This window comes from Candidatus Polarisedimenticolia bacterium, assembly GCA_036001465.1.
Lineage (GTDB): Bacteria > Acidobacteriota > Polarisedimenticolia > Gp22-AA2 > Gp22-AA2 > Gp22-AA3.
Map to the genome: position 1 here is coordinate 57,672 of DASYUH010000013.1, position 115,343 is coordinate 173,014.

The 115,343-nt window shown below is 67.2% G+C and carries 94 protein-coding genes and 1 pseudogene (2 of these 95 cut by a window edge); 31 read left to right on the top strand and 64 right to left on the bottom strand.

The features are described from left to right. Positions 1–780, top strand: a pseudogene (selD, locus tag VGV60_02505) (selenide, water dikinase SelD); it begins 216 nt to the left of the window's first position. Positions 781–794: 14 nt separating this feature from the next. On the opposite strand, the gene priA reads toward selD, so the two are convergent. The 10 genes from priA to VGV60_02555 all read right to left on the bottom strand — a co-directional run bounded on the left by priA (position 795) and on the right by VGV60_02555 (position 10,495). Continuing rightward, entirely contained in the window at positions 795–3,275 is a 2,481-nt protein-coding gene (gene priA, locus VGV60_02510; GenBank protein HEV8700122.1) for a primosomal protein N', read from the bottom strand. Next, positions 3,272–4,126, bottom strand: coding sequence for a uracil-DNA glycosylase (locus VGV60_02515; GenBank protein HEV8700123.1), 855 nt, complete (start codon positions 4,124–4,126; stop codon positions 3,272–3,274). The genes priA and VGV60_02515 overlap by 4 nt, the downstream gene beginning before the upstream one ends. After that, positions 4,123–4,824, bottom strand: a complete 702-nt coding sequence (locus VGV60_02520; GenBank protein ID HEV8700124.1) for a phosphopantothenoylcysteine decarboxylase — start codon at positions 4,822–4,824, stop codon at positions 4,123–4,125. Before VGV60_02520 ends, VGV60_02515 begins: the two co-directional genes overlap by 4 nt. Continuing rightward, on the bottom strand, positions 4,821–5,429 hold the full coding sequence (locus VGV60_02525; GenBank protein ID HEV8700125.1) for a flavoprotein: 609 nt from the start codon (positions 5,427–5,429) through the stop codon (positions 4,821–4,823). Before VGV60_02525 ends, VGV60_02520 begins: the two co-directional genes overlap by 4 nt. Positions 5,430–5,493: 64 nt before the next feature. Continuing rightward, the gene (locus VGV60_02530; protein ID HEV8700126.1) at positions 5,494–5,766 is read right to left on the bottom strand and encodes a DNA-directed RNA polymerase subunit omega; all 273 of its coding nucleotides are present in this window, start codon (positions 5,764–5,766) and stop codon (positions 5,494–5,496) included. Positions 5,767–5,832: 66 nt separating this feature from the next. Then, positions 5,833–6,501, bottom strand: a complete 669-nt coding sequence (gmk, locus tag VGV60_02535) for a guanylate kinase (GenBank protein HEV8700127.1) — start codon at positions 6,499–6,501, stop codon at positions 5,833–5,835. A 36-nt stretch (positions 6,502–6,537) separates the two neighbouring features. Next, positions 6,538–7,443 (bottom strand): YicC/YloC family endoribonuclease, encoded by a 906-nt coding sequence (locus VGV60_02540; protein ID HEV8700128.1) that lies wholly within the window; start codon positions 7,441–7,443, stop codon positions 6,538–6,540. Continuing rightward, positions 7,440–8,687 carry a lipid-A-disaccharide synthase gene (gene lpxB / locus VGV60_02545; protein HEV8700129.1) on the bottom strand — a complete coding sequence of 416 codons (1,248 nt, stop codon included), beginning with the start codon at positions 8,685–8,687 and terminating at the stop codon, positions 7,440–7,442. The genes VGV60_02540 and lpxB overlap by 4 nt, the downstream gene beginning before the upstream one ends. Positions 8,688–8,751: 64 nt before the next feature. After that, on the bottom strand, positions 8,752–9,408 hold the full coding sequence (locus VGV60_02550) for a DUF374 domain-containing protein (protein HEV8700130.1): 657 nt from the start codon (positions 9,406–9,408) through the stop codon (positions 8,752–8,754). 19 nt (positions 9,409–9,427) lie between these two features. Then, complete coding sequence (locus VGV60_02555) at positions 9,428–10,495, bottom strand: hypothetical protein (GenBank protein ID HEV8700131.1); 1,068 nt, start codon at positions 10,493–10,495, stop codon at positions 9,428–9,430. A 235-nt stretch (positions 10,496–10,730) separates the two neighbouring features. Between VGV60_02555 and VGV60_02560 the strand changes: the two genes are divergently transcribed. Further along, the gene (locus tag VGV60_02560; GenBank protein ID HEV8700132.1) at positions 10,731–11,744 is read left to right on the top strand and encodes a UDP-glucuronic acid decarboxylase family protein; all 1,014 of its coding nucleotides are present in this window, start codon (positions 10,731–10,733) and stop codon (positions 11,742–11,744) included. A 473-nt stretch (positions 11,745–12,217) separates the two neighbouring features. On the opposite strand, the gene VGV60_02565 is transcribed toward VGV60_02560, so the two are convergent. The 22 genes from VGV60_02565 to VGV60_02670 form a co-directional block, all read right to left on the bottom strand. Continuing rightward, entirely contained in the window at positions 12,218–12,952 is a 735-nt protein-coding gene (locus VGV60_02565) for a class I SAM-dependent methyltransferase (GenBank protein ID HEV8700133.1), read from the bottom strand. A gap of 18 nt (positions 12,953–12,970) precedes the next feature. Then, complete coding sequence (locus VGV60_02570; protein HEV8700134.1) at positions 12,971–15,112, bottom strand: polysaccharide biosynthesis tyrosine autokinase; 2,142 nt, start codon at positions 15,110–15,112, stop codon at positions 12,971–12,973. 56 nt (positions 15,113–15,168) lie between these two features. After that, the gene (locus VGV60_02575) at positions 15,169–16,320 is read right to left on the bottom strand and encodes a polysaccharide biosynthesis/export family protein (GenBank protein HEV8700135.1); all 1,152 of its coding nucleotides are present in this window, start codon (positions 16,318–16,320) and stop codon (positions 15,169–15,171) included. 23 nt (positions 16,321–16,343) lie between these two features. Beyond that, positions 16,344–17,453, bottom strand: coding sequence for a hypothetical protein (locus tag VGV60_02580; GenBank protein ID HEV8700136.1), 1,110 nt, complete (start codon positions 17,451–17,453; stop codon positions 16,344–16,346). Positions 17,454–17,719: 266 nt separating this feature from the next. After that, complete coding sequence (locus VGV60_02585; GenBank protein HEV8700137.1) at positions 17,720–19,636, bottom strand: nucleoside-diphosphate sugar epimerase/dehydratase; 1,917 nt, start codon at positions 19,634–19,636, stop codon at positions 17,720–17,722. A 177-nt stretch (positions 19,637–19,813) separates the two neighbouring features. Next, on the bottom strand, positions 19,814–20,449 hold the full coding sequence (locus VGV60_02590) for a sugar transferase (GenBank protein HEV8700138.1): 636 nt from the start codon (positions 20,447–20,449) through the stop codon (positions 19,814–19,816). Further along, on the bottom strand, positions 20,446–21,612 hold the full coding sequence (locus tag VGV60_02595; protein ID HEV8700139.1) for a DegT/DnrJ/EryC1/StrS family aminotransferase: 1,167 nt from the start codon (positions 21,610–21,612) through the stop codon (positions 20,446–20,448). The genes VGV60_02590 and VGV60_02595 overlap by 4 nt, the downstream gene beginning before the upstream one ends. Before the next feature lie 3 nt (positions 21,613–21,615). Continuing rightward, positions 21,616–23,058, bottom strand: coding sequence for a hypothetical protein (locus VGV60_02600; GenBank protein HEV8700140.1), 1,443 nt, complete (start codon positions 23,056–23,058; stop codon positions 21,616–21,618). Next, positions 23,055–24,086, bottom strand: coding sequence for a glycosyltransferase family 2 protein (locus tag VGV60_02605; protein ID HEV8700141.1), 1,032 nt, complete (start codon positions 24,084–24,086; stop codon positions 23,055–23,057). Before VGV60_02605 ends, VGV60_02600 begins: the two co-directional genes overlap by 4 nt. 29 nt (positions 24,087–24,115) lie before the next feature. Then, the gene (locus tag VGV60_02610; protein ID HEV8700142.1) at positions 24,116–24,445 is read right to left on the bottom strand and encodes a hypothetical protein; all 330 of its coding nucleotides are present in this window, start codon (positions 24,443–24,445) and stop codon (positions 24,116–24,118) included. A 69-nt stretch (positions 24,446–24,514) separates the two neighbouring features. Then, on the bottom strand, positions 24,515–25,684 hold the full coding sequence (locus VGV60_02615; GenBank protein ID HEV8700143.1) for a glycosyltransferase: 1,170 nt from the start codon (positions 25,682–25,684) through the stop codon (positions 24,515–24,517). Between the two features lie 70 nt (positions 25,685–25,754). Further along, positions 25,755–27,029 (bottom strand): tetratricopeptide repeat protein, encoded by a 1,275-nt coding sequence (locus VGV60_02620; GenBank protein ID HEV8700144.1) that lies wholly within the window; start codon positions 27,027–27,029, stop codon positions 25,755–25,757. Between the two features lie 67 nt (positions 27,030–27,096). After that, the gene (locus tag VGV60_02625; protein HEV8700145.1) at positions 27,097–28,677 is read right to left on the bottom strand and encodes an O-antigen ligase family protein; all 1,581 of its coding nucleotides are present in this window, start codon (positions 28,675–28,677) and stop codon (positions 27,097–27,099) included. Positions 28,678–28,695: 18 nt separating this feature from the next. Beyond that, a complete protein-coding gene (locus VGV60_02630) occupies positions 28,696–29,838 on the bottom strand; it encodes a sugar phosphate nucleotidyltransferase (GenBank protein ID HEV8700146.1) in 1,143 nt (380 codons plus the stop codon). Continuing rightward, entirely contained in the window at positions 29,759–30,442 is a 684-nt protein-coding gene (locus tag VGV60_02635; GenBank protein HEV8700147.1) for a glycosyltransferase family 2 protein, read from the bottom strand. Before VGV60_02635 ends, VGV60_02630 begins: the two co-directional genes overlap by 80 nt. After that, positions 30,439–31,404, bottom strand: a complete 966-nt coding sequence (locus VGV60_02640; GenBank protein ID HEV8700148.1) for an SDR family oxidoreductase — start codon at positions 31,402–31,404, stop codon at positions 30,439–30,441. The genes VGV60_02635 and VGV60_02640 overlap by 4 nt, the downstream gene beginning before the upstream one ends. After that, positions 31,401–32,699 carry a UDP-glucose/GDP-mannose dehydrogenase family protein gene (locus VGV60_02645; protein ID HEV8700149.1) on the bottom strand — a complete coding sequence of 433 codons (1,299 nt, stop codon included), beginning with the start codon at positions 32,697–32,699 and terminating at the stop codon, positions 31,401–31,403. Before VGV60_02645 ends, VGV60_02640 begins: the two co-directional genes overlap by 4 nt. Then, positions 32,696–33,655 carry a GDP-mannose 4,6-dehydratase gene (locus tag VGV60_02650; GenBank protein ID HEV8700150.1) on the bottom strand — a complete coding sequence of 320 codons (960 nt, stop codon included), beginning with the start codon at positions 33,653–33,655 and terminating at the stop codon, positions 32,696–32,698. The genes VGV60_02645 and VGV60_02650 overlap by 4 nt, the downstream gene beginning before the upstream one ends. A gap of 5 nt (positions 33,656–33,660) precedes the next feature. Continuing rightward, on the bottom strand, positions 33,661–35,085 hold the full coding sequence (locus tag VGV60_02655) for a nucleotide sugar dehydrogenase (protein ID HEV8700151.1): 1,425 nt from the start codon (positions 35,083–35,085) through the stop codon (positions 33,661–33,663). Beyond that, positions 35,024–36,223: an MlaD family protein gene (locus tag VGV60_02660; protein ID HEV8700152.1), complete on the bottom strand. Its 1,200-nt coding sequence runs from the start codon at positions 36,221–36,223 to the stop codon at positions 35,024–35,026. The genes VGV60_02655 and VGV60_02660 overlap by 62 nt, the downstream gene beginning before the upstream one ends. Next, positions 36,210–36,968: an ABC transporter ATP-binding protein gene (locus VGV60_02665; GenBank protein HEV8700153.1), complete on the bottom strand. Its 759-nt coding sequence runs from the start codon at positions 36,966–36,968 to the stop codon at positions 36,210–36,212. The genes VGV60_02660 and VGV60_02665 overlap by 14 nt, the downstream gene beginning before the upstream one ends. Positions 36,969–36,976: 8 nt before the next feature. Next, positions 36,977–37,732 (bottom strand): ABC transporter permease, encoded by a 756-nt coding sequence (locus tag VGV60_02670; protein ID HEV8700154.1) that lies wholly within the window; start codon positions 37,730–37,732, stop codon positions 36,977–36,979. A 619-nt stretch (positions 37,733–38,351) separates the two neighbouring features. Here VGV60_02670 and VGV60_02675 point away from each other — a divergent pair. After that, on the top strand, positions 38,352–39,692 hold the full coding sequence (locus tag VGV60_02675) for a hypothetical protein (GenBank protein HEV8700155.1): 1,341 nt from the start codon (positions 38,352–38,354) through the stop codon (positions 39,690–39,692). A gap of 105 nt (positions 39,693–39,797) precedes the next feature. Here the strand turns inward: VGV60_02675 and VGV60_02680 are convergent, their stop codons facing one another. The 3 genes from VGV60_02680 to VGV60_02690 all read right to left on the bottom strand — a co-directional run bounded on the left by VGV60_02680 (position 39,798) and on the right by VGV60_02690 (position 43,965). Continuing rightward, positions 39,798–40,772 (bottom strand): class I SAM-dependent methyltransferase, encoded by a 975-nt coding sequence (locus tag VGV60_02680; protein ID HEV8700156.1) that lies wholly within the window; start codon positions 40,770–40,772, stop codon positions 39,798–39,800. Further along, entirely contained in the window at positions 40,769–41,926 is a 1,158-nt protein-coding gene (locus tag VGV60_02685; GenBank protein HEV8700157.1) for a CapA family protein, read from the bottom strand. Before VGV60_02685 ends, VGV60_02680 begins: the two co-directional genes overlap by 4 nt. Before the next feature lie 296 nt (positions 41,927–42,222). Further along, the gene (locus VGV60_02690; protein ID HEV8700158.1) at positions 42,223–43,965 is read right to left on the bottom strand and encodes a glycosyltransferase family 39 protein; all 1,743 of its coding nucleotides are present in this window, start codon (positions 43,963–43,965) and stop codon (positions 42,223–42,225) included. Positions 43,966–44,583: 618 nt separating this feature from the next. Between VGV60_02690 and VGV60_02695 the strand changes: the two genes are divergently transcribed. Together VGV60_02695 and VGV60_02700 are read left to right on the top strand one after the other, a co-directional pair. Further along, on the top strand, positions 44,584–45,039 hold the full coding sequence (locus tag VGV60_02695) for a hypothetical protein (GenBank protein HEV8700159.1): 456 nt from the start codon (positions 44,584–44,586) through the stop codon (positions 45,037–45,039). Further along, positions 45,036–46,460 (top strand): O-antigen ligase family protein, encoded by a 1,425-nt coding sequence (locus tag VGV60_02700; protein ID HEV8700160.1) that lies wholly within the window; start codon positions 45,036–45,038, stop codon positions 46,458–46,460. The genes VGV60_02695 and VGV60_02700 overlap by 4 nt, the downstream gene beginning before the upstream one ends. A gap of 206 nt (positions 46,461–46,666) precedes the next feature. On the opposite strand, the gene VGV60_02705 is transcribed toward VGV60_02700, so the two are convergent. After that, complete coding sequence (locus VGV60_02705) at positions 46,667–46,858, bottom strand: hypothetical protein (protein HEV8700161.1); 192 nt, start codon at positions 46,856–46,858, stop codon at positions 46,667–46,669. Between the two features lie 194 nt (positions 46,859–47,052). On the opposite strand from VGV60_02705, the gene VGV60_02710 reads away from it, so the two are divergent. After that, the gene (locus tag VGV60_02710) at positions 47,053–47,784 is read left to right on the top strand and encodes a lysophospholipid acyltransferase family protein (protein ID HEV8700162.1); all 732 of its coding nucleotides are present in this window, start codon (positions 47,053–47,055) and stop codon (positions 47,782–47,784) included. Here VGV60_02710 and asnB (VGV60_02715) read toward each other — a convergent pair. Beyond that, positions 47,777–49,696, bottom strand: coding sequence for an asparagine synthase (glutamine-hydrolyzing) (gene asnB / locus VGV60_02715; protein ID HEV8700163.1), 1,920 nt, complete (start codon positions 49,694–49,696; stop codon positions 47,777–47,779). The genes VGV60_02710 and asnB (VGV60_02715) overlap by 8 nt on opposite strands. A gap of 19 nt (positions 49,697–49,715) precedes the next feature. Next, positions 49,716–52,847: a hypothetical protein gene (locus VGV60_02720; GenBank protein HEV8700164.1), complete on the bottom strand. Its 3,132-nt coding sequence runs from the start codon at positions 52,845–52,847 to the stop codon at positions 49,716–49,718. A gap of 130 nt (positions 52,848–52,977) precedes the next feature. Between VGV60_02720 and VGV60_02725 the strand changes: the two genes are divergently transcribed. Genes VGV60_02725 through asnB (VGV60_02740) form a run of 4 tightly spaced genes read left to right on the top strand, consistent with a single transcriptional unit; the run spans position 52,978 to position 58,364 of the window. After that, positions 52,978–54,171, top strand: a complete 1,194-nt coding sequence (locus tag VGV60_02725; protein HEV8700165.1) for an acetyl-CoA C-acetyltransferase — start codon at positions 52,978–52,980, stop codon at positions 54,169–54,171. Positions 54,172–54,178: 7 nt separating this feature from the next. Then, positions 54,179–55,351: an acyl-CoA dehydrogenase family protein gene (locus VGV60_02730; protein ID HEV8700166.1), complete on the top strand. Its 1,173-nt coding sequence runs from the start codon at positions 54,179–54,181 to the stop codon at positions 55,349–55,351. Between the two features lie 45 nt (positions 55,352–55,396). Beyond that, positions 55,397–56,536 carry a glycosyltransferase family 4 protein gene (locus VGV60_02735; GenBank protein ID HEV8700167.1) on the top strand — a complete coding sequence of 380 codons (1,140 nt, stop codon included), beginning with the start codon at positions 55,397–55,399 and terminating at the stop codon, positions 56,534–56,536. Next, positions 56,523–58,364 carry an asparagine synthase (glutamine-hydrolyzing) gene (gene asnB / locus VGV60_02740; GenBank protein ID HEV8700168.1) on the top strand — a complete coding sequence of 614 codons (1,842 nt, stop codon included), beginning with the start codon at positions 56,523–56,525 and terminating at the stop codon, positions 58,362–58,364. The genes VGV60_02735 and asnB (VGV60_02740) overlap by 14 nt, the downstream gene beginning before the upstream one ends. An 8-nt stretch (positions 58,365–58,372) precedes the next feature. Here asnB (VGV60_02740) and asnB (VGV60_02745) read toward each other — a convergent pair whose 3' ends face one another. Continuing rightward, positions 58,373–60,301 (bottom strand): asparagine synthase (glutamine-hydrolyzing), encoded by a 1,929-nt coding sequence (asnB, locus tag VGV60_02745; protein HEV8700169.1) that lies wholly within the window; start codon positions 60,299–60,301, stop codon positions 58,373–58,375. A 1,030-nt stretch (positions 60,302–61,331) separates the two neighbouring features. Here asnB (VGV60_02745) and VGV60_02750 point away from each other — a divergent pair. The 3 genes from VGV60_02750 (at position 61,332) to VGV60_02760 (ending at position 65,639) form a co-directional block, all read left to right on the top strand. Then, positions 61,332–62,195, top strand: coding sequence for a class I SAM-dependent methyltransferase (locus VGV60_02750; GenBank protein HEV8700170.1), 864 nt, complete (start codon positions 61,332–61,334; stop codon positions 62,193–62,195). 157 nt (positions 62,196–62,352) lie between these two features. Further along, positions 62,353–64,329, top strand: coding sequence for an asparagine synthase (glutamine-hydrolyzing) (gene asnB, locus VGV60_02755; protein HEV8700171.1), 1,977 nt, complete (start codon positions 62,353–62,355; stop codon positions 64,327–64,329). Next, a complete protein-coding gene (locus VGV60_02760; protein ID HEV8700172.1) occupies positions 64,326–65,639 on the top strand; it encodes a glycosyltransferase family 4 protein in 1,314 nt (437 codons plus the stop codon). The genes asnB (VGV60_02755) and VGV60_02760 overlap by 4 nt, the downstream gene beginning before the upstream one ends. On the opposite strand, the gene VGV60_02765 is transcribed toward VGV60_02760, so the two are convergent. From VGV60_02765 to VGV60_02790, 6 genes are all read right to left on the bottom strand, one after another. Next, the gene (locus VGV60_02765; protein ID HEV8700173.1) at positions 65,600–66,538 is read right to left on the bottom strand and encodes a glycosyltransferase family 2 protein; all 939 of its coding nucleotides are present in this window, start codon (positions 66,536–66,538) and stop codon (positions 65,600–65,602) included. The two genes, VGV60_02760 and VGV60_02765, sit on opposite strands and share 40 nt — an antisense overlap. 12 nt (positions 66,539–66,550) lie before the next feature. Next, the gene (locus VGV60_02770; GenBank protein HEV8700174.1) at positions 66,551–67,420 is read right to left on the bottom strand and encodes an FkbM family methyltransferase; all 870 of its coding nucleotides are present in this window, start codon (positions 67,418–67,420) and stop codon (positions 66,551–66,553) included. Positions 67,421–67,506: 86 nt separating this feature from the next. Then, positions 67,507–67,791, bottom strand: a complete 285-nt coding sequence (locus VGV60_02775) for a hypothetical protein (GenBank protein HEV8700175.1) — start codon at positions 67,789–67,791, stop codon at positions 67,507–67,509. A 164-nt stretch (positions 67,792–67,955) separates the two neighbouring features. Then, positions 67,956–69,650: a hypothetical protein gene (locus VGV60_02780; protein ID HEV8700176.1), complete on the bottom strand. Its 1,695-nt coding sequence runs from the start codon at positions 69,648–69,650 to the stop codon at positions 67,956–67,958. 85 nt (positions 69,651–69,735) lie between these two features. Continuing rightward, the gene (locus VGV60_02785) at positions 69,736–70,302 is read right to left on the bottom strand and encodes a class I SAM-dependent methyltransferase (protein HEV8700177.1); all 567 of its coding nucleotides are present in this window, start codon (positions 70,300–70,302) and stop codon (positions 69,736–69,738) included. A 344-nt stretch (positions 70,303–70,646) separates the two neighbouring features. Continuing rightward, a complete protein-coding gene (locus tag VGV60_02790; protein ID HEV8700178.1) occupies positions 70,647–72,230 on the bottom strand; it encodes a lipid II flippase MurJ in 1,584 nt (527 codons plus the stop codon). Positions 72,231–72,843: 613 nt separating this feature from the next. Here VGV60_02790 and VGV60_02795 point away from each other — a divergent pair. Then, complete coding sequence (locus VGV60_02795; GenBank protein HEV8700179.1) at positions 72,844–73,992, top strand: DUF4388 domain-containing protein; 1,149 nt, start codon at positions 72,844–72,846, stop codon at positions 73,990–73,992. Here VGV60_02795 and carB read toward each other — a convergent pair. Beyond that, a complete protein-coding gene (gene carB / locus VGV60_02800; GenBank protein ID HEV8700180.1) occupies positions 73,974–77,396 on the bottom strand; it encodes a carbamoyl-phosphate synthase (glutamine-hydrolyzing) large subunit in 3,423 nt (1,140 codons plus the stop codon). The two genes, VGV60_02795 and carB, sit on opposite strands and share 19 nt — an antisense overlap. Then, the gene (gene carA / locus VGV60_02805) at positions 77,393–78,484 is read right to left on the bottom strand and encodes a glutamine-hydrolyzing carbamoyl-phosphate synthase small subunit (GenBank protein ID HEV8700181.1); all 1,092 of its coding nucleotides are present in this window, start codon (positions 78,482–78,484) and stop codon (positions 77,393–77,395) included. The genes carB and carA overlap by 4 nt, the downstream gene beginning before the upstream one ends. A gap of 117 nt (positions 78,485–78,601) precedes the next feature. Between carA and VGV60_02810 the strand changes: the two genes are divergently transcribed. Then, on the top strand, positions 78,602–79,273 hold the full coding sequence (locus VGV60_02810; protein HEV8700182.1) for a hypothetical protein: 672 nt from the start codon (positions 78,602–78,604) through the stop codon (positions 79,271–79,273). A 37-nt stretch (positions 79,274–79,310) separates the two neighbouring features. Beyond that, entirely contained in the window at positions 79,311–80,207 is an 897-nt protein-coding gene (locus tag VGV60_02815; GenBank protein ID HEV8700183.1) for an aminotransferase class IV, read from the top strand. On the opposite strand, the gene VGV60_02820 is transcribed toward VGV60_02815, so the two are convergent. From VGV60_02820 to VGV60_02855, 8 genes are read right to left on the bottom strand one after another with little or no spacing between them, the layout of a single operon-like run. Continuing rightward, positions 80,159–80,893, bottom strand: a complete 735-nt coding sequence (locus VGV60_02820; GenBank protein HEV8700184.1) for a metallophosphoesterase — start codon at positions 80,891–80,893, stop codon at positions 80,159–80,161. The genes VGV60_02815 and VGV60_02820 overlap by 49 nt on opposite strands. Positions 80,894–80,932: 39 nt before the next feature. After that, positions 80,933–82,054 carry a hypothetical protein gene (locus VGV60_02825; protein ID HEV8700185.1) on the bottom strand — a complete coding sequence of 374 codons (1,122 nt, stop codon included), beginning with the start codon at positions 82,052–82,054 and terminating at the stop codon, positions 80,933–80,935. Continuing rightward, on the bottom strand, positions 82,051–83,190 hold the full coding sequence (tgt, locus tag VGV60_02830) for a tRNA guanosine(34) transglycosylase Tgt (protein HEV8700186.1): 1,140 nt from the start codon (positions 83,188–83,190) through the stop codon (positions 82,051–82,053). The genes VGV60_02825 and tgt overlap by 4 nt, the downstream gene beginning before the upstream one ends. After that, entirely contained in the window at positions 83,187–84,239 is a 1,053-nt protein-coding gene (queA, locus tag VGV60_02835) for a tRNA preQ1(34) S-adenosylmethionine ribosyltransferase-isomerase QueA (GenBank protein ID HEV8700187.1), read from the bottom strand. Before queA ends, tgt begins: the two co-directional genes overlap by 4 nt. Continuing rightward, entirely contained in the window at positions 84,236–84,922 is a 687-nt protein-coding gene (queC, locus tag VGV60_02840) for a 7-cyano-7-deazaguanine synthase QueC (GenBank protein ID HEV8700188.1), read from the bottom strand. The genes queA and queC overlap by 4 nt, the downstream gene beginning before the upstream one ends. A gap of 12 nt (positions 84,923–84,934) precedes the next feature. Further along, positions 84,935–85,612, bottom strand: a complete 678-nt coding sequence (gene queE, locus VGV60_02845) for a 7-carboxy-7-deazaguanine synthase QueE (GenBank protein HEV8700189.1) — start codon at positions 85,610–85,612, stop codon at positions 84,935–84,937. Continuing rightward, complete coding sequence (locus VGV60_02850) at positions 85,609–86,559, bottom strand: deoxyribonuclease IV (protein ID HEV8700190.1); 951 nt, start codon at positions 86,557–86,559, stop codon at positions 85,609–85,611. Before VGV60_02850 ends, queE begins: the two co-directional genes overlap by 4 nt. A gap of 33 nt (positions 86,560–86,592) precedes the next feature. Beyond that, positions 86,593–87,681: a nucleotidyltransferase family protein gene (locus VGV60_02855; protein ID HEV8700191.1), complete on the bottom strand. Its 1,089-nt coding sequence runs from the start codon at positions 87,679–87,681 to the stop codon at positions 86,593–86,595. Positions 87,682–87,850: 169 nt separating this feature from the next. Here VGV60_02855 and VGV60_02860 point away from each other — a divergent pair, with 169 nt between their 5' ends. Next, the gene (locus VGV60_02860) at positions 87,851–88,345 is read left to right on the top strand and encodes a hypothetical protein (protein HEV8700192.1); all 495 of its coding nucleotides are present in this window, start codon (positions 87,851–87,853) and stop codon (positions 88,343–88,345) included. 26 nt (positions 88,346–88,371) lie between these two features. Continuing rightward, positions 88,372–90,480 carry an elongation factor G gene (gene fusA / locus VGV60_02865; GenBank protein HEV8700193.1) on the top strand — a complete coding sequence of 703 codons (2,109 nt, stop codon included), beginning with the start codon at positions 88,372–88,374 and terminating at the stop codon, positions 90,478–90,480. Positions 90,481–90,500: 20 nt separating this feature from the next. Here the strand turns inward: fusA and VGV60_02870 are convergent, their stop codons facing one another. Continuing rightward, on the bottom strand, positions 90,501–91,445 hold the full coding sequence (locus tag VGV60_02870; protein HEV8700194.1) for a GNAT family N-acetyltransferase: 945 nt from the start codon (positions 91,443–91,445) through the stop codon (positions 90,501–90,503). Positions 91,446–91,554: 109 nt separating this feature from the next. Between VGV60_02870 and asnS the strand changes: the two genes are divergently transcribed. The 8 genes from asnS to VGV60_02910 all read left to right on the top strand — a co-directional run bounded on the left by asnS (position 91,555) and on the right by VGV60_02910 (position 101,227). Further along, positions 91,555–92,877, top strand: a complete 1,323-nt coding sequence (gene asnS / locus VGV60_02875) for an asparagine--tRNA ligase (protein ID HEV8700195.1) — start codon at positions 91,555–91,557, stop codon at positions 92,875–92,877. 13 nt (positions 92,878–92,890) lie between these two features. Beyond that, a complete protein-coding gene (gene rimO, locus VGV60_02880) occupies positions 92,891–94,249 on the top strand; it encodes a 30S ribosomal protein S12 methylthiotransferase RimO (protein ID HEV8700196.1) in 1,359 nt (452 codons plus the stop codon). Then, complete coding sequence (locus tag VGV60_02885; protein ID HEV8700197.1) at positions 94,246–94,734, top strand: phosphatidylglycerophosphatase A; 489 nt, start codon at positions 94,246–94,248, stop codon at positions 94,732–94,734. Before rimO ends, VGV60_02885 begins: the two co-directional genes overlap by 4 nt. Positions 94,735–94,759: 25 nt before the next feature. After that, on the top strand, positions 94,760–95,719 hold the full coding sequence (locus VGV60_02890) for a bifunctional riboflavin kinase/FAD synthetase (GenBank protein ID HEV8700198.1): 960 nt from the start codon (positions 94,760–94,762) through the stop codon (positions 95,717–95,719). A gap of 139 nt (positions 95,720–95,858) precedes the next feature. Continuing rightward, a complete protein-coding gene (tmk, locus tag VGV60_02895) occupies positions 95,859–96,527 on the top strand; it encodes a dTMP kinase (GenBank protein HEV8700199.1) in 669 nt (222 codons plus the stop codon). Further along, complete coding sequence (locus VGV60_02900; GenBank protein ID HEV8700200.1) at positions 96,524–97,657, top strand: hypothetical protein; 1,134 nt, start codon at positions 96,524–96,526, stop codon at positions 97,655–97,657. The genes tmk and VGV60_02900 overlap by 4 nt, the downstream gene beginning before the upstream one ends. A gap of 4 nt (positions 97,658–97,661) precedes the next feature. Continuing rightward, positions 97,662–99,404, top strand: a complete 1,743-nt coding sequence (locus tag VGV60_02905) for an ABC transporter ATP-binding protein (protein ID HEV8700201.1) — start codon at positions 97,662–97,664, stop codon at positions 99,402–99,404. Next, complete coding sequence (locus VGV60_02910; protein HEV8700202.1) at positions 99,401–101,227, top strand: ABC transporter ATP-binding protein; 1,827 nt, start codon at positions 99,401–99,403, stop codon at positions 101,225–101,227. The genes VGV60_02905 and VGV60_02910 overlap by 4 nt, the downstream gene beginning before the upstream one ends. Here the strand turns inward: VGV60_02910 and VGV60_02915 are convergent. The 3 genes from VGV60_02915 to aroC form a co-directional block, all read right to left on the bottom strand. After that, positions 101,186–101,554 carry an MGMT family protein gene (locus tag VGV60_02915; protein HEV8700203.1) on the bottom strand — a complete coding sequence of 123 codons (369 nt, stop codon included), beginning with the start codon at positions 101,552–101,554 and terminating at the stop codon, positions 101,186–101,188. The two genes, VGV60_02910 and VGV60_02915, sit on opposite strands and share 42 nt — an antisense overlap. Positions 101,555–101,586: 32 nt before the next feature. Further along, positions 101,587–101,766, bottom strand: a complete 180-nt coding sequence (locus tag VGV60_02920) for a DUF5989 family protein (GenBank protein ID HEV8700204.1) — start codon at positions 101,764–101,766, stop codon at positions 101,587–101,589. 162 nt (positions 101,767–101,928) lie between these two features. Beyond that, positions 101,929–103,098: a chorismate synthase gene (gene aroC, locus VGV60_02925; protein ID HEV8700205.1), complete on the bottom strand. Its 1,170-nt coding sequence runs from the start codon at positions 103,096–103,098 to the stop codon at positions 101,929–101,931. A gap of 174 nt (positions 103,099–103,272) precedes the next feature. Here aroC and VGV60_02930 point away from each other — a divergent pair, with 174 nt between their 5' ends. Genes VGV60_02930 through tsaE form a run of 3 tightly spaced genes read left to right on the top strand, consistent with a single transcriptional unit; the run spans position 103,273 to position 105,980 of the window. Next, complete coding sequence (locus VGV60_02930) at positions 103,273–104,874, top strand: NAD(P)H-hydrate dehydratase (GenBank protein HEV8700206.1); 1,602 nt, start codon at positions 103,273–103,275, stop codon at positions 104,872–104,874. Further along, positions 104,871–105,530, top strand: a complete 660-nt coding sequence (locus VGV60_02935) for a GNAT family N-acetyltransferase (protein HEV8700207.1) — start codon at positions 104,871–104,873, stop codon at positions 105,528–105,530. Before VGV60_02930 ends, VGV60_02935 begins: the two co-directional genes overlap by 4 nt. Positions 105,531–105,536: 6 nt before the next feature. Continuing rightward, positions 105,537–105,980, top strand: coding sequence for a tRNA (adenosine(37)-N6)-threonylcarbamoyltransferase complex ATPase subunit type 1 TsaE (gene tsaE / locus VGV60_02940; GenBank protein HEV8700208.1), 444 nt, complete (start codon positions 105,537–105,539; stop codon positions 105,978–105,980). Here tsaE and guaB read toward each other — a convergent pair. From guaB to VGV60_02955, 3 genes are all read right to left on the bottom strand, one after another. Then, positions 105,965–107,425 carry an IMP dehydrogenase gene (gene guaB, locus VGV60_02945; GenBank protein HEV8700209.1) on the bottom strand — a complete coding sequence of 487 codons (1,461 nt, stop codon included), beginning with the start codon at positions 107,423–107,425 and terminating at the stop codon, positions 105,965–105,967. The genes tsaE and guaB overlap by 16 nt on opposite strands. A gap of 46 nt (positions 107,426–107,471) precedes the next feature. After that, complete coding sequence (gene secA / locus VGV60_02950; protein HEV8700210.1) at positions 107,472–110,168, bottom strand: preprotein translocase subunit SecA; 2,697 nt, start codon at positions 110,166–110,168, stop codon at positions 107,472–107,474. Positions 110,169–110,367: 199 nt separating this feature from the next. Then, positions 110,368–111,270 (bottom strand): M23 family metallopeptidase, encoded by a 903-nt coding sequence (locus VGV60_02955; GenBank protein HEV8700211.1) that lies wholly within the window; start codon positions 111,268–111,270, stop codon positions 110,368–110,370. A gap of 364 nt (positions 111,271–111,634) precedes the next feature. Here VGV60_02955 and VGV60_02960 point away from each other — a divergent pair, with 364 nt between their 5' ends. Further along, positions 111,635–112,747 (top strand): glycoside hydrolase family 3 protein, encoded by a 1,113-nt coding sequence (locus tag VGV60_02960; protein ID HEV8700212.1) that lies wholly within the window; start codon positions 111,635–111,637, stop codon positions 112,745–112,747. A gap of 3 nt (positions 112,748–112,750) precedes the next feature. Here the strand turns inward: VGV60_02960 and VGV60_02965 are convergent, their stop codons facing one another. Further along, a complete protein-coding gene (locus VGV60_02965; GenBank protein ID HEV8700213.1) occupies positions 112,751–113,641 on the bottom strand; it encodes a phosphoribosylaminoimidazolesuccinocarboxamide synthase in 891 nt (296 codons plus the stop codon). Between the two features lie 216 nt (positions 113,642–113,857). Between VGV60_02965 and VGV60_02970 the strand changes: the two genes are divergently transcribed. Continuing rightward, the gene (locus VGV60_02970; GenBank protein ID HEV8700214.1) at positions 113,858–115,048 is read left to right on the top strand and encodes an ABC transporter substrate binding protein; all 1,191 of its coding nucleotides are present in this window, start codon (positions 113,858–113,860) and stop codon (positions 115,046–115,048) included. 7 nt (positions 115,049–115,055) lie between these two features. On the opposite strand, the gene VGV60_02975 is transcribed toward VGV60_02970, so the two are convergent. Beyond that, positions 115,056–115,343 carry the 3' portion of an MgtC/SapB family protein gene (locus tag VGV60_02975; GenBank protein ID HEV8700215.1) on the bottom strand. It continues 399 nt past the right edge of the window, so only the last 288 of its 687 coding nucleotides appear in the window; its start codon lies beyond the right edge, outside the window; its stop codon occupies positions 115,056–115,058.

Consider the following 115,343-nt stretch of genomic DNA (forward strand, 5'->3'; position numbering starts at 1 on the left):
TACGCCATGGGCGGGCGCCCGCTCACGGCGATGAACCTGTGCAATTTCCCCGCGAAGAACATCGATCGGAACTCCCTGCGCCGCATCCTCGAAGGGGGCTTCAGCAAGATCAAGGAGGCCGGCGCGACATTGGTGGGTGGCCACACCGTCAGGGACGACGAGCTGAAGTATGGACTGTCGGTCACCGGCCTCATCGATCCGAAACGGATCCTGACCAACGCCGCCGCCCGGGCGGGGGACCACCTGGTGCTCACCAAGCCGGTCGGCACCGGCGTCATCATCACGGGCTTTCGCCGCGGGCTGGCCGATGACGACCTGCTCATGCGCGCGGTGAACTGGATGGCCACGCTCAATCGCGTCGCCTGCGAGACGATGCTCGAGTTCGATTCCCACGGCTGCACCGACATCACCGGCTTCGGCCTGAGCGGCCACGCCCTCGGCATGGCCAAGGGGAGCAATGTCCGCATGCGGATCCGCTTCAACGATGTTCCGAAATACCCCGAGAGCCTCGAGCTCATCGCCCAGGGCGTCGCCACTTCGGTGACCGCTTCCAACCTGGAGGTGGTGCAGGGCTCCCTGACTTTTTCGGGGCGCTTCACCGAAGAAGACAAGTGGCTTGTCGTCGACCCGCAGACCTCCGGAGGGCTGCTCATCACGCTGCCCGCCGAACAGGCGCCGAAGCTCGTCGCCCGCCTGCGCGAGCGCGGCAACCAGGTGGCCGCGATCATCGGCGAGGTCGTGCCCGCCGAGGGGAAGCCGGGGCTCGAGTATCTCAAGTAGGGCCCGCGCGCCGATCAGAGAGTCGACATCGGGTCGACGTCGATCGCCACGCGTTCCACGCGGCCCGGATCCCGCTCGAGCTCCGTGAGCGTCTCCGCCAGGGCGGCCTGCATCTCCTTCCGGCTGCCCGCCTTCACCAGGAGCTGGACCCGGTATTCGCCGCGCAGCCGCTCCAGCGGGGCGGGCGCCGGCCCCATGATCTGCAGCCGCCGCCCCGCCCGTTTCCGCAAGACCTGCCCGACCTGGGCCGCCTGGGCGCGGGCCCGGTCCTCCGATCGGTTTCTGACGATGACGCTCGCGAGCGTCGAGTACGGCGGGTAGTTCATGGCACGCCGGTAGGCCAGCTCCCGGGTCGCGAAGCCGGTGAAATCATGCTCGCAGGCGAAGCGAATGGCGTGATGATCGGCGTAATAGGCCTGGACGATCACTTCCCCCTCGCGCTCGCCGCGTCCGCTGCGCCCTGCCACCTGGGCCAGGAGCTGGAAGGCCCGTTCCCCCGCGCGGAAGTCGGGCAGGCCGAGGAGGGCGTCGGCGGCCAGGACGCCGACCAGCGTCACGTTGGGGAAGTCGTGCCCCTTGGCGATCATCTGCGTGCCGAGGAGAATGTCGATCTCCCCTCGCTCGACCCGGGTGAGGAGCGCCTCCACCGATCCACGGCCGCGCGCCGTGTCCCTGTCCAGGCGCTCGACCCGGGCTCCGGGAAGCGCCCCCTTGAGCACCTCCTCCAGGCGCTCGGTGCCGGTGCCGCCAAAATGCAGATGGCCGCTCCCGCATGACGGGCAGGACGCCGGCACCTCCCGGCTGACGTCGCAGTAGTGGCAGCGAAGTCGCTTCTGCCGGAGGTGCAGCGTCATCGGGATGCTGCAGTGACGGCACTGGATCTGCTCCCCGCAGGCGCGGCAGAGCGCGAAAGTCGAGAACCCACGGCGATTGAGCAGCACCAGGCTCTGCTCGCGTCGCCTCAGCCGCTCCTCGAGCGCCTGGAGGAGACGCCTTGACAGGACCGACTCGTGCCGGGTCTCCTCGAATTCCTGCCGCATGTCGACCCGCGCCACCGGCGGCAGGCCGGCACGGCCGATGCGCTCCGGAAGGGGGAGCAGCCGGTATCGGCCGCTCTGCGCCTGGAGGTAGCTCTCCATGGACGGCGTCGCCGAACCCAGCACCACGACCGCTCCCGCCATCTTCCCGCGCATGATCGCCAGGTCGCGGGCGTTGTAGCGCGGGTGCTCGTCCTGCTTGTAGGAGGCGTCGTGCTCCTCGTCCACGACGATGAGGCCCAGATCGGGAACCGGCGCGAACACCGCCGACCGCGCTCCGAGGACCACCAGGGCGCGGCCGCTGCGGATCCTCCTCCACTCGTCATAGCGCTCACCGTCCGTCAGTCCGGAATGAAGCAGCGCCAGGACCTCCCCGAAGCGCGATCGCATGCGCCTGGCCAGGAGCGGGGTCAGCCCGATTTCCGGGACGAGGTAGAGCGCCCGGCGCCCCGCCTGAACCGCCGCCTCGATGGACCGCAGATAGACCTCCGTCTTGCCGCTGCCGGTGATCCCGTGCAGGAGGCAGGTCGTGAACGTGCCGGCCGCGAAGGCGTCCCGGATGGCCTGGATCGCCTTCACCTGGTCGGTCGTGGGCGTCACCTCCGGGCTGTCCAGGACCGGCATCTCGAGCGACACGGGAAGTCGCGGGATCTCCCGTGTCTCGAGCGCCAGGTGGCCCCGCCGCTCGAGAGAGCGCAGCGTGCCGCGAGCGGCCCCCGATCGCCTCAGGAGCTCCGACACTTCGAGCCGCCCGCCGGCCTCGGTCAGGGCGTCGAGCACCAGCCGCTGCCGCCCGCCCCGAGCGCCTTCCGCGGTCTTCAGGATAGCGTGCTCCTCGAGGAGCGGTCGCGGCCCGGCGGACGCGGCGATCTCGGTCACCTCGATCAGGCCCGCCCGCCGCAGGCGCGCCAGGTCGCGCGCCTTGAAGCGCGGGCCCACCCGTCGCTTCAGGTCCTCGAGTCGGATCGCCGCCCCGCGATCGGAGGTGAACTCCGCCACCACCCCGAGAATCTCGCGCGCCGCCGGGTCGGAGGCGATGGCCGGAAGCGAGGCGTCGCGCAGGACGCCTCCCCCCGCCTCGAGTGCGGCGCGGCCTTCCCGGGTGATCGACGCCACCTGCCGGACCACCGCCTGCATTCCGGGCAGGGCGCAGCGGATCATCTCCCCGAGCGAGGCCAGATAGTAGTCGGCGGCGAAGCGGGCCAGCCCGAGAACCGCGTCGTCCAGGACCGGCTCGGGGTCGAGCACCTGCTCGATCGGCTTCAGGGCGCCCGCGAAACCCTGCGGGCCATCCCCGGCGAGGACCTCCAGGAGATAGCCGGTCAGCTTGCGGCGGCCGAACGGCACGACGACCCGCACGCCGCGGCGGCAGCGCGGGGCGAGGGCGGGGGGAATCGCATACGAGAACAGGCGGCGCAACGGTCGCGGCACGGCGACCGAGGCCACAAGGAGGCTCATCCGGCCTCTTTCAGCTCGGCCATCACCTTCTTCATGTCGTCCCACACCTCCCGCTTGGCGGCCGGGTTGCGCAGCAGGTAGGCGGGGTGGAACGTCGGCATGACGCGGATGCCGTCGAGGTCGCGAAAGACGCCGCGCAGGCGCGTGATCGTGTCCCGCGTGCCGAGCACCGTCTGCGTCGCGGGCGTCCCCAGGCAGACGATGACGCGCGGGCGTATCGCCTGGACCTGCTGGAACAGGAAGGGGGAGCACGTGGCGATCTCATCGGGGAGCGGCGTACGGTTCTCCGGCGGACGGCACTTCACCACGTTGGCGATATAGACCTCCTCCCGCTTCAGCCCCATCGACTCGATGATGCGCGTGAGCAGCTGCCCGGCGCGCCCGACGAACGGCTCCCCCTTCAGGTCCTCGTCCGCCCCGGGGCCCTCTCCGATGAACATCAGCCTGGCGCTCGGGCTGCCGACGCCGAAGACGATCTGGGTCCGCTTGAGACTCAATCCGCAGCGCGTGCAGTCGCCCAGGTCGTCCCGGATCAGGCGCAGCGCCGCCGCGGGGTCGGGGGCCGCGGGCGATCGGGTCGAAGCCAGAGGAGAGACGGCCGGCTCTCCGCCGCGCACACCTCGCCGCGGCTTCGCGGCCGGGACGCCGGCCTCACCAGGCAGGCCGCCGAAGAGCCCCGCCTGCACCGCGGCCCGCGCCAGTCCCCCCGCCGTGCCGTCGTCGGCGCGCCGATCGGGGGACGGGGCCGCGCGGCGCGAGCCCGTCGCGCCCGCCCTCTCCGGCAAGGCATCCACTCCGAGGAGACGGAGCCATTCCAATCGCGTCCGCAACGCCTGCCGCGCGCGCCTCACGAGGCCGTCCTCCCCGGGGCGCCGGAGCGACCTGCCCGGTCCGGCAGGAGCGGCTCGACCAGATCGAGAAGCGCCGCCGCCATCGCCTCCTTCGGCATCAGCGGCAGCTCGATGGTCCTTCCCTGCCGATCGATCACCAGGGCGCGGTTGGTGTCCGCCTCGAACCCCTCCCCCTCCTTCCCGATCCGGTTCGCCACGATCAGATCCAGGTTCTTCCGGCGGAGCTTCTTCAGGGCGTTCGACTCGAGATCGCCGGTCTCGGCGGCGAATCCGACCAGGACCTGGCCCGGCTTCTTGCGCCGCCCCAGCTCTTCCAGGATGTCCGGCGTCGGCAGGAGGCGCAGGAGGATGGCCCGGTCCGCGACGCTCTCCCTTCGCGCCTTGCGGCGCAGCACGTCCTTCTTGACCTTGCCGGGGGCGCGCACCTCGGGGCGGTAATCGGCGACCGCGGCGGCCTTCAGCACCAGGTCCGCCCCCTGGGCCTGGTTGAGCGCGGCCCGGAACATCTCGTCCGCCGTGGCAACGCACACCAGGTTGACCCCGGCAGGCGCCTCCAGGTGGGTCGGCCCGCAGATCAGGGTCACGTCCGCGCCGCGCCGCAACGCTTCGGCGGCCAGCGCGAATCCCATCTTGCCGGTGGACGGATTGCTGATGAAGCGGGCCGGATCGAACGGTTCCCGGGTGGGCCCGGCGGTCACGAGGATACGGCGTCCTTCAAGCGACCCCGGAGTTTTTTTTTACCCGTCCCGATGGCGGCCGCGACGATGGTCTCGGTGTCCGCCATCCGTCCGATCCCCTCGTCGCCGCAGGCCAGCATTCCCTCCTGCGGCTCGAGCACGCGGACACCGCGCGCCTTCAGGACGGCGAGATTGGCCTGCGTCGCCGGATGCTCCCACATCCAGACATTCATGGCCGGGGCGACGAGGACGGGTGCGCTCACGGCCAGGTAGAACGTGCTCAGGAAATCGTCCGCGATGCCGTGCGCGAACTTCGCGAGGATGTCGGCCGTCGCCGGTGCGACCAGCAGGAGGTCCAGCCCCCTCGTCAGAGAGATGTGCTGGATGTCGGGTCCCCGGGACAGGTCCCACTGGTCGCTCATCACGTCCTGCCCGCTCAGCGTCTGCAGCGTCAGAGGGGTGATGAACTGCCGGCCGCCGGCGGTCATGATGACGTGCACCTCCGCCCCCGCCTTCACGAGGCCGCGCACGATCTCGGCGGACTTGTAGGCCGCGATGCCGCCGCTCACCCCGAGGGCGATGCGGGGGCGACCACCGGCCGGCAGGATCTCCCGGGGGCCGGTCAATGCGGCGCGGGGCCTCCCCCCGGAGGCCCCGCTTCTCCTGCGCCCGATGCGTCCGCCGGACGCGTCAGCGCCCCGGCTCATGGTCGTCCAGGACTGCTCCGTCGCCCGGATAGGCCTCGGTGGTGACTTCGGCCACCTCCTCGACGGGATACTCTTCCGGGAACGGGCCGTAACTGTACGGGATCACGCCGGCGATCACCTCCTGCATCGCGACCGTCACCGCCTTGAAGGCGTTGGTCTCGATGCGTGGCCGGGCGCCTCGCTGCAACTGCCGGCAGCGCTCGCCTGCGACACTGATGAACTCGAACTTGTTGCCGATGGATGCGGTCGAAATCATCGAACCTCCCCAGAGGGCCCCGGATTGGACAAGGGGGCCTATTCTAGTCGAAAAGCCGGCCCGCTCCTAACCTTCGGCGGAGAACTCCCGGAGGATGGCCTCGACGCGCGCCGCCTGGCGTTTCTGGCTGCAGCGGGTGGCCGTGACGACGGCCCGCAGCAGACGGTAGGCCTCCTCCAGGTCGTCATTCACGATGACGAAGTCATAGGCCGGACATTTCTCGACCTCCCCCCTGGCCAGGCCGAGCCGTCGCGCGACCTCCTCGGGAGCGTCGGTTCCGCGCTTCTCCAGGCGGACCCTCAGGGCCGCCCTGCCGGGCGGCAGGACGAAGATCAGGACGGCCTCGGGGATGAGCCGTCTGATGCTCATCGCTCCCTGCGTGTCGACATCGAGGAGGATGTCCTGGCCGCGCTCCGCCGCCTCCTGCACAGACCGCGCGGACGTGCCGTAGAGGTGCCCCCCCACCACGGCCCACTCGACGAATTCCCCCTGCTCGCGGCGGCGCTCGAACTCCGGGCGGCCCACGAAGTGGTAGTCGATCCCGTCCTTCTCCCCGTCGCGGGGCGGACGCGTCGTCGTCGACACGGAGAAGGCGATGTCCCGGTCCTCATCCAGAAGTCGCTTGCAGAGCGTCGTCTTTCCGGCGCCCGAAGGGGCGGAGATCACGAAGACGCTCCCCCGCGCGCCCCCCTTCTGGCCGACTCCGCGGTCGCGGCTCTTCCCCGCCGGCTTCATGTCAGAATTCTCCTCGGCCAGTCCACCCGCTCACTCTTACTCCAGGTTCTGCACCTGCTCCCGGATCTTCTCCACCTCGGCCTTGATGCGAAGAGCCTCCTGACAGATGGGCAGCGCCTCCGCCTTCGATGAGATGGTGTTCGCCTCGCGGTTCATCTCCTGCATGATGAAATCCAGCGTCTTCCCGACGGGTCCCCCGGGCCGGTCGAGCGTCGCGTCGGCCTGGTCCAGGTAGCCTTGCAGCCGGACCAGCTCTTCGGTGATGTCCACGCGCCCGGCCAGGAGGGCCACCTCCTGCGCCAGGCGCGATTCATCCGGCGACCGCTCCCCCTCGAGGAGCAGCGCCAGGCGCTCCTTCAGGCGGCGGGCGTAGGCCTCGGGCAGTCCACGCGCCTCGGCGAGGATGCGCCGCGCCGATTCCCGGATGGCGGCCAGGTGGTCGCGGAGGTCCGCAGCCAGCCGGCGGCCCTCCTCCGCCCGCATCGTGTCGTACCGCGCGAGGGCCTGACGCAGCGCCTCCGGCACGAGCGAGGCCGCGGCGACGTCCGCGCCGGCCCGCTCGGCCTGGATCGCGATCGCTCCAGGCAGCGCCAGGAGGGCTTCGAGCCCGACCGATCCTTTCAGCCGGAACTCTTTCTTGAGATCGGCCGCCGCCTCCAGGAAGCCGGCCACCAGCTCACGGTTCAAGTTGACCCGGTAGGCGGAGGGACGCGTCGAGACCATCGCGACGTTCACGTCGATCCGCCCCCGCGACACGCGCTCCTGGACCGCCGAGCGCAGGGCCGGTTCCAGCAGGCCGGCCTCCGCCGGAAGCTTCATTTTCACATCGAGGAAGCGATGGTTGACCCCCTTCAGCTCGACGTCCACCCGCACGCCGTCCCTCTCGGCCGCGCCCTGGCCGAAGCCGGTCATGCTCCTGATCGGTCTCGTCGGCTCGCTCACCGGCGTCCCGCCGCGTCCTCGACCCGCGCCGCCGCTCCCGGGGCACGCGCTCTCTCACCCGCGTGGATCATATCCCACGCCGCCGCGGCGACCCGGGAAATGGCCCCCGGCCGGCCGAGGCGCGAGCGCACCCCCGCGAGACCGCGCCTCATCGCCTCGGCGGCCCGCGGGTCGGTCAGGATGCGGCGCAGCTCTCCGGCAATTCGTGCCCCCGTGCACGCCGACTGCACGAGCTCGGGGGCCACCCTCTCCCCCGCGATCAGGTTGGGCATGCCGATGTGGGGCACATCCGACAGCATCCGCGCCAGCGCGTAGGTGAGCGCGTTCATCCTGTACACGACCACCAGGGGCACACCCAGAAGGGCGGTCTCGAGCGTGGCCGTTCCGGAGGCCACCACAGCGGCGTCGGAGGCCGCGATGACGTTGTAGCGATTCTCTCCAATCAGGGCCCAGCTCTCACCCTCCCCGCTGCGGCCTCCGCCCGATCCACGGGAGAAGGCGGACGCGACCCGTGCCCGGATGGCCCCGCCATCCAGGGTCGGGGCGACGGGGATCACGAACTGGAGGTCCCGGAACTCGTCCCTGAGGAGAACCGCCGCTTCGAGCATGGCGGGCAGGTGCGCCTGAAGCTCGTTGGCGCGGCTTCCCGGAAGCATGGCGACGACCGGGCGGCTCGGATCGAGCCCGAGAGGTCTCAGCGCCTGGTCCCGGGTGCGATCGACCCGCACCAGATCGAGCAACGGGTGGCCGACGAACTCAACCGGAACGCCGGCCCGGCGGTAGAATTCCTCCTCGAACGGGAGGATGACCAGCATCCGGTCCACCGTTCCGGCGATCTGCCCGATCCGGCCCTTGCGCCAGGCCCAGACCTGCGGGCTGACGAAGTACAGGACCGGGACGCCGGCCCCGCGCGCCTTCCTCGCCAGTCGCAGGTTGAAGTCGGGATAATCGATGAGCAGCGCCAGGTCCGGTCGGGAGTCTGGCGCCGAGAGCATCCGGCCGGCTCCCCGGTAGGCTCCCCAGATCGCCCGGGCGCTTCCGAGCACCTCGAGGAAACCGGTCACGCCCAAAGCACCCGCATCGCCCAGCGATTGGAGACCCGTCGAGCGCATGGACGGACCGCCGATTCCGGCGAACTCCACCGCCTGCCCCGCCCCCCCCATGGCGCGCATCAACAGGCTGCCGTAAAGGTCCCCGGAGGCCTCCCCGGCGACGATCAGGACGCGGGCAGGGCCGCGCCTCACCGCAACCCACCCGGAGCGACGCCCGCGCGGTCACCCGCCTGCGCCAGGGATTCCGCCTCGGCCGTCAAGCGGTCGAGGGCCGACTGCAGCTCCCGGCGCTTCTCTTCCATGGCCTGCCGGTCGGCGTCGAAACGGACGCTGATCGGCTCACCGTAGAGGAACACCGCGCGGGCCGGAGGCAGCGGGATCTGGAAGGCATCCCAGGATCGAAGGGTTTTTTTTTTGAGGAGGCGAACGCGACCGGCACGACCGGTGCCTTCCCGAGACGCGCCGCCTCGATGACGCCAATCTGGACCTGGTGCCGGGGACCCCGGGGACCGTCGGTCGCGAAGGCCGCGTCCCGTCCGGCCCGCAGGTGACGGATCATCTCCTTCAGCCCCGCCGCGCCACCGCGTCCCGTCGAGCCGCGCACCATCAGGTGCCCGAATCTCTCCAGCGTGCGCGAGACGTACTCGCCGTCCCTGTGGCGGCTGCTCAGGACGGCCAGCCGCCGGCCGCGCTCCTGGCCCAGGTAGGAATAGGTCATCATGAGGAGCTGGTCGTGGTAGAAGGCATGCACGTACGGCCGGCCCTCCCTGTGAAGCGCGCGCACCACCTGGTCATTGACGTACGAGACGCGCAGGAATCGCCGGAGAGCGCGGATGAGGCCGCTCGCCAGGACCGCCCCGAGCCACAAGGAGAGTCGTTCTCTCACGGGCAGAATGTCACGACGATCCCCCATCTGGCCTCCTCGCGTGGGATTATAGCAACGGGCGCCCTGCACGATGTGAAGCTCTCACCCGGAGGAGCAGCGATTCGAATCCATAGGCGGCCACCAGAAGGATGAGCGGATCCGCAGGAGCCCTGATGCGCGCATCGGCCCAGTAAATGGCGCCCGTGAGCGTCACCGCCAGGATCGGGATCAGAAACGGCAGGACGCGACGGTCTTGGTTCCGCCATGCCATCACGAGGCCAATCCCGAAGAGGCCGAAGACGGGAAGCAGGGTGACGGTCGCGATCCTCATCTGCCAGGCGCTCTCCAGGTTCGGGAACGGGTTCCACAACCTGACGAGTTTCCAGGCGATCAGGCCGGGCATGTCGGCCGCCCGCTCGCGCATGAACCCGAGCGCCTTGAGGAAGAACTGTCGATCCGACTCGGCTTCACCAAGGGCGGCGGCCGGATCCGCCCTCGTGAGCTCGCCCGGCAGGGACCGCCCCCGAAGGTCCGGCGTGGACGCGACGACAGGATTGTTCCCCTGCCACAGGACGACGCCGCCCATCGTGGTGATGGGGACGAACCGGCCGTGGACCGAATAGTTCCGGATGGTCCAGGGGATGAGGACCAGGACGAAGGTGAAGATCGCCGCCAGGGCCCGCTGCATCGCCCGCCTTCCCCCACGAGCCAGAATCCAGGCCAATCCCAGCAGGAACACCAGACCCATGTTGGGCCGCGTCAGCGCCGTTAGGGCCGCCAGAGCGGACCAGGCAACGGTCCAGCGCAGGCCGCCCTGGCTCCTGAGCAGAGCGCCGATCGAGGCCACCGTGAGCAGCGTGCACAGAGGCTCCGATATGAGGGAGCCGGACCAGAAGATGGTGTAGGGGAAAAGCGCACACGCAAGGGCTGCCAAGAGGCCTGTCGCGGTAGAAAGGTACGAGACGCCGAGCGCGAGCAGGATCGAGCACGCGGCGGCCCCGAGGACCGCCTGCACCACACGGGCGGCGGCCCAGCTGTGCCCCCAGACGCCATACACTCCCGTCAGAAGGATGGGGAAGGCGGGGGCGCGTCTCGATCGAAACCCCTCCCCATCGACGTAGTCGCCCCCGAGCACCAGGCTGACGGCGATACTGTCATAGAGCGCGGCATCATCGCGGGGAGGGGTGTGAAACCCCGCGATTTCCGCTTGGAACACCAATCGGACAAGAAGGGCGAGGCCGAAAACCAGCAGGTGTGCGGTCCACGAGGCCCCCGCAGACCGCCGATTCACGGAATCGAGGCCGGGTGCCGGACCGGGCGCCACTGATGGTATAGTCCGTGCGTTCAATTCGGAGGTTGTCTCGGGCTTCATGAAACCACGCGCACCCCGCCGTGCCGGCCGATCCGTTGCGCGCCGTCCCCCCCGCGTGCTGATCACCGGGGGTGCCGGCTTCCTCGGCTCACATCTCTGCGACTATTTCCTGACCAAGGGGTTCGAGGTGGTCTGCGTCGACAACCTGCTCACCGGCAGCACGGACAACATTGCCCACATTCGAAACCGCTCGTTCAGCTTCATCGAGCTCGACATCACCAACTATATCTACATCGAAGGCCCGGTAGACTACATTCTTCACTTCGCGAGCCCGGCCAGCCCGAGGGACTACCTGGAACATCCCATCCAGACGCTGAAGGTCGGCTCGCTCGGCACCCACAAGGCTCTCGGGTTGGCCAAGGCGAAGAAGGCCACCTTCCTTCTGGCCTCCACGTCCGAGGTCTACGGCGATCCTCTCGAGCATCCCCAGAAGGAGACCTATTGGGGAAACGTCAACCCGGTCGGGCCTCGTGGGGTCTATGACGAGGCGAAGCGGTTCGCGGAGGCGCTGACCGTCGCTTACCACAGCACGCACGGGATCGACACGAAGATCGCGCGTATCTTCAACACCTATGGACCCAGGATGCGCCTCAATGACGGGCGCGCCATTCCGGCCTTCATGACCCAGTCCCTTAGCGGCCGGCCTCTCACCGTCTTCGGCGACGGATCCCAGACACGATCCTTCTGCTACATCGACGACCTGGTCGAAGGCATCTACCGGCTTCTGCTGTCCCCGCACCACGGCCCGATGAACCTCGGCAACCCTGACGAACTGTCTCTCATGGAGATGGCCCGGACGATCATCCGGCTGACCGGCGCGAGGAGCCGCGTTGTCCACCGACCCTTGCCCACCGACGATCCCAGGGTGCGCCAGCCCGACATCTCCCTGGCGAAGCAATTCCTGGGATGGAGACCGGTGGTCCCCCTCCGGAAGGGCCTCCTGAACACGATCCAGCACTTCAAGCGGCGACTTCGCAGGGTCCATCGAGGCGGCAAGTCCTTGAACACGTAGTCGGGCCGGTGATGATTCAGGCCGCAGGAGAGACTCTCCCGGCGGGCCGTCACGGGAGTGAAGATCCTCGCGACGTCTCGAGCCATTTTCGGTTCGGCAGGAATTGGCGCAAATGACGCGAATCACATCGACAGCGGGAAGACCGCGCAGGCCGAACGGGGGATGGTCCGTTCTCGGGTCGGTCGGTCTCGCAGAAAAGCGCCTTCTCGACATCGGATCGGGATCGGGACTTCATTCGATGGCCGCACTCCGCCTCGGATGCGCCCACGTGGGGGGCGACGGACATCGATGCCGAATCGGTTGAGACCACGCAGGCCACACTGCGCGCCTACGCCCCGGGCCGGAAGTGGGAGTGCCATCAGAAGAGCGTCCTCGCGATGACTCCAAAGGACTTCGGGCGCTTCGACGTCGTCTATTCCTGGTGTGTGCTCCATCACACCGGCGCGATGTGGGACGCGATCAGGAGGGCCAGCCTACGCTTTTCTCACAGCGACCAGGAGATGGGAGCGCAGGAACGGAACGCCTTCCAGGAGTCGGCACGCCCAAGGAGATATCGGCGCCAGGGCGCGCTGCAGCTGCGGTATGGCCGTGGTGCTCCACGCCTTGATGTGCCAGCCGGGGAAGGCGTGCCTGAATCCAGCGGCTCGCAGCGGGCGCGTGTGCGGGTTCCACGGGTTCCGATAGCGCGTGTCGTAGGAGAGAAAGAGCCCACCGGGGACCAGAACGCGCCCGATTTCCCGGAGAATCCTCTCGCGCCTTCCCGCCTGCAGGACCGACGACAGCATCGTGGACTGGTACACCAGGTCGAAGCGATTTCCGGGAAAGGGAAGGTTGCCCGCATCCCCGACGATGGTACTCATCCAGGGATTTAACTGGTGAGCCTTGCGGGCGCGCAACTCGAGAAAATCGAGTCCCACGAACCGATCGGGCCGTGCATCCAGAACCTTGAACCCGGCGCTGTCCCTGCCCGAACCGATTCCGAGATCCAGGATCCGCGCCGACCTGACGTCCAGACCCTCCTCCAGGAGCACGGACGCGATCAGGGCCCACTTCCGCTCGGCCATCAGCCGGGACGCCAAGCTTTCCGTCAACCAGATTCTTTGATAGTAGGGACTGGAGCTGTAGGTTTCGTCGAGCCGTTGCAGCCGATCGTGCTCGACCCGCTCCTCGTCGCTCCCGCACGGTTCGGGGGGGGCGTCCAGGGTCATCAAAATGGGACGCTCCGCCTACCCGACTGAGCGCTTGGTCTCGACCTCGGCATCGGACACGGCCGCAATCGCCGCGCTGCCCTTGCGGCGGCGCCCCTTCTTGCCGGCCGACTCCCCGTAGTAGTAATAGCCGACGTAGTAGTAGTCCTTGTAGTGCGAGCGGTCCAGGTCGACGTTGTTAAGAACGGCGCCGATTACATTCGGATTGATTCTGCGGACGTTCATCACGCACCGCCGGATCAGCTCTTTGTCGTTCTCGTTGTGCCTGACGACGAACACCACCATGTCGACCAGCGAGGCGAGGATCATGGAATCCGCCAGGGAGACAACCGGTGGCGAGTCGATGAACACCCAGTCGAAGCTCGCGCGCAACTCTTTCAGGAGGGCAAGGAAGCGCTCGTGCCCGAAGACGTCCGCGGGATTGGGCGGGATGGGGCCGCAGGTCACAGCGTAGAGGTTCTTCTGGTCCGTATCCTTGACGTAATTCCTCCAGTCGTCGCCGGACGACAGGATGTAGTTCGTGATCCCGCCGTCGCGGCTGAGATTCAGGCGCTGGTGGATGGCCGGCCGGCGCAGGTCGCAGTCAATGATGATCACCCTCTCCCCGGCCGTGGCCAGCGTCCGGGCGACGTTCAAAGTCGTGATGCTCTTGCCCTCCTGGGGGCCGGCGCTGGTGACCAGAACCAAATTCGCGGAGCGGCTCTTCCGGGAGAACAGCAGGCTGGTCCGCAGAGTCTGATAGGCTTCCTTCACTGCGGACTGCGTCCCCTCGGCATGCTTGGGAACAATCGCCAGGAGATTCAGCTTGAGGTACTGTTCCACGTCCTCGGAGGACCGGATGGTGTTGTCCATATAATCCATGAAGAAGACCGCCCCGACGCCCAGAATGAGGCCGAGCAAGAGGCCGATGAACAGGTTGAGAGCCGTCCGCGGCCGCACCGGCACCCTGGGGACGGGGGCCTTGTCCAGAATGCGCAGATTGTTGTTCAGAAGGCTCGAGCTGAGGTTGATCTCCTTCACTCGGGTGCTGATCAGATCGTAGATGCGCTTGGCCTCGGTCGCCTCGCCTTTGACCATTTCGTAGCTTGAAGCCTTTCGGTTGACCTGCAGGCTCTCGGCCCGCGTCTCGTCGATCGCCTTGATCATCTTGGTTTCGCGGTCCGTCAAAAGATCCTTTTGCGACCTGAGCCCGCTGATGAGGCGCTCCACCTCCGAAGCAATCTTCTGGTTGATTCCCTCGATTTCCTTCTGCTTCTCGAGAACGAGGAGGTGCTTGTCCTTATAGGTGACAAGGAGGCGTTCGAATTCACGCTCCAAGCCGACCTTCACATGGTACATCTCCTGGACGACCGGATCGCTGCTGATCTGCTGGATGCTCTCGAACGACCCATGGTTTTGCCGGACCGCTTCGACCTGCTTCAGCAACCCTTCGAGCTCAGCCTTCTTGACCTGCGTCTCCGTCAGCTCTCCCTGCAATGTCGACAACCGTTCGTTGGTGATCTTCTGCTGGTTCTCCGGAACATAGAGATTGGCCCTTTCAGCGAACTCGAACGTGTCCCGCTGAGTGTCTTCCAGCTTCTCCCGGAGCGGCGCGATCTCACTCAGGAGCGCCTTGACGGCCCTCGAGGTCGCTTCGACCGCCTGGTCAATGTTGCGATCCACGTACGCCTCGGCGACGGTATTGACCCACGAAGCGGCTTCCTCCGGGTTCTGTCCCTCCAAGATGATCTCGACGATTCCGGTGTCCTTCATCGGCTCCACTGCAATCATCTCCGAGAGGGTCCCAATCGGATCGTCGCTCTTCTTGAACTGTGGGTGGTTGTAGAGGTCGAGGCTGTCGAAGACCCGTTTCGCAACGTCGCGGCTTTTGATGATCTCGTACTGGGTGTTGAAGTAGCGCTCTTCGGCGAACCAACCGTACTGGGTTGCTCCGAGCTCCGCGACATCCGCCATCGGAGAAACCTTGCGCGATTGCGGTGTGATCTCCACAGTCGCCTTCGCACGGTACACCGGCTTCTGGGTGAAGGTGCCGATCACAACCAGAGTGAACACGACCACGAAAATGCTCAGGATGGTCCAACGGCCGCGCCAGATGGAGCGCCAGTAGTCGAGAAGATGCACGTCTCGCTTCTCGTCCGCGGAGGGTAGCATTTCAGGCATGGCGTAATCCTATCACCAAAGCCACGGTTTGCAAGGCTTTTGTGGGGTCACCCGCATCAGAAAATGCGGCGGGGAACGATAATGGTATCGCCCGGGCGCACGGGGAGGTCCTCTTTCTTCCCGTCCTCGATGGCCTTCACGTTCACTGTGATCTTCTCCTGTACACCTTTCGTCCCGGATCGCAGGATGTCCACCTGTTTCCTGTTTGCGAACTGGCTGAATCCGCCCCCGTAGCTGATTGCCCTGAGGACGGTCATTCCGCTCTCGAACTGGTAGGGGCCGGGGCGTGCCACTTCACCGCGAATGTAGAAGAGCTCTCTCTCTCCGATCGCAAGAATGTCGCCGTGCTGCAGCGGAATGTTTGTTTCCTGGTTATCCTGGCTCATGAGCCGGTTGCGATCCAAAGCGATCTGCCGGGGTGCACCTTCGGAGCTCTGGCGGGTGATCAGGATCTGCTCTCCGGCCTCCTTGGTCGCGCCACCCGCCTCCGCCAGCACGTCGATCACCCTCATGTTCCTCTTCAGGACGTATTTCCCGGGTGTGCGGACTTCTCCAATGATTGTCACCCACTGACTCTGGTACTCGCGAACATCCACGCTCACCTGAGGATCGACAAGGTAGTCCTTCCCCAGAATGCGCGTGAGCTCCACGTCAATCTCGGCGGCGGTCTTGCCCACCACCCGGAGGTCACCGATCCATGGGTAGTTGATGGTGCCGTCGGAGCGCACCTCGACAACCTTGGCGAGATCCTCGTGGCCGAACACGCCGATCTCGATCTTGTCGCCGACGCCGATGCGGTATTCACCGTTCCCCGACGACCCGAATGAGCCGAACCGGAAAAGCAATCCGCGCCCTGTCTGCTCGATCCCCTGCAGCAAACCCTGTCCGATCGCGAATCGTACCCGCACGCCGATCCCTCCGCCTAGGCTACTCTCGATGGAAGCCTCCGGGACGATGAGGTTTTTCAGGTCCACGCGGACCGGCAGTTTTGTGGTCGCGCCCGGAATCTCGACGATCAGATCCCGTGATTCCTTGGAGGGGACGGTGCAGGCAAACGCCACAAGGGGTCCCGACGCCTGCAGGCGGACGCCGCTACCTCCTTCGAATTCCTCGAATCCCAGGCTCTCCACAACAACGCCGACACTCTCTGCCTGGCCGAGCAGCGGTGTCGAGATACCGCCGGCCAGAAGAGCGATTGCCACAGCCACCGTCAACTTGCTTTGCTCTGAGCTCACAGCCAACCCGCCTCGATTCGGAAAACAACACGGTTTACGGAGTAGTCAAAGGGGTCGAAGACTCCCCCGGCGAATGATTGTTCGATGTTCGACGACCGACGCTCGCCATTATAGCCGATGAAAACGCGCAGCTTCGGGACGATCTGCCACCCGGCTCCCGCTTGCAGCCGATAGACTTCATCACGGCGACGGCGCCCGACCGATGGTTCGAGCGCCTTGTAACCGTCGATCGTGCCGTCCCCGTCGCGGTCGAGATCGGGAGGAGTGGCGGCGGTCACGGAGATGTCCAGAGGATCGGCGTAGACATTGTTGAGGTAGGCAAGGGAGACGTCCCAGTACACGCTGTGGCCGACCTGGTGCATCAGACGGAAGCGTGCCTCCCGATTGATGTAATAGTTGTTGTTGACGAAGAAAGATTGATAGGCTTGGCGTCCGACGGAGACGTCGAGAAGCGTGTCGTCGCCAAGATGCCAGGTCGCCTGCGCGTCCAACACAGGTCCCGAAAAGTCGCTTTTCGAGCCGCCCCGGAAATCGATCGACTTGTAGCCCGCCGCGATGGAGGTGAGGACCTCCTGGTTGAGCGTCCGGCGCAGTCCCACGCCGAGGGTGCGAGCGTCCAGACTCACGTCCCCGAAGAGGATCTGTTCGCGTTCCTGGTCGGTCCTGTCGAGCGTATAGTATGCATAGAGGGCGGTCGGCTCGCTGAGCGCGCGGCTGAAGCGCACCTCGATCCCTTTCCTGCGGTAGCTGAGGAATGCGGCCGATTCTTGATCCTCGAAACGCACCGCCGAGTAGCGGGGCAGGAGCGACAGTCCGTTCCTGGCTCCCGCCTTGACGGTGATCTCGAGCTCGGGTGAATGGCTCGTAAAAGGAACGGAACCAAAGGTGGCCTCTCTTCCGGGATCGACTTCCGGGAGCTCCACCGTGGCCCTCACCAGATGATCGGACGCCCGGACCGACAGAACCGGACCGGACCGGGTGGCCTCGAAATCGAGGAAATGGCTGAATCGTCTTGTCTGCTGGAAGGACTCGTTCGTGTACGCACGGTAGACCGGCGAATAGACCCAGCGCACGCGCCCTGAGCCAATGGGCAGGTCGACGAGCAACCGGGGTCGCATGACGTAGATTCCGGACCGGGTGATTGAACCGCCGGGACCGTCCTGGCTCTCGTAACGGACGTTTCCGTCTTGCGTGTATTCCAGCGCCATCGAGGGGTAGAGCACGAAGTGGCCCGCGTTCAGTCCTTCGCTGGTCGTCCGGAACGTCTGGCCCCGGGCTGCGGTTGGCACCTGGAGCCACAGGGCGGCAGCCGCGAGAATCAAGGCACCGGGCCTGAGAGTGAGGTTAAAGGAGGTCACGATCACCGGCGGGTTCAGATCTGGGCATCCAGGCGTCTCTTGGGAAAGAGATCCACGACCTTCTGCCCGGGGATCCCGGACATCCGGGGGGGCATCGCGACGTCCGGAACATAATCGGGCACCAGCCTTCTCAGGACAGCCAGTACCTCATCGGAGCGTCCTTCGAGCGCCCCTTCTTCCAGCGCTTCGAGGTCACTCCATTCGCCTCGGCCCAGTGGTTCCACCCCGGTCAGGATCATGATCTTGTCATTGGACGTCGGAAGCGCCTCCTCCGCGTCGTTCTTGAGCTCCTCGTGAAGCTTCTCTCCGGGACGCAGTCCCGTGAAAACGATCTTGATGTCCTCGTCCGGCCGCAGGCCCGAAAGCTCGATCATATTCCTGGCCATGTCCACGATTCGGACGGGCTGGCCCATCTGCAGGAGGAAGGTCTCGTTCCCCTCCCCCATGGCCCCCGCCATGAGAACGAGCTGGACGGCCTCGGGAATGGTCATGAAGTAGCGCGTCGCCTCCGGGTGGGTGATCGTGACGGGCCCGCCAGCGGCGATCTGCTTGCGGAAAGTCGGAACCACCGATCCGTCGCTGCCCAGGACGTTTCCGAAGCGCACGGCGATGAACCGGGTCGCCTCGGTCCCGAGACTCTTGACCAGGCGCTCCCCGAGACGTTTGGTGGCCCCCATCACGCTCGTCGGACGGACCGCCTTGTCGGTCGAGATGTAGATGAGACGCTCCACCCCGGCATCGATCGCCGCCTGCGACAGGATGCGCGTGGCCAGGACGTTGTTCTTGATCGCCTCCACCGAATTGCCTTCCATCAAGGGCACGTGCTTGTAGGCGGCCGCGTGGAACACCACCCGAGGCCGGTGCTCCTCGAAAAGCCGGGCCAATCGCCTCTGATCGAGCACGTCCCCGACGGCCGCGACGAGGTTTAGAAGGGGGTGGCCCTCGCGCAGCTCGGCCTCGAGATAGAACAGGTTGTTCTCGTTGCGATCGAGGACGACGAGCAGATCCGGCTCGTAGGACGCGATCTGACGCGCCAGCTCGCGCCCGATCGAGCCGGCGGCGCCGGTCACCAGCACCCTCTTTCCGCTCAGGCTCATCCGGAGCATCTGGTTGTCCAGGCTCACCACCTCGCGCCCGAGCAGGTCCTCCAGGTCGACCAGCCGGATCTGGCTGACGCGCGCCGCACCGCGCTGCAGCTCGCCGCGGGTCGGGACCGTCCGGAAACGCGCCCCCGTACGCCGGCACACGTCGAAGATTTCCCGCATGGCGTTCCCCGACGCCCCCGGAATGGCGATGATCACTTCGCGGGCGCCGTACTCCTCGATCGTTTTCTCAAGGGACCGGGTGTCTCCCAGGACCGGCACACCGTGGATCACGATGCCAATCTTCTCGACGTCGTCATCGACGAAGCCGATCGGGTTGTAGTCGAGGTGGGGCGTCTTCTTCAGTTCCCTGAGCAGCGATTCCCCGGTGTCGCCGGCCCCGACGATCAGCGTCCTGCGTCCGGAGCTCCGCCGGCGCGCCGAGAAGAACTCGAAATGGAATCGGGGCCCCAGACGCAGCAAGCCCGTCAGCATCAGGAGGAGCACCGAGTTGATGATGACCACGGCGCGCGACAACCCGACGAAGCCCAGTGCGTAGAACAGGATGATCACACCGGCGGTTCTGTAGGCGACAGCCCGCACCAGGCGGAGCAGGTCATCGAGGCCGGTATACTTCCAGTAGCTCTGGTACAGACCCATGACATAGAACACCACGGGCGTCAGGATCAGATCGATCAGGAGCAGCTCGCTGGCGCGGAATGCGGGATCGGTGATGCTCGCCCACTTGAAGTCGAACCGCAGGGCGAGGGCCAGCACGTTGGCGAGCAGGACGGCAAGCACATCGCCCGCCACGAAAAGCAGTTTCGTCCGGTGCCGGTTCAGCCTCATTCTACCGTTGAGCCTCGCCTGCGAAGGCCTCGGCGGCGCGCTCGATCCCGTTGCTTCATCGTATTTGGAGGGCAGCCTTTATATACCGTCGTATCAATGCCTTGTCAACAAAAACCCGTGGCGGGCAAAGAGAATCGGCAGACCGAAGCAGGGCGGTTCAGCAGTGTAATGGCCGCTTCAGGGCCTGCCTGGCCAGATTACGACTCCGATCGTCTTCAGGACTAGGAGCAGGTCGTAGCCCAAGCTCGCCCGGTCAATGTAGGCCAGGTTCATTCCCAGCTTTTTGGGCAGGATGGTTTCCAGGTAATACCGCTCCCTGGACTGATCGGGGACGGAACCCAAGAGCGCCTCCTCGTCCCGGAACAGGACGCTCGCCGGGTCGGTGAGTCCCGGGCGGGTGTCCAGGACTCTCCGCTGCTCAGGAGCATAGCGTGCAACGTACGGCGGGACCTCCGGACGCGGCCCTACCAGGGACATGTCCCCCGCCAGGACATTGACCAGCTGTGGCAGCTCGTCCAGCTTCAGGGAGCGAAAAAATTTCCCGACCCGGGTCACGCGCCGGTCGCCGGCGCCGGTGAGGGGGAGGCCCTTCGAGGCGTCCTTGCACATGGTCCTGAGCTTCAAGAGTCTGAACGGGCGTCCGTCCATGCCGATCCGCTCCTGGGCGAAGATCACAGGAGACCCTGAAGTCATGAGGATAACGGCTGCGAGCAGAAGCAGGATAGGGGTCAGGATCAGGAGGGCGGGTAGCGACAGCGCGATGTCCAGACTTCTCTTCATCGCCCCCCGGCAGTAGGCGCGCCCCGCGCTCATCTCCGGTGCTGCCGGACCAGATCCAGGAGAGTCCCGACGACTCTGTCCTGGGCCGCCCGAGTGAGGCCCGGGTAGAGCGGCAACGAGATGGCCCGCGCCGATTCCCGTTCGGTGTGCGGAAAGTCGCCTTGGCGGTACCCGAATTCCCGGCGGTAGAATGAGTGGAGATGGAGGGGTAGGAAGTGCACACTGGTGCCGATTCCCTTCTCCCTGAGTAGATCGATCACTCGATCACGGCCGCTACGCAGTACGCCGGGGCGAAGCCGCAGGACGTACAGGTGCCAGGCGTGGACTACCCCAGGCTGCTCAACCGGCAGCTCGAACGCGTCGCAGCCGGCCAGAAGAGTGCTGTAGCGCCGGGCCAGCCATCGCCGACGGGCCTGGATGGACGAGAACTTGCCGGCCTGCGCCAGTCCCAGGCCCGCCGCCAGGTCGGTCATGTTGTACTTGAACCCGACCTCGACCACATCGTATCTCCAGGAGCCCGCGCGCGTGTAGCGCTTCCAGGCGTCGCGCGACAGGCCGTGGAGGCTGAGTCGGCGCACGCGCGCGGCCATCTCCCGGTCATCCGTCGTGACCATGCCCCCCTCCCCGGTCGTCAGGTTCTTGGTGGCATAGAAGCTGAAACAAGTGAGGTCGGACAGCGATCCTATCGGACGGCCCTCTACCCGGGCCCCCAGGGCGTGCGCCGCGTCGTCAATCACCGTGAGCCGGCGCCGACGGGCGAGCCCGATCAACGCCTTCATGTCGCAGGGGAGTCCCGCGATGTGCACCGGCACGATCGCCCGGCTGCGGCGCGTCACCGCCGCCGCGACGGCCTCGGGATTGACGTTCAGAGTGACAGGGTCGATATCGGCCAGCACGGGGCGTGCGCCGAGATACAGAATCGCCTCCCCCGTGGCCGCAAAGGTGTACGGGCTGGTGATCACCTCGTCGCCACGGCCGACGCCCGCTGCGGCCAGGGACAGATGCAGGGCTGCGGTGCACGAATTGACTGCCACGGCGTGCCGGGCGCGCACCAGGCGGCGGATATGCTCCTCGAACATCGCGACCTTCGGGCCCGTCGTCAGCCACCCGGATCGGACCGCGTCGGTCACCTGCCGGATCTCCTGACGGCCCGTCCACGGCAGGCAGAAGGGGATGTACCCGGATGCGCGCGCCACCACCTACCCCTCCGCCTCTTTCCCGAACAGGTTCTCGATCGCGCCCCGGCGAAAACCCAGGGGCAGGTTCGAGATCACCCAACGGTATTTCCCGGACGCCCCGATGGGAATCTCCTCCACCAGCTCGACCCGGATCTGCATGCCTTGCCCCACCCGGCGCTGCATTTCGCGGAGCAGGTGTCGCGTGTCCTCCTCGCCGTAGCCAGGCCTCGGCACGATGCGGATGAGCAGCCGGTCCAGCGCCTCCTGCACGATCTGGCTCTTCTCCACGCGATCCAGCGGTTTGAACGGGTGCGTCAGGGTCGAGGAGGATATCAGACGCCCGTCGGGCGCCACCACGATGTCCTCGGCCTTGGTGGTCACCGGATCGAGCCGCGGGAGCCTCCGTCCGCAGGGACAACCCTCCGGGCGGAGGGCGGAGACGTCACCCATCTCATAGCGCAGGAGCGGCATGGCGCGGTTCACCAGGCCTGTGCCGAGCAGCCGGCCGTGGCGGCCAACGGGGAGTGGCTCTCCCCCCTCATCGACGATTTCCGCGATGCCCATCTCCGCGTGCAGGTGGTAGCCGTTGCTCCTGCCGCACTCCCCAGCGAAGAGGACCGCCTCCGACATGCCGTAGTAGTCCAGGACCTTACTGCCGAAGACCTTCTCCATGAGCTCGCGCTGGATGGGCAGGAGGGTCTCTGAGGAGGTGACCAGGTGGCGGAGCGGCAGTCGTTCCCCGCGCTCCTCGAGAAAGCGCGCCAGGATGTACCCCGTGGAGGGGTAGCATTCCAGGGCCTCGATCCCGAAGGCGCGCATGGCGTCCACGTAGGCGCCGATGTTTGCGGCCTTGAGGTGGAAAGAGGAGAACAGAACCTGGTTCCAGGGGCGATTCCATCTCCAGAAGGGCGACCCCGTCTGCTGGAGCGGCACGACGACACGGCCGAGCAGGCTGGCGTACCGCGTTCCGAATCGGAACCCGGACCAGGCCCGATGCCTCCACAGAACGGCATTCCAGAGGACATCGGTCTCCCGGTCCCACAGGACCGTGAACGAGGCGCCGGTCGTTCCCGAGGTCGGAGACTCCTTCAGGCTCCCCGCCCGGACGCCCCGGGCCAGGAAGGCGCTCGCATCCCTGCGGATGAGATCCTTGGTGACGATCGGGAGCTTGTGCAGATCCCTCCGGGTCGCCACGTCGGCCGGTCGCAGCCGCCGCTCGTCCATGGCCCTGCGATAGAAAGGGACACGTTCATAGCAGTGAGCGACCAGCGACGCCAGCGCCCGATCCTGGTAGTCCCCCAGCTCGCCCGGCCCCCATCGTTCCGAGCGCTCGAAGAGTTCGACCCACCTATCGTAGTCCCGGTTGAAGCGCTGGCGACGGATGCGGCGGCCATAGAGCGAAATGTAGGCGTTTTGGAGGAAGACCGGACTGCGTGCGTAAATCGTCTCCAGCCGCGGATTCACGCCGACACGTCCTCGTTCGCCGCGGGCATCGTCCGGCCGTCAGGTCGGGCGCGCCATTTCGTCATGAAGCGCACCATGCCCACCAGGAACCCCAGCCCGTACGCCAGGTGCAGGAGGGCATAGACGAACGGGAGAAGCGGCACCACGGGCCATCCCGCGCTCCTCCCAGCCGAGAGCGCCGCGGCGACGCTCGCCACCGCGTAGGCCAGAGGAACGGCTCCCCAGAGCGGGACGGCGTCCGGCGCGCTCCACGCGACTGCGGCCGAAAGAACGAGCGCCGCCACGAAGGCCGGCGGCACCAGATGGCGAAGGCGGACCTGGCGCGGGTGTTTCTGCATCACCCGGACCTTCCAAAACCCGTACTGGAAGTACTGCCGCCACAGGGAGCGCGGAGTCCCGCGGACGGTGTAGGAGGACCTGATTCTCGGGCTGAGGAGGACGCGCCCCCCCCGATCCAGCAGCCGGTAATTCAGCTCATCGTCCTGGTCACGCACCATCTCCTCGTCAAACAGGCCGATCCGGTTGAGGGTCTCCCTGCTCCAGGCCCCCAGGTAGACCGTGTCGACCCATTCCTCGGATTCCGAGTAGTGAAAGCGCGCGCCGCCGACGCCGAAGGGAGAACCCGTCGCGGCGGCGACGGCTTTCCCGAACCGGCCTTCACCGACGGCCCGCATCGGTCCGCCGACATTGTCGGCCGCAGATCGCCGGAGGGCCGCCAGGCACTCGGTGACGTAGTCCGGCGCGACAACCGTGTGCCCGTCCACGCGAACGATGACGTCTCCCCGTGCCTCCCTGATGGCGCGGTTCAGCCCGGTCGGCACGATGCGGGAAGGGTTGTCGATCATCTTCAAGTTGGGGTGATGGGCCATCCGTTCCCGCACAATGGCTCGCGTTTCGTCATCGGACATCCCGTCCGCAACGATGACCTCGAGCAGTCTCGAGGGGTAATTCTGGCTCAGTACCGCCGCCAGACTGCGCCGGAGAGACGCGCCCTCGTTACGTACCGGCATGACGATCGTGGCGGACATTCCGGGTGCCCCCCCCTCAACGCTTCCGCTCAATGGCGCCTCCACAGGCTCTCCAGCTTCTTCGCCGCGAAACGCGCCAGCATCCCGACGTGCTCCGGCCGAGCGCGCGGGAGGTTGGACTCGAGCTCGCGCCAGAGCCCTTTTCTCAGGTGGACCACCAGCCAGAGCACGGGCGCCATGGCCGTGTGCCGCCGAAACAGAGCGCACTCCACGCGGGGGCCGCACAGGGGTGTTTCCAGGTTGCCGAACACGAGGTCTCCCGAACGCAGGACCGGGCCGACCTCGTCGGGCATGCCGATCGGGCCGAGGTCCGGTCGGTGCCGCCTCGCCCCATCTCCCGAAAGCATCAAGTCGCCCACGGCCGCCAGCCGGCAAGAGGGGCTCTCGCGTGGCCCCTCTCGTTTGTACGGAGTGCGATGCATCGGCCGCTATCTCACCTCGATGAAATCGCCCCGCAGCCGGCGTCCCCGCGCGCTCGATCCCGCCGCCTCCAGCAACCGCAGCAGGACCTGCTCGACCTCGGACACAAGTCGCTCGACGGAGTATCCGTCGGTGATCCGTTCCCTTCCCGCGCCGCCCATCGATGAGCGCAGAGCGGCATCCCCGGCCAATTCTACAACGCGGTCTGCCAGCGCCCGGGCATCACCGGGATCCACCAGGTACCCGGTCACGCCGTGCGCCACCAGCTCACTGCATCCCCCCACGTCGGTGCACACGCAGGGGAGTCCCGCTACCATGGCTTCCATCAGGGCATTGGGCAGCCCTTCGATCCTGGACGAGAGGACGAACAGGTCGAACCCGGCGAGCAGAGTCCACGCGTCGTCCCTTTCCCCGAGCAGGGTGAACCGATCTTCTACCCCATGGTCGTGGATGGCTGTCCGCACGGCCTGCTCGTCGGGCCCTCCGCCCACGATGCAAAATCGCAGCCGTGCCGCCGCCTTGCAGAGAGACGCGGCGCGGACCAGCATCGTGAGGTTCTTTCTCGCGGCGAGCCCGGCGATCGTGCCCACCACGATCTCGTCCTCGGTCGCTCCGATGAGTTGCCGTGCTGAGTGCCGTTCGACAGGACCCGGGTGGGGCCGGATCGCGACCGCGTTTCGGATCGTGATGATCTTGTCCTCCGGCAGCCCCGTCCGGTCGATCAGGTCGCGCCGGATCGCCTCGGCGTTGCAGATCACGCATTCGGTGAAGCGAATCAGCACGCGTTCCAGGACTCCCATGCGCCTGGACATGTATACGTTGCGCTCGCCGGTGACCAGAATGGGCACGCCAGCCAGCAATCCAGCCAGGCGGGCATAAGCGTTCGCCTCGTAGTTGAACGAGTAGACCACGTGCGGCCGGATCGCCCGGAAAATCCGGACCATTCCGGCAAGACGACGCCAATCCAGGTGGCCGCGGCGGCCCATCTCCACGACGCTCACGCCGGACCGCCGCAAGGCTTCGGCCCACTGTCCGCCGCGGGTCATCGATACGACGACGACCTCGAATCGGCTCTGATCGAGACCCGTCGCCAGCAGGTAGACCTGCCTTTCCAGGCCGCCCAAGGCGAGTTGCCCCACGACCAGGCAGATCCGGTGGCGCCCCCTGGGTGCGCTCACCGCCGCAACCGCGCCGGCTCCCACGGACCCAGGCCGTCCACGGGGATCGCCGTACCCTGGCCGAACGGGCTCAAGGAATCTCCAGTCCGAGAGCCGCGCACTGCTCGCGATAGGCGATCTCGTCGGGCGCCATCAACTCGAGGTTCGAGCAGATATCGGCGAGGGGCCGAAGCTCGCGGTGGCGCGTGTAGAATCCGAGCAGCGCAGCCCAGGCCACGGTGCTCTTCGGGTTGATCTTCGCAGCGGCGACGAATTGCCGCTCGGCTTCCTTGACCTGACCGGCCTTCTCGAGGGCTTCGCCGAGGAAATGGAAGAACCTGATGTCCTGGGGGTCCTTCTCACGGGCCCGCCTGAATTGATCGATCGCGCCCTGGAGATTGCCCAGGGCCGTCTGCGCGAACGCCATGTGCACGTGCGGCGACGGGCTCTCAGGCAGGCAGCGGGTGGCTTCCTGCAGGTGGCGCAGCGCCGCCTGGTGATCGCCCAGCTCATAACTGGCGATGCCGAGATAGTACTGCGCCTCGTAAAGATCGGGAGACAAAGCGACCGCACGACTCAAAAAGTCGATGGCCCTTCGCGCCTGGCCGTTGCGCCATAAGAGCACGCCTACCTCGCTCTCGATCGTTCCCGGCGGGATCATCGACTCCTGCCGTCGCGAGTCCTCGAATCCGCGGATGGCCGCCTCGAGAAGCTCGGGAGCAGGATCGGGAACCATGAGATATCTGTGAGCGCCCAGAACGGGATAAGCGGCCACGGAGCGGCGGCAATAGGTGGCCGCGGTGTCGATGTCACCCATATCCATGAATTTCTCTGCCAGGAGATCATGATAGATGTAATTGTTGGGCTCCAGGCGGGACGCCGTTTCCAGCGCAGCCAGGCCGAGGCGATCTTCGGGCAGGAGAACGGCCATCGGGTCCTCGGAAAGCGAAGAGAGGTCCAGGGTTGTGTTCTGGCGCCGGAGCCTCGCCGCGTGGAAATAGTTGTCCGAGGCCAGCGACCAGACGTATGCCTTGAAGGGCGTCTCGGCGACCCGGCGCGCCACGAGCTGCAACGCCGTGCTCACCGCCTTCTCGGGAGGCAGGGCCGTCCTGACGCGAATACCCGCCCAGGCCTGGTCCAGGCCGAAAAGCAGCAGTTCGATTTGGTCGGTCTCCAGGGTTTCGAGGTCGCCTCCCAGGGCCATCGCACGATGGTAGCCGTTCCACGCCCGCTCGTGATCGTTCCTGAAAAAGGCCCTTTCGCCGCGGAGGCGCAGGATGCCCGCAGCGCTTTGGCCGACGAAGTAGGCGCTCTCCGCCAGCAACAGGACGGTGAAGCACGTCAGCAGGAGAATCTTATGGGCCATCGGGATCACACGATTGTCATGAGCGCCGGAGCTCTGAATATACGGTGCCTCTGTCGGGCCGGCAATCCTATTCGGCCCAAGGGCCATTGATGGCCTGGACCGGGGGACGTCCGGGGCCCGTGTCGCGGGTCCGGTGCAGCGCCACGATCAACCCGCCGAGAAGAGCGCACAAGAATCCGTTCGCGCCGATTTGGAGGCAGAAATCGACGCTCGAGTGAAGGGCAATGCTCAAAAGTGAGACGGCCATGCCGACCCGAAACAGGTCGACGGGTCTTTCCCGGCCAAGCAGGGCAGGCCACCAGTATCTCCGAATGAAATTCCCTGAGCCCAGAACGAACAGCAATCCCCCCGCGATTCCAGTTTCCCACAGTAGCTGGAGGTAGTCGTTGTGCGTCCTGTCCCACCGCCCCTGCGAACCAGCCGGCGACACTGGTGCGAAGCTGTCCTCGAAGGTTCCCAGGCCGGAGCCGACCCAGGCATACGCCGGCAGCTCGCGTATCACGCGCTCCCAGATGATGACCCGCAGCCGGAAAGAGGACTCGCCCGAAAGGTTGGCGTAGGTCCCCAGCTGCTTCTTGACGGCCTCGGCGCCAATCAGGGCGATCATCGCGATCACGACTGTTGGAAGCGCCACGACGATCGACACCCGGACGAGCCGCGACGCGATGCGCCGGCACAGCAGGATCAGCAGGACCGCCCCGCTGATGAAAGCGGACAGAATCCCCCCCCGGGAGAGCGAGGTCAGCAGGGCGACGATCAAGATGACCGCCGCGAAGGTGGCCAGGGTCCCCTGACTCAGACGGCCCCTCTCCTCATTCGAGCCCTCCGGAAGAGCGTCGCTCCAACCGTCCCTTGGCGCGGTGGATGCCGCCTTGAATGACGGCGTGCGTCTGTTGTCCACTAGCCAGAAGGCAAGGCTGAGGGCCACCGGGATGATCATTTCGACGTACCCGGCAAAGTGATTATGATTGACGAAAGGACCAAAGGCCCTGGGCATCGTCTCGGGCCCACTGGGGACGTTGCGCACCCAGTAGATCCTTCCGTTCCAAGTCAGGAGCTGGACCAGGCCGAAAACCGCCACCAGGAAACCAACGACCGTCACCGCCTTCAGGATGGAGGTGGCCCTCCCGCCGTCGACCCAGCATGCGACCAGGAAGAAAAGCGCGACCAGGGTCCCGAGTTGGACGACCTTCCCGCGGGTCCGGCCGGGATTCACGCTGATCGGCCGCCGGGCACGCTCCTCGAGTTGGAGCAGAGAATCCTGGCGGCCCGCCCTCGCCTCGGTCGCACCGGTCTGCACGCTTTCCCAGCCCTTGAGGTCGACGCTCGCATACATCCGCGCCGATCCCGGCGAGATGTCCTCGAGCCATGACAGCGGCAAAGGCACCATCTGCAGAATGGTCAGGAGCAGGAACATGCCGATCGGCAGTCCCATGCCCAGGAGCGCCGGTCCCCTTCGCGGCGGGGCGCCGGGAGTGGTCTCGCCGGATGGCCAGAGGCGAGAGAGGGCGAAGATCAGGACGATGGTGACGATGCCCCATTCCATGAGGGCGATCGACCAAGGCTCCACCGTGCCGAAGGCGAACGGGGTGAAGACGATGAGCGCCACCAGGCCCCAGTGGATGATCCTGTCGCACACGGCGTGCATCACGGACGCGTCTCCTCTTTAACGGCAGGCCCCCAGAGGCCTTCGCAGATCATGCACCACTTCGCGCACTCTCTGGGCAGCGTCCCGGTGACAAACCAGGAGCACACCTTTCGAGTGCACGGCCACGATGTCCTTCACGCCAACGAACACCGTCAGGCCGTTCTCGTTGACTCCCAGGCACCGTTCGGCGTCCAGCGCCAGAATCCTCCCGATCGCGGAATTGCCCCTGTTGTCCGCCGGGAGCAGCCCCCCCAGCGCATCCCAGTTGCCCACGTCCGACCAGGCGAACGGGGCGCGCAGGACCAGCACATTATTGGAGCGCTCGAGGACGGCCCGATCGATCGGAACGCGCGGAAGGCTCCTGAGCACGGATGCCGGTATTCTCCACTCGCCCCCAGGCACGCGGCGCGTCCATTTCTCGAGCGGGGTCGCGATGTCCGGCCTGTGGCGGGCGAGCTCTCCCAGAATCGTCGAGGCCTTCCAGAGGAATATGCCGCTGTTCCACAGGTAGCGCCCCGAGCGCACCATTCGGGCCGCCTGTCGCGCCCCTGGTTTTTCGATGAAGGCCTGCACTTCATGTGCGCCCTTCCCTGTGCCGGTCCCGGCCGCGAGGATGTAACCGAAACCGGTCTGCGGCGACCTCGCCGGCACACCGATCGTTATGAGCCCGGCGGACCGCCTCACGATGTGGATCCCCCGCCTCACCGTCGCGCGAAAGGCGGAGACGGGATGGATAGCGTGATCGGCCGGCAGCACGATCATGATCGCATCGCCATGCTTCCGGCGCAGCCAGTGGGCCGCCAGCGCGATGGAGGCCGCCGTGTCCCGGCTGGTTTCTTCAACCAGGATCTGCCCCCTTGGGATCCTGGGGACCTGCCGTCGTACCCAGCCAACCTGGGCGACGCCGGTCACCACGACGACGCGGGAGGGCCCGACCACAGGCACGATCCTGTCGTACGTTCGGCGGAACAGGCTCACGCCCTTGTCGAGGGGCAGGAATGGCTTCGGTGAACGAAGGCTCGCCAACGGCCAGAGGCGCGTTCCCCCTCCCCCGGCGAGGATCACGGCGAAAGCGCGGACCTCAGTCGAAGAACCGGTACCAGACGATGCACCCGATCGCGGTGATACCGTCCTTCCAGGTGATTTTCTTCCCCGATTCATAGCCCCGTCCGTGATACGACACCGGCACTTCGTAGACGCGGCAGCCCAGGCGCGCGACCTTGGCAGTGAACTCCGGCTCGAACCCGAAGCGGTTCGATCTCAGGTGGAGCCTCCGCAGCAAGTCTGCCCGGAACACCTTGTAGCAAGTTTCCATGTCGGACAGGTTCAGATTCGTGAACATGTTTGACAGCGTGGTCAGGAAACGGTTGCCCGCATAGTGCCAGAATAAGAGCACGCGGTGCATCTCGCCGCCGCCGAAACGGGATCCGTAGACCACGTCCGCCTGGCCCTCCAGGATTGGCTTCAGCAGTCGTGGATACTCCGCCGGGTCGTACTCCAGGTCGGCATCCTGGACAAGGACGATGTCCCCCGCGACCTTCGCAAAGCCCGTCCGCAGGGCGGCCCCCTTGCCTCGGTTCCTGTCGTGGTAGAGGACGGTGGTTCCGGGGGCGCGCAGGCCGCGCAGAATTTCCTGCGTCCCGTCCGTGGACGCGTCATCCACGACGATGATCTCCTTGTCGAACGCGATGTCCCCGACTCTTTCGAGGATGGTGCGAATCGTGGCCGCTTCGTTGAATACGGGGATGATTACGGAGAGCTTCATGGCCTGAACGCGGCAAGGGTGCGGCGCAGTCCTTCCTCCAAGGATACATGCGGCTCAAACCCCAGGTGCCGTCGGGCTTCCTGAATGTCTGCCAGCGAGTCCCGCACGTCACCCGGCCGCGGCCGATCGTGGACCGGCCGGACGGCGGACCCCGTCAGGCGTTCCAGGATTTGCAGGAGCTGCAGGAGGGTGACTCTCTCGCCGCAGGCGACGTTGTAGGCCCGGCCGGAAGCCAAACCGGACGCCAGACACGCCTTCAGATTGGCCTCGACGACGTTCTCGATGAAAGTGAAATCGCGGGACTGCAGTCCGTCGCCGAACACGATCGGCGGCTTGCCCGAGGTCACGGCGCTGAGGAAATTCGGCACCACCGCCGCGTACTGGGACGTCGGGTCCTGCCGGGGCCCGAAGACGTTGAAGTAACGCAAGGCGATTGCCTCCAGGCCGTACAGCCCGTGGAAGATACGGCAATAATTCTCTCCGGCAAGCTTGCTGACCGCATACGGCGACAAGGGCGCGGTCGGCATCGACTCGACCTTCGGCAGCTCCGGCGAGTCCCCGTAGACCGACGAGGACGAGGCGTACACAAAACGCCTGACGCCCGCATCGCGGGCCGCGACCAGGAGGTTGAGCGTACCGGTGGCGTTCACGTCGTGGCTGGACAGCGGGTCTTCGACGGATCGCTGCACGGAGGGCAGGGCCGCCTGGTGCATCACGTGGGTCACGCCGCGCACCGCCCGGCGCACCGTCGGGACGTCCCGGATGTCGCCCTCGATGATTTCCGGAGCGGGCGCCCCTGCAGCCCGCGCGCTCAACGCGCCTTCGAGGTTGCTCCGCCGGCCGGTCGAAAAGTCATCCAGGACAACGACGCTGTCGCCCCGCCGGAGAAGCGCTTCCACGATGCTCGAACCGATGAAGCCGGCCCCGCCGGTCACCAGGTAGCGGGTGGACGGGCCTGTCACCGCCCCACCCCCACGTACCGTATTCCCAGGTCCCGCATCTGGCCCGGCTCGTAGACATTGCGGAGATCGACCACGACCGGTGATTTGAGCGCCTTTTTCATGCGATCCCAGTCCAGGCTGCGGAACTGGTTCCATTCCGTGGCGATCACCAGGGCATCGCACCCGGTGGCCGCGTCGTAGGCGTCTTCGGTATAGTCGATCCCGGGAAGGACCTGGCGCGCCTCCGGCATGGCGACCGGGTCGAACGCGCGGACGCGCGCGCCTGCACGAACCAGGTCCAGGATGATGCGGAGGGCCGGCGAATCACGCGTGTCGCTGGTGTTGGGCTTGAATGAGAGTCCCAGGCAGCCGATGGTCCTCCCGCTCAGTCCGCCCACGGCTCGCGTGATCTTCTCCACCATGCGCCCGGCCTGGTACTCATTGGCCGCGATCACCGCATCGACGATGCGCGCCGGCACGCCGGCCTGCGCGGCCATGCTCGCCACGGCCCGCGTGTCCTTCGGGAAGCACGATCCGCCGAAGCCCGGTCCCGGATGAAGGAACTTGCGGCCGATGCGGTTGTCGAGTCCCATGCCGCGAGCCACCTCGTGCACGTCCGCCCCGACCGCCTCGCACAGGTTCGCGATTTCGTTGATGAAGGAGATCTTGGTGGCAAGAAAGGCGTTGCTGGCGTACTTCACCATCTCGGCGCTGACCACGTTGGTGATCACGAACGGCGTCTCGATGAGGTACAGAGGATTGTAGAGGTCCTTCAGGATGGCCACGGCCTGCGGGTCCTCCGCGCCGATGACCACTCTGTTGGGACGCATGAAGTCCTCGATCGCCGCCCCCTCGCGCAGGAATTCGGGGTTGCTCACCACGCTGAACGGTTCGCGGCCCGGCCGGTTCTCTTCGATCAGCTTGCGAATCATGGCCCCGGTCCCCATCGGCACGGTGCTCTTGGTCACGATCACCTTGTAGCCGTTGAGGTAGCGCGCGATGCCGAGCGCCACCTCCCGAACGAAGCTGAGATCGGCTCCGCCGCCCTCGGCCGGCGGCGTCCCGACGGCGATCAGGATGACGAGCGCTTTCTCCACCGCCGTCTTCATGTCGGTGGAAAAGCCCAGCCGGCCCTCCTTCATGTTGCGCCGGACCAATTCCTCCAACCCCGGCTCGTAGAACGGCACCTGCCCCTTCTGAAGGGAGGCGATTTTGGCAGCATCCTTGTCCACGGCGATGACGCTGACTCCGAATTCCGCAAAACAGGCGGCGCTGACCAGTCCCACGTAGCCCGTGCCCACGACGGCGATGTTCACGCGCGCACCTTCAATTCCCGGTACCACTCGACGAATCGCCCGATCCCATCCTCGATGCGTGTCTCCGGCTCGAAGCCCAGGAGGCGTCGCGCCTTGTCGACATCCGCATAGGTCACCACCACGTCGCCCGGCTGACCCGGCTCCGCCTCGATGACGGCCTTTCGCTTGAGATTCCTTTCCAGATGGGCGATCAACTCGTCGAGGCGGGTCGTTTGGGCTCCTCCCAGATTGATGATCTCGAACCCCTGCACGCGGTCGATCGCACGCAGGACGCCATTGATGATGTCGGTGATGAATGTGTAGTCGCGCCGCGTCGAGCCGTCGCCGAAGCGTGGCAAGGGGAGTCCCCTGTCGATGAGGCGCGTGAACTTGTGGATGGCCATTTCCGGGCGCTGCCGGGGACCGTACACGGTGAAGAACCTCAGCGCGAAGACGTTGAGCCGGTACAGCTCATGGTACGTCGCGCACAGCAATTCCCCCGCCCGCTTGGTCGCGGCGTAGGGCGAGATCGGCCGGTCCACCTCGTCCTTCTCGGAGAACGGCAGGCGGTCGTTGTTCCCGTAAACGGACGACGAGGAGCCGAAGATGAACTTGCCCGTGCCGTGGCGGCGACAGGCCTCGAGCAGCACCGCCGTACCGGTGACGTTGACGTCCGCGTAGAGGACCGGCTGCTGGATCGACGGGCGCACCCCCGCCCGGGCCGCAAGGTGGACGACGACGCTGATCGGGTGGGCCGTGAAGACCCTGTCGACCAGCGCCTCATCCCGGATGTCCCCTTCCACCAGTGAGAATCCGGGACGCGTCTTGAGGGACTCCAGGTTGCGGTGCTTCACCTCGGGCAGGTAGAAATCATCGAAGTTGTCCAGAACGACGACTTCGCGCCCCGCCCTGTGGAGGGCCTCCACCAGATGAGAGCCGATGAAGCCCGCGCCGCCTGTCACCAGGATGTTCGACATGCCGCTCAGAGTCTCCTGATTTTCTCGCGTCCGGTCTTGACTCCGCGCGTGGCATTGCGCGTGTCCAGCACGCACCGCGAATGGGCCACGATGAATTCATAGTCGTACGTCGAGTGGTTCGTGACGATGATCACGAGACCGGCCGATTCCAGCTCGCGGCGGTCGAGCGGCACCGAGACGTATCTCCGCCCGCCGTCGATGCCGATCTCGCCCGCGTACGGATCGTTGAACCGCACGTCCGCGCCACGGTCGGCCAGCAGCTTGATCACGTCCAGGGCAGGCGACTCCCGCACGTCCCCCACATCCTTCTTGTAGGCCACGCCGAGCACCAGGATGCGCGTGTCCCGCACGCTCCTGTTCTGATCGTTCAGGGCGTCCACGACCTTGCCGACGACGTAGTGCGGCATCTGGGTGTTCACCTCGGACGCCAGCTCGATGAACCGGGCCGTGTAGTTCAGCGTCTTCAGCTTCCAGGAGAGGTAGTGCGGGTCGATCGGGATGCAGTGCCCTCCCAGCCCCGGTCCCGGGTAGAACGGCATGAAGCCGAACGGCTTGGTCGCCGCAGCGTCGATGACTTCCCAGACGTCGAGACCGAGCCGGTCGCACATCAGGGCGACCTCGTTCACCAGCCCGATGTTGACGCTGCGGAAGGTGTTCTCGAGGAGCTTGACCATTTCGGCCGCGCGCGTGCTCGAAACCGGGATGACCTGCTCGATCGCGGGCTCGTAGAGCGCGCGGGCGACCCGGCCGCATGCCGGCGTGACGCCGCCGAGGATCTTGGGCGTGTTGCGCGTGTCGTACTTCGGGTTGCCCGGATCGACGCGTTCGGGAGAGAACGCGAGGAAAAAGTCCCGCCCGGCTTTCAGGCCGGACGCCTGAAGTTTCGGCAGGATCACCTCCTCCGTCGTCCCGGGATACGTCGTGCTTTCCAGCACCACGAGCAGCCCCTTGTGCAGGTGGCTGGCGATCTCGTCCACCGCGGCGACGATATAGGAAATGTCCGGGTCGCGCGTCTTGCGCAGAGGGGTGGGCACGCAGATGACGACCGCATCGCAGCCCGCCAGCACCGAGAAGTCGCCGGTGGGACGGACCGACCCGCTGGCGATCAGCGCGAGGAGCCGATCGTCCGGCACATCCTGGACGTGCGAGCGGCCGCTCTTCAGGCGCCCGATCTTGGCGACGTCGACGTCGATCCCCTCCACGGTGAACCCGGCCCGGGCGAACTCACAGGCCAGCGGCAGTCCGACATAACCCAGGCCGATGACCGCCACCCTGGCCTCCCGCGCCCTGAGCCTCTCGAGCAGATCCCCGGCAGCCCCGGGCTCCGCGTCCGGGGAATCTCCCACGACCACCGCGGCCGCGACGGAGCTACGGCTCGGGCGTGGTCCCGGGTTTGGGTCCGCCAGGGGTCGTTTCTTCTTCGTCGGCATCGTCTCCCTGTGCCTCGCCTTCCTTCGCACTCTCTTTCGCTCCCTTCTTGCCGTAATGCCGGATCATCCCCTTGCCCACGCGGCTCTTCTGGATGCCCGCCACGATGTCCTTGAGCCCCAGGTACACCTCGGGATCGTTGACGATCCCGCCGAGAGTTCCCTTGCCGCTGTCGACCTTGCGCAGGATCGAGTCGGCGTGGGCGGCGACGCTGTCGATCTTCCTCAGGAGGCCGCTGGCGTAGGCTTCGTCGTGCATCAGCCGGCCGAGCAGGCCCTGGCCCTGGTTGACTCCCTCGGCCGCCTTGCGCAATGCCGAGGCGCCGGCGCGCAGATCGCCCAGCACTCGCGCGCCCTCCCCGTCGGGCTTGCTGATCTGAGCCAGGAAGCCCTGGTCGGCGTCCAGCTTCTCCATGATGGAACGCGCGTGGGTCAGCGCGGCATCGATGTTCTCGATCTGCTTGCGGGCCAGGGCCTCGTCGTTGATGAGCGCTCCGGCCAGCCCCTTGCCCTTCTCCACGCCCTCGAGTGTGCGCCGCAGAGAGGACAGGCTCCCTTCCAGGTTGGTCACCCCTTGGCGGCCGAACTCCGGGTTGTGGATCATCTCCTGCACGATTCCCCCGCCTCGATTGATCGCCACCAGCAGATCGCGAAGAGAGGCCGTGATCTCCTTGATGTCGTCCGCGATCCCCTGGCTCTGCAGGATGGTCTCCTCCCAGACGGACACTCCGGGTTCGATGAATCCGTTTTTCTCCAGGGCCGGCCGGTCGGGGTCGCCCGGCGTCAGCTCGATGTATTTGTCCTGGGAGAGGTAGGTGAGCGATTTCAGGAGGGCCTGGGTTCCGGACCGGATGCGGGCGGCGTAGGCCCGGTCGACGGAGAACACGACCTTGATCTTCGATTCACGCAGGTCCTCGGGAAATTCGATTTCCGAGACGGTGCCGATCTGCACTCCCACCAGCCGCACGGGCGAGCCCTCGGCCAGTCCGCTGGTGTTGTCGAACTGGGTCCAGTACTTCGTCTTCCGGGAGAACAACCGCTGTTCCTTGCTGATCGCCATGACGCCGACGGCGAACAGGATCAACCCGATCGAGACGAAGGCCCCCACGCTGACTTCCTTGGTCGCCCTAGACAGTCGCACCGGACACCTCCCTGCCGCCGCTGAGAAAATGCCGCAGGCGCGGCTCCCGGGAAACCTTCGCCTCCTCGACGGTCCCCACGAAGTGCATGCGACCCTCGTACAGGTAGGCGATCCGATCGCCCACGAGGAAGGCGCTCGCGATGTCGTGCGTCACGACCACGGACGTGACCTGGATGCGTCTCTGCAGCCCGCGGATGAGCTCGTTGATGGTATTGGCCGTGACCGGATCGAGGCCGGTCGTCGGCTCATCGTACAGGATGCAGCGCGGATCCATGGCGATGGAGCGGGCCAGTGCCACCCGCTTCTTCATCCCGCCCGACAGCTCGGCAGGCATGAGCTCCTCGACGCCTTCCAGCCCCACGAGGGCGAGCTTGGCGCGCACGTTGTGGCGGATCCGCTCCTCGTCGAGATCCGTATGCTCCCGCAGGCCATAGGCCACGTTGTCCAGGACGTTCATCGAATCGAACAGGGCGCTCCCCTGGAAGAGCATCGCCACCTTCTGGCGAACCGGGATGAGCCCCTCCTCATCGTAGTCGACGATGTCCTCCCCTTCCACGAACACGTGTCCCCGGTCCGGCCGGTGCAGGCCGATGATGTGCCGGATCAGGACCGATTTCCCGCTGCCGCTGCCTCCGAGGACGACCATCGTCTCGCCCCGCTGGATGTCGACGCTGATCCCGCCCAGGACCTTCTTCTCCCCGAAAGATTTGTGGACATCCTCGAACCTGACGAAGGGGTCGTCCACAGCCGCTCTCAGAGCGCCAGAAAGAATTTGGTCAGAAAGAAGTCCGAGACCAGGACCGAGAGCGAGGCCGCGACGACGGTCTGGGTCGTCGCACGCCCGACCCCGTCCGCTCCACCCTCGGCGGACAGACCGCTATGGCAGGCAATGAGTGAGATGAACAGGGCGAAGAAAATCGACTTCCCGACGCCGCTGAGGATGTCCTGGACGCTGAGCGCCTGGACCACGTGTTGCATGTAGAAGGCCCCGGGCTGGTTCAGGCTCGTCGTGGCCATGGTCAGTCCGCCCAGGATACCGACGAAATCGGCGAAGATCGTGAGGATCGGCAGCATGATCAGGATCGCCAGGACCTTCGGCACCACCAGCTTGCGCACCGGGTTCGCCGCCATGGCGCGAATGGCGTCGATCTGTTCGGTCACCTTCATTGTGCCAATCTCGGCGGTGATCCCGGCCCCCACGCGCCCCCCCACCATGAGGGCGGTCAGGACCGGCCCCAGCTCGCGCACCAGCGACAGCGCCACGATGTCTCCCACGAACAGCTTGGCCCCGTAGGCCGCCAGTGAGTAGGAGGTCTGCAGTGCCAGCACCATGCCGGTGAACAGCGCCGTGACCGTGGCGATCGCCAGGGAGCGCACCCCCAGGTGGTGCATCTGGTCGAGAATGACAGACCACTCGGGCTTCTTCCGGACCGTCTCCCTGACGGTCTGGGTGAACAGGAGCGAGATGGCTCCGAGATGTCCCAGCGCCAGATCCAGAAAACTGTTCATCGAGACAACCACTCCCCCCCTCGATGGCGTTCCGGCTGCGCAAGGGGCCAGATGCCCTCCTCCCTGGCGGCGGCTCGGGTCTCATTTTCCGCGGTAGCGTACCACAGAGCCGTCGACCAGAGTCGGGCTGGCGGGCGGCTTCACCAGGCTGGATTCGAGCCATGAGTTCCCGGGCTCTTGTTCCGCTCCGATTCATGAAGGTCTCCTCAGGAACCCGCTGACATCGGGTCCCGGGCGGGAGCCATGTGAACTGCGCTTTGGGTCTTCGGATACGGGTCGCTGGTCTGGCGGCCCGCGTTCACCTTCGCCGAGCGCCTCGAACACCGAGAGCGTGCGCGATCGCGCCGCCGACCTCGCGGCCCTCGCCCCCGGTTGACGCCACCCGCTCAAGAGCGGACCACAGTTTACCTGCGCAGCCCCTGACCGTGATCCCGCGAGAACCTCCTCGCGATCCGGCGGCGAGGACGACTCCGAGCCGCATGCCCAGGAGGGATCGGCTTGGGTTACACTATGTCGGATGCCGGCGGGTCAGGGCCGCCCGTCCGGAACGGAGCTTCTCGGCGATGCTGTCCGCGTGAAGTCCTCCTCTTGGTACCGATTCGTCAGAGTTACTCTTCGCGTGAAACAGTCGGTTCTTGATCGTTGGGATCTCGCCGCTCTTCTCTGTCTCGCTGCGAGCTTCCTTCTCGTGGCGAATGTGGGGTTCAAACCAAAGCCGTTTGGCGACACGGACTTCCACATCGAAGCCAAGGCTCTCTCCGCGGCCCTCCGCGGCGAGATGCCCTGGACCAGCGTCGCCATGACGAAGGCTCCGGCCCCCGTCGTCTACTACGCGATTCCTTATCTGTTCATCAAACAAGGTTCGTCCGACGACGACTATTGGCGCGTTGGCGTGTTCTGGACCGCACTGTGGATGGGCGTCTCCCTGCTGTTGCTGCGAAGAGCCGCCGCTCGCGTTGGAGGGACAACGGCCGGGCTCTTCGCAGTCGTCATCACGTTGCTCAACCCGTTCAACATCTACTACGCGTTTGGCATCAGCGCAGAGAACCCGGCGTATCTCGGCGCCATATTGATGATCGCCGCATGGTTCTGGGCGAACGACAAGACTCCCGCCGACAAGAGCTCCTGGTCCAGCGCGCTGGCATTGGCGCTCGGCACCACGGTGTTGATCCTCTCGAGGCCCAACAGTGCGTTGATGCTGCCGCTGATGGTGCTGGGCGCAGTCGTCCTGGCAAGACGTGGTGACCGCGCGGGTATCCTTCTCGGTCGCAGCGTTCTCGTCGTGGTGCTCGCCCTAGCGGTGACTCGGATGGTGATCGCGCAGCTTCCCGGCCGCCCGGAGATCGCCCGACAGGGCTCGTATCTCGCTCACGTGATGTTCCACGGCAGCTTCCAGTACCGCACGGAGACGTGGGATTGGCGCTTCTGGGACATCAAGACCCGCCCGGACAGTGTGGACTACATCACCTGGAGCGAAGAGCTCACGTCGCTGGAGCTCGAAGCTGGACGCAAGAACGTGCCGCTCGCGTCTCTCGAATATCAGTGGATTTGGAACGATTTCCTCAGAAATCCACTCCTCCGACTGAAGATGGTCGCGGTGCGGGCGCTATCGATCCATTTCGCTCGCGTCAACTCGGTCAGTCGTCAGACCTTCAAGATTGGTCCTTGGGAAGGACCGGCCGCGTATTGGAGCGTTCATATCGCGATCAATGCGCTGAGCGTCCTCGTTCTTGCCTGCGCACTCATCTTCACGTTCCACCACCCGGGAGGTCCCTGGTCGGTTTGGCCGATATGGGTGCCTTGGGTCGCACTGTTGGCGTTTCACACCCTGTTTTACGCCGAGCCGCGCTATCTGTTGCCGACGCGGCCCGGCCTGATCGTCGGGGCTGCTGCGCTGATTTCCGGCGTCCTGTCACAGCGGCGCCGATCCAACGTCACGAAGAGCTCAGGATCGATCTGACCCGCCGGCGTTCATCGGACCTGTAGCCTGCGACCTCGGTGACGACGGCGAACGGCCTCGCCTTGACCTCGTCGAAGATGCGGCCAACGTACTCGCCGAGGACACCTAGCGCCCCGCCGCAGGGCGGCGCACACGGGCCTCAACCCCGTTCCCCCCGTATTCGCACCAGATCTCCACCCCGCCGATGCGCTCGAGAGCGCGGCGGATTTGGTCGCGAGTGCGGAAATGCTTGTACCAGTCCGTCAGCGAATCGTGCGTGTCGAGCAGCGACCATTGGCGCTGCAGATCGTCGTTGAGCGGCAGCGCGTGGTAGTAGGACAGCACCGGAGATACCCTGCTGAGGAGGGCCTGCGCCACTCGGCTTCGGCGGGCCGCCCGGTGCAGTGGGAACAGCCACCGGACCAGGCGGTCGGTCCAGAGCATTCCCTGCTCGGGCGGCAGGTGGCGCAAGACGATGCGGAACAGCGGCGCCGTCTTGGTGAACTGTGAGAGAGTATAGGTGTAGTGGTCCAGAACGAGCCAACCGCCCGGCTTCACCTGGGCGTACAGTCGCGCCAGTGCCTCCTCGGGGCTGGGTGTGTGCTGCACGACACCCAGGCAGAATACGATGTCGTACTGCGCGGGAGCGAAGGGCAGCGAGAGGATGTCCGCCTGGACGACGCGGTGCCGATCGTCCTGCGGGAAGTTCTCCTGGTTGGCCTCGACGGCGGAGCTCAAGTCCACCGAGGTGACGCAGGCACCCGTCGACAGCAGCACTTCGGTAAATCGTCCCGCCCCGCAACCCACCTCGAGCACGTGGGTCCTGCCGGGAGCCTGGAGCGCCCGCCAGAGGGACTCTCCCAGACAGCGCCGCGCCCGGTCACGGGAGATAGTCGTGCGGGTGTAGGAGTCGAGCTGCGTCCTGCGATGAACGTTCCACTGCAAGCCGAAGGCGTCCGCGTACCCTCGTTCGGGCACGAAGCGGGGAATGCCGGCCCGCTCGGCCCAGGCATGGCCCCGGCGGCAGGCGAGTCCCGCCGCGGCTCGCTCGAGCGGCTGGGCGTCATCCGGGCAGACGAGGGCCGGCCAGGCATCCGTCAAGAGCGCCGCCACAACGCCGCGAGCCTGTGCATGGCGAACCGGCCGAGCATTACGAGGTGCTCCGGGCGCGCGCGCGACATGTTCGAGGTCAGCTCCCGCCAGTGACCTTTGCGAAGGTGAATCCAGAGCCAGCTCAAGAGGTTCCCGGTGTTCAGCGAGGCTCTCTGGCGGGTGAACGCCTCTCGATACCGATCCAGGCGGATGTCCAGGCTGACCGCCTCGAGATGATCGATGATCCGCCGCGCCTCCGTTTCGACCGCCGGCACGACGCGGTAATCGTCCGTCACCTGGATCGGCACCACGGCGATCGTGCGGACCCCTTCCTTGTCGATCTCCATGATGAAGATGGCGGATTCCCTCTGCTTTTCGGGCACCGGCGGGACGCCCAGCTCTCCCTCGAAGACATCTGCGACGAAGTTGCCGAGGTTGTAAACCGCCGCCCGTCCTCCTTCCACGCCATAGCCCTGGAGGACGTGGGCGTGGTGCATGAGGACGACATGCGCGCCGGCGGCCAGGAGGCGGTCGGCGATCTCCTTGAACTCCGGTTTCGGGTAGTCGAGCCACATCAACCCGATGTGGATCGAGATGATGACGCAATCGACGCGATCCCGCAGCGCCGCAACCGATCGCATCGCGAGCCCCTCGTCCCATTCGACGAAGCCGGGCACCTCGGGATCGTCCTGCCGCTGCAGCGTCCTGCCGAATCCCAGCAGGCCGATCCGCAAGCCCTGTGCCTCGATTTCGACGGGCTGCGACGCCTCTTCCTGCGTCCCACCGGCGCCCAGCGGAAGCATCCCCGCGGCCGCCACGACGCGACGCGTCTCCTGCAGTCCGCCGGGACCGTACTCCAGGATGTGGTTATTGGCCAGCGACAGCACCGTGAACCCGGCGCGCGACAGAGGCCCGGCCATCGCCGGGTCACCCCTGAAGAGCTCCCGTCCCGGTCGCGGGGCGCACAGCGGGGTCTCCAGATTGCCGAAGACGATGTCCCCCGAGCGCAGGATCGGAGCGACCGCGGCGAACGCTTCGTCCGCGCCGGCCGCTCCCGGGTAGCGCCGGCGCACGCCGCCGGAGAGCATCAGGTCGCCGACTGCGACCAGACGGCAGGAGGCGCCCGCGGGCGCCCCCGGACGGCGGTAGAGCAGACGCTCCACCTAATGCCTCACAGCGGTCGTGGGGATCGGCATCAGCACAGTTGCCATCAAGGATTCACCAGGGCTTCCGCGGTTGCGAGGGCCTGAATATACCCCGGCGGCCGGTGTACGGCAATGCTCATTCCGATCACGGATACCGTTCCTTCCGGCCAGCATGGCAACCCTAGCCAGGCGCTGGGTCGCCAACTATCTCAGGCGGTGGGAAGCGGTGGAGCGGGTCTCACAAGCATTGGAGCCAGGGGAAACCGGGCGCACGCCCGAACATGCAGTCCAGGGCCCGCACGGGTACTGATGCGTCAGTCTGCACGTTCGTAGATGTCGATGTTCGGTCCGGGCCTCTCGACGTCGTGGAAACCGGCGAAGGGCAAATAGAACGCGTCCTGTTGATCGAAGAAGTTGTCCTTCCGATCGAGTTCGGTCACGTGGAAGGACCTCGTACGTCTGTAGGATTCTTCCAATAGGCGTCCTATCCCGGCCGGGATCTCATTGCGCGTTGAAAGCGGTGACGAGGCCGTGATGATGTATCGGGGTCGATCATGTCTGATCTCATGGCCAAAAGCGAACTTGCGAGATTTCGGATCATAGGCCCATTCCTCGAACACCCGGATCTGCTTCGCCTCTTGATGATCGGCTAGGATGCGGTCCATCTCCGCCCTCATCTCCCCGATGGCACCGGACGCAGGCTCAGAGGTCCTCTCCAGGGATTCACGAGTTTCGGGCAGCCGCAGGCGCTCCCAGCCGCCGGTTTGATAGACGGAACTGTGTCCCTCGAGGTGAGCCTGTGCCCAGTTGGTGGCCAGGAGGCGACTATCGGGTCTGTCGAGAAGCGAGTTTGATCGGATTACGTTATGGGCCGAAGGGAAGACAATGAGGCCCGCGAGGGCCAGGGTCGCACCGTTCTTCAGATAGGAGGAACGACCCCGTGCAATGAGGTCGGCGAGGTCAATGACACTGACGGCTGCCGCGATGCAGAGAAAAGGGACGACGGGAATCATGTACCTGAGGAACACGGTCAACCCTTTTCCCGCGATGGCGTAATAGACCATGGGAAAGGACCAGAGGACGAGCGCGGTTCTCGGACTTCGGCGTGCGAAAATGAACAATCCGACCAGCGATGCGACCAGCAGGCTCCATCCAAGGCCGTGCCACAAGGTAAAGCGGAGGTGGTACCACCATCCCCTGCCTAGGTCGATGCGATCGCCCGAAGAGAGATGCCACGCCTCGTAGAGAACCCCGGAAAGGAACGTCCGGAAATCGATCAACGCGAACGGTGTCCCGGCCAGGAAGGCGAATACCATCCCAAGGACAAAGACCAAGATCCGTCTATCGATCAAGGACCCGAGCACGCTGACGTACAACGGGCGGACAAGCGACACGTGGCACAAAAGGAGAGGGACGGCCAGAAAAAGACCACTGTACTTCGTGGACATGGCCAGTCCGGCGAAAATCCCGGCGAGCAGGTAATTCGTCCGAGTCGGATGAGCATGGATTCTGGATATGAACAGAACGGAGCACATGATCAGAAACGCCAGCGGTACGTCCGTGACGCCAAAGTGCGAGTCTCGGACATGGAGGTGTGTCAGGGCGAGAAAAAGTGCTGCGACGAGGCCCGTCCTCCGGTCGACGGAGCGCGCGCAAATGCGGTAGACGAGCCAGACGGTCGCGATGCCGAGAGTTGCCGAAATGGTTCTGTCAATGAGGTAGAAGTTGGACGGATCGAGCGCGTATTCGGTGAGAAAGTCGGGTCGCGATGAATACCTTCCCGACAGGGTCCCGAGAAGGTAGTAGCAACCATACAAGAAGAACAGGACATACATGTAGAGCGTGGGATAGTTAAACACGTGCGGATTGAAATCGCCGGAACTGAAGCGAAGCGCCGTTCTGATCAGGTGAGCTTCGTCGGGCCGGCACTCCGGGTTCGGGAGCCCGAAGCCGATTCCCCAGAATCTTACGAAGGCGGCGACACACAGAACAGCGAGGAGCGCCAGGCGGTGCCCCGTCGAATTCGAGTGCGAGCCCTGGTCACGTTCCGTGGTCATCCCGAAGCCTCGGATTCGGATGGAAGGGGGGCCATTGCGGCGCTCAGAAGTCAAATCGTAAGGGCGCAGCGACCGCGTACAGGGAATGGCAGGATGAGCGTCATCTTCTCGAATTCATGGGAGCGGAAGGTCCCCATGCATAGATCGGCCGCGCGGACGCATCACGCCGGCCCCTACGAGGGGTGTCAGGCCGATGGCCATGATGGCCGTGCGTCGTTCCAGCGATCGCAAGGCTAGGACCATGCCGGCATTCTAGCACTGTCGGGGCCTTGGCCGAGATGGCCTATCCTGCGCGGCGATCGTCCCAAGACAGCCATTGGCTGCGTGCGACGGGCCTTCCGCGCGAAGGGTCCGGTGGTCCTCATCGACTGCGGCCGGAAGAACAACCAGGTGTGCATGCTCCTGGAGAAGAGCGCGGAGGGCGGCCAGGGACATCGTCTTCAGGTTGCTGGTGAGGCCTGTCTTGGACATCGCTCCTCAGGGGCGGTCCGGACGGGGCCGCGGAACGCCCGGTCCTGGTGGGGAATCACCGGGACCGGGGATGGTTGGCGATTGCATGCCCCGGGCAAACGTCGTATATTCTGAGACCCGGCGGACCCAAGTTACGCGATGAACCCCTTGGCCAGGAAGGCCCTGCTCTTCGCCCTCTTCTCCCTGCTTCTGGGAGGGGAGACGGCCTACTTCGGGCGCGAGTGCGCCGCCACAGTCCAGCGACAGCGGGGCGAGCGGGCCTTCTTCTGGAACGATCACCGCACCTCGTGGGGCCACAATCGGGCTGCTCTCGCCTGGGGAAGCAACCCCGAGCGCCTGCGGCGGAAGAGACCGATCGACCTCCAGGCCCCGTCAGAGGATCCCCGCGAGAACCTGACCCCCGCCCTCATCGAGATCGATGCCGCGCGCCTTTTGGTCGCGCAGGACGAGCGCGATTGCACCGTGGAGTTCCGGAAGAAGGCCATCGCGATCGACCCGTGCTCCTACGATGCCCGGTTCCTGCTCGGGCTCCTCGCCCTGAACCCTGGCGCGAGCGGCCACCGGGAGCAGTGCGCCAGCATGGCGCCGGGGACGGCACGATGAGCACGCTGCGTCGCGACATGAGCCGCCCGATCATGATGCTGATCGTGTTGGGCTACCTGACGCTGCTGGCCGTCGGACTGATCCGGATGCACCTCGATCCGGACGTCGTGGCGGCCCTGACGATCGGCGGGATCGGCCTGGTCATCCTGGCGCTGCGCCCGTACCTCGGGATCCATGCGTTCATCGCGGTCATGTACCTCGAAAACGTCCTTCCCAGCGAGGGCGGTGTCACGGGCCCGAAGGTGCTCGGTGCGGTCATCCTCACGGGATGGCTCCTGAGCGCCGCCCTGCGGCGCGGGCTGGGCTTCCGGCTGGGCGCGTTCGTGCTGGTGATGCTCGCGTTCGTGACCTGGACCGGCGTCTCCTCGGTCTACGCTCTCGACGACGAGCTGGCGCTCGCCCGCGTCTTCAGCTTCGTGCAGCTGGCGGGCGCGACGCTGATGTTCATCTCGGTCATCGATCGCCCGAGCCGGATGCGGGGAGTGCAGTGGGCCATCGTCCTGTGGACTTGCCTCGCCACCATCTTCGCCCTGGCGGAGTACTACCTGGGGTTGACCAACGTCGCCGTGGGATTCATCGGCAACCGGAACGGGCTCGCCAGCGGGATCAGCTTCGCGATCGTCTTCGCCTGCTTGCTCTACCAGGCGGATCCGGGGCGACTGGCGAGGCTGTTCCTTATCTTCACCCTGCCGGTCTTCTTCCTCGGACTCGCGCTCACCCTGTCGCGCACCGGCTTCATCATGCTCGCCGTGGGGCTTCTGGCGGTCTGGTACAGGGTCGTCAGGGACAAGGGTCTTCTGATCCTGGCGGGATCGGTGGCCGCGCTCAGTCTGGTTACCGTCCTGCTACCGGACACCGTCTGGCAGCGCGTCGGCAGCATCGTCCCGGCCATCCGGCAGCAGCGGGACACCTTCGGATTGCGGGTCCGGCTGTGGCAGGCCGGCATGCGGATGATCGAAGACCGGCCGGTGTTCGGCGTGGGGCCGGGCAACTTCGTCGCGGCCCTGCCGCGTTACTCCCCGGGGGAGCTGACGGGCCGGCAGCTCGTGGCCCACAACTCGTACGTGAGCGTCGCGGCCGAGATGGGGCTCGTCGGCTTGGCCCTTTTCCTGATGATGTACCTGCTGGCGCTCCGCGAGGCCGGCTTCGCTTTGCGATGGGGGCGACGGTCGGGATCGAAGGAGTTGGAACTCCACGCGTTCGCGATGGAGATCAGCCTGATCCTGGTGATGACCGGGGCCCTCGCCGGCAGCCTCGAGAGCCTCAAGTACAACTGGATGTGCCTGGGGCTGGCCGTCGGTGTCGGGCAGGTGGCACGGCAGGCCTCGTCGAGGGCCGGGGCGCAACTCCGCGGCAGGGCGGTCGGCGCCGTCACGGAGGGTGCGGGCGGCCCAAACGTGGAGCCGCGGCGACTCGGCTGACGGACCCCCCGGCGCTTCACCGGCTGGTGCTCGTCGTCGGGCAGCTCACCCTCGCGGGCTCGAGAGACAGGTCGTCCTGCTGGCTTCCGGTCTCGATCGTCGCCCGTTCGAGATCGGCGAGGTCTCGCTCACCGCCTGTGGCATTTGGGGAAAGGCTCTGGGCGAGATCGCGCCGAGATGCCCCAACGCCAAGTCCAGAACACTGTTCACGGAACTCGCCGCATCATGGCAAGATGGATCAGCCCGCCCAGCAGCACGTGCAGGCCAAGGTTGAGGATTTGGAGAGGGACGGGATTCCGGCCGCAGAGAGCCTGGGCGGCCGACGCCGGAACCTTTAAAAAGCCGGATCCGAAGTAAAACTGGAAGTCATCGGAAACGTAGCCGCCGGTCAGCCCCACGCCCTATACGGCCACACAGGCCGCCGAAAGAAGCGTCAGGCAAAGGCCGGAGGCGTTCCGCGGAGTTGCGTTTTCGGCACGGATGAAAGAGAACGGAAGTCTAACGGAGCGACGTGCTCCGGTCAAGGAACGGAGCGCACAGTCTATACTTGCCGCCGGAGGGACCGCACCATCCCGCGACCGAGTCTGCGCTGATGAACCTGCTTCGCCTGGCGCTCATTGTCCTGTACACCTTCGTGATCGGAACGATCACGATTGTCCTCTGTGTTCTGGTCCCTGGGGGTTCGACTCTGAGGCCGCTGGCGCGCCTCTGGTCCTGGCTGGTGCTGCGGACCTGCCGGGTGCGCTCCCGGGCCATCTACCATCCGCACCTGGATCCTGCCCGACCGAGCATTTACATCGCGAACCACCAGAGCCAGTTCGACATCCCCGCGCTCGCACTGGCCATGAAATCCGATTTCCGGATGGTCTCCAAGCGAGAGCTCCTTTACGTGCCCGTTTTCGGTTGGGCTCTCTGGTTCGCGGGATTCGTCTTCATCGACCGCACCAACCGCGCCAAGGCGATCCAGAGCCTGGATCGGACGGCACGCATGATTCGCAAGGGAACCTCGGTCGTCGTGTTCGCAGAGGGCACGCGCAGCCCCGACCGCCGGCTCCTCCCCTTCAAGAAGGGAGGGTTCATCCTCGCGTTGCAGGCCGGCGTGCCGATCGTCCCCGTCTCCATCCGAGGTGGACACGACGTCCTGCCCAAGGGCAGTCTGCGGATCCGGCCCGGCACCATCGAGGTAGTGTTCGGCGAACCGGTTCCGACCTCCTCCTATTCCCTGGAGACCAAGGACGATCTGATCGCCGCAGTGCGGGAGCGGATCACGGCGGGACTCGCTCAGACGCCGGACCTGTTCCGCGTCTCCACATCTGCTATTTGATGTCGTGCAGCGAATCCTGGCGGCCCAGATCCCCATCCATGAACATACGGAACCACAGCTCGAGCCAGAGGAGCGCCCACAATTTCGAGGACTGGTCCTCGCCAGCCATGTGGCGAGCGATGAGGCTCCGCACCTCCGACCGATGGAAGTAGCCGCGACTCTCGAAACGCGGGTGCGTGAGCAGCACTTCGAGCGGCTTTCTCAGGGGTCCGCGCAGCCACGACGCCAGCGGGATGCCGAAGCCCTGTTTGGGGCGGTAGACGACCGAGGGAGGGACCAGTCGCGCGGCCAGGGTCTTGAGAAGATGCTTCCCCTGCAGCCATTTGAATTTCATCGAGGACGGCAGCGCGGCGGCGAACTCCAGGATGCGGAAATCGAGCAGCGGCGAACGGGTCTCGAGCGAGTTCGCCATCGACGCGATATCCATTTTCACCAGTAGATCGTCGGGAAGATAGGTCTGGATCACCACCTGCAGCCCCCTGTCCACCTCGTCCGCTCCATCGGTGCCGAGGTACACCTCATGGCAGTACTCGGCCGGATCGAGGCTGGTCAGCTGCGAACGGAAGGAGGGAAGGTAAAGCCTCTCCAAGTCTAACCTTTTATACCCCGGCCAGATCCAGAAGAGGTCGGCGGCCGAGCGCTCGGCCCACTCCGGCAGCAGGCCCACCAGGGTCAGGAGCCGGCCGTGGGCCCCCGGCACCCGCTTCAATGCGCTCCCGAGAGACTTCAGGGCGGCGCGGCTCAAGCGTCGGCCCGCCAGACGGCGGCACCACTCGATCGTTCGAATCGCGCGGTTCCAGGGGTAGCCTGCGAAGGGCTCGTCGCCCCCGTCGCCATTCAAGGCGACCTTGACGTGCTTGCGGGCCGCTTCCGACACGTAGTAGCTCGGAACCGCGCTTGAATCGGCGAAGGGCTCCCCGTAATGCCACACCAGCCTGGGAAGGATGGCCGCGGCGTCCGCCTCGACGCGGATTTCAGTGTGCTCCGTGTGCAGCGCCTCCGCGACAGCCCGTGCATGGGGCAGCTCGTTGTGGCTCTCTTCGGCGAACCCGACCGAGAACGTCCGCACGGCGCCACCGGCCCGGCTCATCATGGCGACGACCGTGCTCGAATCAACTCCGCCGCTGAGGAATGCCCCCAGAGGCACGTCGCCGATGAGGCGCAGCCGGGTCGCGTTCTCGAGGAGTTCATCGAGCCGCTCGACCGCCTCTTCCTGGGTGCAACGGATTTTTTCTCGAAACGACAGCTTCCAGTAGGAATCGGTGCGCGCTCCTGTCCGCGTGCAGGTCATGACGCTTCCGGGCGGCACCTTGCGCACGCCCGCGTAGATGGACATGTCACCGGGAACGCACAGGTAGCCGAGGTAGGAGTTCAGGGCGGCCTGGTCGACCGGTGGGATGCTCTTCAGTCCCCGGACCAGCGCCCGCACCTCGGAGGCAAAGACGACTTCACCGTCTCCGTCCCGGTAGAAGAGCGGCTTCTTGCCGACCCGGTCCCGGGCCAGGTAGAGCGTCTGCCGCGGCGCGTCCCACAGGGCGATGGCGAACATGCCGTTGAGGCGCCTGACCACGTCGATCCCCCAGTGCATGTATCCCTGCAGGATGACCTCGGTATCGCTCTGGGTGAGGAAGCGCCGCCCCTGCGACTCCAGATCGGATCGCAGCTCCCGATAGTTGTAGATCTCGCCGTTGAAAACGATCCGGGCGGATCCGTCCTCCGGCCCCATGGGCTGATTCGCCGTGGGGGAAAGATCGATGATGGCGAGACGGTTGAAGGCCAGACCGATGTGCGGCGACGTGTGCAGGCCTTGGTCATCCGGACCTCGGTGCGCCTGGTCGTCCCTCATCCGCAGGAGACGATTGACCTGGATCGGCGAGTCTCCCCGACTGAAGATCCCAGCGATGCCGCACATGGATCGGTCCTTTACTTCATCAAAAGTATTTCAACAGACCGATCTGGAACTCGGTCCCACCCTTGAGGGGCTCGAAATCTGATTGCAGGGCCACCCCGACGTCGAACTGCAGGACCGTCTCCCAGGGCCCCATCATGTTGCCCGAGATCCCGAGCCCGGTGAACGAGTGGTAGTCGTCCGAGGTCAGGACGTCGCGGACCCGGGCCCTGTCGAGGGAGGCGTCGAAGCGGACGACGTTGGCGATGTTGAAGGCGTACTGCGCCCGGACGATCCCTCCGCGGTCGTAGCGCACGCCCGACCCGGAGAAGCCGCGCACCCGGGTCCCGAAGAACGAAAACTGGAACTCGCTGAACCGGTCCAGGCGCGATCCCGTCTGCCACATCGCCTCGAACCGCAGCTTCTGGAACAAGGGAAGAAAAACCTGCTTCGCCACGCTGAACTCGTAGGTCTCGTAGTCATTCTGGGCGGCGTCGAAATCCGACAGGCACGATCCGGGGGACGGACAGGGCAGGGTCTCATCGCCCCATGCCCCCCATCGGCTGCGGAAGCTCTTCTGGCCGGACGCGACCACGCTCCATGCCGCGCGATTGAATTCCCACTGGATTCCCGGCGACTGGATGAACGTGTCCCGGGGCACGACGAACGTCTCGGAGTCAACGTCGCGGCTGTAGTTGACATAGTCCAGTCCGTAGGTCGCCTTCAATCGCATGAAGCTCCCGAGCGAAGCGCCCAGCGATCCGGACAGGCTCTGGGACCGCGCGTCGACGTTGCTTTCTGCAAGCTCCTTGCCCTGGACGAAGAGCTGGTCGGTCAGGTTCACGGCCAGCGTCACCACCTGCGCGGTGGCGTCCAGCCGCTTCCCGAAGAGGTGCGGGTCGGTGTAGGAGAACAGGTTGATCACTCCGCCCAGGAGCGCGGTCGTCTGCACGTTCCGGCCGCCCACGTCGTAGTTGAAGTACCCGGCTCCCAGGAGCGGCAGGACCGGGTAGTCGAGTCCGGGCTGGCGATAGAGGCCGGCGAGGCCCAGCAGCGCGGATTTCCTGGTCTGTTCCTTCACCTGGCGCTCCCCGCTCTCGGTGCGCTCGAGGTACCTGAGTCCTTCGCGGGTGTCGCGCAGCATCTGGCGATCGGAGCGGTAGGCCTCCTCCCTCGCCTGCGCGAACCCGGCGTCGTTGATCGACACGTTCTTGAAGTCGATCTCCCGCGACAGGACCAGGGCCTGGCCCGCCACCGAGAGGATCTGCTGCCCTTCCACCCGAGTCAGGAGCCAGTAGGTCGAGCCGTCCGGCCCTGCGTGCGGCCTGTAGAAATCGACCTCCTCGTTGGAGGTCAGGGGCGGCGAAAGCTTCGTCTGGACGGTGGACGTCTTCACCGGCGCGAACGTCCGGGTCTCGATCCAGGCCCGTCCTTCGTACAGGTTCCTGCTGCGATCGATCGGCTTGAACTCGAGGACATGGCAGTCGAACCCGCCCACCTTGTCCTCGCTGACGTACTCGTAGACGTAGTCCTTGTTCAGGTTGATGTCGAGGGGCAGGGTGAACACCTTCTCGGGCTGCGGGATCGGCAGCTCCGGCAGCTTCTTCCCTTTCCAGCGGACGCCGTTGTAGTACAGGGCGCGCTGCTCCCACTCGGCCCCCGTCGCCGGATCCCAGAAGAAGGCGTTGTCGAAGCTGACGTCGATGGTGTTGCTGCCCGCGACCTTCCCGTGGTAGGTCAGGATGGCGTCGGCCCGGTAGTTCTTCAGCCTGAACCTCTGGTCGGCCATGAAGGCCTGGTGGCCGGTGATGACCTCCTCGGCGGTGATGAGCCCCTTCCCCTCAATGTGCAGCTGCTCCTTCTCCGCCTCGAACCCCTTGATCGCCACCCGGGAGTACTGCAGGACGAGCGGGCGGGCGTACAGGGGGACGGGGACGCGGGTCGTGTTGCTCTTGAAGTCCGGCTCGACGGCCCCTCCCGGCGGGCCGGCCGCCCCCCCGATGATGTCGTAGATCGCCGCGCCCCGTACCGCGGCGGTTGGAATCACCACCCTCGCGCCCCGCTCGGGCAGCGGACCGCGGGCGAAGAAGCCGACAAGCCCCTGGTAGGCCCCGGCGTCGAAGAACGCATAGGACGTGATCCCTTCGATCCGCCGGCCCGCCCCCTCGCCGGTCGCCTCGAACGCCAGGGCGCCGCTCACCGGCGCGTAGGTCGGCAGAAACAGCTTGTGCAGGTCCAGGAGCACGCCGGGGAATTCCGGCTGCCCGTTCACGTCGGTCTCGAGATCGAAGCTGACCACCGCCGCCCCCTCCCCCTGGGCCGTGATGAACCGGCCGAGGAGATCGGAGGCCCGTTCGCGATCGGTGACTCCCTCCGCCGCCACGCGGACCGCCCAGAGCTGGGCCGAGGGGTCCTGATCCAGGAGCAGCGCCGAGGCCTTGGCTATCGCGCGCTCGATCGGGAGGCCGGCTGGCGGGCGCACCGGCAGGACATCGACGTACGTTGCGATCCCCTGGTCGTAGAGGGCCTTTTGCCAGTCCAAGTCGGCCTCCAGAGACTCGGCTCCGAGGTCGAGGGCTCCCTGGGCGATCCGGCCCTCGGGGTCCGCGGACCGGATGACCACCGAGGTGTTCTTGAGCACGTAGGCGAAGTCCATCACCCCGGCGGCCGCCCATCCCTGCTCCCGGTTGGGCGCGTCCGCGATCTCGTAGTAGCGCACCCGGCCCTTGAAGTGCAGCGCTGCCGCGCGGGTGAACCCGAGCCAGGCCTTCAGGACGGCCGGCCGGCCGGGAGAAGGCATCGAACCACCCGGGTCGATGGCGGGGTTGGGCCCGTACAGGCATAGCGTCACGACGAAGTGCGCCGCCCGATAGGGATCGACGATCCGGTCCACCTCGCTCCAGTCGTACGTCCCCTCGCCCGGTTCCAGAAGGGACCACGGGGCGCGGATACGGACGTAGAGCGGATGGTCCGGGGCGATGGACGGATCCAGGACGGGATCCGGCAGCAGGAATTCTTCGCGTCCCGACCCCAGGTCGTATTCGTAGCCGAGACCGAGAGTGGGCGGCCGGGGCGCCGCCCCGCCTGCCGGCGCCGCCGGGGCAAATGTCGGAACCGCGATCGTCAGAAGCAGCCAGCCGGCCGCATCGCGGACGCTCCGGAGCGCTCGTCGCATGGACGAGGGACGTTATCAGACAGACCGGTGGCAGTCAAACCACGGTGTCGTCCCGCAGCCAGCCATCCGTGCTATGGTATACGCCCCCGTCGAGGGCGCGAGGCGCAAGGGATTCAACGAGATCGACCGGATGAGAATCGCAGCCGAATTGCTGATCGCGGGCTCGGTCCGCACGCCTCTGGGAAAGTTCGGTGGCGCCCTGGCGTCGCTCAGCGCCCCGGAGCTGGGGGCCGCGGCCTCGCGCGCCGCTCTCGAGCGGGCCGGTATCCGGCCGGACGATGTCCAGGAGACCATCATGGGGAACGCCCGGCCGGCGGGCACCGGACCGAATCCCGCCCGCCAGATCGCCCACAGGGCCGGGATTCCGGACAGCGCCCCCGCCTACACGGTCAACATGGCCTGCGGCTCCTCGCTCCGCGCCATCCTGAACGCCTGCCAGAGCATCGCGGCCGGCGACCGCGAGGTCGTGCTGGTCGGGGGGGCCGAGTCGATGAGCCGCGTCCCCTACCTGCTGGAGGGGGCCCGCTTCGGGTACAAGATGGGCCACCAGCGCCTCACCGACGCCATGTACCGGGACGGATTTCTCTGCCCCCTGTGCGACCAGGTCATGGGGGAGACCGCCGAAACGCTGGCGGAACGCTACGAGATTTCCCGCGTCGAGCAGGATGCCTTCGCCGCGGAGTCCCAGCAGCGCTGCGAGCGGGCCAGGACATCGGGTAGCTTCACCGCTGAAATCGTCCCGTTGACGGTCGCGGGACCCAAGGGCTCCGCCCTGGTTTCCGAGGACGAGCACCCTCGGGACGGCGTGACCGCCGAATCCCTCGCAAGCCTGCCGCCGGTGTTCAGGAAGAACGGGACGGTCCACGCCGGCTCGTCCTCCGGGCTGGTCGACGGCGCTTCGGCGATGGTCCTGCTGTCCTCCGACGCCGCCCGCCGGCTCGGGGTGCAGCCCCAGGCCCGCGTGGTGGCCTACTCCACGGCGGGCGTCGATCCCGCGGTCATGGGGATCGGGCCCGTTCCGGCGGTCCGGGATCTCCTGCGCCGAACGGGTCTCACCCTCGAGGAGATTGACCTGATCGAGATCAACGAGGCGTTCGCCGCACAGGTCCTGGCGTGCCAGCGCGATCTCCGGTTCGATCTGTCACGCACCAACGTCAACGGCGGGGCCATCGCCCTCGGACACCCGATCGGCGCGACCGGGGCCCGCATCACGACCACCCTGATCCACGAGATGCTGCGGCGCAAGGCCCGCCGGGGCCTGGCCACCCTGTGCATCAGCGGCGGTCTGGGGATCGCGCTCCTCGTCGAGCCGGTTTCCTCGTGACGCCGGCATGAAGCGCCCTTACCAGGCTCTCGACTTCTTCGCGGTGGACGCCCTCCTGAGCGACGAGGAGCTCATGGTCCGCGATACCGCGCGGGCGTTCGTCACCGACAGGGTGCTCCCCATCATCGAGGCGCACTTCCGCGACGGCACGTTCCCGTCCGAGCTCGTGCCTGAGATGGCGTCGATGGGCCTGCTCGGCGCCAACCTCGAAGGGTACGGCTGCGCCGGGCTCAACAGCGTCGCCTACGGCCTGATCATGCAGGAGCTGGAGCGCGGCGACAGCGGGATCCGGTCGTTCGTCTCGGTGCAGGGCGCGCTGTGCATGTATCCGATCCACGCGTTCGGCTCGCCCGAGCAGAAGGAGCGCTGGATCCCGGCCATGGCGAAGGGAAAGGCCGTCGGCTGCTTCGGCCTGACCGAGCCGGACGCCGGCAGCGACCCGGCGAGCCTCCGGACGCGGGCGGCCAGGAAGGGCGGGCGCTACGTTCTCAACGGCGCGAAGGCCTGGATCACCAACGGATCGATCGCCGATGTCGCGGTGGTCTGGGCCCGTTGCGAGGACGGCGTGATCCGCGGCTTCCTGGTGGAGCGCGGAACCGCGGGTTTCTCCGCCCGGGATCACGGGGGCAAGTTCTCGCTGCGGGCGTCGGTCACCTCCGAGCTCATCCTTCAGGATTGCGAGGTTCCGGCCGCGGCGCTGCTTCCGGGGACCGGGGGATTGAGATCACCGCTGATGTGCCTCAGCCAGGCGCGGTATGGCATTGCGTGGGGCGGCATCGGTTCGGCGCAGGCCGTGTTCGATGAGGCCCTGGGCTACGCAAAAGCCCGCATCGCCTTCGGCAAGCCGATCGCCGCGTTTCAGATCCAGCAGGAGAAGCTCGTCTGGATGGCCAGCGAGATCACCAAGGCGCAGATCCTGGCCCTGCGCCTGGGACGGCTCAAGGATGAAGGCAAGGCGACCCCGGCGCAGATCTCCATGGGCAAGCGGAACAACATCTGGGTGGCGCGGGAGTGCGCCCGACTGGCCCGGGAGATCCTGGGCGCCAACGGGATCACCGATGAATACCAGGTGGGGCGCCACCTGTGCAACATCGAGTCGGTCTACACTTACGAGGGAACGCACGACATTCATACCCTCATCCTGGGCGAGGCCCTGACGGGACTCTCCGCGTTTTCCTGAGGAAGGCCGAGTGCCGACCATGCCACCTTCCCCTTCAGGCCCGACATGGTGAACCCGGCCCCGAGCGCCGTTCCGGGAATGAACCCGCCGTCCGAGCGGGCGTCTCCGGACTCGCTCCCGCGCCTCTGCTTCATCGGGCCCCTGATGGCGGAGCGTCATTCCGGGTACGTGGTGACCCAGGGCGTGGTCCTGTCGGGTCGCTTCCGAAGCGCCGGCTACCCGGTTGTGACCGCCTCGGCGTCCCCCAACCGGTATCTCCGGCTCCTCGACGTCGCCCGCACGATCGTCCAGCGCCGAGGGGCCATCGACATCCTGATCGTCCATGTTTACAGCGGCCCGAGCTTCGTCGTGGAGGACGTCGCAAGCTGGCTCGGCCGGCGCTTCGGCCTGCGGATCATCCTGCTGCTCCACGGGGGCGCCATGCCGGAGTTCATGGCGAAATTTCCGGACTGGACGCGCCGGGTCCTCGGCCGCGCCGACGCCATCGTCGCCCCCTCCCCGTTTCTCGCCCGATCCGCGGCCGCGCACGGCTTCGAGTGCCAGGTCATCCCGAACCTCATCGACTTGAATCGCTACCCCCATCGACGGCGCGGCACGCTCGAGCCCCGCCTCTTCTGGATGCGCTCCTTCCACCCCGTGTACAACCCTATCCTGGCGGTCCGCGTGCTGGAACGCCTGCGGGCCACGCATCCGCGCGCCACTCTGGTCATGGGGGGACCGGACAAGGGGATGCAGTCCGAGGTCCAGGCGCTCGCGCGGCGAATCGGTCTGGGGGACGCGGTGCGGTTTCCGGGCTTCCTGGACATGGCGGGCAAGGCGCGGGAGGGCCAGGCGGCCGATGTTTTCATCAACACGAGCCGCGTCGACAACATGCCCGTGTGCGTCGTCGAGGCCGCCGCCATGGGGATCCCCGTGGTGAGCACGGCCGTGGGAGGCGTCACGGACCTGGTGCAGGACGGGGAGACGGCGCTGCTCGTCCCCGACGACGACGTCGAGGCGATGGCGGGGTCGATCCAGCGCCTGCTGCGCGATCCGGATCTGGCCGGCCGGCTGTCCGAGAAGGGTCGCAGGCTCGCCGAGCGATCCGCCTGGGAGCAGGTCCATCCCCTCTGGGAGGCGCTTTTCGCCCGCCTGCAGTCCCACCCCTCTCCCACCCCGCGCCGAGGCACCGATGTGCGGCATTAGCGGCGTCGGCGGGTCGCGCGCGGTCGCCGAGATGGAACTCGTCGCGATGCGCGATTCCCTGGCCCACCGCGGACCGGACGATGCCGCCCATGTCATGTCGCCCGGGGTGGCCCTGGCATCCCGGCGGCTCGCGATTCTCGATCTCTCGAGCCGCGGACGGATGCCGATGTCCACGCCGGACGGCCGGTACTGCATCACGTACAACGGCGCGGTCTACAACTTCCGGGAGCTGCGCTCCTTTCTGGAGGGGCGCGGCCATACGTTCCGGACCCAGACCGACACCGAAGTGATCCTCCAGCTGTATGCGGAGGAGGGCCCCGCCATGCTGGGGCGGCTGAACGGCATGTTCGCCCTGGCCATCTGGGATGCCCGCGAGCGTTCGCTGTTCCTCGCCCGTGATCGGCTGGGCGTGAAGCCCCTCTTCTACGCGGAGCACGACGGGCGGCTGTACTTTGCCTCCGAGCAGAAGGCGCTGTTCGCCGCCGGCGTTCCGATCCGTTTCGACCCCGCTGCATGGGAGGAGCTCCTGTGCTTCCGCTACGTCAGCGGCACGAAGACCCCCTACTCCGGGGTCGAGAAACTCCTCCCCGGCCATTACATGATCTGGAAGGACGGGCACACCGCGATTCATCGCTGGTGGATCCTCGCCGATCGCGCCCGCTCTCTCAGGGATTCCCTCCCCGCCGACCCCGTCCGCTGGTACCGAGAGACCCTCGACAGCGCCGTGGACCTGCGATGCATCAGCGATGTTCCGGTCGGCGTCCTCTTGAGCGGCGGACTGGACTCTTCGAGCATCGCCTCATCTCTGGCGCAGCACGAGCGCTCGGGCCTCGCCAGCTTCACCGTCCGCTTCTCGGAATCAGGATACGACGAGGGACCCCTGGCGCGAGAGGTCGCGTCGCGCTTCGGGCTGGAGTACAACGAGACGACGGTCGGCACCGACCTCCTGGTCGACAGGATCCTGGAGGCTTCCCATCTCAACGACGAGCCCCTGGCGCACGACAGCGACCTGCACCTCCTCGCCATCTCGAGGTATGCCAGGCCGCGGGTCACGGTGCTGCTCTCAGGGGAAGGAGCGGATGAGACGCTCGGCGGCTACGTCCGCTACCGGCCGCTTCGCAGCCCCCAGCTGCTGGCGGTCGCGCGGCCCGTCTATCCCGCCGCCGCCATGCTGTTCGGGGCGGGCGGGAGGCTGCGCAAGCTCGCGCGCTTCCTCGACCTGGGGGGGCTGCGCTCGTACATCCTGTACAACGCCTGCAATGTCCTGCCGTGCGACCTGCGCGCGCTGGGGATGACGCCGACCTGCGACTTTCCCTACCGTCAGGCCGTTCTCGAGGAGGCGGAGACTCTCTACCCCACGGAACCGGTCCGGCAGGCGATGTACGCCGACCAGCACACGTTCCTCTGCTCGGTCCTCGATCGAAACGATCGGATGACCATGGGAGCCTCGATCGAGTGTCGCGTCCCCTTTCTCGACTACCGCCTCGTGGAAGCCCTCGCGGCCATGCCATCCTCCGTTCTGGGCCCGGGGCGGCGCGGCAAGCCCCTCCTGCAGCGCTCCATGAGCGACCGGCTGCCTCCCGCCGTTCGTCACAACAGGAAATGGGGCTTCGGGGTACCCTGGGGCTCCTACCTGAGAGACTGTCCACCGCTGCGCGGCCTGGTCCAGGATCTTCCGGACCTCGAGCCGATCCGGAGCGGACCGCTCGATCGCGGCCGGCTGGCGACGGCGATCCGGGAGTTCCTCGCCGGGGACGAGGCCCACGTGGCGCTGGTGCGGCAACTCGTGATGATCGCGGCCTGGCACCGTGCGTGCGTCAAGTCCTGACCCAAGGCCTACCACCCGAGCTTCCGGTCCCGCAGCCAGAGCTCCAGGGCGAGGAGCATGAGCACCCTCTGGTAGAGCCCGCCCCGGCTGATCGTGCCCACCCTGCGCCCCGCTCCCGCCGCGCGAAACCACTCCAGCCAGCGGTCCACCAGAGCGCCGCTCAGGAACCCCCGGATCCGCGCGCCGCCCGACCGGAGCAGATCGTCGAGCATGGCGTGGAACGCGGGACCGACCATGCGATCGAGAGGGATGGAGAAGCCCTGCTTCCGGTGCTCCGCCACCTTCCGGGGAAGCCAGCGCCTGGCCAGGGCGCGAAGCACGAGTTTGCCCTCGCGCCCGTCCGTCTTCAGTCGATGCGGGAGCCGGAGCCCGCAGCGGACGACCTCCTCATCCAGCATCGGCACCCGCACCTCGATGCTGGCGCGCATGCTCATCATGTCGACCTTGCGCAACATGTCCCCCGGGAGGCTCGCGGCGAAGATGGCCTCCGTCAGCCGCCGCGACAGGGGCTCGAGGTCCATGACCCCGGCCGGATCGTACGGTCCGAACATGCGGTCGACCGGCAAGAGCCCCGCCCGCGCGTCGGGCAGGACCAGCTCCTCCTTCTGGGATTCGCTCAGATAGCTGTAGAACCTTGCGAACAGACGGGCGGTGCTCTCCCCTCCCGTCCCGGCCAGCCGGACGATCTTGGCGGCCTGCCTTCCCAGATCGGCCGTCCACGGCTCGAGAAGGTCCCCTCCCCGTGCCAGGAGTTCGCGGAGCGGACCCGGAAGGCGGCTCAGCCGGTGGAGGAGATTGAGCCGCCAGAAGGATGCATACCCCCCGAAGCCCTCGTCGCCCCCGTCGCCGGACACCGTGCAGATGATCCCGTTGTCACGGATTGCGCGGCTCACGGCGTAGGTGGGCAGGAGGCTGGAGTCGGCAAACGGCTGATCGAAGTGCCGCAGCAGGTCGTTCACTGAATCGGGAGCGAGCACGCGGTCGTCCACCTCGATCGAGCGATGCCGGGTTCCGTAGTGGCTCGCCACGGCGAGCGCCATCTCGGTCTCGTCGTACCCGGATTCCGGAAAGCGGACGTTGAACGTCGAGGGGGTCCCGGAGGTCGTCCGGCAGAGCGCGGCCACCACCAGGGACGAGTCGATGCCGCCGCTCAGGAGCGCGGCCACGGGCACATCGGCGCGCGATTGCTCCGCCGCGGCGCGCAGGAGAGCCGCCTCTGCGGCGTCGACCGCCTCCTCCAGGGTCAGGCCGTCCTCCGGCTCGGGATGGACGGTATGGAATCTCTTCGGGATCCGCCCCTTGCAGTCGACGAGGAGAGTGGTGCCGGTGGGCAGCATCTCGATCCCGAGGAAGCCGGTCGCCGGCTCCGGCACGTATCCGAGCGCCAGGAAGTCGTAGCAGGCCTGGCGATCCACGCCCGCCTCGATCACCGCCGACGTGAGGATCGCCTTGATCTCGCTGGCGAAGACGAGATGGTCGCCCCGCACCGCGTAGTAGAGCGGCTTGATGCCGAAGCGATCGCGCCCCAGAAGGAGCGACCGCCTGTTCCGGTCGTAGATGGCGAAGGCGAACATGCCCCGCAGCCGCCCGGCGAGGGCGGCGCCTTCCTCCTCGTACAGATGGGCGAGGACTTCGGTATCCGAGGTCCCTCGAAACCTGTGACCCCGTTGCTGCAGCTCCCGCCGGAGCTCGGGATGGTTGTAGATCTCCCCGTTGAACACCACCTGGACGCTGCCATCCTCGTTGGGCATGGGCTGATTGCCGGTCGGCGTCAGATCGATGATGGCCAGGCGCCGAAACACGAGCTCGCAGGTGCCGTCGTGGAAGTGCCCGCCTCCGTCGGGTCCGCGGTGCTGCAGGAGAGCGTCGGCATGGACCCGCCAGGCGGGATCGGGAGGCAGTTGGTTCGGGTGAAAACGGCCGGCAATCCCGCACATGGGTTGCGGCACAGTACGCCATGGTGCATCCAAATGCAATGGCGAATGCACGACGACCGTATGGATTTGGCGGTGCGCCAGGCACCGTAATCCGCGGGTCTAGCGCCCTGCGCTCCGCCCTCACGGTCTCGGCGGTGCGCGTTCTCAACATGCTGCTGTATCTCGTGTTCGCTCTCGGTGACTTACTTCGGGACGAGCGTGCAGCGCGCGAGCATTTTATTGAGACACCTCGATCGGCACCCTTGAAATTCGGCTTTGAATGCTGACGTGACCAGGTCTGGAGGTGGCGATGAAGGCGACGAAGAAGGGCGCTTCCATGCAATGCGGAAAGATGCGCTCCGCCTGCTGTTCATGCGGCACGGGGCGCCTTTGGTGCTGAAGTCGGACAACGGCGCGTGCTTCACCTCGGCGGATGTCCGCTCTCCATGCGAACAGAACGGTGTGCTACAGTTGTTCACCGGAGGGCACCTCCGCCCACAACGTCAGCGTCGAGGCCGGCATTGGGTCACTTCAGACACGCGCGCACTATGAATCAGCCCGGCACGGACGTCTTCTGGAATGGACCTGAGATGACTGGAGGCGATGCGCCTAAGCTACAAAACAGCCCATCCTCAGAGGCGCTTCGGCCCGACCCCGGAGCAGGCTTGGGCGTCGCACCCCGCTATCACCGCCGCCCAGCGTCATTGGTTCAGGGCCAGCCGTGTGCATCACGCCGAGCGCGAACGCGCCGACCGGAGCATCCCTCCCGGCCTCCAGTTCGGCCATCGGGCGCGGGCATTGATCAACCGTTTCGTCGACAGGAAACAGCTGCGGCTCCGCTACGAGGCCTACTGTCGGCAACCGGCGCACAAAAGTTCCCTCTCCTTCAAATTCCGCGGACTGGCGCTGGAGATCTGGGCGCGACGATTCGAGTCTTGTCTGCGGCTCGGCGGATGAAAGAACGTTCGCGGGACGGGCATCCGTTACGATGAAGTGGACCACGAAAGCGCTCATCCAGCGAACGCTCTCACGGACCCCGGCCGGAGGGACCGTGTACTTTTGGGGGCAGAAATGGTTCGGCGGCTACCGGCACTTCACGATCGACCAGAAGGTTCAGCAGGGAATGGTCCTTGCGGAAAGCCTGTTCCAGTCAGGCCAGACCTTTTCAGGTCGCCGAACCGTCGAGATCGGTTGTGGCTGGACGCCGGTGGTGCCGCTGCTCTTCTGGATGTACGGACAGGAGGAGTGTCACACTTACGATGTATCCCGGTTGCTCCGGCGCTCACTGATGCTTGAAACAGTCCGGCAGATCGGGGAGTTTCACGGACTGGATCGCGATCTGCCGGACGGGGAACACCGGGAACGGCTTCGGAAGCGCGCTGCGATTCTGGCCGACCTGGCGCGGTTACGGGCCGCCACAGGGGACATCCTGGCACGCTGCAGCATCGTCTACCACGCGCCGCACGACGCGTCGGCCACGGGTCTGGCGAACGGCTCGATCGATGTCGTGTACTCAAACACCGTTCTCGAGCACATCCCCGAGGAAGCTCTCGCCGGCCTGTTTGCCGAGGCGCATCGGGTCCTCCGTCCCGGAGGTCACATGCTTCACCTCATCGACCTGAGCGATCATTTCTCGCATGGTGATCCCACCATCTCGTCCATCAACTTCCTGCGCTTCTCGGAAGCGTCCTTCTCGAAATACAACACGACATTTCTCTATCAGAACCGCCTGCGCTCCCATCAGTGGCGGCGGATCTTCGAAGACTCGGGGTTCGAGATCCGGGTCTGGCAGGAGATTCGTGACGCCGGGATCCGCTCTTTGTTGCCCCGGTTTCCGCTCGATCGGGCGTTTGCCCATTTGAGCGAGGAAGAGCTATGCATCGGCTCCATTCGCGTGGTCGCGACCCGGGCGTGATGCCCGCATCATCGAGCCCTGGCAGGCGGCCTGAAGAGGCGGCCGCACGCGGGACACTGGAATGGGGAATGGTGGTGATCCCGGGGCCGGACCTGCGGAGACGGTAGAATAGGCGCAGGCCAGGGCTTTCGGTGCGTTGGGAGAGCGGGAACAGGCGATGTGCGGCATTTTCGGAATTGTGGGAGACCCGGTGCCTGCCGGGATCGATCGAGCCTGCGACGCCATGCGCCACCGCGGCCCCGACGACCGGGGCACCTACCTCGACGCCGGCGCCGGGCTGGGAATGACCCGGCTGGCGATCCTCGACCTGTCCCGGGCCGGCCACCAGCCGATGGGCACCGAAGACGACTCCCTGTGGATCGTCCACAACGGCGAGGTCTACAACTTCGGGGAGGAGCGACGCCGGCTGGAGGCGAAGGGTCTACGATTCCGATCACACACGGACACCGAGGTGATCCTGCGCCTGTACGAAGAGCTGGGCCCGGCGTGCATCGATCGCCTGCGGGGGATGTTCGCTTTCGCGGTCTGGGATGCCCGGAATCGGCGCCTGTTTGCGGCACGGGACCGCCTGGGCATCAAGCCCCTTTATTATGCGTGGGACAGCCACCGGCTCGTCTTCGCTTCCGAGCTGAAGGCCCTGCTGGCCAGTGGCCTGGTGGAGGGCCGCCTCTCCATGGAGGGGCTGGCGCTGTACCTGACCTTTGGCTACGTCCCCTCACCCTGCACGCTGATCGAAGGGGTGCAGGCGCTGCAGCCCGGGCATCACCTGACCCTGGAGAAGGGGCGCTTGACGGTGAGGCGCTACTGGGATCTGCCGACGGGCAGCGATCGGCACGCCTCGCGGTCGGCAGACGAGAGGGAGGCTGCCGCGGAACTCCGCGCCCTCCTGACGGAGAGCGTCCGCCTCCGGCTGATCAGCGACGTGCCGATTGGCGCCTTCTTGAGCGGGGGGATCGACTCGGCGGCCGTGGTCGCCCTCATGGCCGAGGCCCGCTCGGGGCCGGTCAAGACTTTCTCCATCGGCTTCGATGCCGACGGGAAAACCCTGGACGAGACCGACGACGCGGGCTTTCTCGCCAAGCACCTGGGAACCGACCACACGCGGCGCATCGTGACGGGCCGCGAGGTCGCCGACCTCGTCGATCGTCTCGGCCGGGCCCTCGACCAGCCGTCATTCGATGGAATCAACAGCTATATCGTGTCGCAAGTGGCACGCACTGGCGTGACCGTGGCCCTGACGGGACTCGGAGGAGACGAGCTGTTCGCGGGCTACCCTCATTTCTGGCGTCTCCATTGGGAATACCGGAATGGAGGATGGCCGCACACGATCCAGAGGTCGATCAAGACGGCCCTCGCGGGGGCAGGCACCTTGATCCAGCCCTGGTTTCGGGGGACGCCTCTGGATCGGTATGCGGACTGGGCCCGCGTGCAGCACGGTTTCGTCACCCGCTACGGTCTATCTCACACCCTTTTCCCGCCGGCGCAACAGCACGCCCTCTGCACCCCCGGATTGGCCGCATCGGCCCCGATCGGGCGGCTTGCCTCCGACTACCTGGGAGCCCTCGACGACCCGCGCGCCCATGATCTGATCGCGCGCGTCAGCCGCCTCGACCTCAAGGGGTACATGGCGCACCGGCTGCTGAGAGACATGGATGCCATGAGCATGGCCCACTCCCTCGAGGTGAGGGTGCCTCTCATCGACCATCGGCTCGTCGAGTTCGCCTACGCCCTGCCGGCTTCCTACAAGTATCAACCCGGGAGCGCCGCCCCGCCCGGCGGCGAACGGGAGGCCAGCTATCGTCAGTTGGGGGCGAAGAGGATTCTCATCGATTCGGTTCGGGATCTGCTGCCAGTCGGCTACGAGGACCGCCCCAAGACCGGATTCCACCTTCCCATGGCCTCCTGGATGAAGAGCGACCTCCGACCCGCCGTGGACGACCTGCTGAGCCGGGAGTCCGTGCGGCGGCGAGGGCTGTTCCGCCCGGAGGCCGTTGCGCGGCTTTTGGCGGGGTTCCATGGAGGCGCGGTTCCGTGGCACCAGGTCTGGGCGCTCGCGGCGCTCGAGTTGTGGCAGCGCCAGGTTCTTTACTCGGGCGCCGCCGCCCCGGCGGGCGACCAGCGGGCGACCGCGTGAGCCAGGGCACCCCCCTCTCCCTTATCTATCTACAAAACGGCAGCGGCACGGGAGGGGCCGGATTCAGCCTGGACGTCCTGCTGGCCCATCTGGACGCCGGCCGGTTCCGGCCGATCGTCTGGACCTGCGACGACGGACTCATGGTGCGGCGGTGGGAAGGGCGAGGGGCCCGGGTGGTGGTCCGCCGCATGCATCTCTTCGAGGGGCTCGACACGCACTTCGTGCAGGGCGCCATCGAACGCGATCCATCGGGATGGCGCCGATCCAGCCTCCAGGCTCTCACGGCCGCCAGGGCTGCGGCCGCCCTGCCGGGCGAGATCGCCTTCCTGCGGCGCCTGCGGGCCCGTCAGGGGGTCGTCGTGCATGTGAACTCAATCGTCGCGTTGAGCGCGGGCCTTGCGGCTCGGCTCCTCGGCCTGCCGATCGTCTGGCATGTCCGCGAAATCCTCGCCCCGGGCGTCTGGGGGCGCATCGCCCGCCGGATCATCCTCTATTCGGCCTCCCGTATCGTCGCCGTGTCCGCTGCGGCCGCCGCCCCCTTTCAGGACGCGGGCGTTCCGGTGCAGGTCGTTCATAACGCGATCGAACTGAAGGCGTTCGATCCGTCCCTCGACGGCGCCCCCGTCCGCCGCGAGCTGGGTCTCCCCCCGGACACGCCCGTCGTCGGCTTCGTCGGGAGGCTGTTCCCGAGCAAGGGGACCTTCGATCTCCTACAGGCCATGTCAATCGTCTCCCGGGAGTTTCCCGGCGCTCACCTCCTGATCGTGGGGGGGGACGATCCTCCGCAGGCCCACTCGTCAGGGGCGACCTGGAAAGGCAGGCTCCGCCGTCGTCTCGGTTTCGGGCAGGCGCCCGACTACCTGCCGCTCCTCCGGTCGGAGGCGGACCGTCTGGGCCTGGGGGACCGCGTCCATCTCCTCGGGCCGCGGCACGACACGCCCCGGCTCCTGGCGGCCATGGACGTCGTCGCGCTGCCGTCGCGCACGGAGGCGTTCGGCAGGACCATCATCGAGGCGATGGCCATGGCCAGGCCGGTCGTGTCCGTCGCCGTCGAGGGAATTCTCGATCTGATCCGGCACGACGAGAACGGGATCCTGATCCCGCCCCCCTCCCGGGTGGAGGATCTGGCCGTCGCCATCGCTGCGCTCCTCAAGGACCCGGGCCGCCGGGAGGCCCTGGGGCGGGAAGGTCGTCTATCCGTGGTCGATCGGTTCTCGGCGGAGCGTCACGCGCGGGCGATCATGGCCGTCTACGAGGATCTGGCGGCCGGTCACATCGGACGCCAGGTCCAGATGCCGCGGGCGTATTGAAACCGCAGGCGCAGGTCGCCGAGCGGCAGCGCCCCCAGGATCGACTTGATCAGGCCGATGAGCACCGTGGCCGGGACGTCCACCACCTGGAGCGCGAGGCGGTAGAGTCGCGCAGGCCGGCGGCCGAAGCAGCGCTCGAGGTAGCGCTGAATACTGATGGCTCCGTTCACCAGTGTCCGGACCGGCGCCTGGCGGGCGCTCCGCCCTCCCAGGTGGGCAACCCTGGCTTCCGGCACGAAGTAGATCTTCCATCCATCGCGGCGGATTCGGAAGCAGAGATCCAGGTCCTCGCCGCAGTGGATGAAGCATTCGCCGAACCCTCCCCCCTTCTCGAACAGGTCGCGGCGGAGCAGCATGGCGGCCCCCGAAATCGCCTGGACCTCCTGGACCACCTGGGGGTCGTAGGGTGAGACCAGCCGCTTCCTGAACCATGGTCCTACGAGAGGGAGCTTCTGGAGCCTGAACACGTCGATGGCCACGAGCCGCGCCGCGGTCGGCTGGACGCGGGCCGAGGTCTCCTGGAAGGTGCCGTCCTCGTTCCACAGGGAGGGGCCCAGCATGCCCGCATCCGGGTGCTCCTGAAGGAAACGGATCAGGATCCCGAGGGCGCCCGGCATCACGATCGTATCCGGGTTCAGGAGCAGGACGAATCGTGCCGTCGCCAGGCGGAGGCCCAGGTTGCTCGCCCGGGCGAACCCCAGGTTGGCGCCGTTGACGATCACCTGGACCGATGGAAATTCGCCGCGCAGCATCGCGACGCTGTCGTCCGAGGACGCGTTGTCGACCACGATCAACTGCAGCGACAGGCTCGACGCGTCGGCGACCAGCGAGCGGATGCACTGCCGGAGGAGCGGCGCCACATTCCAGCTGACGATGATGACGGAGACGTCGGGGATCATGAGCGTCCGGTCCTAGGTCGAGGGTCGAAGCACCGCGTGCCCGTACTCGGGAATCGACGTCATCGGGCGGTGGGGAGGATCCAGCTCGCAAAGATCATAACCGACGCTCGCCAGGAAACCGCGCAGGGCCGCTTCGGTCGTGTCGAACAGCCGCCAAGCAAAGGAGTGCACCTCGAGGAAGATCCACGGACGGGCCGTCCGGAGCGTCTCGGCGGCGCCCTGCAGGGCCCAGAGCTCGGCCCCCTCCACGTCGATCTTCATGACTGAGGGCGGCGGCCCCCCGGCACGGACGAACTCGTCGAGCCGGATCGCGCAGATCGGCACCCAGGACGGTTGCGCGTCTTCCTGAGGATAGACGTTGCGCAACGCGTTGCCCGACGCCCAGGTCGTGGCGAGGGTCGGCCAGACGGGCATCGACACCACGCCGGCAGTGTTGGAGCAGGCTGCCTCCATGACCCGGATGCGATCGTCGAGGCCGTTCAGGGCGCAGTGTCGCCTGAGCAGACGGACCGTCTCGGGAACCGGTTCGAAGGCGACGACGCGCCCGTGCTCCTCCACGCGCCGGCAGGCGGCGATGGCGTACCAGCCGACGAAGCTGCCCACGTCATAGAACACGTGTCCCGGCTCGAGGTGCGCCAGCAGGGCGGCCAGCAGCCGATCGTCGCGCGGCACGGGGTAGCCGACCAGGAAATCGAAGTCCAGCCACAACGACTCCTCAACCGACGGCAGCTTGCAGCGGGCACGGCCGCGTCGCAGCGCGCGCTCCACGGCGAGGCTTGCCGCCTTGACGTTCCGGGCGCAGCGCCGTGCCGGCGCCTCGAGGGTTGAGCCTCGAATCCATGCGGGCATGGCCCAACGCGCGACCCATCCCGGACGGTTCATCGCTTCGTCACCTGGAACTCCCCGTTCCCTTTGCGCCCGGCGCGGAGCCTCAGCAACCCTCCGATGACCACGCGCGCATCGTCGATTCACAGGCCGTGCAACTGGGCGGCGTAGATTCCAATCCCGAGAGTGCGCCCCGTCATGACCTGCACGATCCGCGGCCCCTCCCTTCCAAGCTCGGCTAGGCGCTCGAAAACGCCTGCCCAGGCCAGAAGGGGCACCCCCATGACGACGGCAGCCGCGAGGACCCTGGCGGCGAATAGGGTATCACCCGGGCCCCAAACTGTCCCGACCCCTCGGAGCACCAGGAGAAGCAGGATGAGGAGGAAACCACGCACGTACGCCTCTCCCGAGGCTCTCGCGGATACCATCGTGTCCGTCATGAAGAATGACGCAAAACGTGCGGCAATCGGGCGCACTGCCCGCCATGCGGTGTTGCAGCGGTTCTACGCGGCGTATCGCGCGGATCGAATGATGGCCGTCGGCTCCGGCTCGAAGGCAGGCGTGACACCTGGGGGAACCGATCCTAGCCGCCTCAAAGCGCTCCTGAACCTTGGCTCAAATCTCTGACGAAGATGGAATACGCCCCGAACGTCGCCGAGTGACGATAGTTTCGCGTGAGATAGGCATCGAGTAGAGCCGCTCCCTCTTCCCGGTTGGCTGCGGTCGTCGACTCGGCATCGGCTCCCGACCAGAGAACGACGTACCGCACATCGCGTGCTGCAAGATCCTTCGCAATCTCACCCTGTACGCGCTCCGTGGTAGCGACGCCGGGGTGCAGCTCGTGATATCGGGTGGCGCTGTCCCTGTCCGCGAGAAAATAGAAGAGCACATCGTTTGTCTCGACCCTGCGGTGTGTCCAGAGTCCCACAAAGATACGCTCGCCCGGTCCCACGTGATCAACGATGTATCCGACAGCGGCCAATTCGTCCGGGTCGGCCACCGCGTACCCCAACCGACGCTCCGGCAAGGTCGACCAATCCCCGCTCCGCGGGAGAGCTTCCGTCGGAGGTCCCAGGATCACGCGTGCCTTGACGTAGACGGGCTCGACGAGCATGGGGAGTAACAGAACCAGCGCCGCGACTGCCGGCAGATAGGACGCCCCGCCGGAAGGTCGCTTCAGGATCCCCTGCCCCAGAGGCAGGAGGAGGAGCACGGGGACGGAGAAGACAAGCAGATGAGGCAGGTCCGCTCGGACGAGTATTTGAGGAAACAGAGCTCCCGCGAGCAGCGTAAGGTGCAGGATTGTCCATCGTCGGGCCCGGTCGAGGGAGTCCTGAACGTGAGGTCGCCCCACAAGGAGCAACATGGACAGCACAAACACCAGCGGAACGACATAGTAGGGAAGGGCGGTCAGTGAGTACGAGAGATACGAGCGAAGCGAGAGAGAACCATTGAGGAAGAGAGAGAGGCCCGGCGGACGAGGATACGGGAGGGCGCGCACGGAGGGAAATACATGGGCCGGGAAGATGATCAGATCCTCTATTACTTCCTTCAGAGGAACGGCTATCACGAGACAGAGTGCGACTGGGAGCACGATAATCGCAACCCCTAACACATAGAGGAGGATTCCCTGCATCCTGCTGGCAACCCGCGCCCATGAGCCCGACTCGGTGACAGTTCCGGTGGATGCCGAGAAAGTCAGGACAATCAGTCCTGCGAGGGACGCGTAGAATCCCACGTCATGACGGAATACTGCTGTAGCTCCGGCAGCCATACCTCCGAGAAGCAGTCTGAGCGGGCTCGTCGGATCGATGCTGTGGCGCTCGAGCAGCAGGACGGATGTCATGCTGAGAAGAAGGGCTATCAGCACGGAGGAGCCGAAGGGCGAGAACCTACCGAGCCAGACGGTCCCCACGAGCCAGCACAGGAGGGCTGTGCTCCGGGAGACGAAGGGCGCCGTGATTCTCCAGGCGAGCAGCACCAAGGATGAGCGGATGAGGATGTTCGAAACACGCTCCACCAGGAGGGACGGCCCGAACAGCTTGAAGAGTGCCGCCAGGAGGTAGAACTGGCCGGGCGGGTACATCGTCCACCAGTCCCGGTAAGGGAGTTCTCCTCTCAACACCCTGAGGGCCCCGTAGACGATGACACCTTCGTCATACGGATTGGCGTGGAGGGTCACATCGGGAAGAAAGTAAAGCACCGAAAGTATCGCCAGCGATGGATAGAGCCACGCCTCATTCAGGGGCTGCCTCCACCTCCGGGTGCGTTCCAGCCGTAGATCCACCAGGCGCGCCTCCACAGCCTCGGTAGGTCAATCTTCCTGCTTCTAAACCCGATCGCTGGTCCTTCGAGCGTTCGGTCTGGGTCGTTTACCCTCGACAGCCATTCCTGCGGAGCACCACCGTGCCCTTTTCACTCGGGATGCGTTCGACATCGAGGGCGACGAATTCGTGCAGCCAGCGACCAAGGACGATCGCCTCGTCTTCGCGACTCCCATCGTCGAGGACGACCACGGCGCCCGGACTCAGTGTCTCGACGATCAGGGGAAGCGCCGGATACCGAACCAACCTGCGCGCCTGTCCATGCTGGAGGGGGCCATCCACGATCAGCACGTCGATCGGAGCGAACTTCGCCAGAGCCGTGGTGTCATACCATTCCCAGGTCCGCGGTCCCAGCGCCACGGACCGGAGCGGGGCGTGGACAACCCTCGCGACATCCGCGAGTCCGTGATCCTCCAGGTACTCCGTCGGCAGCCTCGCGTAGCGCTCCTCCTGCTCGAGCGACAGGATTCGACCCTGGCCCACCTCCCTGAGACAGGAGGCGGCAATCAGCGTGGACACACCGCTGCCCGCTTCCACGATCAGGCCAGGTCTGTGCCGGCGGATCAGGGTGACCAGGTTGGTTGCAAAGTCCGGAGAGATGGCGGCGGCTCTCATGGGCGGCAGTGGGTGGGTGGATCTTCAGGGACACGAAAAGCGACGGGAGCGCTTCCATCTGACGGTAATTCGCCGTGGGGTTGGTCGCGCTGTTCAGCACGATGCTCTGGATCCGACGGTAGATTTCAATCTGGGTTGTCAGGATGATGATCAGGGCGAACACGATGGAGCACTCAAGGGACCAGTCTGGAACCAACCACCGCGTGAGGGACGAGCCGACGATGACGAGCAGGAGAAGGCCGACAATGCAGACGACGTCTTTCCTCGAAAGGCTCATCGGATCGGTCCTTCCTTCGCAGTCGCAGCGGGCATGGATCTCGAGGCTCGGAACGAGGAGAACACGTTCATGGCCGCCGAACCAAACCGGTGGCGGACGAGAGGACCCGCGCCAAAATGTCACGCGCCTCATCGACGCGCAGAAGGTGCAGAAGGGCGAGATAGGTTCCAACTCCGAGCGCGAGTCCCGACATGACCTGAATGATCCGCGGCCCCTCTTTCCCCAGATCAGCGAGGTTCCCGAAAAACCCTGCCCACACCAGAAGGACCGCCCCCATGATGGTGGCGGACACGAGAACCCTCGCGGCGAATAGGGTATCACCCGGGCCCCGGATCGCCCCGACCTCCCGGCGCACCAGGGGAATGAGGACGAGGAGGGAGACGAGCGACACGGCGGTCGTGGCGAGGGCTATTCCGGCAAGGCCGAACGGCTTGACCAGGAGTGAATTCAATACGGCATTCGCCGCAATGGCGCCCGCAGAGGACCAGGCGAGCGCGGCGAGACAGCGCCGCGCGAACAGAACTCGAGCCAGGATGACCTGATGGCCCATGAAAAGGATTTCGGGTGCATAACAGGCGATGAGCCGCGCCACCATCGCGGTCGATTCGGGAGGGAATGCGCCCCGCTCGAAGAGGAGGCGCGCCAGCGGGGTGCCGAACGTCAGGGCTCCGGCACACAAGGGCGCGGTCAGGATGAGCATGTGACGCTGGCTCGACCGGAGGATCCCGGCGAGCTCCCCCCGGCCAGCCTGCGCCGCGGCCGCCAGTCGCGGGAAGACGACCTCGGCGAGAGAGAGGGACGTCAGCAATTCCGCGTTGGAGATGATGACGAAGGCGAACCCCAGAGTCGTGATGCTGCCGGACGGCAGGAAGGACGCGAAGGCATTGTCCACCAGGAGATTGATCGTTCCGGTGTTCGCGGCGAGGCTCATCGGCAGGAACGCGACCCAGAAGTCCCGCCGGTGCTCCGCGTGCAAGCCTCCGGCTTCCGCCTGGGGGGAGAATCCCGCAGGGTCGCGGAGCATTCGGGCGGCGGCCAGTGAGAGCAGCCCGACCGCGATGACCGCGCCCAGGAGCGATCCGAGCGGCAGGGCGAAAATCCCCAGCCGGCCTACCAGGAGAACCAAGACGATCACGGACACCAGGTTGATCAGGACGTGCGTGAGGTTCGATACCCCGAAGCGGCCACGGACCTCGAACAGGCAGCGCGTCACCGTGAAGTAGACGCCTCCGGCCAGCCCGAAAATTGAGATGCGCAGCAGGCTGGCGCTCAGCGCGGCACGGTCGGGTGTGAACCCCGGTGCAATCAAGGCGGTGAAGTGGCGCGCTCCGGCGAGAACGACCAAAATGCACGGGGTGAGCCACAGCGTCACCTGCCAGAGAGTCCGGCGGGCGAAGCGTTTCTGTCCTGAAATCCCGTCCCGACGACCAACCGCAGCCAGCGAGACGAGCAGATTGCCGTACAGGCCGCCCATCAGGAACGTGGAGATGAGGTTGGGGATAGTCTGGGCCACCAGGTAACAGTCCTTCGCCACGCTGGTCCCGAAATAGGTCGCCGAGAGCATCCCGAGGGCCAGCGCGAGACCGGCGTTCGTCAGGCGGCACGCCGAAACGACAAGAGTGGCGCGGAACGCGCTGGCGTTCTGGCTCACGTTCCTGGCGGCATGGGGCGCGGGATAGCCGCGCTTGCGGCGGTGCGGGCGTGGAATGCCCTTCGCGCCCGCGGCATCGAGGTGAACGACCGGAGGCTACTCTCGCCACACTCAGACATTTCGCCCTCACCCGGGCGTCTCTTCGCCGCTGCAGGAAGCAGATTCTCACTTCATCGATTTGTGGCTTAGATCAGTGGCGATTTTCGCGAGGGAGCACAGGCTCTCGTCGCGGGCCTCTCAGCTCCCACCGCTCGCGGGCACTCGTCCACGGCAGGAGCCGCCTTCTTCCCGCCCCTATCGAGGCAGATGATCGGATGGCCTGACAACTCGGTGGATTCAGCATTTGCAGGATGCCCCCGCTCAACGAAGAGCACAAAGTACGCTAGACGGTCCGCAATTGCAACGCCTTTCAGGGGGACGACCGGGGGGGGCGGGTTGGGTGCACAGCGACGCCGCCGCCAGGCCCCGGCTTGCACCGCCTCGAGCGGCTCCCTATATTCAAGCGGGCTTCTGACGGTGTTCGTCCGCGCACTGTCAGCCGCCTGACAGCGGGCGGCGTGGTGGCCAGCCCGGAAACTGGACCTGTCCCGGCCCGAGCGGCCCACGAGCGCCGATGTCGATGAAGGGTCTGACCGGCAACCTGAAAACCATGTCCCTCCCGGACCTTCTTCAGTGGGCCGGGGCCGGCCGAAAGACCGGGACGCTCGCCCTGAAGAGCGGCCCACTTCACAAGAAAATCTATTTCCAGGACGGGGCGATCATCGGATCGTCCAGCGACGACAGCCGGGAATACCTCGGTCAGTTCATGCTCAGCGAGGGGATCATTACCGAGCAGCAGCTCAAAGACGCCTTCGACCTGCAGTCGCAGACCAAGGTCATGCTGGGGCGAATCCTGGTCAAGAAGGGCCTCGTGTCGGAAGCCAAGGTCGGCGAGGTTCTGCGACTGAAGGCCGAGGAAACGATCTACTCGCTCTTCCTGTGGATGGAAGCCGATTTCGAATTCCTGGAGGCCGAGCTTCCGCCGGGGGACCAGGTGCTGATCTCCATCAAAGTCGAAGACGTGCTGATGGAGGGGCTGCGACGCTACGACACCTCGAAGAAGATCCGCCAGGTCCTGCCGCACAACGGGGTCGTGCTGCGCCGCTGTCCCAGGCCGCTTCCGTCCGACATCGCCGCGAAGAAGTTCCCGCGGCGGATCTACGACCTGGTGGACGGCCGGAGAACGCTGGCCCAGATCGTCCTCGAGGCGCACGCCTCCGAGTACAACGTCTGCCAGGTGCTCTTCGTCATGGTCCAGAAGAAGTTCCTGGAAATCGTCCAGGCGGAGTCCGTGGCGCCGTCTCCCGCCCGTCCACCTGCCGACAGCCCGCAGGCGCTGATGGATGCGGCCAAGGAGCTCATCAAGAGCGGCGATTCGGAAGGAGCGCTGGTGATCCTGGAAAAGGCGCGCAAGAGCGCGGGCAAGAACCCCGAGATGAACGCCTTGATTCAGGTCGCCGAGGAGCACTTCATCGACAAGGCCTACCGCCACTACCTGCCGCCCAAGAAGATCCCCGTTCTGAAGAAGCCGCTGGAATCGCTGATGAGCCAGGATCTCAGCCCGGAGGAGGGCTTCCTGGTCAGCCGGGTCAACGGCTCCTGGGATCTGCGGTCGATCATCAGCATCTCGCCGTTGCGCGAAGTGGACGCGCTGCGCGCCTTCAAGAAGCTGCGCGAGCGCGGCATCCTCGACCTGATCGACGCTCAGGCCAGGACGGCCTGAGCCTCCGGCCCGACGCGGATCCGCCGGCGACCGGGCTTCCGTCCCACGGCCAGGGGGCTCGGGCCGTCGCGACCCGCGCCCGATTCCCCCTCGCGCGCGGCCTCCCGGGCGAACGCCGGCCCCCGGCTCTCCCCCGCTCCGCTCCGACTCCATCCCGCGGCGGGGGCCACGTAGTGATCGTACGGCTCAATTTTCAAGTCGTCCCATTTCGTGCTCGCGATCGACTTCACGAACAGCTCGGCCAGCTGGAGGTTGGTGAACAGCGGAATCCCCACGTCGGTGGCCCGGCGGCGGATGATGTAGCCGTCGGTCAGCTCCTTCCGGTCGTAGCCGGCAGGCACGTTGATGATCAGGTCCAGCCGGTTCGGCGTGATGTAGTCGAGAAGGGAGGGCTTGCGCCGCTCGTGGATCTTGTAGAGCCGCACGTTCGGAACGCCGTTGTCCTCCAGGAAGCGCGAGGTGTAACGCGTCGCGTAAAGCGTGAAGCCCAAGTCGTGGAGGGCGCGGGCCGAGGGCAGGAAGCGCGTCTTGTCCCGCAGCGACCCGATCGTCAGGAGCACCTGCTTGCGTGTCGGGGGCTTGAAACCGGCGGCCAGGATCGCTTTCAGGAAGGCGTCCGGAAGGTCATGCCCCAGGCAGGCCACCTCCCCGGTCGAGGCCATCTCGACCCGCAGCGCCGGGTCCGCCCCCTTGATGCGCGAGAACGAGAACTGCGGCGCCTTCACGCCGATGTGATCGAGGTCGAGGAGCGAGGCCGGCATAGGGCGCACTTCGGCTCCCATCATGGCCCGGGTCGCCAGGTCCACGAAATCGACGCCGCTCACCTTGGAGATGAACGGGAACGAGCGCGAGGCGCGCAGGTTGCATTCGATGACCATGACCTGGTTGTCCACCGCCAGGAACTGGACGTTGAACGGCCCGGTGATTCTCAAGCCCCGGGCCAGCTCGGCGGTGATCGACCGGATGCGCCGCACCGTCTCGAGGTAGATCTTCTGGGGCGGCAGGACCACGGTGGCGTCCCCCGAGTGGACACCGGCGTTCTCCACGTGCTCCGTCACCGCGACCGCCAGGACCCTTCCCCGCACTGCCACCGCGTCCGCTTCCAGCTCTTTGGCGCCCTCCACGAATTTTGAAAGCACCACCGGGTGCCGGCGCGACACCTCCTCCGCCCCCTTCAAGGCGGCCGCGAGCCCCGCACCGTCCGAGGCGATGCGCATCGCGGCGCCGGACAGGACATAGGACGGGCGGACCAGGACCGGAAAGCCGACGCGGGCGGCGAAACGCAGCGCCTCGCGGCGCGAGGTCACCTCGGCCCAGGCCGGTTGTGGCACGCCGAGCCGATCCAGAAGCGAGGAAAACTTGTGGCGATCTTCGGCCCGGTCGATGTCCTCCGGCCGGGTGCCGAACACCCGGATTCCGGCCGCGGCGCACGCCAGGGCGTGGTTGTTCGGAATCTGTCCCCCGAACGCCAGCAGGACCCCGAGGGGCCTCTCCTTCAGGTAGATGTCGTGGATGCGCTCGAAGGTCAGCTCCTCGAAGTAGAGGGTGTGCCCCATGTCGTAGTCGGTGGAGACCGTCTCCGGATTGCAGTTGATCACGATCGGCGAGTAGCCGAGGCGGCGCAGCGCCTCGGTGGCCGACACGCAGCACCAGTCGAACTCGACCGACGAGCCGATGCGATAGGCCCCCGACCCCAGGACCAGGACCTTCCGTTCTCCGTCGGCCGGGACCAGGTCGTCCTCGGTCCCGTGGTAAGTTGTGTACAGGTAGTTCGTCTTCACCGGCCACTCGGCGGCGAGCGTGTCGATCTGCTTCACCACCGGGACGACGCCGGCAGCCGCGCGGCGCCGCGCCACCGCTGCGGCGGAGCGCCCAGTGAACGCGGCAATCTGCTCGTCGGCGAAGCCGGCCTCCTTGACCAGTCGCAGCAGTGCCGCGGGGAGGGGGCCGCGCCCGCCCCGGCGGCGACCGGCGGCCCCGAGGACGCCGCGCAGCGCCACGATCCGCTTCATCTTCTCGAGGAACCAGGGGTCGATCCCCGTCCGGGCATGCAGCTCGGAGACGGGCCGGCCGCGCGCCAGGGACTCCGCCAGGGCGAAGACGCGGCGCGGCGTCGGCTGCGAGACGTCCCGGAGCGACTGGCGGATGTTGAAGTCGTTGCCCACCAGACCCTGGATGCCGTCGCCCAGCATCCGGCAGCCCTTCTGCAGCGCCTCTTCGAAGCTGCGGCCGATCGCCATCACCTCTCCGACCGATTTCATTTCGCTGCCGATGAAGTGGGAGGCGCCCTGGAACTTCTCCAGGTCCCATTTCGGCATCTTGACCACCATGTAGTCGAGGGCCGGCTCGAAGCAGGCGGTCGTGGTGTCGTTCATCGAGTTCTTCAGATCCGGCAGGAGGTGCCCGAGAGCCAGCTTGGCGGCGATGCGGGCGAGCGGGTAGCCGGTCGCCTTGCTCGCCAGGGCGGACGACCGGGACAGCCGGGCGTTCACCTCGATGACGCGATAGCGGTTCGAGCGCGGGTCGAGGGCGAACTGGATGTTGCATTCGCCGACGATCCCGAAGTGGCGGATCACCTTGAACGCCAGCGCGCGCAGGAAGAAGTACTCCTCGTCGGTCAGGGTCTGCGACGGCGCCACCACGATCGACTCGCCGGTATGCACGCCGAGCGGGTCGACGTTTTCCATGTTGCACACCGTGATGCAGTTGTCGGCCGCGTCGCGCACGACTTCGTACTCGACCTCCTTCCACCCCGTCAGGTCCTCCTCGACCAGCACCTGGGGGGAAGTGGTGAACGCCTCCGCGGCCATGCGCCTGAGCTCGCCTTCGCTCCGGGCGATGCCCGAACCGCGCCCGCCCAGCGTGAAGGCGGTGCGCATCATGACCGGGTACCCGATGCGCCGCGACTCGGCCAGCGCCCCGGACACGTCGCGGGCGGCGCCGCTGCGCGGCACGTCGACGCCGATCGAGCGCAGCTCGCGCGCGAACCGGGCACGGTCTTCGGTCTTCTCGATCGCCGCGATCGGCGTGCCCAGGACCCGCACGCCGTGCCTTCGCAGCACCCCTTCCCGGTGCAGGGCCAGCCCGCAGTTGAGCGCCGTCTGGCCTCCGAACGACAGGAGGATGCCGTCGGGCTTCCCGCGGGCGATCACCCGGGACACGAAGTGCGGGGTGACGGGCAGCAGGAAGATCCGGTCGGCGAGCCCCGGGGAAGTCTGGATCGTGGCGATGTTCGGGTTGACCAGCCAGACCTCGACCCCCTCCTCCTTGAGCGCCTTGATCGCCTGCGATCCGGAGTAGTCGAACTCCCCGGCCTCGCCGATCTTGAGCGCCCCGGAGCCCAGGACGAGGACGCGCGTCGGATGGTCGCGGTGCGCGCGCCGCCGCTCCGTCGGGCGCTTCACCGGATCTCCCCCAGGAACTCCTCCAGGATCCATTCCGTTCCGGTCGGGCCCGGGGCCGCCTCGGGGTGGAACTGGACCGATCGCCACGGGCCGCTCTGGTGCCTGATCCCCTCGTTGGTCCCGTCGTTGGCGTTCCGGAACCACGCCTCCCAGCCGCGCGGCAGGCTTGCGCCGTCGACGGCGTAGCCGTGGTTCTGGCTCGTCTGGTAGCAGCGGCCCCCGCGCGTCTCGACGCATGGCTGGTTGTGCGCCCGGTGGCCGAATTTCATCTTGTACGTGCGCGCCCCGGCGGCCAGCGCCAGGAGCTGGTGCCCGAGGCAGATTCCCAGGATCGGAACCCTGCGGCGCATGAGCCAGCGGGCGGTCGCGACGGTCCGCGCGGCGAGCCGGGGATCGCCGGGCCCGTTGCTGATGACCACGCCGGCGCACTGGCGCGCCAGGGATCGGAGGTCGTGGTCCCACGGGACGACGATCACCTCCGCCCCCATCCTGACCAGCATCCTCGCCTGGTTGTTCTTGCGGCCGCAGTCGATGAGGACCACCGGCACGCCGCCCCGGCCGTATCGGGCCACCTGGCGTGCCGACACCTCCTCGACCAGGTTGCGCTCGTTCGGATCGACGAACTCCGGCGCCACGCGCCCCTCGATCTCGATCCGGCCGAGAAGGGCGCCGTGAATTCTGATCTTCTTGGTGAGCGCCCGCGTGTCGACCCCGGTCAGCCCGGGGACGCTCTCGCCGGCGAGCCAGTCTCCCAGGCTGGTGGCCGCCGTGTGGTGCGAGAAGCTCTCCGAGTACGCGGCGCAGACGACTCCTGAGGCATGGATCCGATCCGATTCCCAGGGGCGATCCGTCAGGCCGTCCTCGCCGGCCGGCCGCGGCCGGGGGACGCCGTAGTTTCCCAGGGACGGATAGGTGAACAGGAGGATCTGGCCGCGATAGGAGGGGTCGGTGAGGGCCTCCGGATAGCCGACCATCCCCGTGGTGAACACCACCTCGCCGGCGACCGGCTGCGGAGATCCGAAGGACACGCCGGGGAACACGGTGCCGTCCTGGAGGACCAGCCGGCCTCGCGTCGTCTGGCGCCGCACCCCTCGGGTTCCGTCCCGCATCGGGCGCGCAGAATAGCACACCAGGAGTGTGCCCGAGCGTTCGGCCGGGCTGACGGAGAGTGCTACAATGCCTGGGTGCGTTGAGAGGTCCGTCCGATGCCCAGGCCCGTCCGGACTGTGATCCTGGCGTTCTCCATGTCAGCGCTCGTCCCCCTGCTCGCCGACCCCGGGCCTTCGGCCTGGGCTGCGCCGCCCGCTGAAGAGACGATCTACCAGTCGAGCGATCTTCGGATCTACCGCACGGTCAACCGCGACGGGGCGCCGGTCGTGGTGCTCACCAACGTCGACGCCGAGGGCCAGTACTTCCCCGGCCGGCCCGCGGACTCCCCGCGACGGGAGGAACGGGCTTTCCCCCCGTACGCGCCGCCCCCCGCGGCCCCGGTCGGAGCGCCGGAACGGCCGCAGCCGCCACCGGTCAAGGTGGTGGTGAACCGGGGAGAGGGCGAGGATCCCGCCGCCGAGGCCGAAGTCGCGAGCGACACCGGCGGAGGAACGACGGTGATCATCAACATCCATCCTCCGGCGCCGCCACCCCGCGAGACGGCCGTCCTTCCGGTCGCCTATGTGCCGGTTTCCTACGGCGGCCTCGTCGGCCCGTTCCGGTATCCCGACCACCAGTACTTCCTAGGATACGCGCCCGGCACGGCGTCGCCGTCCTTCTTCGGCGGGCTGGGACTCAACGCGGGCAACGGTTTTGGGCTGAAGACCGGCGCCTCATGCGATCGCGGCTACGACTGCATGTTCGGCCCGACGGGCGATCACCCCTGACAAGCCGCCCTCCTCTCGGGGGGCGCGGGATGTTCCGGTGTCCGAGCGGATCAACGTCAACGGCGTCCTCGGCCCGCCCGACCGGGCGGTGGTGTCCCCCCTGGATCGGGGCTTCCTCTACGGTGATGGCGTCTACGAGACCCTCCGCACGTATGGCGGCCGACCGTTCCTCCTGCGGGAGCACCTCGATCGCCTGCGCCGCTCCGCCGAGCGGCTGGATATTCCCTACGAGGGAACCCCGGTCGACGTCGGGAGGGAGATTCTCCGCACCATCGCCGACACCGGCGCGGCCGAAGCCGCCGTGCGGGTCGTCCTGACGCGCGGCCCCGGACCGATCGGCTACGACCCGGTGCCGTGCGGCCCGCCGACCGTCGTGATCTACGCCCGCCCCTGCCCGGAGATCCCGGAAGCCTGGCTGCGCGAGGGGGTGGACGTCGCCATCGTGGACGTGACGCGCAACGCCCCGACGGCGCTCGATCCGGCCATCAAATCGGGCAATCTGCTCAACAACTTCCTGGCATGGCAGGAGTCCAGGCGCCTGGGAGCCTACGAGCCGATCCTGCTCAACGCCTCCGGGCGCCTGGCCGAGGGGGCCACGAGCAACGTGTTCCTGGTGCGGAAGAACCGGCTGACGACCCCCCGCCTCGAGGAGGGGCTCCTCGAGGGAATCACGCGCGGTGCGGTCCTCGGGCTGGCGCGGCGCGACGGAATCGAGACCACGGAAGAGGCGCTCGGACCGGATGACCTGCGTCAGGCCGACGAGGCGTTTCTGACCGGCACGCTGAAAGGCGTCCTGCCGATTCGCCGCTGCGACGGCTGGCCGATCCGCCACGGCCGGCCCGGGGCGATCACGCTCAGGATCATGGGCCTCTTCCAGGATCTCGCTCAGGCCGAGGCGAAGGCCGGCTCGGCCCCCGGATCGATCCTCAGGTAGCGGTGGCCGGTGCGCCAGGCCGGCAGGACGAACACCGACCCGCGGCTCTCCCCCACCCTGTAGTCGATCCGGCGCTCGTCGTGGAAGTGGCCGAACACCAGGATCTCGTCCCCGACCCCGATCCGACGGCGCGCATACGCCTCGCATTCGGAAAACGGGAAGCCGCCGCGAAACTCGACGTTGGTCTTCGCGAGCCGCGTCTCCAGCCGATCGGCGATGGCCAGCCGGGCACCCGCCGGCAGCAGGCTGAAGCAGGAGAAAAACAGACGACTCTTGGACAGGCGGCGCCACGCCAGGTACTGGCGGTCGCGCGAGTTGACCAGGTCGCCGTGCGCCAGGTGGACCCGGCGTCCCGACTCCGTGATCTCGAGGGAGTCCGGGGCAAGCCGGTCGAACGGCCGGCCCCCATCCATCCGCTCCAGGAAGAAATCGTGGTTCCCCTCGATGTACAGCAGGACGCAACCTCGCGCGCGCAGGCGCTCGAGCGCCGCGATGACGCGTCGATGGTGCGGACGCTGGAGATCGGGCGAACCGATCCAGACGGCGAACAGGTCTCCCAGGATGGCCAGCGTGCGGATGTCGCCCGGCAGGGCGTCGAGAAACCGGACGAATGCGGCGATCTCGGGGTCGTCCTCGCGCAGGTGGGCGTCTCCCAGGAGGACGATCGGCGCATCAGGCGACGCCATGCACCTTCCGGCCGGGAGCCGGGCCTGGCCGCCGGGCGTTCAGCGGCGCACCAGGTCGGCGATCCCCTCCTTGAGCGTGAACTCCTGCATGGCCCTCATGCGCAGAAAGTACTCGATCAGCAGAGCCACGAAACGCTTCTGGTGGAGGGCCACCTCGGCCGGCAGCGAATCGCCCGGCTGGTAGGAATTCTTGACGCGCGCCGCCCTGAAGTCTTTGGCGGTCTCCTTGACCCGCGCCGCAAGGACCTCGTCCGGAAGCCTTTGGATCAGGCTGCCGTCGACGTCCTTGTCGTCCAGGGGCTCGACGGCCTTGGCCTTCTTCGCCAGGTCGCCGCCGTACTGGGACTCGGTGGAGGTCTCGCCCTTGTCCTCGCCGAAACGCGCGATCGCATCCTCGTAGCGGTGGACCGCCAGGAGCGCCAGGGCATGGTGGAACGGCCTGATCTGATTGTTGGGAGGGTACAGCTTCAGGGCCTCGTCGAATTCCTCGGCCGCGTTGGGAAAGTGGCCGGCGGCCAGGTCGTAATCGGCCACGCGGGCCAGCGCCAGGGAGCGGTAGGAGGCCGCGCCTCCCTTCGCCTTGGAGAAGGCCGACACCGAACGGCGGTAGGCCGCCTCGGCGAGAGAGGCTTCCGACAGAAAATCGTGCAGGCGTCCCAGGCGGAACCAGTCCTCGCCGCCCAGGCCGTTCGGGTTGGGGCCTTTCTCGAATTGCTCCACCGCCTGGCGGGCATACTTGGTCATGTCGTCGAAACGGTCGGTGTCGGAGTGGATCACGGTCAGGTAGTAGAGGCGCTCGAGGGTCGCCCCTCCCGTCTGGACGATTTCCTGCGCCAGGAGCGGCTCCGCCTCACGCCACGTCTCGCGCCGCGGCTCCGGGCTGTGTTCCACGACTTCGCGGCAGAAGCCGAGCTGGTAGAGCAGCGTGCCGTCCTTCAGCCCCGATTCGCGGGCCTTCTGGAGCACGGGCAGCGCCTCGGCGTATTTTCCCTCGTTGTACAGCGCCATGCCCTGCGCCAGGGTCCGACGCGCGGCGCTCTCCTTCGAGCAGGACGCGCAGGCCATCGCGACGAGCACGATCGGGATCGAGCGCAACAGGGCGGCGCCGCGGCGCACGGCGGTCTTCGAGAAGGCGTCCGGCATCGCGCGCGATGATATCACCCGATTTCCTCGCTCGCAATCTTCGCGTCCCCCATGGCACGCCTGCCGGCGGCGAACTCGGCATAGCGGCCGGCCTCGATCGCGGCGCGCGCGCCCCGCATCAGATCCGCGTAGACATGCAGGTTGTGCAGAGTGTTAAGCCGCATGGCCAGGATCTCCCCCGCCATGAAGAGGTGGCGCAGGTAGGCGCGCGAAAAGCGCCGGCAGACGGGGCACGTGCACGACTCGTCCACCGGTCGTGGGTCGTCCGCAAACTCCCGCCGCTTGATCGACAGGCGTCCCGCGGAGGTGAACAGGCTCCCGTTGCGCGCGTTGCGTGTCGGCAGGACACAGTCGAACAGGTCGCACCCCAGCCCGATCATCTCGACCAGGTCGTCCGGCGTGCCCATGCCCATCAGGTAGCGCGGGCGGTCCGCCGGCAGGAGCGGCACGGTGAGATCCACGATGGCTCGGCTGAGCCCGACGGATTCGCCCACCGAGACGCCGCCGATGGCGTGCCCCTCGAACCCGACGGCGGTGATCTCCGCCGCGCTCTGCTCCCGCAGCGCGCGATCGTCGCCGCCCTGGACGATGCCGAACAGCGCCCGTCCCTCGCTCCGGAACGCGTCGCGGCTCCGCCGCGCCCACAGGGTCGTCCGTCTGACGGCCGCCTCGATCCGGGGCGGATCGGAAGGCAGGGCCGGGCAGTCGTCGAAGACCATCGCGATGTCGCTGCCGAGCGCCTCCTGGATCTGCATGCTGCGCTCCGGTGTCATCGACAGAAGGGATCCGTCCAGGTGCGAGCGGAAATCGACCCCGTCGTCGGACACGGTCCGCAGGTCGGCGAGGCTCAGCACCTGGAAGCCGCCGCTGTCGGTCAGGATGGCGCGCTCCCATCCCATGAAGCGGTGCAGGCCGCCGAGACGCCGCACCACGTCTTCGCCGGGACGGAGGGCAAGGTGATAGGTGTTGCCGAGAATCATCTCGAACCCGAGGGCCTCGAGCTCCTCGGGCGCCATCGCCTTCACCGCCCCGGCCGTGCCCACCGGCATGAACGCCGGCGTCTCGATGGTGCCGTGGGGCGTGGTGATCCGGCCGCGCCGCGCCGCCGATCCGGGGTCGCGCGCCAGCGTGTGGAACGAGAAGGCCGCGCTCACAGGATCAGCATCGCGTCGCCGTACGAGTAGAAACGCAGGCCCCGCGCGATGGCTTCCTCGTAGGCGGCCAGGATGCGCTCCCGTCCCGCGAAGGCGGCGACCAGGATCAGCAGCGAGGTCCGCGGCAGGTGGAAATTCGTCAGGAGCGCGTCCACGGCCCGGAACCGGTGCCCCGGCGTGATATAGGCTCCGCACCATCCCTCGCCCGGCTCGACCCTTCCGTCGCCGCGGGCCCGCTCCTCCAGCACCCTGACGACCGTCGTCCCCACGGCCACGACGCGCCCGCCGCGCGCCCGGCAGCCCGCGACGGCCGCGGCCGTTTCCTCCGGCAGCCGGAAGGCCTCCGGCAGCAGCCGGTGCTCCTCGACGATCGCGGAGCGCACCGGCTGAAACGTTCCCGGGCCAACATGGAGCGTCAGGGCGGCGGTGCCGATTCCCCGGGCGCGCAGCCCTTCCAGAAGCTCCTCCGTGAAGTGGAGCCCCGCCGTCGGCGCCGCGATGGCGCCGTTCGCCCGCGCGTACACCGTCTGGTACCGCTCCCGGTCGATCGCGTCCCGCGCGTCCGCGCCGTCCCGCCGGATATAGGGAGGCAGCGGGACCGTCCCGTGCCGCTCGATCGCACCTTCGAGGTCTCCGCCTTCGGCGTGGAGCCGCACACGCACGCGTCCTCCCGCGGCCTCGCCCAGGAATTCCGCCTCGAATCCGGGGGCGATGCCGAGCCGCGATCCCGATTTCAGGCCGCGAGACGCGGACGCCAGGCAGATCCAGGTCCGGCCAAGGGGATCGGACCCCTCGCGCGCCACCAGCAGGAGCTCCACCAGCCCCCCCGTGGACTTCCGGCAACGCAGTCGCGCCGGGATCACGCGCGTGTCGTTCAGGACCAGCAGGTCCCCCGCGGCGAGGTGATCGCCAATCGAGGCGAAGGCCGCCTCCTCGACTCCCGGGCTCCCCCGGTCGAGCACCAGCAGGCGGGAGGCGTCCCGCCGCGCGGCCGGCACCTGCGCCACGCGGTCCGGCGGCAGGCGGTAGTCGAACTCTTCGAGCTTCATGGTGGGTACGGAATCGGGTCGCGGGCGCCGGCCTCACGGAACCCTTTCAGGCGCAGCGCGCAGGATTCGCAGCGGCCGCAGGCGATCTCCTGCCGCGTGTAGCAGGACCAGGTCAGATGCAGAGGAGCCTCGAGCCGCAGCCCCTCCCTGACGATGTCCGCCTTGCTCATGTGGATGAGCGGGGTCACGACGTGGAGCCGCGCCTCCGGCCGCGCCGCCACGCTGAGGAGCCGGTTGAACTCCCGGTAATACTCCTCCCGGCAGTCGGGGTAGCCGCTGCCGTCCTCCTCGACCGCGCCGATGTAGATCGGGCGAGCCCCCAGGACCTCGGCCCAGGAGGCGGCCATGGCGAGCAGGTGGGTGTTGCGCAGGGGGACGTACGTGTCGGGGATCGTCGAGTCGGGGCGGCGGGCGTTCACGGCATCGCGGGTGTCGTCGGTCAGCGCCGATCCACCGATCGCCTTCAGGTGCTCGAGCCGGGCGACGAGCCGCCGGGCGATCCCGTAGTGGTCGGCGATGGCGTGAAAGGCCCGGAGCTCGCGCGCCTCCGTCCTCTGACCATACGAGACGTGCAGCAGCGCAGGCTCGCACGTCTGGCGGGCGATGGCGGCGGCCACGCACGAGTCCATGCCGCCGCTCAAGAGCACGACGGCCAGACGCCTGTCGCCGGCTGCTGGGTGCATGGGCGGCCCGCGTCACACCCCCCGCAGATCGGGGGGCCAGATGTACTTGTGGATCTGCAGCTGCACGCGCACCGGGAGTCGATCGGCCAGGACCCACTCGGACAGGGGCCGCGGGTGAAGCACCCCGTGCACCGGGGAAAAGAGGACGCCGACGCGCTCATCCAGGCGCAGGCGGGTGACGACGTCCCGGGCCCATTCGTAGTCGCTCCGGCCCGCGAGGACGAATTTCACCTCGTCGGAAGGCTTGAGGAGCTCCAGGTTCTCCCAGCGGTTCTGCCCGCTCATGCCGCTTCCGGGACACTTCAAGTCCATCACCACCATCACCCGCCTGTCGAGCGGCGAGAGGTCGAGGCTTCCTCCCGTTTCCATCGCGACCTCGTGGCCGCGGTCGCACAACTCGCCGGTCAGATCATGGACGCTTTCCTGGGCCAGCGGCTCGCCGCCCGTCACCAGGACGTACCGCGTGCCGTACGCCGCGATCCGCTCGAGGATGGCGGCGATCGGGAGGTCGATTCCCTCCTCGAAGGCGTAGGCAGTGTCGCACCACGCGCAGCGCAGGTTGCAGCCAGTCAGCCGGACGAACACGCACGGCCGCCCCGCGTGGCGCGACTCCCCCTGGATCGAGTGGAAGATCTCGTTGATCCTGAGGAGCGTCGTCGCGCGCTCCGGCCGGACCGACGCCGCGCTCACGGCCGCCTTCCGGCGGCCGCGGCGATCCTCCCGAGCGGCCGGCAGCCGGGGCGCCGCGCCACAAGGCCGATGAGCCGGTCGAGGTTCTCCACGTCCTCCTGGAGCGTTGTTTCGTCCTTCGGCGTCTCCAGGACCAACGGAACGCTCAGGAAACGCGCGTCGTTCATCAGGAGCCGGAACGCCTCCCTTCCCAGGAAGCCCTTGCCGATGTGTTCGTGCCGGTCGACCCGCGATCCGAGGTCACGCTTGGAGTCGTTGACGTGGACGGCCCGCAGGCGCGCCAGTCCGATCTCCCCCTCGAACATGCGCAGCGTCTCCTCATACGCCGGCGGCGTCCTGAGATCGTAACCGGCGGCGAACACGTGGCAGGTGTCGAAGCAGACCCCCACGCGATCGGGATCGCGGGTCAGGGCGATGACCCGGGCGATCTGATCAAAGCGGTGGCCGATCACGGTCCCCTGGCCCGCCATGGTCTCGAGGGCGATCGAGGCCCCGGCACGCGGCACCCGGTCGTGGATCCGATCGATCGCACCGGCCAGCCGGCGGATGGCGAAATCCTCACCCTGCCCCATGTGGCCCCCCGGGTGGACGACGAGCGTCTCGATGCCGAGACGGGCGCAGCGTTCGAGCTCGAGAAGGCAGGACTCGATCGATTTCTCGTACAGGCGGTCGTCCGGTGAGCAGAGGTTGATGAGGTACGAGTCGTGGGCCACCACGGGAAGGTCTCCGTGACGTGCCCGCTCGGCCCTGAAGCGCAGGACTTCGTCCTCCGGGAGCGGCCTGGCGGCCCACTGGTTGTTGCTCTTGGTGAAAATCTGGATCGCCGCACAGCCGATGGAAAAACCGCGTCCGATCGCCCGGTCCACGCCGCCGGCGATGGACATGTGGGCGCCCAGGGGCCGACGCGGAATGACCCAGGAAACCTGCTTCAGTCGGGGCTTCTGCACGAATCGTAGACTACCACTCGCGGATCGGAGGGGTCAATCGCACCAGGCCCACGGCGGCACGCTCCTCACGGAATGGCGGCGCGGACGGACGGCGCGCGCCATGGCCCTGCCGAGTGCCTTCCATCCCAGCCGCAGGGCGTCCCCCGGGCCGTCCATGGTCAGGGGACGGAGCGGGAACCGCCAGGCCGACTCGTTCGACACGCGGAAGAGCTCGAGCGGCTCCTCGCTGCGGTAGAGCCCGTACAAGGCGCGCTGCAGGCGCCCGGGGGCCAGGGCCTCGATCCAACCCGACGGGACCTCGCCGGGGAACAGCCTCGCGACATGAGTCAGCGCGAGAGACGTGGCGGTACGAGCCCGCCACGAGCCGCACCCATCCGACACGGTCCCCAGGTCCGGCCGCCACCGTCGGAGCATCTCCCGCAGGTCGACGACCCATTTCAACTGGGGGCCGAAGTAGTGCGCCGCCAAGTGCGCGGTGTGATAGGGGATCGCGTCGACCGGGGCCAGCCTGCGGCAGGGCACCCCTTCGAGGCTGCCGGGCACCGATCGCGCCCACAGCCCTTTCGCCAGGGACTCCGGCCTCTCGTCCAGGATGTCCCAGTGCAACTCGAAACGGCAGGCGCCCTCGACCGGGCGCCACATCTCGAAGCGGCGGTTCCAGGGGTAATCGACCGCAATCTCCCCGCGGTAGCCGGCGTCCAGGAGCCGCCGGGCTATGCGACCCGCGTCCTCGCGACGCATGAGGAGATCGATGTCGGTCAGCCGGCGCGTCCCGGGGTCCACGTACAGATCGTTCAGGTATGCCCCCCCCTTCAGGACGATGACCGACACCCCCAAGTCGACGAGGAACCGGCCCAGCAGCCGGAATTCAGCCAGTGCCGCCAGGCTGTCCACAGCCGTCTTGCGATGCGCGCGGCGCAGCGCCTCCTGCCAGGCCCCTGGGAGATACTCGAGCCGCCCGGCTTCCGACCATCTGGCGTGCAGGTAGCCGCCGAGCTCGTATCGATTCAGCGACGCGTCGATAGCCTCGCGCGCGGGCGTGACTGTGGGGTCCTCGACGCGCAGGAGCGACAGCACCGACGCGGCAAGACGCGGATCGACGGCGATCTCCGATGACGACAAGGTGCTTGGGCCTCCGGCGGCATTATATCCGCCGTGAAACGCTTGCGCCGCGCCTTCCCGCGGCGCGGTTCACCCCGGCGGACGCCCCACCGTTTCCTTGACTTGCCCCGGGGCCGGCGGTAGACTCCCCGTTTCTGTCAGGATATCGAAAGCAAGAAGGAGAGCCCCAGTGCCGATCGCGCGCGGACACATCAATCTCGTCGTCGCAAGCCTTGTCATTCTGCTCACGGCCGTCACCTGCTCCAAGGGGGACACGTCCGTGGTCTCCGCGCCGAAGGACGAGCCCGCGGCGCAGGCGACCCCGGCACCCGCCGAGCCCGAAGCGAAGAAGGACGCGGCCGCCGGGGAGGACGAGGCGGACACCGCGCAGGCCCCGGAGCTCCTCCCGCAGAACGCCGCCGGGGCGGTCCAGGGCGAGCCGGCGCCGACGAATACCGTGCCCATCGTCGCGGTTGCCAATTACTTCACCGAGCTGCCGGGGATCGACATCGCGGGGCTGAAGCGCGGGCAGAAGGAGAAGTTCCTGCAGCGCGTCAACAGCGAGATTTGCTCCTGCGGCTGCAAGAACGACACGCTGGCCCGCTGTTACGTCAACGACCCGCGCTGCCCCCTCGTGAAGCCCGTCGTGCAGAAGATCTACGAGGACATCAAAGCCGGGAAGTGACGTGCGCGGGTTGAGGGAACCCACGCATGAAGGTCTATGAGATCTCGGAAATCCGCAACCTGGCCGTCATCGGCCACGGCTCCTCCGGCAAGACCTCCCTCACCTCCTCCCTCCTGTTCTCCTCCGGCGCGGTCAACCGTCTCGGCCGCGTCGACCAGGGGACGACCGTCACCGATTTCGAGGAGGAGGAGATTGCCCGCAAGGTCAGCATTTCGTCCGCCCTCTGCCATCTCGAGTGGAAGAGGGTCAAGCTCAACCTGATCGACACGCCCGGGTACGGGGCGTTCATCGCCGACGCCAAGGCGGCGCTTCGCGTGGTGGACGGCGCCCTGGTGGTCGTGGACGCCGTGTCAGGCGTCGAGGTGCAGACCGAGGAGGCCTGGGGCTACGCGGAGGGGTTCGACCTCCCCCGGCTCCTGGTCATCAACAAGCTGGACCGTGAGAACGCCTCGTTCACACGCGCCCTCGAGTCAATCACCGGGACGTTCGGCCGCCAGGCGGTACCCGTGCAGGTCCCGATCGGCGCGGAGAAGGGGTTCTCGGGAGTCGTGGACCTGGTCGCCAACAAGGCCTTCGTCTATGAGAAGGACGAGAGCGGCAGCCACAAGGTCCAGGACGTCCCCGCCGACCTGGCGGCCGAGGTGAAGGAGGCGCGCGACCGGCTGATGGAGATGGTCGCCGAGGTGGACGACTCCCTGATGGAGAAGTTCTTCGAGAGCGGCGCCCTGTCGCAGGAGGATCTGAGCCAGGGGCTGGCACGGGGGGTGAAGCAGCGCCGCCTGTATCCGGTTCTCGCCGCCTCCGGGCTCCTCAACATCGGCGCGCACCCGCTCCTCGACACCCTGGTGGCCTGCCTGCCCCATCCGGGCGAGCGCGCCCCCTACAAGGGCGAGGCCCCCAAGGATCACGCTCCCGTGGAGCGCCAGGGGAAGGCGGACGAGCCGTCCTCGGCGTTCGTCTTCAAGACAATCGCCGATCCGTACTCCGGCAAGATCTCGCTGTTCCGGGTCTACTCCGGGGTGATCAAGTCCGACTCGACCGTGCACAATGCCAGCCGCGACATTCAGGAACGATTCGGCGCCATCCTGGTCCTGCAGGGGAAGGAATCGGAGAGCGTCACCGAGGTGCGTGCCGGGGACATCGCCGCCATTCCCAAGCTGAAGGAGACCGAGACCGGCGACACCCTGGCCGACAAGGCGCACCCGATCCTCTATCCCAAGGTGACCTATCCCGAGCCTTCGATCACCTTCGCGCTGCAGCCGAAGTCGCGCGCCGACGAGGAGAAGATCTCCCAGGTGCTGCACCGACTGGCGGAGGAGGACCCGACGATCCAGTTCCGCCGCGATGCGCAGACGCACGAGCTGATCATCGCCGGGAACAGCGACCTGCACGTCGAGGTCTCCCTGGCGCGCATGAAGAAGAAATTCGGCGTCGAGGCGATCCTGCACGCCCCCAAGGTCCCCTATTTCGAGACGATCAAGCGCAAGGCGGAGGCGCAGGGCCGGCACAAGAAGCAGACGGGCGGCCACGGCCAGTTCGGCGACTGCTGGATAAGGCTCGAGCCGCTGCAGCGCGGCGCGGGGTTCGAGTTCAAGGACGACATCCACGGCGGCGCCATCCCCAAGAACTTCATCCCGTCCGTCGAGAAGGGGATCCAGGAGGCCCGGGTGCACGGGTTCCTGGCCGGCTACCCGGTGGTCGATTTCCGCGTCGTCCTGTTCGACGGCTCGTACCACACCGTCGATTCCTCGGACATCGCGTTCAAGATCGCCGGCTCCCTGGGGTTCAAGAAGGCGATGGAGGAGGCCGGGGCGACCCTGCTCGAGCCCATCATGAACGTGGAGATCAACTCCCCCGAGCAGTACATGGGAGACATCATGGGGGACCTGAACTCACGGCGCGGGCGGGTCCAGGGGATGAACTCCCAGGGATCTCAGCAGGTGATCAAGGCTCAGGTGCCGATGTCCGAGATGCTCACCTACGCCTCGACGCTCAAGTCGATCACCGGGGGGCGCGGCTCCTACCACATGGCGATGTCGCACTACGAGGAAGTCCCCGCCCACCAGCAGACCAAGATCATCGCGGCGCACAAGGCGGCCAAGGAAGGGACCGGCGCCGCCGCACCACACCACTGAGCCGGAAGGACTCCCGATCGTCACTCCGTCCACTGCGTCGACGGGTCCGGCATTCCCATGAGCACCTGCAAGGCGATCGGGCCGGGGCGCGCGAGAAACGTCCGGGGAAGCCCGCGGAGATCGAGGATGGCTTCGCGCCGGGCACCCAGGGCCGTGAGCTGCAGCGCCACTCTGGCCAGGAGGGCCGCGTCGCAGGCCGCCGGATCGGCGAAGAAGGTCAGCGACTCCCTCTCCCAGACGACCAGCCCCGACGGCCCGAGCGGCCCGCCGCCCGCCTCGGCCGGGCCGCCGTACCGCTCCGCATCCCTGGCCTTCGCCAGGAGCACCACCCGGAAGCCGGCGACCCGAAGCGGCAGGAACCGTCGCGCCCGCAGCCCGGGGAAGAGCCGGAACCACAGGCTTCCCATCGACCGCGCGTAGAGGCCGAAGAGCAGGGATCGGTCTCTCCACCCGGCCGGCTCGAGCCGGAGCGCCGGGGTGGCGGCGCCGATGGTGGTCAGGACGGAGAGCGGGGCGCTGCCGTGGAGGGTTCGCCCGGCTTCGAAGCCGCACCTCTCGTGCGCCGCCAGCGACGCCTCGTTTCCCCAGTCGACGTACGAGTAGAGGCGCGCCCCGGCGGGGAGGAGGCCGGCCCCCTCGCGCAGGAGCCGCCTGCCGATTCCTTCCCGGCGGCGGCCCGCGGCGATCCGCCAGTGACCGAACATCCAGGTCCCCCGGTCACGGCGGGAACGCAGGAACTGGACGCTCCCCAGGACGCCTCCCGGCCGCCCCTCGAGCGCCAGCGCCGTCCGCGACAGCGTGCCTCGCAGCCCCCAGCCGATCCGCCGTGCCAGGGGGGGGCACAGGATATCGACGACGCCGGGCGGATGGCCGAGGCGCATGAGCGCGTTCCGGTCGGCGGACCGGCAGAGCCTGACCTCGACCTCCGGCCTTGGGGCCGGTCCTCCCCCTCCCTCGACGGGCATTCGATCCCCCATCCAAAGCAACGCTCTTTATATCATTCGGCCGACTCGGGGGATTCCGCGGCAGGCCGGGCCCGAACTGCTATAATTCCCGCCTCTTACCGGAGATCGAGTGACCACGACGACCATCGCGCGGATCGGCGCCCACGAGGGGCAAAGCGTCCGGATCCGGGGCTGGCTGTATAACAAGCGCGAGAAGGGGAAGCTCTCCTTTCTGATCGTGCGGGACGGGACCGGCTACGTGCAGGCGGTCGCCTTCCAGCCGGAGGTCCCCCCCGCGGTGTTCGACGCCTGCCAGAAGCTGACCCAGGAATCCTCGCTGGAGGTGGAGGGAAAAGTCCGCAAGGACGACCGGGCCCCGGGGGGCTACGAGATGCAGCTGACCTCGGTCATCGTGCACCAGCTGGCCCAGGACTACCCGATCAGCCCCAAGGAGCACGGTCCCGATTTCCTCCTCGACCATCGCCACCTGTGGCTTCGCTCGTCGAAGCAGCACGCCCTGCTCCGCATCCGCAGCGAGATCAGCCAGGGAATCCGGGACTTCTTCCATGCGCGCGACTTCGTCCTGATCGATTCCCCCATCCTGACACCGGCGGCCTGCGAGGGGACCTCGACCCTGTTCGAGACCGATTACTTCGGACAGAAGGCCTTTCTGAGCCAGTCGGGCCAGCTGTACCTCGAGCCGGCCTGCCTGGCGTTCGGCAAGGTCTACTGCTTCGGGCCCACGTTCCGGGCCGAAAAATCGAAGACCCGCAGACACCTCACCGAGTTCTGGATGGTCGAGCCCGAGGTCGCCTACGCGGGTCTGCCCGACATGCTCGATCTGGCGGAGGACTTCATCACTTCGCTGGTCGCCCGCGCCCTCGATCGATGCCGCGCCGAGCTCAAGACCCTCGAGAGGGACACGACCAGGCTGGAGCGCGTGCAGAAGCCGTTCCCGCGCCTGACCTACGATGAGGCGGCGGCCATCCTGTCGCGTCCCGAGATCCAGGCGCGCGCCCGCGAGCAGGATGCCCCGCCCTTCGTTCCCGGAGACGATTTCGGCGGCTTCGATGAGACGGTCCTGACCGAAGCGCTCGAGAAGCCCGTGATGGTCACCCACTATCCGGCGCGGATCAAGGCGTTCTACATGCAGCCCGATCCGCAGGCGCCCGACCGCGCCTTGTGCATGGACGTCCTGGCGCCGGAGGGCTACGGCGAGATCATCGGCGGCAGCCAGAGGATCCACGACCACGATCTGCTGCTGCAGCGGATCCAGGAGCACCGGTTGCCGGTGGAGGCGTTCCGCTGGTACCTCGACATCCGCAAATACGGCTCGGTCCCGCACGCCGGCTTCGGCATGGGGATCGAGCGGTTCGTCTCCTGGATCGGCGGCGTCCACCACCTGCGCGAAGCCATCCCCTACCCTCGCACTCTCAACCGGCTCTACCCGTGAGAGCGATCCCCCGATGATCAAGGTCGGCATGGTCAGCCTGGGCTGCCCCAAGAACCTGGTGGACAGCGAGGTGATGCTGGGCACGCTCAAGCAGAGCGGCTACGAGCTGACGCCGGACCCGGCGTCCGCCGACGTCATCGTGGTCAACACCTGCACGTTCATCGAGCCGGCACGGCGCGAGTCGATCGACACCATCCTGGAGATGGCCGGGCACAAGAAGTCGGGCCGCTGCCGGAGGCTCGTGGTCGCGGGCTGCATGGTGCAGCGCAATCACGACGAGCTGCGCGAGGCCATTCCCGAAATCGACGCCCTGGTCGGCCTGAACGACATCGAGCGGATCGCCGAGGCCTGCGCGCTGGAGGCCGGGTCCCGATTCGAGGCCGGCCGGGAGCGCGCGACCTATCTCTACACCCATGCGTCGCCGCGTCTCCTGACGACGCCCCGGCACACGGCGTACATCAAGATTTCCGAAGGCTGCGACCACACCTGCTCCTTCTGCGCCATTCCCTCGTTCCGCGGCCTGCAGCGCTCCCGCTCCATCGAATCGATCGTCGAGGAGGCCCGGGCCCTGGCGGGCTCGGGGGTGGTCGAGATCAGTTTGATCGCCCAGGACACCACCGACTACGGGCGCGATCGATCGGACGGGGCCAGTCTGGCGGGCCTCCTGCGAGCGCTCGACGCCGTCGGCGGGATCCGCTGGATCCGTGTCCTGTATGCCTATCCAAACCGCATCACTCCCGAATTCGTCGAGGCGCTCGGGTCGTCCGCCCGGGCCGCGCGCTACCTGGACGTGCCGCTGCAGCATGCCGACGCGGCCATGCTCAAGACGATGCGCCGGGGCGGCAGCGCCGAGACGCACCGGAAGCTGATCGAGTCCCTGCGTCGCGGGGTCCCGGGAATCGCCCTCCGGACGACCTTCATCGTCGGCTTCCCGGGAGAGACGGCCCAGCAGTTCCAGGCCCTCTGCGCGTTCGCGCGCGAGGCCGAGTTCGACCATCTGGGCGTGTTCACCTATTCGGAGGAGAAGGGGACCGAGGCGGCCGGGCGGCCCGACGATGTGCCGGCCGAGGTCAAGGAGGAGAGGCGCATGACCTTGATGGCGATCCAGGAAGGGATCGCGGCGCGCCGCAACCGGTCCCTCGTCGGTCGCGAGATCGAAGTGCTGGTCGACGGCGCGCCCGAGGACAGCGACCTGGTCCTCTGCGGCCGCACGGAGGGCCAGGCACCGGAGATCGACGGCCGCGTGATCCTCACGGACGCGCCGGGGCCGCTCTCCGCCGGAACCTTCGTCCGGGCGCGCATCGACGAGGCGCACCCGTTCGACCTGGTCGGGTCCGCCGTCGAGGTCCTTCCCGCGGGCCGTCCGGCGTGACCCGCCGATCGTTCGGAGCCGCCTCCGCGATCCTCGCAGCGACCCTGTTCGGCGCCGGCCGCTCGCCGTACGTCCCCGGCACCGTCGGCACGCTCGCGGCGATGCCCCTGGCGATCCTGGCGCAGCGGCTCCTGCAGCCCTGGTGGTTCTTCGCGGCGGCCGTCGGCCTGACGGTGATCGCCGTCTGGTCGGCCCACGTGGCGGCGATCGAGCTGGCGCGGCACGATCCGGGGCCGGTGGTCATCGACGAGGCCGCGGGTCTGTTCGTGACCCTGCTGTTCCAGCCGCCTGGATCGTGGACGCTCCCCTTCTACGTTCTGGCCTTCGTCCTGTTCCGGGCCATGGACATCGTCAAGCCCCCTCCGGCTCGAAGGGCCGAGCGGCTCCCGGGGGGATGGGGGATCGTGACGGACGACCTGGTGGCGGGCGTGTATGCCAACGTGGCGCTTCGGCTCCTGGGGTGGCTCGTCCTCCGTCCCGCCTGACGGAGTCGGGGGATCCTGTCTCGCGATGAGAATCTTCGACGACATCCCGACGCTCAGGGCGCACTTGAAGACTCCGGTGGCGACCGTCGGAAATTTCGACGGCCTGCACCGCGGTCACCAGGCTATCGTGGCGACCGTTCTCGATCGCAGCCGCGCCACGGGCGGCAGCAGCCTCCTCATCACCTTCGAACCGCACCCGCTCAAGATCCTGGCGCCCGAGCGCGCGCCGCTCATGCTCACGACCCGGAAGCAGAAGCTGGCCCTGATCGAGGCCGCGGGGATCGAATTCCTGCTCGTCCTGCCCTTCACCATGGAGCTGGCGGAGGTTGCCGCCGAGCAGTTCGTCAACGAGCACCTGGCCGCGGGCCTCGGTGTGCGGGAGGTCTACGTCGGGGCCAATTTCAACTTCGGCCGCCACCGCAAGGGGGACGCCGAGCTCCTGGTCCGATTGTGCGGCGATCTCGGGATCCGGGCGGCCCAGGTGGCGGAAGTCCGCTGTCTGGACAGCCCGGTCAGCAGCAGCCGCATCCGCCGCGCCCTGCAGGCGGGAGAGGTGGAGCTGGCGCGCGAGCTCCTCGGCCGCCCGTACGCGGTCCAGGGGACCGTCATCCACGGCGAATCGCGCGGCGCGTCCCTGGGATTTCCCACCGCGAACCTGGCGACCGAGAACGAGCTCGTTCCACGGGATGGCGTCTACGTGACCGAAGCCATCCTCGAGGGCGCGACGCGACCGGCCGTGACCAACATCGGCGGCCGGCCGACGTTCGAAGGGGCGAACTTCGCCGTCGAGACCCACATCCTGGACGGCGGAGGCGACCTCTACGACAGGCCCCTCGAGGTGCGTTTCCTGGCGCGCCTCAGGCTGGAGCTCAGGTTCGCATCCCCCCAGGCGCTCGTCGACCAGGTTCGCAGGGACATCCAGCGGGCGCGCGACTATTTCGCGGGCCGCTGGGCGCCTCCTCCACCGGCCCCGGCCGAGCGCTGAGATCGGGAGGGGCGATGGCCGGACCGGCTCGTGCCGGACCGGCTCGCGGTGTCGCCACGTCGGTCTGTGCTACCATGCGCTCCCTGCACTCCGCCGCGGCCCGCCGCAGCGTTCACGAACGCGAACGACCCCGGAGACCATGAGCGAAACGCCCCGGACCAGCCGATTCATCACCTTCGAGGGAGTCGAGGGGTCGGGCAAGACGACCCAGATCCAGATGCTCTCCAACCACCTCGAAGAGCGCGGCATCGATCATCTCCTGACGCGCGAGCCGGGCGGCACGCCGATTGGCGATCAGATCCGGAGACTGGTGCTCGACCCCCGGAACGCCGACATGACCCCGATCTGCGAGCTGCTCCTGTACGCCGCCGCCCGGGCCCAGCACATCGAGCAGGTCATCCGGCCGGCCCTCCTTTCCGGAAGGCTCGTCCTGTGCGATCGGTTCAAGGACGCGACCATGGCCTACCAGGGATCGGGACGCGGCATCCGTCTCGACCTGATCGACGCGCTGCACGGGCTCGAGAACCTGGCGATCCAGCCGGACCTGACCATCCTGTTCGATCTTGAGGAGGACACCGCCCTGAAGCGGGCGCGCGTCCGCGACCACACCCGGACGAACGACGAGACCCGCTTCGAGCGGGAGTCCCTGGAATTTCACAAGCGCGTCCGCTCCGGTTATCTCGACATGGCCCGCCAGGAGCCGGGACGCTTCGTCGTGGTGGACGCGCACGGCACCGTGGAGGAGGTGCATCACCGGGTCATCGAATCGATGGACCGCTTCCTCACCACGCGGGGGGCGCCGGAATGAGCCCGCTGCGCGTCCTGCCGATCGAGGATTTCGTCGTCGGGCAGGCGCGGGCCGCGTCCGCCCTGCAGCACGCCCTCGAGGCCGGCCCGCTCTTCCCTTCTCTCGTGTTCCACGGGCCGGGAGGAGTGGGCAAGCTGACGGCGGCCCTCCTCCTGGCGCGGGCCCTGCTCTGCGAGGCGCCGGGAGAGAGACCCTGCGGCGCCTGCCGTTCGTGCCGGCACATCGGCGACCATTCGCTGGTCCACGCCGACGTGCGCCTGGCGCTGCCCGAGAAGAAGTCGGACTTCGATCGAGAGAGCTCCGGCGCCGACGAATCGTCCGGCGTCGACCCCCAGGAACTGCAGGCGGAGGCGATCCGAAACCCGGTCTGGTCGGTCCTCATCGACCGCCTGCGCCAGGGAATCGCGTTTCTCCAGCGCCGGCCCTCGGAGTCCCGGCACCGCATCCTGATCGTGGACCAGGCCCACAGGATGGAAGCGGCGGCCGGCAACGCCCTGCTCAAGACCCTCGAGGAGCCGCCGGCGCACGCGCTCATCATCCTGCTCACCTCCTCCTGGCATGCCCTGCTCCCGACCATCCGCTCGCGCTGCCAGGCGGTCCCGTTCCAGCTCGTGCCCCGGACCGTGATCGTCAATTACCTGGTCGAGCGCCGGGAGCTTCAGGCGGAAGAGGCGGTCCTGCGCGCCGGGCTGTCGGGCGGGCGGATCGGCGCGGCGCTCGACCTGGACCTGGAGGGATTCCGCGCGAGGCGCGACGCGCTCCTGGCCATCCTCGACGAGCTGGCCGGCCGCGGCGACCCCGGGCTGGCGGTGGCGCGGGCCGAGGCCATCGTCCAGGCCGGAGAGTCGGTCGAGGCCGACCTGGACATCCTGATGTCGCTGCTGCGGGATCTCATGATCCTCGGCGTCTCCCCCGCCGACGAGGCGCGCCTCATCCACGTCGACATCGCGCCCCGACTCCGGGACCTTGCGGCGCGGCTTGCGGGGCGCGCCGGGGCGGCTCTCGGCGATCTCGAGGCCACCATCGACTCGATCCAGAAAAAGGGCAATCGCCAGCTCCTCGTCGAGAACTTCCTGATCGGCCTTCTCCCGGAAAGCGCACGGCCGCCGCGCGATTTCGCCCGAACCTGAACGCGTGTCCCTGATCCTCCGACACCTGCGAGCCAACCTCCGGGCCTTCGTCCTGGGGTTGCTCTGTCTGGTCGCGACCAGCGCCCTCACGCTGTACGTTCCCTGGCTCCTCAAGGAGGCCATCGAAGCGCTGCACCGCGGCTCGCCGATGCGCCAGGTGACCCTCGACGTCGTGCTGATCGTGGGGGTGGCTGCGGTCCTGTGCGTGATCCGGACGTGGTCCAGGCTCCACATCCTGGGCGCGTCGCGGCGCATCGTCTGCGACATCCGGAACGACGTCTACGCCCACCTGCTCACGCTCCCCGCGTCGTTCTACGCCCGCAGGCGGACGGGCGAGATCATGTCGCTCATGGTGAACGATCTCATGCTCGTCCGCTCCCTCTTCGGTCCCGGAATCCTGAACGTCCTCAACGTCGTCCTTCTCTATTCGGCCGGATTGACGCTCATGGCCCTGCTCGACCCTGTCCTGACCCTGGTCGCCGTCCTCCCCTATCCGTTCCTTCTCGCCGGCGTGTTCAGGGTGAGCCGATCGATTCACAAGCGCAGCAACGCCACGCAGGAGCAGCTCGCGGAGATCAGCAACAAGGCCCAGGAGACGCTCAGCGGCATCAACATGGTGAAGGCGTTCGCGCGCGAGTCGGGGGAGGCCGACGCCTTCGATCGCCTCAGCCTCGAGTACCGCCGCCGGTCGCTCCGGCTGGCCAGGAGCCGCGGCCTGATCGTCACTCTCATGGGAGGCCTGGGGGGCGTGAGCACGATCGCGGTCCTGTGGCTGGGGGGACGGCACGTGATCGAAGGCTCGCTGAGCCTCGGCGGCCTGGTCGCGTTCACGTCGTACCTCGCCCTCCTGGCCGGCCCGACCGTCATGATGGGCTGGGTCCTCGGCGTGTTCCAGCGCGGCCTGGGTGCCATCGCGCGGATCGAGCAGATCCGGGCGATTCGAACCGATCTGCCGAGCGATCTCGCCCCCGGCCCCGGCCCCGAGGTGCGCGGGACGGTGTCGTTCAGCGGCCTGGATTTCTCCTACCCTCAGGGCGACGGGCCGGCGCGACCGGTCCTGCGCCGCATCGACCTCGAGGTCCCGGCCGGCACGACCCTGGGGATCGTCGGTCGCGTCGGATCGGGGAAGTCGACCCTGGTGCACCTGGTGGCGGCGGTGCACCCGGTCAAGGACGGGATGATCCGGATCGACGGCCGCGATCTGAACGGCATCCCCACGGGTCACCTGCGCGAGCATCTCGCGGTCGTTCCTCAGGAAACCTTCCTCTTCTCGCAGACGATCGCCGACAACATCGCGCTCGGCGCCCCGGGGACGCCGCGCGGGAGGATCGAGGCGGTCGCCGGAGTGGCCCAGATTACGCGCGATCTGCGGGACCTGCCCGATGGGCTGGACACGCTCGTCGGCGAGCGCGGCGTGACCCTCTCGGGCGGGCAGCGGCAGAGGATCGCCCTGGCGCGCGCCCTCCTGCTCGACCCCCGCATCCTCATCCTGGACGACGCGCTGAGCAGCGTCGACGCCGACACGGAAGAGGCCATCCTGGCCGGCCTCAGGGACTTCATGCGGAGCCGCACCACGTTGCTCGTGTCGCACCGGGTGTCGACCGTCCTGCGATCGGATCTCATCGTCGTCCTGGAGGACGGGCGGATCGCCGAGCACGGAACGGCCGACGCGCTTCTCTCGCGGGACGGCCCGTTCGCCCGCATGCACCGGCAGCAGCAGATCGAACGGGAGCTCGAAGCCCTGTGACGGCCGCGGGCCGGCACGAGGAGGAGGTCCTGGGCAAGGCCTACGACGCACGGCTGGTGCGGCGTATGGCGGGGTACGTCAGGCCGGAGTCGCGCCTGATCGGCGCCTCGGTCCTCCTCATGTTCGTGGTGATGGGGGCGCAGCTTCTGCAGCCCTACCTCATCAAGATCCTGATCGACGATCACATCCTGGAGAAGGAGGCACGGGGCGTGACCGCCCTGGCGCTTCTCTACCTGCTGGCCCTCACGGTCGAGCTGGTGGCCCGCTACGCGCAGCTCTACTCGATGGAGGTCACGGGCCAGAACGTCATCCATCGCCTGCGCGATCGGGTGTTCCGGCACATGGTGTCGCTCGACTCGGCGTTCTTCGACCGGTATCCGGTCGGCCGGCTGATGACCCGCGTGACGACCGACATCGAGTCGCTCGCGGACCTCTTCTCGTCGGGCGTCGTGTCGCTCCTGGGAGACAGCGTGAAGCTCATCGCCATCGTGGCCATCCTCTGGTGGCTCGACTGGCGCCTGGCCTGCGTCGCGTTCGCGATCTGCCCGGTCCTGTTCCTGCTTTCGGTGCTGTTCCGCGGGCGCATCCGGCAGGCCTACCGGGACGTGCGGCGCCGCATCGCCAGGATGAACGCCTATCTGCAGGAGTCGATTTCGGGGGTGCTGCTGGTGCAGCTGTTCCGCCGCCAGACGGTGAGCCGCCGTGAGTTCGCCGCCGTCAACGAGGACCATCGCGACGCGGATCTGCGATCCGTGGTGTACGAGTCGGCCTTCTCGGCCATCATCGAGCTGGTCGGCACCGTGGCCGCGGCCCTGATCCTCTGGTACGGCGGCGGCCAGATCCTGCGCGGTGCTTTGACCTTCGGGACGCTGGTCGCTTTCCTCGAATACACCGCCCGCTTCTTCGGACCGATCCGGGACCTGTCCGGCTTCTACGCGGTCCTGCAGGCGGCGATGGCGTCGCTCGAGAGGATCTTCGCCCTCCTCGACGAACGGCCGTCGATCGCCGCGGCCGCGGTGGAAGCACCGGTGCCGGCTCGCGCCCAAGGGCGGATCGAGTTCGAGCAGGTCCGGTTCGCCTACCGCCAGGGGGAGGAGGTCCTGCACGGCGTCAGCCTGCGCGCCGATCCAGGCGAGCGTGTGGCGATCGTCGGCGCCACCGGCTCGGGGAAGACCACCCTGATCAAGCTTCTCATCCGGCTCTACGACCCCGTGTCGGGCACCATACGGATCGACGGCCGGGACATCCGATCCCTGCCGCTCCCCTTTCTGCGGCGCCAGGTCGGCGTCGTGCTGCAGGACCACTTCCTCTTCACGGGCAGCGTCGCCTCCAACATCGCGTTCGCCGATCCGTCGCTCCCCCGGAGCTCGGTGGAGGCGGCGGCCCGGGCAGTCCATGCCGATCGCTTCATCGAGAGACTTCCCGGAGGCTACGACGCCGAAGTGCGCGAGCGGGGGGGCAACCTGTCGACGGGGCAGAAGCAGCTACTGTCCTTCGCGCGGATCCTGGCCGCCGACCCCGCGATCCTGGTCCTCGACGAGGCGACCTCGAGCGTGGACACCGAGACCGAGCTGCAGATCCAGGTGGCCCTTCAACGGCTTCTGAAGGGGCGCACGTCCCTGGTCATCGCCCACAGGCTGTCCACCATCATCGGCGCCGACCGGATCCTCGTGATGCACCACGGCCGCATCGTCGAAGAGGGAACGCACCGCGCGCTTCTCGATCGTCGCGGCATCTACCATCGCCTGGTCCAGCTGCAGTTCGATCCGGGCGGGCCCCCGTCAGGGCCGGCGCCGCTCCCCTCGCCAGAGGTATCGCCCTAGGTCGATCCGCCCGGAGCGGGACACGGCGATCCCTTCACGTCTCAATGCGGCGGCCTGGCGCCGGACCTCGGCGCCCAGGGCACCGCCCCGCGGACTGATCTCTCCAAGGGCGTTGATGACCCGATGCCAGGGGACGCGGCGCCCCTGGACCCTGGCGCCGTCGGGAATGGCGCGCAGGGCCCACCCGACGGTTCGCGCCCCGCGCTGCAGCCCTGCCATGCGCGCGATCTGACCGTAGGTGGCGACCCGGCCGCGCGGCACCCTGGCCACGACCCGCCACAGGCGCAGGAAGGTCGTCTCATCATACGAGGTCTTCCGGATGGTCATGGGAGCGGCGTCCGGCCTGGTCCCCGGGCTTCTCAGAAAATCGTGTAGATGAACGGAGCCAGCGCGGAGCCCTGAGTGAGAACAATCAGGAGACCGAGGAGCAGGAGAAGCGCGACGATCGGAGCCAGCCACCACTTCTTGCGCACCCTCATGAATGCCCAGAACTCCGTGAGCAGACTCAGTCTCGAAGCGATTCGCTGTGAGAGTCTCATCGTGCCGCATCCCTCGGGCTGCGATTCGTTCCGGCTTCTGGGACGGCCGCGTGCCGGATGACCGTCGCTGCGCGCCGTAGGGAAAATGTACCCGGGGGATCCTGCCGTGTCAAGGTCACTTGGGGGCAGCAGGGCCGGAGGCCCCGCGGTGAAACCCGCTCCTCAGTAATCCCGCAGCTGTTGCAGGTAGCCGCGGTGGTTGCGGGTGATTTCCTTCATCGAGTCCCCGCCGAATTTCTCGAGGAACGCTTCCGCCAGGACGAAGGCCACCATCGCCTCCCCCACGACGCCGGCGGCGGCGATGGCCGAGACGTCGGTGCGCTCGACCTGGGCCTGAAACTCCTCCTTGGACTTCAAATCCACGCTGTGGAGCGCCTTGGGCAGGGTCGAGAGCGGCTTCACGTAGACCCGCAGGCGAATCTCCTCGCCGTTGGTGATGCCTCCCTCGATGCCGCCGGCGTGGTTGGTCCTGCGGTAGAAGCGGCGCCCTGTCGGATCGTAATGAATCTCGTCGTGGAACTCCGAGCCCATCCGGGTGGCCGCCTCGACCCCGTCCCCGACGGACACCGCCTTGATCGATTGGATGGAGCACAGGGCCGCTGCCAGGCGCGCGTTGAGTCGCAGGTCCCAGTGCCGGTGACTCCCGAGACCGGCCGGGACGCCGCGGGCGACGACCTGGAACGAGCCGCCAACGGAGTCCCGCGAGGACATCGCCCGGTCGATCTCCTCGATCATCTTCTGCTCGACCTCCCGGTCGGCGCAGCGGAGCGCGCTCCCCTCCGCCGCGGCGATCTCCTCCCAGGTCATTTCCCGGCCAGGGGACAGCGCGACCGATCCGAGCGCCACCGTGTGGCTGATGACCCCCACGTCGAACGCGGCGAGGAGCTTCCGGCACACGGCCCCGACCGCGACCCGGGCCGTGGTCTCCCGCGCCGACGCCCGCTCGAGGATGTCGCGCGCGTCGTCCGCGTCGTGCTTCAAGGCGCCGGCCAGGTCCGCGTGCCCCGGCCGGGGCCGGGTCACCCGCTTGCGCTCGAGGTCGTCGGCTTCGACCGGCTCGATCGCCATCGGCTTCTGCCAGTTGGTCCAGTCACGATTGGCGATCTTGAGGGCGATGGGGCTTCCGATCGTCCGTCCGTGTCTCACACCCGAGAGGATCTCGACCCGGTCCTGCTCGATTTTCATGCGGCCGCCGCGCCCGTAGCCGTGCTGCCGGCGCTTCAGCTCGGAGTCGATGTCGGCGGCCAGGAGGGACATCCCGGACGGGATTCCGTCCAGGATGGCGACCAGCGCCGGCCCGTGCGATTCTCCGGCGGTCAGGAAACGCAGCATGGCTCTCTCCGGAAGCCCCGACCCGCAGTCGATCGCGGCGAATCGAGACAGCCCGCGATTATCGTTGACCGGTCGCGCGGGTGTCAACGTGGGCTCGATTCACGACCTCTCGACACGGCTTGATTCCGCCCTTCTACCTGTGTAAAGTGAGCCCCTTCCCGGAGGTCGATGGCCGTGGAAATCCTGACATCGCAACAGATGCGCCGCATCGACCGGCGTGCGGTCCGGACGTACGGCCTGCAGGAAACGGTCCTCATGGAGACCGCCGGGCTGCGCGTCCTCGAAGTCCTGAAGGGCCTCGAAGCCCATCTGGAGTCCCGCCGCATCCTGCTGCTGTGCGGCAAGGGGAACAACGGTGGGGACACCTTCGTCCTGGCCCGCCACCTCCGAAACGGCGGCATCCCGTTCTCCGCCCTGCTGTTCGGGCGGCGGGAGGACGTCCGGGGGGCCGCTGCGACCCATCTCAGGACCCTGGAACGGATGGGAATCGCCCCCACGGAAATCCGCGGCGCCGCCTCGTGGAAGGCCGCCCGGAGACTCCTGGACGCGTCCGACCTGGTCGTGGACGGCCTCTTGGGGACCGGATTGTCGCGCCCGGTGACCGGTCTCCTGGCGCGCGTGTTCCAGGAGGTCAATCAGGCGCGCCCCCTCGTGGTGGCGGTCGACATCCCGTCCGGCCTGTCCGGTGACACCGGCGAGGTGCCCGGACCCTGCATCAAGGCCGATCACACCGTGACCTTCGTCCGCCCGAAATTCCCGCACGTCTTCCCTCCCGCCGAGGCCCTGTGCGGCACGCTCCATGTCAGGGACATCGGGATTCCGGACGAGGCGATTGCCGCGGAGAAGGTCGATCTCGATCTCCTGGACGTGGAGGGTCTCGCTCCTCTCCTCCCGCAACGCCGCCCGGACAGCCATAAGGGGGATTTTGGGCACGCCCTGGTGATCGCCGGATCGCGAGGCAAGGGGGGGGCGGCGCGCCTGGCGGCTCTGGGGGCCCTGCGCGCCGGGTGCGGCCTGGTCACCGCCGCCGTGCCGGCCGGCCTCCAGTCGGGATTCGTCTCCCGGGCGATGGAGGTCATGACCGAGGGGCTTCCCGAGACCGCTGAAGGAACCCTGGCGGCGGCCGGCATCGATCGCCTGCTCGGTCTCCTCGAGGGGAAGCAGGTGGTGGCGATCGGTCCAGGGCTGACCACCAACCCCGAGACGCGAAGGCTCATTGACGAGGTCGTGCTGCGGGCGCGCGTCCCGGTGATCCTGGACGCCGATGGCGTGAACGCCTTCGCCGGCTGCACGGAGCGCCTCTCGGGGAGGAAACGCCCCCTCGTCCTGACGCCGCACCCCGGAGAGATGGGAAGGCTCGTCGGGATGCCGGGGTCACGCGTGCAGCTCCAGCGGCTCGATCTGGCCCGTGGTTTCGCCCGCCGCCATGCCTGCCACGTCGTCCTGAAGGGGCACAGAACCCTCGTCGCGTCCCCCTCGGGCCGCGTCTCGGTCAATCCGACCGGCAACCCGGGGATGGCCACGGGGGGATCCGGCGATGTCCTGACCGGCCTTCTGGCAGGCCTCGTCGCGCAAGGGATCGAGGTGGGCGCGGCGGCACGGCTCGCGGTCTACCTTCATGGCCTGGCGGGAGATCTGGCGGCGGCCGAGGTGGGGGAAGGGCCGCTCATCGCCCGGGACATCCTGCTGCATTTCCCCGCGGCCCTGCAGCGGCTGAAGCCCTCTCGACCGCACGACCGGCACGACGCGCTTCCGAACGCCCGGAGGATTGGATGAAGAACGGCCAGGACTCGACGATGGGGGGTCAGCGCTCCTCGACCCACCAGGACAGCCTCGCGCGCGGCATTCCCCGGCCCTCCCCGAGACGTCCGGCGGGGCAGACGGCCGCTAGGCCGGCGGTCCTGCGGGTGGTCATCCGCCCCGCCCGTCCCGACGATCTCGAGGAGGCGACCCTGATCGAGCGCCGGGTCTGGGGCCGCCTGGGCGCGTCGCTCAACGAGCTCCAGAGACGCCTGTTCGCGCTCCCGGAGGCCTTCCTCCTGGCCGAGCTGCAGCGGCCGGGCCAGTCGCCGCGGCTCGTCGGCCTGACCAACGGCCTGCTCTGGACGCGCGATTTTCCGCGCACCTATCTCGAATACGAGCGCGCCCTGCCGTCCGCCTCGCACAATCCTCGCGGGGATGTCCTGTACCTCGCGTCACTCGGGGTGGATGCCGACCTGCGCGGCCACGGCATCGGCCTCAGGCTCCTGCAGGAAACGATCGAGGTCGGCAGGCGGCGCCACCTGAAGCAGGTCCGGCTGATCGCCAGCAGCCGTTCCCGGCCCCTGTGCGAGCGCGCGGGGCTCACGTTCGTGCGTCCCCTGCCCCGGCTGTTCCGGCAGCACCGTGACCTGATGCCCCAGCCGGTGCTGATGGAACTCCTCTTCTCCTGACCGGGGATGCCGGGCCGGTCCGTCCTCAGCCGCAAGGAAGACGAAACGCGCGCCGCGGGGGAGTTGCTCGCCCTCACCTTGCGCTCCGGGGACACCGTCCTGCTGACTGGAGATCTCGGGATGGGGAAGACCGTGTTCGCCCGGGGGATCGCTGCGGGGCTGGGTGTGCACCCCGGTCAGGTGCGATCCCCCAGCTTCACGCTCGTGAACCTGTATCACGGGCGCCTGCCCGTGTACCACATCGATCTCTACCGCGTGGAGAAGATCGAGGACATGGACGAGCTGGGGCTTGAGGAGATCCTGGGAGGAGAAGGAGTCGCCATCGTCGAATGGGCCGAGCGCCTGGGACCCTACCGCCCGGTCCAGGCGGTGGAGGTCCAGATCGTCGACCGGGGCGGGCTGGAACGCGAGATCCGGATCGACGACCGGCGGGGTCACTCCATCCGATAGTTCGGGGCTTCCTTCGTGATCACCACGTCGTGGGCGTGCCCTTCCCGGAGCCCCGCGGAGGTGATGCGGATGAAGCGTGCCTCGCGCCTCAGGGTCTCGATGTCCCGGGCGCCGCAATAGCCCATCCCGGCGCGCAGGCCGCCCACCAGCTGCGGCATCAGGCCCTGCAGCGACCCCTTGTGCGGCACCATCCCCTCGATCCCCTCCGGCACCAGCTTGTCCTCCGTCGCCTCCTGGAAATAGCGGTCGGCGCTGCCCCGACGCATCGCCCCGATGGAGCCCATGCCGCGGTAGGCCTTGAAGGTACGGCCCTGGAACAGGATGGTCTCGCCCGGTGACTCCTCGGCGCCGGCAAACAGGGACCCGATCATGACCGAGGAGGCGCCGGCCGCGAGCGCCTTGGTGATGTCGCCCGAGAACTTGATGCCGCCGTCGGCGATCAGCGGAATGCCGTGGCGCCGGGCGGCGAGGGCGCATTGCGAGATGGCGGTCACCTGGGGGACCCCGACGCCGGTCACCACGCGTGTCGTGCAGATCGATCCCGGGCCGATGCCGACCTTGACGGCGTCGACTCCGAGCTTCATCAGATCCTCCGCCCCCTCCTCGGTCGCGACGTTGCCGGCGGCGAGATCGACCCCTGGAAACGCCTTCCGCAGGACGCGCACCATGTCCATCACGCCGGACGAGTGGCCGTGCGCCGTGTCCACGACCAGGAGGTCGGCGCGCACCTCCACCAGCGCCCGCGCCCGTTCGACCTCGTCCGGGCCCACTCCGACCGCCGCCCCCACGCGCAGCCGGCCGAGGCCGTCCTTGCACGCGTGCGGGTACTTGATCATCTTCTGGATGTCTTTGACGGTGATCAGCCCCTTCAGGTGGTATTCGCGGTCGACGACCAGGAGTTTTTCGATCTTGTGCTTGTGCAGGATCGTCTTGGCTTCCTCGAGCGTCGTGCCCACCGGAACCGTGACCAGGTCCTCCTTGGTCATCACGGCCGACACCGACAGGTCCGTGCGGGTCTCGAAGCGCAGGTCGCGGTTGGTCAGGATGCCGAGGAGGCGCCCGCCACGGTCGGTGACCGGCACCCCCGAGATCTTGTACTTCTGCATGAGATCGAGCGCGTCGGCGATCTTCTGATCCGGGCGGATGGTGACCGGGTCCACGATCATGCCGCTCTCCGAGCGCTTGACCTTGTCCACCTCCCCCGCTTGGGCCTCGATCGGCATGTTCTTGTGGACGATGCCGATGCCCCCCTGCTGCGCCATGGCGATCGCCAGGCGGGAGTCGGTGACCGTGTCCATCGCCGCCGACACGAGGGGGATGTTCAGCCGGATGTTGCGCGTGAGCTGCGTCGAGACGTCGACCCTGCTCGGCAGCACCTCCGAACGGGCGGGCAGGAGGAGCACGTCGTCAAACGTCAGCGCCTCGGGGATGGGGCCTTCCAGCATTCTCTGCTCCTCGGGCGCCGGCGAGAGCGGGCGCCCGCCGGTGATTCTATACCCGCACTCCGTGGGGAGCGGCCGGACGCGCCGCGGTGCCGGTCCCCTCCTCCGAACCATGGCACTTCTTGTACTTCTTGCCCGAGCCGCACGGGCACGGATCGTTCCGACCCACGCGGCCGGCGGGACGCTGAACGGGCTGCGGGGCCTCCTTCGCGGGGGCGGTGTACGTCAGGTCGCGCTCCCGCCTGACGCGCATCTCCCGCTGCTGGGTCGCGACCTGCGCGTCCATGCGCCAGAGGTTCATGATGATCTCGTCCTCGATCCGCTCCTTCATCAGGCCGAACATGGCGAAAGACTCCTTCTTGTACTCGGTGAGCGGGTCGCGCTGGCCGTAGCCGCGCAGGCCGATCCCCTCCTTGAGGTGGTCCATCGCCAGGAGGTGGTCCTTCCAGGCGGTATCGATGACGTACAGCATGAGGGCGCGCTCGTGCTGGCGCATCGCCTCTTCGCCCAGGGCGCGCTCCTTCTCCTCGTAGCGCGCCAGCACGTGCGTCCGGAGCCGTTCGTGCAGATCGACGGCATTGATCGTCTTCCAGTCGATCCCCACGGCCTGCACGTCGATCCCGAAGTAGCGCAGCAAACCGTTCCGCAGCTCGTCCGGCTGCCACTCCTCCGGCTCGACGTTCGGGTTGCAGCAGGAGTCGAGGAGGTAGTCCAGGATTTCCTCCCCCTTCTGCAGCAGGTACTCCTTCTGGCCCTTCCCCTCGAGGAGCTCCCGGCGGAGGCGGTAGATCTCGGTGCGCTGCTTGTTGTTGACGTCGTCGTACTCCAGCAGGTGCTTGCGGGTCTCGAAGTTGCGCGCCTCGACCTGCTTCTGGGCGCGCTCGATGGCGCGGGTGACCATGCCGTGCTCGATTGGCACGCCCTCTTCCATGCCGAGCCGCTTCATCAGTCCCGAGATCCGGTCCGACCCGAAGATGCGCATCAGGTCGTCCTCGAGCGACATGTAGAACCGCGACGACCCCGGATCCCCCTGGCGCCCGGCGCGGCCGCGCAGCTGGTTGTCGATGCGCCGCGCCTCGTGCCGCTCGGTCCCCAGGATGTGCAGGCCCCCCAGGCCGACGACCTGGTCGTGCTCCGTGACGCAGCGCCCCTGGTGCCGTGACATCCGATCCTTCCACTGCTCGGGGGTCACCGTGGCGGGATCGACCCCTTCCTCGACGATCTCCCGCCGCGCCAGGAATTCCGCGTTGCCGCCCAGCAGGATGTCGGTGCCGCGCCCCGCCATGTTCGTGGCGATGGTCACCGACTTGAGGCGCCCGGCCTGGGCGACGATTTCGGCCTCCTTCTCGTGGTACTTGGCGTTCAGGATGACGTGCGGGATGCGCTTCTTCTTCAGGAGCTCGCTCAGCTGCTCCGATTTCTCGATGGAGATGGTGCCGACCAGGACCGGTTGACCTTTCCCGTACAGGTCCTCGATCTCCTCCACCACCGCGGTGAACTTCTCCTTCTCCGTGCGGTAGACCACGTCCGGAAACTCGATCCGGATGAGCGGCCGGTTGGTCGGGATGACCATCACCTCGAGGCGGTAGATTTTGTCGAACTCCACCGCTTCGGTGTCGGCGGTCCCGGTCATCCCGGCGAGCTTCCCGTACATGCGGAAGTAGTTCTGGAAGGTGATCGTGGCGAGAGTCTGGTTCTCCTTCTGGACCCTGACCTTCTCCTTCGCCTCGACCGCCTGGTGCAGCCCGTCGCTCCAGCGGCGCCCCGGCATCAGCCGGCCGGTGAACTCGTCGACGATCAGGACCTGGTCGTCCTTGACGACGTAGTCGACGTCGTTCTTGAACAGGACGTGGGCGCGCAGCGCCTGGTGCACGGCGTGGTTCAGCTCCATCTCCGCCGGGTCATACAGGTTCTCGACGTGCAGGAACTTTTCGGCCTTCTCCACCCCCTCCTCGGTCAAAGCCGCGGTGCGCGACTTTTCGTCGACCGTGTAGTCCTCTTCCTTCTTGAGGCGCGGGATGAGGGTATCGGCGCGGGAGTAGATCTCGGTCGATTCCTCCGAGGGGCCCGAGATGATGAGGGGCGTCCGGGCCTCGTCGATCAGGATCGAGTCGACCTCGTCGACGACCGCGAAATGGTGGCCGCGCTGCACCATGGCGTCGAGCGAGTACTTCATGTTGTCGCGCAGGTAGTCGAAGCCGAACTCGTTGTTGGTCCCGTAGGTCACGTCGGCGGCGTAGGCGGCCTTGCGGCTGGCGTCGTCCATGTCGTGCTGGATGACTCCGACCGACAGGCCCAGAAAGCTGTAGATGGGGCCCATCCAGGCCGCGTCGCGGCGGGCCAGGTAATCATTGACGGTGACGACGTGCACGCCCTTCCCGGACAGGGCGTTCAGGTAGGCCGCCAGGGTGGCCACCAGGGTCTTTCCTTCGCCGGTCTTCATCTCGGCGATCTTCCCCTGGTTCAGGACCATGCCGCCGATGAGCTGCACGTCGAAGTGCCGCATGTTCACGGTGCGGCGCGCCGCTTCGCGGCACAGGGCGAACGCCTCGGGGAGGATGTCGTCGGGCGACGTGCCTGCGGCGATCCGGCCCTTGAGCTCCAGGGTCTTCGCCCGAATTTGCTCGTCGGAGAGAGCGCGGACGGAAGGCTCGAGGTCGTTGATGGTCTGGACGCGCGGCTGGAGACGCCTGAGCTCGCGCTCGTTCTTGGTGCCGACGATCTTCTTGAGGATGGTGTCGATCAGCATCGGGATGTGGGTGACGACCTCCGCCCCCGAAGGGGCCTGAACCCTGGGAACGAACTGTGGTGGGGTCGGATCCAGGGATCGCCGCGCCCGACGCGGCCTGCCGGGACCGGGTTTCGGGGCTCCTCGACCCGGCCGCACTGGCCGCAACTATAGCAGAACGCAGGGGGAAATCAAAGACACAGCGGGGCTTGGGAGCCTAGAACGCCCGGTACTCTTCCAGGATGTACTTGATCGGGTCGACGTTCCTCTGGTGCACCAGAAGCTCGTAGTGCAGGTGCGGCCCCGTGCTGCGGCCGGTCGTCCCGACCGTGGCCACCACGTCCCCCCGCTTCACCCGCTGCCCTACCTTGACGTTGTAGGACGCCAGGTGGCCGTAGCGCGTGATGATCCCGTACCCGTGCGAGATGAACACCGAGTTGCCGAACCCCCCCGCCGGGCCTGCCTTGGTCACGATGCCGTCCGCTGGAGCTACGACCTGCGTGCCGATCGGCGCCACGAGGTCGAGCCCCTGGTGGAAGTCCCGCATCCCCGTGAAGGGGTCCCGGCGCCAGCCGTAGCCGTTCCCGAGGAGGCCGTGGACCGGGTAGATGCTCGGCGTGGACGACAGGAGGAGCGACTGCTTCTGGAACGCCATGTCGAGGACCCGGAAGGTGTCCTGCAGGACGCCGGAGCGCTCCCGCAGGGTATTGATTTCCGCCTCGATGACCGCCTGGGATGCCTTGGGAGAAAGCCCCTTCAAATCGAAGGAGCTGCCGCCCGCCGCCATTTGCTGGGCCGGATTCTCCTCGACCCCCGCCAGCATGGCGAACTTCGTCGCCTTGGCCTCGAACTCCGCCAGGCGGCCGCGCAGGTCGGCCAGGGACTCGTCGAACTTCTCGCTCGCCTTCTTCAGCTCCGAGTTCTCCTTGGCGAGCTTCTGCATGCCTGCGGACAGCTGGGTGGCGCGCAGCAGGTAGGTCGGGAACATGAGGCCGGCAATGAAGATGAGCCCGAGGAAGATGCCCGCCCCGATCAGGAAGTTCCGGGATATCTTGAGACGCCGGAACTTGGCGGCGGCGTGAGGGACGATCATGATGGTGTAGAACTTCTTGCTGGACATCACCCGACCTCCCGACTCAAATCCGCAGAAAGGCGGTGGATGCTACCATCGCCTCTCAGGCAAGTCAAGGAAACTCCCTTCAAAATCGACCGCAAGATGCAGTGACCTCTAGGCTTTCGACCACCATATATGTGGCTTTATGACTCCAGTCTGCTCCACAAAAATTGTTAAGATATGCGTTTTTAACTAATCGCAATATAAACAACCTATCTCACATATCCACAACGGCAATCTAGGCTCCACGAGAGGGTGGGTCAAGTTCCATTACGAAATCGTCACAGAAAAAGCTCCCAGGAGCCTCCCTCAAGAGACGGACAGGCTCCCTGGTTGCGGGCCTTGGGTCCATCGGATAGAGTACCCTTCGATGTCCGTCGGCGCAGACCTGTCGCTCGAGGAGAGGATCGGCCAGCTCTTCTGGATAGGCTTCCAGGGGACCTCCCTCGGGCCGGAACTCAGGGCCCTTCTGGACCAGGTTCGCCCGGGTGGCCTGATCCTGTTCTCCCGCAACATCGAGAGCGCCTCCCAGGTCCGCTCATTGACCGACGACCTGTACCGGGCGGTGCGCGTCCCTCCGTTCATCGCCCTCGACCAGGAAGGGGGCCGGGTCAACCGCCTCAAGCCGATCGTCGGGGCGATCCCGCCCAATCTCGAGCTTGCCGGTCGTCCCGACGCGGGGGCGGCGGTCAGGAGACATTCCCAGGCCACGGCGCAGGCGCTCAGGAGCCTCGGCTTCAGCGTCAATTTCGCCCCGGTGCTCGACCTGTCCGATCGCGACCCGCGCAATGGCATCGGCGATCGGGCCTACGGCCATGATCCCGGGGTCGTCTGCCGGCTGGCCCGGGCGTTTCTCGAGGCCCATCTGAGCGCCGGAGTCGTTCCGGTCGGCAAGCATTTCCCCGGACTGGGGTCGGCACGCGCCGACACCCACCTGACGCTGCCGGTCATCCAGAAGTCGCGGGCCCGGCTCTGGGACGAGGACCTGCTCCCCTACCGGCGGCTCCGAAGGAAACTCCCGGCCGTCATGGTCGGGCATGCGCACTATCCCGCCATCCAGGGGCCCGCCTCGGCGCCCGCCACCCTGTCGCGCCCGGTGGTGGACACCTTCCTTCGGAAGAAGGTGGAATACGGCGGGCTGATCCTGACCGACGACCTCGAAATGGGGGCGGTGGATCAGACCCCCGGTGGCGGCCTGGCTCTGCGCGCCCTGGCCGCGGGTCACGATGGCCTCATGTTCTGCAGCTCGGAGGTGAAGATCCGCGCGGCGCACGCCGAGCTGCTCGCGGCCGTACGGGAGGGGGATGTCGGGGCCGCCCGCATCGGTGCTTCGGTCCGCCGCATGCTCCGGCTGAAGAACCGCTTCCTCGTGAGGCGCCGCCGGGCGCCGCATGCCCCGGAGAGCGTCGATCGCAGCCGCCGGCTGCTGGCCTCCCTGGGTGGAGGGGCCGATTCCGGGGTCGACCCGACCGCTCGGAGCTGAACTCTATTCCAGGGGTTGACCCGTCAGGCGCGTGAAAATATCGACATAGCGCCGGCTGGCTCCCTGGACGATTTCATCGGGGAGCCGGGGCGCCGGCGGATTCTTGTCCCAGCCGATCGATTCCAGGTAGTCGCGGACGTACTGCTTGTCGAGGGATGGCTGGGCGCCGCCTTCCCGGTAGGTCTCCTTCGGCCAGAAGCGGGACGAGTCGGGCGTCATGACTTCATCGGCCAGGACCATGCCGTCCCGGTCGCGCCCGAATTCGAACTTCGTGTCGGCGATGATGATGCCGCGCGATTCGGCGTGCTCGCATCCCTTCCTGTAGATCTGCAGGCTGAGGTCCCGCACGCTCACGGCGGTTTCGCGCCCCACAAGGTCCACCACCTTGGCAAAGGGGATGTTCTCGTCGTGCCCGGTGACCGCCTTGGTGGACGGCGTGAACAGGGGCTCCGGCAGGCGGCACGACTCCTTGAGCCCGGGAGGCAGCCTGAGGCCGCAGACCGATCCGGTCTTCACGTACTCCTTGAACCCCGATCCGGCCAGGTAGCCGCGCACCACGCATTCGACCGGCAGCATGTCGAGCCGGGTGACCAGGACCGACCGTCCTTTCAGGATTTCGGCATGCCGGCGCAGCAATCCGGGAAAGCGCTCGACCCGGTGTTCCCGAAGATGATTGCGCACCAGGCCCGCGGTCTTCCCGAACCAGAAGATGGAGATCTGGTTCAGGACCTTCCCCTTGTCCGGTATGCCGTTCGGCAGGATGTGATCGAACGCCGAGATCCGATCGGTCGAGACGATGAGAAGCGCGTCCCCCAGATCGTAGTTGTCCCGGACTTTTCCGCGACTGAGAAGCCTCAGGTCCGGGAATTCCGACTGCACGAGCGGGGCGGTCATGCGCCTGGTCTCCGTGTCGTCGTTCGAGGCTGCGCATCCTAGGATCTCTTCCGCGCGCGTGTCAATCCAGGCGCGGCGCATCCCCCGCTCGAAGCCCGGGCGCCGATTGACCTGCCAGGCGGTCCAGGCATATAAGGGCTCCATGGCATGCGGGCCGGTGCGTCCATTCCTCGCGTCCGGCTGTCGGGTGCCCTCGCGGGCACCGTGGAGGTCTCCATGATGTCCACACACGGGTCTCGGATCCTGGCGGCGATCGCGATGCCGCTCGCCGGCCTGCTTTCCCCTTCTTCCGCCGTCGCCCACGTCGAGGTCGCGACCATTGCGGGAACCGTCGCCGACTCCGCCGGGAATCCGCTGGCGGGGGCCCGGCTGCTCCTCGCGGGAGACGGGATCGGCCCCTCGTGGGCCATCACCGACGCCCGCGGGCGGTACCGCTTCCCGGCCCTCTCCCCGCATCACGTGTGCTCCGTGACCGCCGAGCGCGACGGCTTCCGATCGATCCAGTACGAGGGGATGGTGACCGAGCCCGGACGCACGCGCCGGATGGACTTCAGGCTGAAGCGCCCCAACGAGCGCGACATCGCCGCCCTGGTGACCAAGGACCCCTTCCCCTACGACGAGTTCCTTCGGGGCCTCGCGGCGCGGGCCGGGAGCCCGGTGCGCGTGATCGATCTCGATCGCGAAAGGGACCCGGCCGAGACCGTCCGAAGGATCGGGGCCGAAAAGCCGGACCTGATCGTGGCCGCGGGCCTGCGGGCCGCCCGCCTGGTGCGTCGCGAGATCCGGGACATTCCTTCGATCCTGACCCTGATCACCGACGCGCGGCGGCACGACTTGAAGACCGACACGATCGGCCTGCTGCTCAACCAGCCGGATGCCGATCGACTGATCGAGCGGGTGTCGGGCGTTCTCCCGGCCCTGCGACGCGTGGGGATGGTCTACCAGGCGGACACGTCGTCGCTCCTGGTGCACGATCTGCGCGAGGCGGCGGAGCGCCGCGGGGTGCAGGTCGAATTCCGGCTCTGCCGCGCCATCGGAGACCTCCTGCCGGCCCTGAACAGCCTGCGGGGACGGATCGACGCCTTGATCGTGCCCGACGACGAGCTGACCTCCATCCCGCGCGCCCGCGAGGTGATCACCACGTGGGCGATCAAGAACCGCCTGCCTCTGGCCGCCCCGACCCCTGAATGGGCGGAGCAGGGCGCCCTGCTCTCCTACGGCGCCTCGTACGAGCGCCTCGGCGAGGAGACCTCGAGTCTGGCGAATCGGGTGCTGAGCGGCGCGCTCCTGCCGGGGGACATCGAGGCGCTGCGGGCGGGAGATCCCGAGCTGCTGGTCAACCGGGACACCGCGAAGCGGCTGGGGATCGAGATTCCTTCCGGAGCCCGGGTGGACACGATCTTCTGAGGAACGCTCAGCGCAGGGGCCGGACCTCGCGCACCCCTTCGATCTTCCACAGCTCGCCCAGGATCTTCTTGTGCTCGCGGTGCGCGTCGCAGTAGGGCACCGTCAGGACCACGTGGTCGTCCGCCCGGCGGAGGTGGAACGACTCGAGCGGCCGCCCGAGGGAGCGCAGGGCGACCTCGATCTCGCGGCGCGTCCGCCCGTTGTCGTCGTCGAAGGCGATCTGGCAGTCGTGGTAGGTGCAACGGCTGAAGACCCGCCGCTCGACCAGCCCGAGACCCACCAGGACGACCAGGAT

Bases quoted from the DNA above. Each gene is read 5' to 3' on its own strand.
- asnB (HEV8700169.1), bottom strand. From the start codon at position 60,301: ATGTGCGGGATTGCCGGCCGTTTTCACCCGAACCAACTGCCTCCCGAT.
- VGV60_02530 (HEV8700126.1), bottom strand. From the start codon at position 5,766: ATGATTTCGACCGCATCCATCGGCAACAAGTTCGAGTTCATCAGTGTC.
- VGV60_02785 (HEV8700177.1), bottom strand. From the start codon at position 70,302: ATGAGAGCCGCCGCCATCTCTCCGGACTTTGCAACCAACCTGGTCACC.
- VGV60_02920 (HEV8700204.1), bottom strand. From the start codon at position 101,766: ATGAGACTCTCACAGCGAATCGCTTCGAGACTGAGTCTGCTCACGGAG.
- guaB (HEV8700209.1), bottom strand. From the start codon at position 107,425: ATGCTGGAAGGCCCCATCCCCGAGGCGCTGACGTTTGACGACGTGCTC.
- tmk (HEV8700199.1), top strand. From the start codon at position 95,859: ATGAGCGAAACGCCCCGGACCAGCCGATTCATCACCTTCGAGGGAGTC.
- VGV60_02690 (HEV8700158.1), bottom strand. From the start codon at position 43,965: ATGACCACGGAACGTGACCAGGGCTCGCACTCGAATTCGACGGGGCAC.
- tsaE (HEV8700208.1), top strand. From the start codon at position 105,537: ATGCCGGGCCGGTCCGTCCTCAGCCGCAAGGAAGACGAAACGCGCGCC.
- VGV60_02820 (HEV8700184.1), bottom strand. From the start codon at position 80,893: ATGGCGTCGCCTGATGCGCCGATCGTCCTCCTGGGAGACGCCCACCTG.
- VGV60_02720 (HEV8700164.1), bottom strand. From the start codon at position 52,847: ATGCGACGAGCGCTCCGGAGCGTCCGCGATGCGGCCGGCTGGCTGCTT.
- VGV60_02770 (HEV8700174.1), bottom strand. From the start codon at position 67,420: ATGAACCGTCCGGGATGGGTCGCGCGTTGGGCCATGCCCGCATGGATT.
- VGV60_02775 (HEV8700175.1), bottom strand. From the start codon at position 67,791: ATGGTATCCGCGAGAGCCTCGGGAGAGGCGTACGTGCGTGGTTTCCTC.
- VGV60_02620 (HEV8700144.1), bottom strand. From the start codon at position 27,029: ATGGCCCATAAGATTCTCCTGCTGACGTGCTTCACCGTCCTGTTGCTG.
- VGV60_02765 (HEV8700173.1), bottom strand. From the start codon at position 66,538: ATGATCCCCGACGTCTCCGTCATCATCGTCAGCTGGAATGTGGCGCCG.
- VGV60_02635 (HEV8700147.1), bottom strand. From the start codon at position 30,442: ATGAAGCTCTCCGTAATCATCCCCGTATTCAACGAAGCGGCCACGATT.
- VGV60_02735 (HEV8700167.1), top strand. From the start codon at position 55,397: ATGGTGAACCCGGCCCCGAGCGCCGTTCCGGGAATGAACCCGCCGTCC.
- priA (HEV8700122.1), bottom strand. From the start codon at position 3,275: ATGAGCCTCCTTGTGGCCTCGGTCGCCGTGCCGCGACCGTTGCGCCGC.
- VGV60_02935 (HEV8700207.1), top strand. From the start codon at position 104,871: ATGAAGAACGGCCAGGACTCGACGATGGGGGGTCAGCGCTCCTCGACC.
- VGV60_02915 (HEV8700203.1), bottom strand. From the start codon at position 101,554: ATGACCATCCGGAAGACCTCGTATGATGAGACGACCTTCCTGCGCCTG.
- queA (HEV8700187.1), bottom strand. From the start codon at position 84,239: ATGAAGCTCGAAGAGTTCGACTACCGCCTGCCGCCGGACCGCGTGGCG.
- VGV60_02955 (HEV8700211.1), bottom strand. From the start codon at position 111,270: ATGTCCAGCAAGAAGTTCTACACCATCATGATCGTCCCTCACGCCGCC.
- asnB (HEV8700168.1), top strand. From the start codon at position 56,523: ATGTGCGGCATTAGCGGCGTCGGCGGGTCGCGCGCGGTCGCCGAGATG.
- VGV60_02565 (HEV8700133.1), bottom strand. From the start codon at position 12,952: ATGACCCTGGACGCCCCCCCCGAACCGTGCGGGAGCGACGAGGAGCGG.
- VGV60_02810 (HEV8700182.1), top strand. From the start codon at position 78,602: ATGCCCAGGCCCGTCCGGACTGTGATCCTGGCGTTCTCCATGTCAGCG.
- rimO (HEV8700196.1), top strand. From the start codon at position 92,891: ATGATCAAGGTCGGCATGGTCAGCCTGGGCTGCCCCAAGAACCTGGTG.
- VGV60_02870 (HEV8700194.1), bottom strand. From the start codon at position 91,445: ATGCCCGTCGAGGGAGGGGGAGGACCGGCCCCAAGGCCGGAGGTCGAG.
- VGV60_02650 (HEV8700150.1), bottom strand. From the start codon at position 33,655: ATGTCGAACATCCTGGTGACAGGCGGCGCGGGCTTCATCGGCTCTCAT.
- VGV60_02795 (HEV8700179.1), top strand. From the start codon at position 72,844: ATGTCGATGAAGGGTCTGACCGGCAACCTGAAAACCATGTCCCTCCCG.
- VGV60_02630 (HEV8700146.1), bottom strand. From the start codon at position 29,838: ATGAATCGGGGAAGAAAATCACCTGGAAGGACGGTATCACCGCGATCG.
- aroC (HEV8700205.1), bottom strand. From the start codon at position 103,098: ATGCTGCGTTTCCTGACCGCCGGAGAATCGCACGGGCCGGCGCTGGTC.
- gmk (HEV8700127.1), bottom strand. From the start codon at position 6,501: ATGAAGCCGGCGGGGAAGAGCCGCGACCGCGGAGTCGGCCAGAAGGGG.
- VGV60_02585 (HEV8700137.1), bottom strand. From the start codon at position 19,636: ATGAGGCTGAACCGGCACCGGACGAAACTGCTTTTCGTGGCGGGCGAT.
- VGV60_02730 (HEV8700166.1), top strand. From the start codon at position 54,179: ATGAAGCGCCCTTACCAGGCTCTCGACTTCTTCGCGGTGGACGCCCTC.
- VGV60_02965 (HEV8700213.1), bottom strand. From the start codon at position 113,641: ATGACCGCCCCGCTCGTGCAGTCGGAATTCCCGGACCTGAGGCTTCTC.
- VGV60_02590 (HEV8700138.1), bottom strand. From the start codon at position 20,449: ATGAGCGCGGGGCGCGCCTACTGCCGGGGGGCGATGAAGAGAAGTCTG.
- fusA (HEV8700193.1), top strand. From the start codon at position 88,372: ATGAAGGTCTATGAGATCTCGGAAATCCGCAACCTGGCCGTCATCGGC.
- VGV60_02970 (HEV8700214.1), top strand. From the start codon at position 113,858: ATGATGTCCACACACGGGTCTCGGATCCTGGCGGCGATCGCGATGCCG.
- VGV60_02710 (HEV8700162.1), top strand. From the start codon at position 47,053: ATGAACCTGCTTCGCCTGGCGCTCATTGTCCTGTACACCTTCGTGATC.
- VGV60_02655 (HEV8700151.1), bottom strand. From the start codon at position 35,085: ATGCCGACGAAGAAGAAACGACCCCTGGCGGACCCAAACCCGGGACCA.
- asnB (HEV8700171.1), top strand. From the start codon at position 62,353: ATGTGCGGCATTTTCGGAATTGTGGGAGACCCGGTGCCTGCCGGGATC.
- asnB (HEV8700163.1), bottom strand. From the start codon at position 49,696: ATGTGCGGCATCGCTGGGATCTTCAGTCGGGGAGACTCGCCGATCCAG.
- queC (HEV8700188.1), bottom strand. From the start codon at position 84,922: ATGCACCCAGCAGCCGGCGACAGGCGTCTGGCCGTCGTGCTCTTGAGC.
- VGV60_02550 (HEV8700130.1), bottom strand. From the start codon at position 9,408: ATGGGGGATCGTCGTGACATTCTGCCCGTGAGAGAACGACTCTCCTTG.
- VGV60_02570 (HEV8700134.1), bottom strand. From the start codon at position 15,112: ATGCCTGAAATGCTACCCTCCGCGGACGAGAAGCGAGACGTGCATCTT.
- VGV60_02890 (HEV8700198.1), top strand. From the start codon at position 94,760: ATGAGAATCTTCGACGACATCCCGACGCTCAGGGCGCACTTGAAGACT.
- VGV60_02605 (HEV8700141.1), bottom strand. From the start codon at position 24,086: ATGTCCGCCACGATCGTCATGCCGGTACGTAACGAGGGCGCGTCTCTC.
- VGV60_02670 (HEV8700154.1), bottom strand. From the start codon at position 37,732: ATGAACAGTTTTCTGGATCTGGCGCTGGGACATCTCGGAGCCATCTCG.
- VGV60_02560 (HEV8700132.1), top strand. From the start codon at position 10,731: ATGAAACCACGCGCACCCCGCCGTGCCGGCCGATCCGTTGCGCGCCGT.
- VGV60_02725 (HEV8700165.1), top strand. From the start codon at position 52,978: ATGAGAATCGCAGCCGAATTGCTGATCGCGGGCTCGGTCCGCACGCCT.
- VGV60_02960 (HEV8700212.1), top strand. From the start codon at position 111,635: ATGTCCGTCGGCGCAGACCTGTCGCTCGAGGAGAGGATCGGCCAGCTC.
- VGV60_02625 (HEV8700145.1), bottom strand. From the start codon at position 28,677: ATGCACGCCGTGTGCGACAGGATCATCCACTGGGGCCTGGTGGCGCTC.
- VGV60_02700 (HEV8700160.1), top strand. From the start codon at position 45,036: ATGAGCACGCTGCGTCGCGACATGAGCCGCCCGATCATGATGCTGATC.
- VGV60_02900 (HEV8700200.1), top strand. From the start codon at position 96,524: ATGAGCCCGCTGCGCGTCCTGCCGATCGAGGATTTCGTCGTCGGGCAG.